107 protein-coding genes, 1 tRNA gene and 1 pseudogene (2 of these 109 running past the window's edge) are annotated in these 111,186 nt (G+C 66.6%); 60 read left to right on the top strand and 49 right to left on the bottom strand.

Annotated features, from left to right (window positions below):
- On the top strand, positions 1-291 hold the 3' portion of the coding sequence (locus tag AB8808_RS17955; protein WP_369930908.1) for a nuclear transport factor 2 family protein. Its footprint begins 93 nt before the window's first position; the window shows 291 of its 384 coding nt (coding positions 94-384); its start codon lies beyond the left edge, outside the window; its stop codon occupies positions 289-291.
- Positions 292-295: 4 nt separating this feature from the next.
- Here the strand turns inward: AB8808_RS17955 and AB8808_RS17950 are convergent, their stop codons facing one another.
- A complete protein-coding gene (locus AB8808_RS17950; protein WP_369930907.1) occupies positions 296-646 on the bottom strand; it encodes a response regulator in 351 nt (116 codons plus the stop codon).
- A 141-nt stretch (positions 647-787) separates the two neighbouring features.
- Between AB8808_RS17950 and AB8808_RS17945 the strand changes: the two genes are divergently transcribed.
- The 8 genes from AB8808_RS17945 (at position 788) to AB8808_RS17910 (ending at position 10,308) form a co-directional block, all read left to right on the top strand.
- Positions 788-1,642, top strand: a complete 855-nt coding sequence (locus AB8808_RS17945; RefSeq protein WP_369930906.1) for an STAS domain-containing protein — start codon at positions 788-790, stop codon at positions 1,640-1,642.
- Between the two features lie 4 nt (positions 1,643-1,646).
- Positions 1,647-2,009, top strand: coding sequence for an STAS domain-containing protein (locus tag AB8808_RS17940; RefSeq protein WP_036139705.1), 363 nt, complete (start codon positions 1,647-1,649; stop codon positions 2,007-2,009).
- Positions 2,006-2,410: an anti-sigma regulatory factor gene (locus tag AB8808_RS17935; RefSeq protein ID WP_036139707.1), complete on the top strand. Its 405-nt coding sequence runs from the start codon at positions 2,006-2,008 to the stop codon at positions 2,408-2,410. Before AB8808_RS17940 ends, AB8808_RS17935 begins: the two co-directional genes overlap by 4 nt.
- Complete coding sequence (locus AB8808_RS17930) at positions 2,401-3,402, top strand: ATP-binding protein (protein WP_369930905.1); 1,002 nt, start codon at positions 2,401-2,403, stop codon at positions 3,400-3,402. The genes AB8808_RS17935 and AB8808_RS17930 overlap by 10 nt, the downstream gene beginning before the upstream one ends.
- 8 nt (positions 3,403-3,410) lie before the next feature.
- Positions 3,411-4,262: a sensor histidine kinase gene (locus AB8808_RS17925; RefSeq protein WP_369930904.1), complete on the top strand. Its 852-nt coding sequence runs from the start codon at positions 3,411-3,413 to the stop codon at positions 4,260-4,262.
- A complete protein-coding gene (locus AB8808_RS17920) occupies positions 4,249-6,183 on the top strand; it encodes a PAS domain-containing hybrid sensor histidine kinase/response regulator (protein WP_369930903.1) in 1,935 nt (644 codons plus the stop codon). The genes AB8808_RS17925 and AB8808_RS17920 overlap by 14 nt, the downstream gene beginning before the upstream one ends.
- A 112-nt stretch (positions 6,184-6,295) precedes the next feature.
- Entirely contained in the window at positions 6,296-7,561 is a 1,266-nt protein-coding gene (locus AB8808_RS17915) for a tetratricopeptide repeat protein (RefSeq protein ID WP_369930902.1), read from the top strand.
- A gap of 113 nt (positions 7,562-7,674) precedes the next feature.
- Complete coding sequence (locus tag AB8808_RS17910) at positions 7,675-10,308, top strand: M1 family metallopeptidase (protein WP_369930901.1); 2,634 nt, start codon at positions 7,675-7,677, stop codon at positions 10,306-10,308.
- Between the two features lie 97 nt (positions 10,309-10,405).
- Here the strand turns inward: AB8808_RS17910 and AB8808_RS17905 are convergent, their stop codons facing one another.
- The 3 genes from AB8808_RS17905 to AB8808_RS17895 form a co-directional block, all read right to left on the bottom strand.
- On the bottom strand, positions 10,406-11,350 hold the full coding sequence (locus AB8808_RS17905; protein ID WP_369925716.1) for an IS110 family RNA-guided transposase: 945 nt from the start codon (positions 11,348-11,350) through the stop codon (positions 10,406-10,408).
- 341 nt (positions 11,351-11,691) lie between these two features.
- Positions 11,692-12,540, bottom strand: coding sequence for a PfkB family carbohydrate kinase (locus AB8808_RS17900; RefSeq protein ID WP_285406627.1), 849 nt, complete (start codon positions 12,538-12,540; stop codon positions 11,692-11,694).
- 3 nt (positions 12,541-12,543) lie between these two features.
- The gene (locus tag AB8808_RS17895) at positions 12,544-13,848 is read right to left on the bottom strand and encodes a NupC/NupG family nucleoside CNT transporter (RefSeq protein ID WP_369930900.1); all 1,305 of its coding nucleotides are present in this window, start codon (positions 13,846-13,848) and stop codon (positions 12,544-12,546) included.
- A gap of 128 nt (positions 13,849-13,976) precedes the next feature.
- Between AB8808_RS17895 and AB8808_RS17890 the strand changes: the two genes are divergently transcribed.
- Complete coding sequence (locus AB8808_RS17890) at positions 13,977-14,612, top strand: LysE family transporter (protein ID WP_369930899.1); 636 nt, start codon at positions 13,977-13,979, stop codon at positions 14,610-14,612.
- A gap of 29 nt (positions 14,613-14,641) precedes the next feature.
- Positions 14,642-15,100, top strand: a complete 459-nt coding sequence (locus tag AB8808_RS17885; protein WP_369930898.1) for a DUF7336 domain-containing protein — start codon at positions 14,642-14,644, stop codon at positions 15,098-15,100.
- Positions 15,101-15,216: 116 nt separating this feature from the next.
- Here the strand turns inward: AB8808_RS17885 and AB8808_RS17880 are convergent, their stop codons facing one another.
- Entirely contained in the window at positions 15,217-16,872 is a 1,656-nt protein-coding gene (locus tag AB8808_RS17880; RefSeq protein ID WP_369930897.1) for an alpha-amylase family protein, read from the bottom strand.
- A 98-nt stretch (positions 16,873-16,970) separates the two neighbouring features.
- On the opposite strand from AB8808_RS17880, the gene AB8808_RS17875 reads away from it, so the two are divergent.
- Positions 16,971-18,539: an alpha-amylase family glycosyl hydrolase gene (locus AB8808_RS17875; RefSeq protein ID WP_369930895.1), complete on the top strand. Its 1,569-nt coding sequence runs from the start codon at positions 16,971-16,973 to the stop codon at positions 18,537-18,539.
- A gap of 31 nt (positions 18,540-18,570) precedes the next feature.
- Here AB8808_RS17875 and AB8808_RS17870 read toward each other — a convergent pair whose 3' ends face one another.
- The gene (locus AB8808_RS17870; RefSeq protein WP_369930894.1) at positions 18,571-18,747 is read right to left on the bottom strand and encodes a hypothetical protein; all 177 of its coding nucleotides are present in this window, start codon (positions 18,745-18,747) and stop codon (positions 18,571-18,573) included.
- A 59-nt stretch (positions 18,748-18,806) separates the two neighbouring features.
- A complete protein-coding gene (locus AB8808_RS17865) occupies positions 18,807-19,775 on the bottom strand; it encodes a hypothetical protein (protein ID WP_369930893.1) in 969 nt (322 codons plus the stop codon).
- Between the two features lie 114 nt (positions 19,776-19,889).
- Between AB8808_RS17865 and wrbA the strand changes: the two genes are divergently transcribed.
- Genes wrbA through AB8808_RS17850 form a run of 3 tightly spaced genes read left to right on the top strand, consistent with a single transcriptional unit; the run spans position 19,890 to position 21,888 of the window.
- Positions 19,890-20,489, top strand: a complete 600-nt coding sequence (gene wrbA, locus AB8808_RS17860; protein ID WP_369930892.1) for an NAD(P)H:quinone oxidoreductase — start codon at positions 19,890-19,892, stop codon at positions 20,487-20,489.
- Positions 20,490-20,529: 40 nt separating this feature from the next.
- Positions 20,530-21,303: a YdcF family protein gene (locus AB8808_RS17855; RefSeq protein WP_369930891.1), complete on the top strand. Its 774-nt coding sequence runs from the start codon at positions 20,530-20,532 to the stop codon at positions 21,301-21,303.
- Between the two features lie 60 nt (positions 21,304-21,363).
- Positions 21,364-21,888 carry a hypothetical protein gene (locus AB8808_RS17850; RefSeq protein WP_369930890.1) on the top strand — a complete coding sequence of 175 codons (525 nt, stop codon included), beginning with the start codon at positions 21,364-21,366 and terminating at the stop codon, positions 21,886-21,888.
- 206 nt (positions 21,889-22,094) lie between these two features.
- Here AB8808_RS17850 and AB8808_RS17845 read toward each other — a convergent pair whose 3' ends face one another.
- Positions 22,095-22,553, bottom strand: coding sequence for a PA2169 family four-helix-bundle protein (locus AB8808_RS17845; RefSeq protein WP_369930889.1), 459 nt, complete (start codon positions 22,551-22,553; stop codon positions 22,095-22,097).
- Positions 22,554-22,724: 171 nt separating this feature from the next.
- On the opposite strand from AB8808_RS17845, the gene AB8808_RS17840 reads away from it, so the two are divergent.
- Positions 22,725-23,540 carry an SDR family NAD(P)-dependent oxidoreductase gene (locus tag AB8808_RS17840; RefSeq protein WP_369930888.1) on the top strand — a complete coding sequence of 272 codons (816 nt, stop codon included), beginning with the start codon at positions 22,725-22,727 and terminating at the stop codon, positions 23,538-23,540.
- Between the two features lie 88 nt (positions 23,541-23,628).
- Positions 23,629-25,965, top strand: a complete 2,337-nt coding sequence (locus AB8808_RS17835) for a S9 family peptidase (RefSeq protein WP_369930886.1) — start codon at positions 23,629-23,631, stop codon at positions 25,963-25,965.
- 171 nt (positions 25,966-26,136) lie between these two features.
- Here AB8808_RS17835 and msrB read toward each other — a convergent pair whose 3' ends face one another.
- The 4 genes from msrB to AB8808_RS17815 all read right to left on the bottom strand — a co-directional run bounded on the left by msrB (position 26,137) and on the right by AB8808_RS17815 (position 28,880).
- Positions 26,137-26,739: a peptide-methionine (R)-S-oxide reductase MsrB gene (gene msrB, locus AB8808_RS17830; RefSeq protein ID WP_369930885.1), complete on the bottom strand. Its 603-nt coding sequence runs from the start codon at positions 26,737-26,739 to the stop codon at positions 26,137-26,139.
- A gap of 78 nt (positions 26,740-26,817) precedes the next feature.
- A complete protein-coding gene (locus AB8808_RS17825; RefSeq protein WP_369930883.1) occupies positions 26,818-27,165 on the bottom strand; it encodes a glycine zipper 2TM domain-containing protein in 348 nt (115 codons plus the stop codon).
- The gene (locus tag AB8808_RS17820) at positions 27,162-28,109 is read right to left on the bottom strand and encodes a YihY/virulence factor BrkB family protein (protein ID WP_285406656.1); all 948 of its coding nucleotides are present in this window, start codon (positions 28,107-28,109) and stop codon (positions 27,162-27,164) included. The genes AB8808_RS17825 and AB8808_RS17820 overlap by 4 nt, the downstream gene beginning before the upstream one ends.
- A gap of 66 nt (positions 28,110-28,175) precedes the next feature.
- Complete coding sequence (locus tag AB8808_RS17815) at positions 28,176-28,880, bottom strand: HAD family hydrolase (RefSeq protein ID WP_369930882.1); 705 nt, start codon at positions 28,878-28,880, stop codon at positions 28,176-28,178.
- Positions 28,881-28,940: 60 nt separating this feature from the next.
- On the opposite strand from AB8808_RS17815, the gene AB8808_RS17810 reads away from it, so the two are divergent.
- Positions 28,941-29,186 carry a CPXCG motif-containing cysteine-rich protein gene (locus AB8808_RS17810; RefSeq protein ID WP_369930881.1) on the top strand — a complete coding sequence of 82 codons (246 nt, stop codon included), beginning with the start codon at positions 28,941-28,943 and terminating at the stop codon, positions 29,184-29,186.
- Positions 29,187-29,473: 287 nt separating this feature from the next.
- On the opposite strand, the gene AB8808_RS17805 is transcribed toward AB8808_RS17810, so the two are convergent.
- The 9 genes from AB8808_RS17805 to AB8808_RS17765 form a co-directional block, all read right to left on the bottom strand.
- The gene (locus AB8808_RS17805; RefSeq protein ID WP_285406661.1) at positions 29,474-30,784 is read right to left on the bottom strand and encodes a carbohydrate porin; all 1,311 of its coding nucleotides are present in this window, start codon (positions 30,782-30,784) and stop codon (positions 29,474-29,476) included.
- A 116-nt stretch (positions 30,785-30,900) separates the two neighbouring features.
- Positions 30,901-32,424, bottom strand: a complete 1,524-nt coding sequence (locus AB8808_RS17800) for a CoA-acylating methylmalonate-semialdehyde dehydrogenase (RefSeq protein WP_369930880.1) — start codon at positions 32,422-32,424, stop codon at positions 30,901-30,903.
- A gap of 25 nt (positions 32,425-32,449) precedes the next feature.
- Entirely contained in the window at positions 32,450-33,247 is a 798-nt protein-coding gene (gene iolB, locus AB8808_RS17795) for a 5-deoxy-glucuronate isomerase (protein ID WP_369930879.1), read from the bottom strand.
- Positions 33,244-34,152: a myo-inosose-2 dehydratase gene (gene iolE, locus AB8808_RS17790; protein ID WP_369930878.1), complete on the bottom strand. Its 909-nt coding sequence runs from the start codon at positions 34,150-34,152 to the stop codon at positions 33,244-33,246. The genes iolB and iolE overlap by 4 nt, the downstream gene beginning before the upstream one ends.
- The gene (gene iolD / locus AB8808_RS17785) at positions 34,149-36,050 is read right to left on the bottom strand and encodes a 3D-(3,5/4)-trihydroxycyclohexane-1,2-dione acylhydrolase (decyclizing) (protein ID WP_369930877.1); all 1,902 of its coding nucleotides are present in this window, start codon (positions 36,048-36,050) and stop codon (positions 34,149-34,151) included. The genes iolE and iolD overlap by 4 nt, the downstream gene beginning before the upstream one ends.
- On the bottom strand, positions 36,047-38,017 hold the full coding sequence (locus tag AB8808_RS17780) for a bifunctional 5-dehydro-2-deoxygluconokinase/5-dehydro-2-deoxyphosphogluconate aldolase (RefSeq protein WP_369930875.1): 1,971 nt from the start codon (positions 38,015-38,017) through the stop codon (positions 36,047-36,049). Before AB8808_RS17780 ends, iolD begins: the two co-directional genes overlap by 4 nt.
- A 15-nt stretch (positions 38,018-38,032) precedes the next feature.
- Complete coding sequence (locus tag AB8808_RS17775; RefSeq protein WP_369930874.1) at positions 38,033-38,821, bottom strand: ATP-binding cassette domain-containing protein; 789 nt, start codon at positions 38,819-38,821, stop codon at positions 38,033-38,035.
- Positions 38,822-38,832: 11 nt separating this feature from the next.
- Positions 38,833-39,993 (bottom strand): ABC transporter permease, encoded by a 1,161-nt coding sequence (locus AB8808_RS17770; protein WP_369930873.1) that lies wholly within the window; start codon positions 39,991-39,993, stop codon positions 38,833-38,835.
- A gap of 17 nt (positions 39,994-40,010) precedes the next feature.
- Positions 40,011-41,054, bottom strand: a complete 1,044-nt coding sequence (locus AB8808_RS17765) for a sugar ABC transporter substrate-binding protein (protein WP_369930872.1) — start codon at positions 41,052-41,054, stop codon at positions 40,011-40,013.
- A 202-nt stretch (positions 41,055-41,256) separates the two neighbouring features.
- Here AB8808_RS17765 and AB8808_RS17760 point away from each other — a divergent pair, with 202 nt between their 5' ends.
- From AB8808_RS17760 to AB8808_RS17740, 5 genes are all read left to right on the top strand, one after another.
- Positions 41,257-42,123: a MurR/RpiR family transcriptional regulator gene (locus AB8808_RS17760; protein ID WP_036139776.1), complete on the top strand. Its 867-nt coding sequence runs from the start codon at positions 41,257-41,259 to the stop codon at positions 42,121-42,123.
- A complete protein-coding gene (gene iolG, locus AB8808_RS17755) occupies positions 42,116-43,108 on the top strand; it encodes an inositol 2-dehydrogenase (protein ID WP_036139777.1) in 993 nt (330 codons plus the stop codon). Before AB8808_RS17760 ends, iolG begins: the two co-directional genes overlap by 8 nt.
- A 2-nt stretch (positions 43,109-43,110) precedes the next feature.
- Entirely contained in the window at positions 43,111-44,124 is a 1,014-nt protein-coding gene (locus tag AB8808_RS17750) for a Gfo/Idh/MocA family oxidoreductase (protein WP_369930871.1), read from the top strand.
- Between the two features lie 151 nt (positions 44,125-44,275).
- Positions 44,276-45,508 carry an MFS transporter gene (locus AB8808_RS17745; RefSeq protein WP_369930870.1) on the top strand — a complete coding sequence of 411 codons (1,233 nt, stop codon included), beginning with the start codon at positions 44,276-44,278 and terminating at the stop codon, positions 45,506-45,508.
- 30 nt (positions 45,509-45,538) lie between these two features.
- Positions 45,539-45,937 (top strand): hypothetical protein, encoded by a 399-nt coding sequence (locus tag AB8808_RS17740; RefSeq protein ID WP_369930869.1) that lies wholly within the window; start codon positions 45,539-45,541, stop codon positions 45,935-45,937.
- A gap of 3 nt (positions 45,938-45,940) precedes the next feature.
- On the opposite strand, the gene AB8808_RS17735 is transcribed toward AB8808_RS17740, so the two are convergent.
- From AB8808_RS17735 to AB8808_RS17720, 4 genes are read right to left on the bottom strand one after another with little or no spacing between them, the layout of a single operon-like run.
- The gene (locus AB8808_RS17735) at positions 45,941-46,705 is read right to left on the bottom strand and encodes a carboxylesterase family protein (protein WP_369930868.1); all 765 of its coding nucleotides are present in this window, start codon (positions 46,703-46,705) and stop codon (positions 45,941-45,943) included.
- Between the two features lie 35 nt (positions 46,706-46,740).
- Entirely contained in the window at positions 46,741-48,162 is a 1,422-nt protein-coding gene (cls, locus tag AB8808_RS17730; protein ID WP_369930867.1) for a cardiolipin synthase, read from the bottom strand.
- Between the two features lie 29 nt (positions 48,163-48,191).
- On the bottom strand, positions 48,192-49,559 hold the full coding sequence (locus AB8808_RS17725; protein WP_369930866.1) for an FAD/NAD(P)-binding protein: 1,368 nt from the start codon (positions 49,557-49,559) through the stop codon (positions 48,192-48,194).
- Between the two features lie 46 nt (positions 49,560-49,605).
- On the bottom strand, positions 49,606-50,187 hold the full coding sequence (locus AB8808_RS17720; RefSeq protein WP_036143887.1) for a cysteine dioxygenase: 582 nt from the start codon (positions 50,185-50,187) through the stop codon (positions 49,606-49,608).
- A gap of 909 nt (positions 50,188-51,096) precedes the next feature.
- Between AB8808_RS17720 and AB8808_RS17715 the strand changes: the two genes are divergently transcribed.
- Both AB8808_RS17715 and AB8808_RS17710 read left to right on the top strand, forming a co-directional pair.
- Positions 51,097-52,235, top strand: a protein-coding gene (locus AB8808_RS17715; RefSeq protein WP_369927958.1) for an IS3 family transposase whose coding sequence is annotated in 2 segments (ribosomal slippage) — positions 51,097-51,343 and positions 51,343-52,235 — 1,140 coding nt in all. Because the reading frame shifts where the segments join, the coding sequence is not laid out codon by codon here.
- A 196-nt stretch (positions 52,236-52,431) separates the two neighbouring features.
- Positions 52,432-52,725 (top strand): hypothetical protein, encoded by a 294-nt coding sequence (locus AB8808_RS17710; RefSeq protein ID WP_369930865.1) that lies wholly within the window; start codon positions 52,432-52,434, stop codon positions 52,723-52,725.
- A 24-nt stretch (positions 52,726-52,749) separates the two neighbouring features.
- Here the strand turns inward: AB8808_RS17710 and AB8808_RS17705 are convergent, their stop codons facing one another.
- Positions 52,750-53,415: an energy transducer TonB gene (locus AB8808_RS17705; protein WP_369930864.1), complete on the bottom strand. Its 666-nt coding sequence runs from the start codon at positions 53,413-53,415 to the stop codon at positions 52,750-52,752.
- A 174-nt stretch (positions 53,416-53,589) separates the two neighbouring features.
- Complete coding sequence (locus tag AB8808_RS17700) at positions 53,590-54,417, bottom strand: universal stress protein (protein ID WP_369930862.1); 828 nt, start codon at positions 54,415-54,417, stop codon at positions 53,590-53,592.
- 123 nt (positions 54,418-54,540) lie between these two features.
- Between AB8808_RS17700 and trhA the strand changes: the two genes are divergently transcribed.
- Positions 54,541-55,209 (top strand): PAQR family membrane homeostasis protein TrhA, encoded by a 669-nt coding sequence (trhA, locus tag AB8808_RS17695; protein ID WP_369930861.1) that lies wholly within the window; start codon positions 54,541-54,543, stop codon positions 55,207-55,209.
- 46 nt (positions 55,210-55,255) lie between these two features.
- Here trhA and AB8808_RS17690 read toward each other — a convergent pair whose 3' ends face one another.
- From AB8808_RS17690 to AB8808_RS17680, 3 genes are all read right to left on the bottom strand, one after another.
- Complete coding sequence (locus AB8808_RS17690; protein WP_369930860.1) at positions 55,256-57,055, bottom strand: DUF885 domain-containing protein; 1,800 nt, start codon at positions 57,053-57,055, stop codon at positions 55,256-55,258.
- A 73-nt stretch (positions 57,056-57,128) separates the two neighbouring features.
- Complete coding sequence (locus AB8808_RS17685; RefSeq protein WP_036139801.1) at positions 57,129-57,611, bottom strand: DUF456 domain-containing protein; 483 nt, start codon at positions 57,609-57,611, stop codon at positions 57,129-57,131.
- Positions 57,611-58,381, bottom strand: a complete 771-nt coding sequence (locus AB8808_RS17680; protein ID WP_369930859.1) for a DUF3298 and DUF4163 domain-containing protein — start codon at positions 58,379-58,381, stop codon at positions 57,611-57,613. Before AB8808_RS17680 ends, AB8808_RS17685 begins: the two co-directional genes overlap by 1 nt.
- Positions 58,382-58,548: 167 nt before the next feature.
- On the opposite strand from AB8808_RS17680, the gene AB8808_RS17675 reads away from it, so the two are divergent.
- On the top strand, positions 58,549-59,127 hold the full coding sequence (locus AB8808_RS17675) for an RIO1 family regulatory kinase/ATPase domain-containing protein (protein ID WP_369931285.1): 579 nt from the start codon (positions 58,549-58,551) through the stop codon (positions 59,125-59,127).
- A gap of 3 nt (positions 59,128-59,130) precedes the next feature.
- Here the strand turns inward: AB8808_RS17675 and AB8808_RS17670 are convergent, their stop codons facing one another.
- On the bottom strand, positions 59,131-59,907 hold the full coding sequence (locus AB8808_RS17670) for a ferredoxin--NADP reductase (protein ID WP_354514758.1): 777 nt from the start codon (positions 59,905-59,907) through the stop codon (positions 59,131-59,133).
- Positions 59,908-60,080: 173 nt separating this feature from the next.
- Between AB8808_RS17670 and AB8808_RS17665 the strand changes: the two genes are divergently transcribed.
- Positions 60,081-60,473, top strand: a complete 393-nt coding sequence (locus AB8808_RS17665) for a hypothetical protein (RefSeq protein WP_369930858.1) — start codon at positions 60,081-60,083, stop codon at positions 60,471-60,473.
- Positions 60,474-60,598: 125 nt separating this feature from the next.
- On the opposite strand, the gene AB8808_RS17660 is transcribed toward AB8808_RS17665, so the two are convergent.
- The gene (locus AB8808_RS17660) at positions 60,599-63,634 is read right to left on the bottom strand and encodes a TonB-dependent receptor (protein WP_369930857.1); all 3,036 of its coding nucleotides are present in this window, start codon (positions 63,632-63,634) and stop codon (positions 60,599-60,601) included.
- Between the two features lie 394 nt (positions 63,635-64,028).
- Between AB8808_RS17660 and AB8808_RS17655 the strand changes: the two genes are divergently transcribed.
- Both AB8808_RS17655 and AB8808_RS17650 read left to right on the top strand, forming a co-directional pair.
- Positions 64,029-64,853, top strand: a complete 825-nt coding sequence (locus AB8808_RS17655) for an exodeoxyribonuclease III (RefSeq protein WP_369930856.1) — start codon at positions 64,029-64,031, stop codon at positions 64,851-64,853.
- 108 nt (positions 64,854-64,961) lie between these two features.
- Positions 64,962-67,124: an ATP-binding response regulator gene (locus AB8808_RS17650; protein ID WP_369930855.1), complete on the top strand. Its 2,163-nt coding sequence runs from the start codon at positions 64,962-64,964 to the stop codon at positions 67,122-67,124.
- 4 nt (positions 67,125-67,128) lie between these two features.
- Here AB8808_RS17650 and AB8808_RS17645 read toward each other — a convergent pair whose 3' ends face one another.
- Positions 67,129-67,647 (bottom strand): hypothetical protein, encoded by a 519-nt coding sequence (locus AB8808_RS17645; RefSeq protein WP_354514751.1) that lies wholly within the window; start codon positions 67,645-67,647, stop codon positions 67,129-67,131.
- Positions 67,648-67,756: 109 nt separating this feature from the next.
- The gene (locus AB8808_RS17640; RefSeq protein ID WP_354514934.1) at positions 67,757-68,581 is read right to left on the bottom strand and encodes a plasmid replication/partition related protein; all 825 of its coding nucleotides are present in this window, start codon (positions 68,579-68,581) and stop codon (positions 67,757-67,759) included.
- Positions 68,582-68,763: 182 nt separating this feature from the next.
- Here AB8808_RS17640 and AB8808_RS17635 point away from each other — a divergent pair, with 182 nt between their 5' ends.
- Genes AB8808_RS17635 through AB8808_RS17620 form a run of 4 tightly spaced genes read left to right on the top strand, consistent with a single transcriptional unit; the run spans position 68,764 to position 70,982 of the window.
- Positions 68,764-69,600 (top strand): DUF2167 domain-containing protein, encoded by an 837-nt coding sequence (locus tag AB8808_RS17635; protein WP_369930854.1) that lies wholly within the window; start codon positions 68,764-68,766, stop codon positions 69,598-69,600.
- Between the two features lie 5 nt (positions 69,601-69,605).
- The gene (locus AB8808_RS17630) at positions 69,606-70,352 is read left to right on the top strand and encodes a hypothetical protein (protein WP_369930853.1); all 747 of its coding nucleotides are present in this window, start codon (positions 69,606-69,608) and stop codon (positions 70,350-70,352) included.
- Positions 70,349-70,684, top strand: coding sequence for a J domain-containing protein (locus tag AB8808_RS17625; RefSeq protein ID WP_369930852.1), 336 nt, complete (start codon positions 70,349-70,351; stop codon positions 70,682-70,684). The genes AB8808_RS17630 and AB8808_RS17625 overlap by 4 nt, the downstream gene beginning before the upstream one ends.
- Before the next feature lie 22 nt (positions 70,685-70,706).
- Positions 70,707-70,982 carry a hypothetical protein gene (locus AB8808_RS17620; protein WP_369930851.1) on the top strand — a complete coding sequence of 92 codons (276 nt, stop codon included), beginning with the start codon at positions 70,707-70,709 and terminating at the stop codon, positions 70,980-70,982.
- Here the strand turns inward: AB8808_RS17620 and AB8808_RS17615 are convergent.
- The 3 genes from AB8808_RS17615 to AB8808_RS17605 form a co-directional block, all read right to left on the bottom strand.
- Positions 70,971-71,420 carry a hypothetical protein gene (locus AB8808_RS17615; RefSeq protein ID WP_369930850.1) on the bottom strand — a complete coding sequence of 150 codons (450 nt, stop codon included), beginning with the start codon at positions 71,418-71,420 and terminating at the stop codon, positions 70,971-70,973. The two genes, AB8808_RS17620 and AB8808_RS17615, sit on opposite strands and share 12 nt — an antisense overlap.
- Positions 71,417-72,247 carry a DUF5694 domain-containing protein gene (locus AB8808_RS17610; RefSeq protein ID WP_369930849.1) on the bottom strand — a complete coding sequence of 277 codons (831 nt, stop codon included), beginning with the start codon at positions 72,245-72,247 and terminating at the stop codon, positions 71,417-71,419. Before AB8808_RS17610 ends, AB8808_RS17615 begins: the two co-directional genes overlap by 4 nt.
- 175 nt (positions 72,248-72,422) lie before the next feature.
- Positions 72,423-73,511, bottom strand: a complete 1,089-nt coding sequence (locus tag AB8808_RS17605) for an alpha/beta fold hydrolase (RefSeq protein ID WP_369930848.1) — start codon at positions 73,509-73,511, stop codon at positions 72,423-72,425.
- Between the two features lie 165 nt (positions 73,512-73,676).
- On the opposite strand from AB8808_RS17605, the gene AB8808_RS17600 reads away from it, so the two are divergent.
- The 8 genes from AB8808_RS17600 (at position 73,677) to AB8808_RS17565 (ending at position 81,426) form a co-directional block, all read left to right on the top strand.
- A complete protein-coding gene (locus tag AB8808_RS17600) occupies positions 73,677-74,075 on the top strand; it encodes a VOC family protein (RefSeq protein WP_369930846.1) in 399 nt (132 codons plus the stop codon).
- A gap of 163 nt (positions 74,076-74,238) precedes the next feature.
- The gene (locus AB8808_RS17595; RefSeq protein ID WP_369930845.1) at positions 74,239-75,744 is read left to right on the top strand and encodes a S10 family peptidase; all 1,506 of its coding nucleotides are present in this window, start codon (positions 74,239-74,241) and stop codon (positions 75,742-75,744) included.
- Positions 75,745-75,966: 222 nt separating this feature from the next.
- Complete coding sequence (locus AB8808_RS17590; RefSeq protein WP_369930844.1) at positions 75,967-77,106, top strand: hypothetical protein; 1,140 nt, start codon at positions 75,967-75,969, stop codon at positions 77,104-77,106.
- Positions 77,103-77,912: a GSU2403 family nucleotidyltransferase fold protein gene (locus tag AB8808_RS17585; protein ID WP_369930843.1), complete on the top strand. Its 810-nt coding sequence runs from the start codon at positions 77,103-77,105 to the stop codon at positions 77,910-77,912. The genes AB8808_RS17590 and AB8808_RS17585 overlap by 4 nt, the downstream gene beginning before the upstream one ends.
- A 35-nt stretch (positions 77,913-77,947) precedes the next feature.
- Positions 77,948-78,928 (top strand): tRNA dihydrouridine(20/20a) synthase DusA, encoded by a 981-nt coding sequence (dusA, locus tag AB8808_RS17580; RefSeq protein WP_369930842.1) that lies wholly within the window; start codon positions 77,948-77,950, stop codon positions 78,926-78,928.
- A 28-nt stretch (positions 78,929-78,956) separates the two neighbouring features.
- Positions 78,957-79,292, top strand: coding sequence for a PepSY domain-containing protein (locus AB8808_RS17575; protein WP_051938619.1), 336 nt, complete (start codon positions 78,957-78,959; stop codon positions 79,290-79,292).
- The gene (locus tag AB8808_RS17570; protein ID WP_036115892.1) at positions 79,292-79,984 is read left to right on the top strand and encodes a response regulator transcription factor; all 693 of its coding nucleotides are present in this window, start codon (positions 79,292-79,294) and stop codon (positions 79,982-79,984) included. Before AB8808_RS17575 ends, AB8808_RS17570 begins: the two co-directional genes overlap by 1 nt.
- Before the next feature lie 56 nt (positions 79,985-80,040).
- On the top strand, positions 80,041-81,426 hold the full coding sequence (locus AB8808_RS17565) for an ATP-binding protein (protein WP_369930841.1): 1,386 nt from the start codon (positions 80,041-80,043) through the stop codon (positions 81,424-81,426).
- A gap of 50 nt (positions 81,427-81,476) precedes the next feature.
- Here the strand turns inward: AB8808_RS17565 and AB8808_RS17560 are convergent, their stop codons facing one another.
- Together AB8808_RS17560 and AB8808_RS17555 are read right to left on the bottom strand one after the other, a co-directional pair.
- The gene (locus tag AB8808_RS17560) at positions 81,477-82,247 is read right to left on the bottom strand and encodes a M90 family metallopeptidase (RefSeq protein ID WP_369930840.1); all 771 of its coding nucleotides are present in this window, start codon (positions 82,245-82,247) and stop codon (positions 81,477-81,479) included.
- A gap of 18 nt (positions 82,248-82,265) precedes the next feature.
- Complete coding sequence (locus AB8808_RS17555; protein WP_369930839.1) at positions 82,266-82,613, bottom strand: hypothetical protein; 348 nt, start codon at positions 82,611-82,613, stop codon at positions 82,266-82,268.
- Between the two features lie 198 nt (positions 82,614-82,811).
- On the opposite strand from AB8808_RS17555, the gene AB8808_RS17550 reads away from it, so the two are divergent.
- The 4 genes from AB8808_RS17550 to AB8808_RS17535 all read left to right on the top strand — a co-directional run bounded on the left by AB8808_RS17550 (position 82,812) and on the right by AB8808_RS17535 (position 85,596).
- Positions 82,812-83,792: a biotin--[acetyl-CoA-carboxylase] ligase gene (locus AB8808_RS17550; protein WP_369930838.1), complete on the top strand. Its 981-nt coding sequence runs from the start codon at positions 82,812-82,814 to the stop codon at positions 83,790-83,792.
- Positions 83,789-84,547, top strand: coding sequence for a type III pantothenate kinase (locus AB8808_RS17545; protein ID WP_369930836.1), 759 nt, complete (start codon positions 83,789-83,791; stop codon positions 84,545-84,547). The genes AB8808_RS17550 and AB8808_RS17545 overlap by 4 nt, the downstream gene beginning before the upstream one ends.
- A gap of 66 nt (positions 84,548-84,613) precedes the next feature.
- The gene (locus AB8808_RS17540; protein WP_369930835.1) at positions 84,614-85,504 is read left to right on the top strand and encodes an SPOR domain-containing protein; all 891 of its coding nucleotides are present in this window, start codon (positions 84,614-84,616) and stop codon (positions 85,502-85,504) included.
- A gap of 16 nt (positions 85,505-85,520) precedes the next feature.
- Positions 85,521-85,596 (top strand) — tRNA-Thr (locus AB8808_RS17535).
- 23 nt (positions 85,597-85,619) lie between these two features.
- On the opposite strand, the gene AB8808_RS17530 is transcribed toward AB8808_RS17535, so the two are convergent.
- Positions 85,620-86,579, bottom strand: a complete 960-nt coding sequence (locus AB8808_RS17530; protein ID WP_369930834.1) for an oxidoreductase — start codon at positions 86,577-86,579, stop codon at positions 85,620-85,622.
- Between the two features lie 37 nt (positions 86,580-86,616).
- Between AB8808_RS17530 and AB8808_RS17525 the strand changes: the two genes are divergently transcribed.
- Together AB8808_RS17525 and AB8808_RS17520 are read left to right on the top strand one after the other, a co-directional pair.
- Positions 86,617-87,525 (top strand): AraC family transcriptional regulator, encoded by a 909-nt coding sequence (locus tag AB8808_RS17525; RefSeq protein ID WP_369930833.1) that lies wholly within the window; start codon positions 86,617-86,619, stop codon positions 87,523-87,525.
- A 37-nt stretch (positions 87,526-87,562) separates the two neighbouring features.
- Complete coding sequence (locus tag AB8808_RS17520) at positions 87,563-89,020, top strand: carboxylesterase/lipase family protein (RefSeq protein WP_369930832.1); 1,458 nt, start codon at positions 87,563-87,565, stop codon at positions 89,018-89,020.
- Positions 89,021-89,029: 9 nt separating this feature from the next.
- On the opposite strand, the gene AB8808_RS17515 is transcribed toward AB8808_RS17520, so the two are convergent.
- Entirely contained in the window at positions 89,030-89,476 is a 447-nt protein-coding gene (locus AB8808_RS17515; RefSeq protein ID WP_354514700.1) for an RES family NAD+ phosphorylase, read from the bottom strand.
- Positions 89,476-89,931 carry an Xre family toxin-antitoxin system antitoxin gene (locus AB8808_RS17510; protein WP_369930831.1) on the bottom strand — a complete coding sequence of 152 codons (456 nt, stop codon included), beginning with the start codon at positions 89,929-89,931 and terminating at the stop codon, positions 89,476-89,478. Before AB8808_RS17510 ends, AB8808_RS17515 begins: the two co-directional genes overlap by 1 nt.
- A 174-nt stretch (positions 89,932-90,105) precedes the next feature.
- On the opposite strand from AB8808_RS17510, the gene rocF reads away from it, so the two are divergent.
- The 3 genes from rocF to AB8808_RS17495 all read left to right on the top strand — a co-directional run bounded on the left by rocF (position 90,106) and on the right by AB8808_RS17495 (position 92,862).
- Positions 90,106-91,026 (top strand): arginase, encoded by a 921-nt coding sequence (rocF, locus tag AB8808_RS17505; protein WP_369930830.1) that lies wholly within the window; start codon positions 90,106-90,108, stop codon positions 91,024-91,026.
- Positions 91,027-91,113: 87 nt separating this feature from the next.
- A complete protein-coding gene (locus AB8808_RS17500) occupies positions 91,114-92,529 on the top strand; it encodes a tryptophan--tRNA ligase (RefSeq protein ID WP_369930829.1) in 1,416 nt (471 codons plus the stop codon).
- Between the two features lie 3 nt (positions 92,530-92,532).
- Positions 92,533-92,862, top strand: coding sequence for a hypothetical protein (locus tag AB8808_RS17495; protein WP_369930828.1), 330 nt, complete (start codon positions 92,533-92,535; stop codon positions 92,860-92,862).
- Between the two features lie 49 nt (positions 92,863-92,911).
- Here the strand turns inward: AB8808_RS17495 and AB8808_RS17490 are convergent, their stop codons facing one another.
- A complete protein-coding gene (locus AB8808_RS17490) occupies positions 92,912-93,376 on the bottom strand; it encodes a YehS family protein (RefSeq protein ID WP_285405655.1) in 465 nt (154 codons plus the stop codon).
- Between the two features lie 79 nt (positions 93,377-93,455).
- On the opposite strand from AB8808_RS17490, the gene AB8808_RS17485 reads away from it, so the two are divergent.
- Positions 93,456-94,601 carry an acyltransferase family protein gene (locus AB8808_RS17485; RefSeq protein ID WP_369930827.1) on the top strand — a complete coding sequence of 382 codons (1,146 nt, stop codon included), beginning with the start codon at positions 93,456-93,458 and terminating at the stop codon, positions 94,599-94,601.
- Positions 94,602-94,654: 53 nt separating this feature from the next.
- Here AB8808_RS17485 and AB8808_RS17480 read toward each other — a convergent pair.
- Positions 94,655-98,671: pseudogene (locus tag AB8808_RS17480) on the bottom strand (putative Ig domain-containing protein); the annotation flags it as partial.
- A gap of 631 nt (positions 98,672-99,302) precedes the next feature.
- Here AB8808_RS17480 and AB8808_RS17475 point away from each other — a divergent pair.
- The 4 genes from AB8808_RS17475 to AB8808_RS17460 are packed head-to-tail and all read left to right on the top strand — an operon-like array spanning position 99,303 to position 101,464.
- Positions 99,303-99,836, top strand: coding sequence for a phage tail protein (locus AB8808_RS17475; RefSeq protein ID WP_369930825.1), 534 nt, complete (start codon positions 99,303-99,305; stop codon positions 99,834-99,836).
- 20 nt (positions 99,837-99,856) lie between these two features.
- Positions 99,857-100,387 carry a phage tail protein gene (locus AB8808_RS17470; protein ID WP_369930824.1) on the top strand — a complete coding sequence of 177 codons (531 nt, stop codon included), beginning with the start codon at positions 99,857-99,859 and terminating at the stop codon, positions 100,385-100,387.
- A gap of 22 nt (positions 100,388-100,409) precedes the next feature.
- Entirely contained in the window at positions 100,410-100,943 is a 534-nt protein-coding gene (locus AB8808_RS17465; RefSeq protein WP_369930823.1) for a phage tail protein, read from the top strand.
- Complete coding sequence (locus tag AB8808_RS17460; protein ID WP_369930822.1) at positions 100,943-101,464, top strand: GNAT family N-acetyltransferase; 522 nt, start codon at positions 100,943-100,945, stop codon at positions 101,462-101,464. The genes AB8808_RS17465 and AB8808_RS17460 overlap by 1 nt, the downstream gene beginning before the upstream one ends.
- Here AB8808_RS17460 and AB8808_RS17455 read toward each other — a convergent pair.
- The 4 genes from AB8808_RS17455 to pdhA all read right to left on the bottom strand — a co-directional run bounded on the left by AB8808_RS17455 (position 101,457) and on the right by pdhA (position 105,415).
- Complete coding sequence (locus tag AB8808_RS17455; protein WP_285405669.1) at positions 101,457-101,747, bottom strand: DUF6916 family protein; 291 nt, start codon at positions 101,745-101,747, stop codon at positions 101,457-101,459. The genes AB8808_RS17460 and AB8808_RS17455 overlap by 8 nt on opposite strands.
- A gap of 174 nt (positions 101,748-101,921) precedes the next feature.
- Positions 101,922-103,328: a dihydrolipoamide acetyltransferase family protein gene (locus AB8808_RS17450; protein ID WP_369930821.1), complete on the bottom strand. Its 1,407-nt coding sequence runs from the start codon at positions 103,326-103,328 to the stop codon at positions 101,922-101,924.
- Positions 103,329-103,342: 14 nt separating this feature from the next.
- Positions 103,343-104,323, bottom strand: a complete 981-nt coding sequence (locus tag AB8808_RS17445) for an alpha-ketoacid dehydrogenase subunit beta (protein WP_036139881.1) — start codon at positions 104,321-104,323, stop codon at positions 103,343-103,345.
- A 12-nt stretch (positions 104,324-104,335) separates the two neighbouring features.
- Positions 104,336-105,415 carry a pyruvate dehydrogenase (acetyl-transferring) E1 component subunit alpha gene (gene pdhA, locus AB8808_RS17440; RefSeq protein ID WP_369930820.1) on the bottom strand — a complete coding sequence of 360 codons (1,080 nt, stop codon included), beginning with the start codon at positions 105,413-105,415 and terminating at the stop codon, positions 104,336-104,338.
- A gap of 229 nt (positions 105,416-105,644) precedes the next feature.
- On the opposite strand from pdhA, the gene AB8808_RS17435 reads away from it, so the two are divergent.
- Together AB8808_RS17435 and AB8808_RS17430 are read left to right on the top strand one after the other, a co-directional pair.
- Positions 105,645-106,493: a tryptophan 2,3-dioxygenase gene (locus AB8808_RS17435; protein WP_369930819.1), complete on the top strand. Its 849-nt coding sequence runs from the start codon at positions 105,645-105,647 to the stop codon at positions 106,491-106,493.
- Between the two features lie 141 nt (positions 106,494-106,634).
- On the top strand, positions 106,635-108,143 hold the full coding sequence (locus tag AB8808_RS17430) for a peptide MFS transporter (protein ID WP_369930818.1): 1,509 nt from the start codon (positions 106,635-106,637) through the stop codon (positions 108,141-108,143).
- Positions 108,144-108,398: 255 nt separating this feature from the next.
- Here the strand turns inward: AB8808_RS17430 and AB8808_RS17425 are convergent, their stop codons facing one another.
- A complete protein-coding gene (locus tag AB8808_RS17425; RefSeq protein WP_369930817.1) occupies positions 108,399-108,899 on the bottom strand; it encodes a MarR family winged helix-turn-helix transcriptional regulator in 501 nt (166 codons plus the stop codon).
- Between the two features lie 88 nt (positions 108,900-108,987).
- On the opposite strand from AB8808_RS17425, the gene hppD reads away from it, so the two are divergent.
- The gene (gene hppD / locus AB8808_RS17420) at positions 108,988-110,076 is read left to right on the top strand and encodes a 4-hydroxyphenylpyruvate dioxygenase (protein WP_369930816.1); all 1,089 of its coding nucleotides are present in this window, start codon (positions 108,988-108,990) and stop codon (positions 110,074-110,076) included.
- 233 nt (positions 110,077-110,309) lie between these two features.
- Positions 110,310-111,186 carry the 5' portion of a homogentisate 1,2-dioxygenase gene (gene hmgA, locus AB8808_RS17415; protein WP_369930815.1) on the top strand. It continues 434 nt past the right edge of the window, so the window shows 877 of its 1,311 coding nt (coding positions 1-877); its start codon is at positions 110,310-110,312; its stop codon lies off the right edge, out of view.

Below are 111,186 nucleotides of genomic sequence, written 5' to 3'. Positions count from 1 at the left end.
GACGTGCGCTTCGAGCACCATGTGGCCGACCAGCTGGCGGTGGCCACGGACGGCAAGGCGGATTTCGAGAAACTGGCGCGGGTGGGGGCGGCGCTGTTCGCCTCGCGCAAGCAGACCCTGGTGGACCTGCGCGACGACGGCGACGCGGTGGTCGCCACCATCGATTTCCACGGCGAGATCGCCGAGGACATCCCGGACGGACCTGGCGCGGGCACCATCATCGAGATGCAGGGTACGTCGGAGTTCGTCTTCCGTGACAACCGGATTGCCCGGGTGATCGATCGCGGCTGATCGATCAGGCGGCCAGACGCTCGATGGCGGCCAGCAGGGATTTGCGGTCGTACGGCTTGGCCAGGTAGCCCATCGGCTCCTGCACCCATTCGTGCTGTTCCTTCGCCTCGCCGGAGGTGACCAGAATCGGCATGTCGCTGTGCCGACGGGCCAGCTCCTGTCCCGTGACCGTGCCCGGCATGCGCACGTCGGTGAACAGCAGGTTGGCCTTGCCCGTTTCCAGCCACTTTTCCGCTTCGTCGCCGTTGCGCGCGGTGTGCACCTCGTAGTCCCCTTCGAGGATCATCGCGGTCAGTTCGCGGATGGCGTCATCGTCCTCGACGAGCAGAACGACAAGCTTGGACTGTGATGTCATGGGGCGGGTACTTTTGAAGGAAGGAACGGCGAGGCAGATACCGGTTCTGGCGTGAATGCCTTGTCAACGTCAGGGGGTGCCCGGGTGCTATTCCATTGCGCCTTGTGCCCACGCATCATATAGCTTTACAGGGGGATCACCATGACCGCACTCAGCCAGCAGACCGTCGAAGCCATTCGTTCCAACGAGGCGAATATCCTCGCCAGCTGGAAGGTCAACCTGGACGCCAGTGGCGTGTCGCGCGATTCCCGCCTCAACCATCTCGAGTTCGACGCCCAGACGCGTGACTTCCTGCGCCTGCTGGTCGGCGGCGCCTATGTGGGCGACGCCACGCTGGCCAACCAGGAATGGTCGGAAACCCGGGTGTTCCTCGAGAAACTCTCGCGCAGCCGCGCCATGCAGGGTTTCGACTCGCAGAGCACGGCCAGCTTCATCTTCTCGCTCAAGCGTCCGCTGTTCGATCTGCTGCAGCGCGAATACGCCACCGACCCGACCGAGCTGGGCAACCAGCTTTGGGCTATTTCGGAGCTGATCGACGCGCTGGGCATGCACACCATCCGCGCCTTCCAGAAGTCGCGCGAGGAAGTCATCGCCCGCCAGCAGGAAGAACTGCTGGAGCTGTCCACCCCGGTGGTGAAGCTGTGGGACGGCGTGCTGGCGCTGCCCATGATCGGCACGCTTGATTCGCAGCGCACCCAGGTGGTCATGGAGTCGCTGCTGCAGCGCATCGTGGAAACCGGCTCGGAAATCGCCATCATCGACATCACCGGCGTGCCCACCGTGGATACGCTGGTGGCCCAGCACCTGCTCAAGACGGTCACCGCGATCCGCCTCATGGGCGCCGACGCCATCATCAGCGGCGTGCGCCCGCAGATCGCGCAGACCATCGTGCACCTGGGCCTGGACCTGCAGGGCATCGTGACCAAGGCCAACCTCGCCGACGCCCTGGCGCTCGCGCTGAAGCGCCAGGGCGTCACCGTCTCCAAGGCCGCCTGACGCCATGGACCGCATCCCTATCCTGCGCATGGGCGAGTTCCTCCTGGTCACCATCCAGGTTGACATGCACGACCAGCTGGCCCTCACGCTGCAGGACGACCTGGCCGAGCGCATCAGCGCCACGTCCGCGCGCGGCGTGCTGATCGACATCTCGGCGCTGGACATCGTGGATTCCTTCATCGGCCGCATGATCGGCACCATCTCCGGCCTGTCCAAGATCATGGACGCGGAAACCGTGCTGGTCGGCATGCAGCCGGCCGTCGCCATCACCCTCGTGGAACTGGGCCTCACGCTGCCCGGCGTGATCACCGCGCTGGACGTGGAGCGGGGCATGAAGCTGCTGCGCGAACGCGTGCAACGTCAATGACGGTCGTCCGCAGCGGATCGCAACCGGTCGGCATCGAGCAGGATGTGGTGCTCGCGCGCCAGACCACGCGCAAGCTGGCGGTGGAATGCGGCCTGCGCCTGGTCGACCAGACCAAGCTGATCACCGCGGCCAGCGAACTGGCACGCAACACCGTCATCTATGGCGGTGGCGGCGACATGGACTGGGAAATCCTGCAGGAAGACGGACGCAAGGGCCTGCGCCTGCTGTTCCGCGACGAGGGTCCCGGCATCCCCGACATGAAGCTGGCCATGACCGACGGGTGGACCTCGGGCGGTGGCCTGGGCCTGGGCCTCACCGGCGCCAAGCGACTGGTCGACGAATTTTCCGTGGACAGCGCCCCGGGCGCCGGCACGCGCGTCATGATCTGCAAATGGACGTAACCCTCAGCGGCAGCCTGACGCGCGTCGTGCCCATCGAGGAAACCAGCCAGATCGGACATGCGCGGCGCGTGGCCCAGCAGGTGGCGGCCGAGGCGGGCTTCGATGCCACCGACGCGGGACGCGTCGCCCTGGTCGCGACCGAACTGGCCACCAATGTGCTCAAGCATGCGAAGGGCGGCGAGCTGCATATCGCTGCGCTGGACGGCATCGGCGCGCGCGGGGTGGAAGTGATTGCGGTGGATCGCGGCCCCGGGTTCAATCTGGTGGACTGCCTGCCCGACGGCTTCTCCACGGGCGGCACGCGGGGCGAAGGCCTGGGCGCGGTCAAGCGCCAGTCCGATGTCATGGACATGTATGCCGACCCACGCGGCGCGATCGTGCTCGCCCGCCTCTATCCCAAGGGCTTCGGCAAGGCGGATATCCGCTTCGGCGCCAGTCACCATGCCTTGCATAGCGAGGAGGTGTCCGGCGACGGCTGGGCGCTGGCGCTGGACGACCAGCGTATCGCCGCCATCGTGGTCGATGGCCTGGGCCACGGTGAGGCGGCGCACGAGGCGGCACGGGTTGCCGTCGCGACGTGGCTGGCCGAACCGATGGAGGATCCCGTCACCCTGATGGGCACGCTGGCGCAGGCCATGCAGGGCGGACGCGGCGGCGCCGTGGCGCTGGCGCGTTTCGATGCGCGCACCGCCGGCCTGCGTTACGCCGGCATCGGCAACATCTCCGGCAGCGTGCACCTGCCCGAGGGCTCACGCGGGCTGGCTTCGCATCCGGGCATTGTCGGCGTGCAGACCCGCCGCGCGCAGGCGTTCGATTTTCCGCAGGTGGCCGGCCGGTTGCTGGTGATGCACAGCGACGGGCTGCAGTCGCGCTGGAGCCTGAAGGATTACCCGGGACTGGTATCCCGCCATCCCGCACTGGTCACGGCGCTGGTGCATCGCGACTTCTGCCGCGGGCGCGACGACGCCACGGTTTTTGCGATCCGACTGTAGGCCGCGACATGACCGAGCCCGACGAGATCCACCGCCTGCGCGCCGAGAACGAGGCCATGCGCAGCGAACTGGAAGAAACCAACCAGGGCGTGCTGGCGCTGTATGCGGAACTGGACAACCAGGCCGAGCAGCTGCGCGAGGCGTCGGAGCTGAAGAGCCGGTTCCTGTCGTACATGAGCCACGAGTTCCGCACGCCGCTGGGCTCCATCCTCAGCATGACCCGCTTGCTGGACGACGAACTCGACGGCCCGCTGACCGTGGAGCAGCACAAGCAGCTGGCTTTCGTCAGCGGTGCCGCGCGCGAGTTGAGCGACATGGTGGACGACCTGCTGGACCTGGCCAAGATCGAGGCCGGCCGGATCAGCATCTCGGCGGCATGGTTCGAGTTGATGGACCTGTTCTCGGCGCTGCGCGGCATGTTCCGCCCGATCGTCGACAACACCGACGCCGACCTGATCTTCGAAGCCCCGCAGGGCATGCCCAGGCTGTACACCGACGACAAGAAGCTGGCGCAGATCCTACGCAACTTCATCTCCAACGCGTTGAAGTTCACGCCGCGGGGCGAGGTGCGCGTGACCGCGCAGCTGGAGGGCGACGGCTTCGTGCGCTTCGCCGTGAGCGACACCGGCATCGGTATCCCGGCCGACCTGCAGCACATCCTGTTCGAGGACTTCACCCAGATCGATTCGCCGCTGCAGAAGCGCGTGCGCGGCAGCGGCCTGGGTCTGTCGTTGTGCCGCCAGTTCGCCCACCTGCTGGGTGGTGAAGTGGGCCTGGAAAGCACGCCGGGGGTGGGTTCCGTGTTCCATGTCACCCTGCCGCTGACGTTGCCCGCGGAGGCTGTCGATGCCGCGGAATAACCGCATCCTGATCGTCGACGACAACGCCGCCACGCGCTACGCGATGCGGCGCACGATCGAGCGGCACGGCTACACGGTGATCGAGGCGGGCACCGGCACCGAAGGCCTGCAGATGATCGCGGCCAACGACATCGCCTGCCTGGTGCTGGACGTGAACCTGCCGGACATGAGCGGGTTCGACATCGTGCGCCAGCTGCGCGATGCACCGGAGACGCTGCTGCTGCCGGTGGTGCACGTCTCGGCGGCGTCGATCGAAACCGGCGACATGATCACCGGCCTGGAAAACGGCGCGGACGCCTACCTCGTGCACCCGGTGGATCCGGACGTGCTGGTGGCGACCATCCGCACGCTGGTGCGCGTGCGCGACACCGAGCTGGCGCTGCGCGAATCGGAAGCCCGCTTCCGCGAGATATTCACCAGCATCGCGGCGCCCATTGCCGTCGTCGATGCGGGCCTGAACGTGGTGGAGGCCAACGAGGCCTTCCGCCGGCTGGTCCAGCCGACCGGCGGCACGGAGCGGCTGGACGGCTGTTTCGAAGAGGGCCAGGACGAGCTGCTGGCGCAGATGCGCGTGCACGTGGCGGAGCGGCATCGCTGGCGCGGCGTGCTGTGCATGGCCTCGCGCACGGGCACCCGCGAGACCGAGTGGCGGCTGACGCCCCATCGCGACGGTACCGGCCTGGTTTTCGTCGATGACGTGACCGAGCAGCGCCGCCGCGAACGCGCGCAGCTGGAACAGATCGACACCGCCACCATGCAGCTGGCGCTGGAGATCGCCGAGCGCGAGCGCACGGAGTCGCAGCTGTTGCAGGCGCAGAAGATGGACGCGCTGGGCAAGCTCACCGGCGGCATCGCGCACGACTTCAACAACCTGCTCACCAGCATCATCACCGGCATCGACCTGATCAACCGCCAGGTGGAAGCGGGCAAGCCGGAAAGCGTGCAGCGCTTTGCCGACGCCGCGCTGGGTTCCGCGCGCCGCGCCGCCGCGCTCACCCATCGCCTGCTGGCCTTCGCCCGCCAGCAGCCGCTGAACACGCGCGCCACCGACGTCAACGAGCGCGTGCGTTCGCTGGAAGACATGCTGCGCCGGACCATCGGCGAGCACATCAGTCTCGACCTGTTCCTGTCCACCTCGCCGGTGATCGCCAGCGTGGATGCCAACCAGCTCGAGAACGCGGTGATCAACCTGGTCATCAACGCGCGCGACGCGATGCCGGGTGGCGGCGCCATCCGCGTGACCACGCGCCTGGCCCGCGTCGACGGCGACCCCCAGCTGGCCAGCGGCGAGTACGTGATGCTGACCGTGTCCGACAACGGCTCGGGCATCGAGCCGGCGATCCTGGAGAAGGTGTTCGAGCCCTTCTTCACCACCAAGCCGGTGGGCCAGGGCACGGGGCTGGGCCTGTCGATGATCTACGGTTTCGCGCGCCAGTCCGGCGGTCATGCACGCATCGCCAGCGTGGTGGACGAGGGCACCGACGTGTCGCTGCTGCTGCCCGTGGGCGAGGGCGAGGCCATCGTGTCGGCACCGCGGCGCGGGCCCATCGCCGGCGGCAACGGCGAGCGCGTGCTGATCGTCGAGGACACCGAGACGCTGCGCATGATGACGGCGGAGGTGCTCACCGAAGCGGGTTACCACTGCATCGTCACCGAGGACACCGACGAGGCGTTGCGCTCGCTGCGTGGCGACGACGACATCGACCTGCTGCTGACCGATATCGGCATGCCGGGCATGGACGGCCGCGAGCTGGCCGATGTGGCCCGCGCCTGGCGGCCCACGCTGCCGGTGCTGTTCATGACCGGCTATGCGGAAAGCGCCGTGCAGCGCACGGGTTTCCTCGGCCCGGGCATGGACATGATCACCAAGCCGTTCGAGATCGACGGGCTGCTGGAGCGGGTTCGGCAGATGCTGGACTGAGCCCCCGACGGGGCTGGCCATCCGTGCGTTTCCTGCCATAAACCGGTGTCGGCGGGCGGCGGCATCGCCTATGATGCGCCCACGATCGACAGGCGTTTTTCAGGGGAACGGAATGTCGGAAGCACGAGGGGGATCGCTGCTGGGCGACCGTCGCTACGCCGCCGAGATGGATGCGCTGCAGCGGTTCGGCCGGATGGAGAAAGAAGCGCAACTGGGCGACCCGGCGGCGCAGTTCCGCGTCGCCCAGGCCTACGTGGACGGTACGGCGCATGTCACGCCCGACGCACGCCGTGCGGCACAGTGGTTTCGCCGCGCGGCCGACCAGGGCCACCTGGACGCGCAGTGTCGCCTGGCCGCGCACTACGCCGACGGCCTGGGCGTCCCGCATGATCCGGTCGAGGCCGCGGGCTGGTACCGGCGTGCCGCGGAAGCCGGCTCGGCCGAGGCGCAGTGCGCCATGGGCTCGCTGCATGCGCGCGGGCAGGGCGTGGCCATGGATCGCGGCGCATCGCTGCGCTGGTGGGGCCTGGCCGCCGACCAGGGCCACGTGCAGGCCTGCGTGAACCTCGGGGTGTCGCATTACTTCGGTCGCGGCGTGCCCAGGGATGCGGAGCTGGCCTTTGCCTACTACAGCAAGGCGGTCGACCGCGGCCAGAGTGACGCGCGCGGTTACGCGGATGCCCTGTGCAGCGTCGCCCACATGCTTTGCGACGGCATCGGCGTGGCGCCCGACCCCGTCATGGGCGCACGCCATTACCGGCGCGCGGCGGAGCTGGGCAACGGCAGCGCGCAATTCGCGCTGGGCCGGATCTATCTGGAAACCAGCCACCTGGATACCGATCGCGAGCAGGCGCGGCACTGGCTGGGTCGCGCGGCGGACCAGGGCGACAGCGAGGCGCGGCGCCTGCTCGACGAGATGGACGCGGCCGATCGGCAACGCATCGCCGCGCAGGACGCCGGTGCGCCCCGTCCGGTCGTGTCGGGTGCCCAGCAGGATGCCGCCGCGCAGTTCGCGCTCGGCCAGCGGCTGGCTGCCGGTGACGGCGTGGCGTGCAACGAGCCGGAAGCGGTGCGCTGGCTGGGGCTGGCCGCCGAGCGCGGCCACACGGGCGCGCAATACGCGCTGGCACGGATGATCGACGGCGGCCGCGGCGTGCCGCGCGAGGTGGACGAGATGCTGCGCTGGTATCGCCTGGCGGCCGGCGCCGGGCATGCCGACGCCCAGTTCGAGCTGGGCTTGCTCCACGAGAACGGCGACGGCGTGCCGCCCAGCCTGGCCATCGCGCGGGCGTGGTACCGCAAGGCCGCCGCCCGCGGTCATCTGAAAGCCCTGCGCCGGCTGGAACGCCGCGCGTGGTGGCGCTTCTGGTCGCCGTAAATTCCTGCGGCCATGACTTCCGGCGCTTCTCACCGCCCGCGCCGGAGGCCACCATCGGCGGATCGACCCGCCGGACGTTCCCGGCGGCGCGACGAACCAAGGGCCTTCCATTCATGCGTACTCCTCTCGTCAGCGCGATCGCGTTCGCGCTCGCCGGTCTTTCCGCCGTGGCCGTGGCCGCCCCGGTCACCGATGCCAGCCAGCTCGCCACCACCCAGTTGCCGCGCAGCGTGCGCCCGACGCACTACGACGTCGCGGTGGTGCCGCATGCCGATAAGCTGACCTTCGACGGCAAGGTGGCCATCGCCATCGACGTGCTGGAGCCCACCGCGTCCATCACGCTCAATGCCGTGGACATGACCTTCGCCCACGTGACGCTGCGGCCGGCCAAGGGCAAGGCGAGCTTCGCCGCGCCGAAGGTCGCCGTGGACGCGGGCACGCAGACCGCCACCTTCACCTTCGACCATGCCGTACCGGCCGGCAGCTACACGCTGTCGATGGATTACACCGGCAAGATCGGCACGCAGGCCAACGGCCTGTTCGCGATCGACTACGACACCAAGGCCGACGGCAAGAAGCGCGCGCTGTACACGCAGTTCGAGAATTCCGACGCCCGCCGCTTCATCCCCTCGTGGGACGAACCGGCGTACAAGGCCACCTTCACGCTGTCCGCCACCGTGCCCTCGGCCGACATGGCCGTGAACAACATGCCCGCGGCGAATAGCAAGGACCTGGGCAACGGCACCAAGACGGTGACCTTCGCGCAGACGCCGAAGATGTCCACCTACCTGCTGTTCTTCGGCCTGGGCGAATTCGATCGCGCCACCACGCAGAGCGACGGCGTGGAAATCGGCGTCATCACGCAGAAGGGCCTGACCTCGCAGGCGCAGTTCACGCTGGAATCCGGCAAGGCCGTGCTGCAGGAATACAACGCGTACTTCGGCGTGCCTTACCCGCTGCCCAAGCTGGACAACATCGCCTCGCCGGGCCAGAGCCAGTTCTTCTCGGCGATGGAAAACTGGGGCGCCATCTACACCTTCGAATACGCGCTGCTGCTCGATCCGTCCATCTCCACGCAGTCGGACAAGCAGGAGGTGTTCAACACCGCCGCGCATGAAATGGCGCACCAGTGGTTCGGCGACCTGGTCACCATGCGCTGGTGGGACGACCTCTGGCTCAACGAGGGCTTCGCCTCGTGGCTGGCCTCGCGCACCACCGAGCGTCTGCACCCGGAATGGCACACCAACCTGGAGGCCGTGAGCATCCGCGAGGGCGCGATGGGTCGTGATGCCGTGGCCACCACCCACCCGGTGGTGCAGCACGTGGCCACCGTGGAGCAGGCCAGCCAGGCGTTCGATGCCATTACCTACGCCAAGGGCGAGTCGATCATCCGCATGCTCGAGGCCTATGTCGGTCCCGATGCCTGGCAGAAGGGCGTGCAGGCCTATATCAAGGCGCACGCGTACGGCAACACGGTGTCCGACGATCTCTGGAAGGAGATCGACGCGGCCGCCGGCAAGCCGGTGAGCACCATCGCCCACGATTTCACGCTGCAGCCGGGTATCCCGCTGGTGCGCGTGGAGTCCGCCTCGTGCGCCGGCGGGTCCACCACGCTGAAGCTGTCGCAGGGCGAGTTCACCCGCGATCGCCCGGACAAGAAGGCCCTGGCCTGGCACGTGCCGGTGATTGCGAAGACGGTCGGCGGCGCCACCGCCACCGCGCTGATCGAGAACGGCTCGGCCACGATGACCGTGCCGGGTTGCGCGCCGGTGCTGCTCAACGCCGGCCAGACCGGTTATTTCCGCACGCTGTACCAGCCGGCGCAGATCAAGGCGCTGACCGGTGCCTACGCGAAGCTCGACCCGATCGACCAGCTCGGCGTCGCCGCCGACGTATGGGCGCTGGGCATGGGTGGCCTGGAACCGGCGTCCGACGTGCTGGACTTCATCAAGGTGACGCCGCTGGATGCGTCGCCGGCCCTGTGGGACCAGATCAACGGCGACTTCTATTCGCTGGACAGCTACTACGACGGTGACGCGAAGCGCCAGGCCGTGCTGCGCAAGTACGCGCTGTCGCGCCTGTCGCCCAAGTTCGCCCAGATCGGCTGGGATGCGAAGCCGGGCGAGGAAGCGCCGGTGGCGATCCTGCGTTCCTCGCTGATCGGCACGCTGGGTCACCTGGGCGACGCGAAGGTCATCGCCGAAGCGCGTCGTCGCTACGAGAGCAACCAGATGTCGCCGGAGCTGCGCACGGTGATCCTGGGCGTGGTGGCCGAGCACGCGGACAGCGCGACGTGGGACAAGATGCATGCGGCGGCGAAGGCGGAGAAGACCCCGCTGGTGAAGGATCGCCTGTACGGCATGCTGGCCGCCAGCGAGGACAAGGCCCTGGCCCAGCGTGCGCTGGACCTGGCGCTCACCGGCGAAGCCGGCGCGACCAACAGCGCGCAGCTGATCTCCACCGTGGCCCGTCACCACCCGGAGATGGCGTTCGACTTCGCCGTGGCCCACAAGGACCAGGTGGACAAGCTGGTCGATTCCACGTCGGCGTCGCGCTACTACCCGATGCTGGCCGGTCGTTCGAGCGAGGTGGCCACGATCGACAAGGTCAACACCTTCGCCGAGAAGTACATCGCCGCCACGTCGCGTCGCGATGCGGAAACCGCCATCGCCGGCATCCGCTATCGCGCGATGGTGCGCGAGCAGCGCCTGCCGGCCGTGGATGCGTGGCTGAAGAAGAACGGCTGATCGTTGCCGTGAATTGAAAACCCGCTGGCCTTGCGGCCGGCGGGTTTTTTTGTGCGCGTCGAAGTTCGCAAAGGTAATGTAGGAGCAACTGTCTTTTTCAGGCCTCTACCGTGCCGTGCCATTGAGTCTGATCGCGGGCCATGGCGTTGAGGGTGATGAGCAGTTTGCGCATGCAGGCCACGATGGCCACCTTCGGAGGCTTGCCTCGCGCTTTAAGGGCCTGATAGTGGGCTCTCAGAGGTGACTGGGTGCTGCGGATGGCGGCGAGTGCGGCCATGTAAAGGATGCGCCGCACGAAGGGCCGGCCGGCCATGATCTGGCGGGGGCCGTCCCGCCGCCCGCTCTGCTTGGTGTACGGCGCGACGCCGACCAGCGCGCTGATCTGCCGATTGCCGCGTTGGCCCAGCTCCGGTAGGAAGGCCAGCAGCGTGGCGACGGCGATCTTGCCCAGGCCAGGCACCTGGAGCAGTTGCTCAGCAAGCGGCGCATCGGCGGCTTTGGCGGCTTCCGCCATGAGCCCTTCGAGTGCCTTGATCTCCGCGGTCAGCAGGGCGCCTACCCGCTCTAGCGCCCCTTGGACGACCATCGACTCGCACCGTTTGATCCGGCGGCGGTTGTCGTCGCGCTGCCGGATCAACTGATCCCGGCCCTTCACCAGGCCGCGCAGATGGCGTTGCGCCGGCGTTGGCGGCTTATAGGGCTGCGGCGTGATGGTCTGGGCCATGTGGGCCAAGGCCCTGGCGTCGGCCTTGTCGGTCTTGGCAAACTTGCCCAGGCTACGCACGAAAGCGGTGCCACGATGCGAGGCAATCCGGGTCACCGTATAGATCTGGGCGATGGCATCCAGAATCAGGTTCTCGTAGCCACCGGTGGCCTCCAGGACCACGTGTTGCACGTCCAGCCTGGCCATGACGCGAAGCAGTTTCTTCGCACCGGCTGGGCTGTTGTCGAACTGCTCACAGGCGCCGGTTTGTTCACCGGCACGGAAGAAAGCCACGTCAAGCGTCTTGCTGCTGACGTCGATACCGAGGTAAAAAGTCATCGTCTCGTTCCAGCTAGGGCGGGATAGAGAGCACTTTCCACGGGCCCACGCTTGTGATGTTCGAGCCGTTAACTCGGGCAACTGTTCGGGCTTGGTGGAAAGAAGGGAGTGTGGCGGCCCGGGCTCCTACACGTGCTCAAGGCACCGCGCACAATCGGCCTGCCACACTCCGCTCTCGACTTCGAATCTACCCCATCGAAAAGACACAAGCGCACGCACGTGCGCGAAATCTTTTCGCCAAAAACCATCGGGCTGGCGCGTAACGCCGGACGTTCGGCCTCAACACATGTCGCGCACGTGCGTGCGCTCCTACCCACCTGCCGCGACGTGACGCGCTTGCTCTAAGCCGAACACGCCGCCATCAGCGCATCACGGAAGCACGGCGCATCGACCAGCCGCGCGGCCAGCGTGCCCTTGAACGCATCGCCGGTGCCGCAGGTGGGCACGCGGTAGAGGTCGGCCTGGTCGCCGTAGCGGTCGCTGCCGTGGGAGACCAGGCAGCTCTTGTCCAGCGACACGACCACCGTGCCGGCGCACAGGCGGCGGGCGAGGGCGTTGATCGTGGTGTCGTCCATGCCGGTGACGGCGCTGGCGGTGATGTCGATGTTGAGGAAGCGGCCGCAGCAGCGGGCGAACTCGTGCAGGCTGAGCAGCAGGACGTCGGTGCTGGCGAACTCGCGCACGGAAAGACCGGGCGGTAGCGGGCCGGGATCGAGGATGCGGATGAGGCGGTGGGTGCCGGCCAGGTCGAGCGTGGCGGCGATGGTGTCGATGTTGGCTTCCGTCGAGGCCAGCAGGATCTTCGCGCTGGCGAACAGGTCCGCCTGCGCGGAGACGAAGGCGATCGACAGCTGGTCGTTGGCGCCCGAGGACAACGCCGAAAGGGTCTGGCCCTTGGCGTCGACGATGAGCGCGGTACGGCCGGTGCGCACGCCGGTGGTGGATTGCCAGCGGGCATCGACCAGGGGCGGGACGCCCGAGGGATCGATCACGTCGTCGCCGATGGCGGCGATCAGGCCGGTGGCGACACCCGCCTGCGCGGCGGCGACGGCCTGGTGGAATGCCTTGCCGCCGGGGCGGCGTTCGAAGCGATCGGCGTAGGCCGGTTCGCCGTTGCGGGGAAGGGCCGGCGTCTGCCAGCGTTCTTCCTCGCTATAGCCACCGACAACGAGCAGGCGTACGCCGGACACGCCTCAGAATCGCTCGAGCACGCCGGCGATGGTCGCCGTCATGAACGTGGCGATGGAGCCACCCAGCACCGCGCGCATGCCGAGGCGGGCGAGGTCGCCGCGACGGTTGGGCGCCAGGCCGCCGATGCCGCCGATCTGGATGGCGATGGACGAGAAGTTGGCGAAACCGCACAGCGCATACGTGGCGATCAGGCGGCTTTCCGGCAGCAGTTCGGGCAGGTGCTTGGCCAGTGAGGCGTAGGCCACGAATTCGTTGATGACCACCTTCTGGCCGATGAAGCTGCCGACCAGGGTGGCATCCTGCCAGGGCACGCCGATCAGCCAGGCGATGGGCGAGAGCACCCAGCCGAAGATGGTTTCCAGGCTGAGCTTGACCTCGTGGCCGGTGGTGGCCAGCAGCCAGGCGTTGATGCTGTGGTCGCCGCCGACGGTGCCCAGCCACTGCACGGGGCCGTTGACCAGGGCGATCAGTGCGATGAAGGCCAGCAGCATGGCGCCGACGTTCATGGCCAGCTTCAGGCCGTCGCCGGCACCGGTGGCTGCCGCGTCGATGACGTTGGCGGTGGTCCGCTCCACGTCGATCTTGACGGTGCCGCGGGTGAGCGGCTCCTGCGTCTCGGGCACCAGGATCTTGGCCAGCACCATGGTGGCGGGCGCGGCCATGACGCTGGCGGTGAGCAGGTGCTTCGCATAGAACATGCGCTGCGCCGGGTCGTCGCCGCCGAGCATGGCGACATAGGCCGCCATGACCGAGCCGGCGATATGCGCCATGCCGCCGATCATCACGGTCATCAGCTCGGCCTGGGTCATCCGCTCGATATAGGGCTTGATGGTCAGCGGTGCTTCGGTCTGGCCGATGAACACGCTGGCGCACACGCTGGTGGTCTCCGCGCCGGACACGCGCATCACCTTGGTGATCACCCAGGCCATGGCCTTGACGATCTGCTGCATGACGCCGAGGTGGTACAGCACGCCGGTGAGGGCGGCGAAGAAGACGATGGTGGGCAGCACCTTGACCGCGAAGATCACGCCGAACTTCGAGCTGTCCAGCAGGCTGCCGAAGATGAAGCGCGAGCCCACGTCCACATAGTCCAGCAGGCGGACGAAGCCGGTGGCGATGGCATCGAACACGTCGCGGCCCAGCGGCACCTTGAGCACGACGGCCGCGAAGGCGATCTGCAGGGCAACGCCCGTGGCGACCAGTTTCCAGTCGACCACGCGCTTGTTGTTGGAGAAGCAGAACGCGATGCCGATCAGCACCGCCAACCCGAACAGGCCAAACAAAACGTGGCCAAGCAGACCCAGCATTGCGACTTACCCCTATGAAGGCCGGGGGTAGCCCCGTGACCGCTTTTAAAAACGCGAGGTTACGGGAGGTGGTCTCGTGGGGCAAGGCGCACTGCGAAATTCGGGTGAAGACGGGTAATCTTGGCCCCATGAACCTGTTCCTGACCCTCGCCCTCGTTCAGATCGTCGCGCTCGTCACGCCGGGCCCCGACTTCTTCTTCGTCTCCCAGCTGGCCGCCAGCCGCTCGCGCCGCGAGGCCCTGGCCGGCGTGGTCGGCATCGCCCTGGGCGTAGCGGTATGGGCCGGGCTGGCCTTGCTTGGCCTGCAATTGTTGCTGCATCGCCTGGCGTGGCTGGAGCGGGGCATCGCCATCCTCGGGGGCGCCTACCTGTGCTGGATGGGCCTGCGCATGCTGCGCGCCGCGTGGCAGGCGCCACCGAAAGCCGAGGCAGAAGCCGCGGCGCCCGTGGTCGATGTGCGCGGTTCCAGCCCGGGTCGCGCCCTGGCGAGGGGGCTCGCGACCAACCTCGCCAACCCCAAGGCCGCCGTGTATTTCGCCTCGATCTTCTCGGCCTTCGTGGGCGAGGGCACCGATGGCGCCACCCGCTGGGGCCTATGGGCCATGGTCACGGCGGAAACCGTGCTGTGGTTCGGGCTGGTCGCGGGCATCTTCGCCCTGCCGGCGATGCGCCGGGCCTACGTGCGCGCCGGCCGCTGGATCGACGGCGGCGCCGGGGCGGTGTTTACCTTGTTCGGGTTGCACCTGGTGTTTGCGCGGCGCTGAGCTGGCTAAGAAAGGTAAAGGGAGGCCCTGTGGAGAAGCTGTTCCTGGTCAAACACACGCGCAAGCTGTACGCCGATATTTTTAGCAGCTGGTTCATCGGTTGGTATTCGACATACGCCAAGGCAGAAGCGGCCATCGAACGTGCGCGCCCCCTACCTGGCTTCTGCGATTTTCCGGATGATTTTTTCATCTGGGCGATCGATCTGGACGAAGTCCATGATGAGAACGCCGACGAAAGCTCCGCTCGCTCGACGCGGACATCAGATGCCAAGATCGTTTTTCAGCTCGTATGGTTTCAGGAGCTGGACCACGAGGTCACGGATATCGTTTTTATCGGCGTGTTCTCCAGCCAAGAGCGTGCCGTCGAAGCCATCGAGAAGGTCAAAGGGCGAGAGCGATTTGTGCATCGTCCCGAAGGATTCTACGTTTCCGACGTTGAGGTCGATATAGATCATTCGACAAGTGGCTTTTTCATTCCCGATGAATGATTCATGCCTATTCCATGCGTGGCCAGCGTCTGGCTGAGCGAGACGCTGTGTCGCGTCAGTCTGCCCATGATCGAGGAATAGCCTGTTGAGCTTTCCTTCGTCATACCATCGATTATTCACACCCCATCCACTTCGTTCCGCTTGAGGATGTAGCCCAGTCCACCTTCGCGGAACCAGCGGTAGCCGTACGGTTCCAGCAGGATGCGATGCATGCCGCGCGCATCGGGTTCGCTGTGGTCGTCGGAGAGTACGTTGGTCAGTTGCCCTTCCCGGGAAAACACGGCCTCGCAGGGTGCGTCGGACAGGTTGTGCAGGAACACGACGGCGTTGCCGCGCCAGGTGTAGCGGATCATCAGGATCGCATCGTCGTCCAGCGGTATAGCCTCGAAATCGCCCCAGGACACTTCCAGGATTTCCTTGCGCATGCGGATGACCCGCTCCATCCAGTTCAGCAGCGAATCCGGGTCCCGCCGCTGTTCGGCCACGTTGACATGCGGGTAGCCGAACGGGCCTTCCGCGATCACCTTGCCGACGGAGCGCTTCGCGTCGGTAAAGCCGCCCAGCCGTTCGCTCGACCACTGCATGGGCGTGCGGGCGCACTCGCGCTCGGGCAGTGACAGGTCATCGCCCATGCCGATCTCGTCGCCATAGCGGAGCACCGGCGTGCCGGGCAGGGTGAGCATCAGCGAATAGGCCAGCTCCAGGCGGCGGCGGTCGTTACGAAGCATGGGCGCCAGACGCCGGCGGATGCCTCGGTCGTACAGCTGCATGTCCTTGTCCGGTCCGAACTCGGCAAACACCTTCGCCTGCTGTGCCTTGGTCAGGCGGCCCAGGTCCAGCTCGTCGTGGTTGCGCAGGAACAACGCCCACTGCCCGGTGGCGGGGCGCGGCTTGGTCTTCTCCAGCGCCTTGACCAGCGGGCGCACGTCCGCGGCGGCCAGCGCGTAGAACAGGTTCTGGTTGACCTGGAAATTGAACATCATCTGCAGGCGGTCGCCGTCGTCGCCGAAGTACTCCATATCGTCCTTGGGCAGAATGTTGGCTTCCCCCAGGATGATCGCGTCGCCCTTGCGCCACTGCAGCAGTTCGCGGAAGGAGCGCAGCATGTCGAACTGTTCCTTCGGCTTCTTCACGTCCGCGCCCTTGGTCGCGATGACGAAGGGCACGGCGTCCATGCGAAAGCCCGACACACCCAGCTGGGTCCAGAAACCCATGATCTTCAGGATCTCGGCCTGTACATAAGGATTGGCGGTGTCCAGGTCGGGCTGGAAATCGTAGAAGCGGTGGAAGTACCACGCCTTGGCCCGCGCGTTGTGCGTCCACGTGCTCTTCTGCACGCCGGGGAATACCATGCCCTCATCGGCGTTGGCCGGGCGCGTCTTCGACCACACGTACCAGTCGCGGTACTTCGAGGACGGATCGCGGCAGGCCTCGCGGAACCAGGGGTGCTTGTCGGAGGTGTGGTTGACCACCAGATCGATCAGCACGCGCATGCCGCGCTGGTGGGCGGCGTGGGTGAACTCGACGAAGTCGCCCAGCGTGCCGTAGCGTGGGTCCACGTTGTAGTAGTCGGCGATGTCGTAGCCGCCGTCGCGCAGGGGTGAGGTCTGGAAGGGCATCAGCCAGACGGCGGTGACGCCCAGGCCCTGCAGGTAATCCAGCCGCCGCGACAGGCCCTGGAAATCGCCGATGCCGTCGCCGTTGGAGTCCTGGAAGCTGCCGACGGACAGGCAGTAGATCACGGCGTTCTTGTACCAGAGGTCGTTGATCATGACGGCGCTCGCGGCAGACTGGGGGTGGCGGGAGCGTACGGGGCCGGGCGTGAAGGCATTACCTACACATCCACCGCGTCACCCTCGCTTGCATGACGATGACAGCACGTAGCTGGTGGCGCGACGGCGTCATCTACCAGGTGTACCCCCGCTCTTTCGCCGACGCGAACGGCGACGGGATCGGCGATCTCGAAGGGCTGCGCGGCAAGCTGCGCTACCTGGCCGACCTTGGCGTGGATGCGATCTGGATCTCGCCGATCTATCCCTCGCCGATGGCCGACTTCGGCTACGACGTCAGCGACTACCGCGGCGTCGATCCCCTGTTCGGCGACATCGAGCGAATGGACGCCGTGATCGCCGATGCGCATGCGCTGGGGCTGAAGGTCATCCTGGATTTCGTGCCCAATCACAGCTCCGACGAGCACCCGTGGTTCCGCGAAAGCCGCCGTTCGCGCGACAGCGTGTTCCGCGACTGGTACATCTGGCACGATCCCGCCCCCGGCGGTGGCCCGCCCAACAACTGGTTGTCCAACTTCGGCGGCAGCGCCTGGACGTTCGACGCGGGCACCGGCCAGTACTACCTGCACCTGTTCCTGGACAAGCAGCCCGACCTCAACTGGCGGCACCCCGCGCTTCGCGAAGCCATGTTCGAGTCGATGCGTTTCTGGCTTCGCCGCGGCGTGGACGGCTTCCGTGTGGACGTGCTCTACCACGTGATGAAGGACGCGCAGTTTCGCGACAATCCACCCAATCCGGCATACCGCGACGGCATCGATTCGGAGGCCAACCGCTTCCTGCCGACCCATATCGCGGACCTGCCGGAGACGATGGATGTGGTGGCGGCGATGCGGGCGGTGGTGGATGAATTCCCGGACCGCGTATTGATCGGCGAGCTGTACCTGCCGCTGGAGCGCATCGTCGCCTATTACGGCGACCGCCTGCAGGGCGCCAACCTGCCGTTCAACTTCCTGCTGATCGGTGCTCCCTGGCACGCGCGCGACATCGCTTCGCTGGTCGAACGCTATGAAGCGACCCTGCCGCCGGGTGGCTGGCCGAACTGGGTGCTGGGCAACCACGACAAGCCGCGCATCGCCTCGCGCGTGGGCGATGCGCAGGCACGTATCGCGGCGATGCTGCTGCTTACCCTGCGGGGTACGCCGACGTTGTATTACGGCGACGAGATCGGCATGCGCGACGTGGCCATCCCGCGTGCGGAAGTGCGCGATCCGTTCGAACTCAACGAGCCGGACAAGGGCCTGGGCCGTGACCCGCAGCGCACACCGATGCGCTGGACCGGTGCACCGGGCGCCGGCTTCACCGATGGCGTTCCGTGGCTACGCCTGGGCGACGACGTGGCAACGCGTAACGTGGCAACGGAGTCCGCCGATCCTGCGTCGATCTGGTCGTTGTATCGATCGTTGCTGTGGATGCGCCGGGCCTCGCGGGCGCTGAGCGCAGGCAATGTGCGCATCCTCGGTGCCAGCGACGCGGTGCTGGCTTATGAGCGCGTCGAAGGCGATGAACGTCTCGTGGTCGTGCTCAATTTCACCGATGCGCCGGCGGAGTTGCCGATCGAGGAGCCGGTGGGGCCGTGCGTGCTTTCCACGCGCGAGGATATCCGGCGCGGTGTGCTACAGGCGTCCGAGGGGCGGATCTACCTGGGGTGAGTGGTGCACGGGCGATGCCTGGCGCCGCGGGTCAAAGGTACTGCCGCAGGATCAGGCCGATAACGCCCAGCAGCACGGCCACGACGATGATGTGCCGCAGATAGGCGCCACCGGATGCGCCACCGTCGTAGCTGGCATCGTCGAAATCGTGCGTGGCGTCGCGCGGGTGACGCACGAAAGGCAGGCGGAGGCGGCGTTTGCGAACCATGGCGCCATCTTAGCGTCCGGCAGTCAACGCGGCGTCAGCGGGCTGCTGACGGCCATGGCTCACACGCCGGGCTTTACCCGCGACGTGCTTGCAAGCTCCTGCAGGATTTCCGGCCCGCGCACGTCGATGTGGTCGAGGTTGTTCGCATAGAAGCGAACGAACGGTTTCTCGGCGTCCTTGGGCATCCACGGCTTCGCCCACACGAACACTACGCAATAACCGCCGGATTCGGCGATCAGCTTGTCCAGACGGGCGCGCAGCAGCTTGCGTACGGGGTAGGCGTCGATGTCTTTCGCGGTGAGGGTGATGGTCGGGCGCAGTTCGTCATCGCCGTGGCGGAACGGGCGCGAGAACTTCAGGTAATACCCGCCTTCCTTCGTGGCGCGCAGGGAGGCCGCACCCCACCATACCGCCCGGATGCCGGTCAGGTCGGCCGCTTTCTGCCGGAAGACGTTGCGGAACAGGGCTTCGTAGGTGGTGGTCTCACCACCGATCTCCACCTGGGCCTCGGCGAGGTCGCGGTCACGGCGGTGCTCGAGGAATTTCTGCACCAGTGACGAGAGGCGGTAGTAGTGGCTGGGCCGTCGGGTGGTCGCTGCCGCCGTGACGCGGCGCGGCCGGGTGGCGGCGGGATCCCCGGGCGTCGGCGGGCTTTGGTCGGGTGGTGTACCCGGACCCGGCGGGATGGCCGCCGGGCCGCTCACGGCCGGCACCGCGCGGAAATGATCGGCGGGGCGCTCGGCTTCGAACACGTCGGGCTGCTTGTCCTTCCTGGCCTCGCCGGTGGCGTGCACCACCTCGCAGGTGTCGGCGTGGTCGTCGATCCGGCGGGAGCGGAAGTACGGGCGAATCCGCAGGTTCTGCTCCGGTTTTTCGAGGCAGGCGCAGATCAGCTGGGCGGTGCATCCCTGGCCGATGCAGTAGAAGACGGGAGCCTCGCCCAGCAGGTCGGCCCAGTACAGCTCGTACGCGCGCTCCGCGGTCAGCGGCTCGCTTCGGGTGGGCGTGATCGCTTCTTCGATCGACACGAGGTAAAGGCGTCCGGTATGCCAGGTGGCCCACTTTACCGTCCCGCCACCACGTGGTGTAAACACCGACGGGCCTACGGTGGCGACTTCCCCTTTCGATACAGGAGATTCGCCGTGGCGAAGGTGCTCGTGCTCTATTACTCGGCCTATGGCCATATCGAAACCATGGCGCAGGCCGTGGCGGAAGGCGCCCGTGAGGCGGGAGCCCACGTCGACATCAAGCGCGTGCCGGAGACGGTGCCGGAAGACGTGGCGCGCAGTTCGCATTTCAAGCTGGACCAGGCGGCGCCGATCGCCCGGGTGGACGAGCTGGAGCACTACGATGCGATCATCCTGGGCACGGGTACGCGCTACGGGCGGCTAAGCGCCCAGATGGCCACCTTCCTCGACCAGACCGGCTCGCTGTGGTCGCGTGGCGCCCTCAACGGCAAGGTGGGCGGCGCGTTCGCCTCGACGGCCTCGCAGCACGGCGGGCAGGAGACCACCCTGTTCTCGCTGATCACCAACCTGTTGCACCTGGGCCTCATTCCGGTGGGTCTGCCCTACAGTTTCCAGGGCCAGTTGAAGCTGGACGAGGTGACCGGTGGCAGCCCGTACGGCGCCACCACGATCGCGGCCAGCGACGGGTCTCGTCAGCCCAGCGAGAACGAACTGGCCGGTGCCCGTTTCCAGGGCAAGCATATTGCCGAGATCGCGGCGAAACTGTTCGGCTGACGCGCAACAAATGCCATGGGGCTTTGCTACGCTCGGCCCCATGACACTCACCTTTTTCCTGATCCTCCTGGCCATTGCCCTGCTGTCGATGCGCCTGCGCCGCCGTCTCGCCGGTCGGCTGCTCATGCTGCTGGCCGTCGGCTGGCTGTTCTTCGCCGGCTGCGGGCCGCTGACCGGCCTGCTGCTGTCCAACCTGCAGGCGGGCTATGCGCCCGACGTGGCCCAGTGGGGGCAGCGCAACGCCATCATCCTGCTCGGTGCCGGTACGGTGCGTAGCGGCGTGGGGTCCGTCGAGCCCAGCCTCTACGCCAACGGTCGCGTGCTCCGCGCGGCCGAACTGTACCGGGCATGCAAGGCCACCGGGGCCGACTGCAAGCTGGAAGTCAGCGGCGGCGACGCGGCCCACCTGGGCCCGGCCGAGGCCGATGTCTATGCGATCAGCCTGGCCCGATTGGGCATACCGCGCGCGGACCTGCTGCTGGAATCGCGCAGCATGAATACCTTCGAGAATGCGCAGTTCAGCAAGCCGCTGTTGATGTCCTACGGCGCGGACAAGGTGGTGCTGGTGTCCTCGGCGGTGCACCTGCGCCGGGCCATGATCTACTTCGCCCACTTCGGCATACAGGCTGAGCCCGTGCGCGGCGATTACGTCACGGCCCGCTACGACTGGCTGCCCACCTCGGAAAACCTTTCCTTTGCCGATTTCGCCATCCACGAGTATGTGGGCGTGTGGCGCTACGACTTCTACAACCTGATGGGATGGAACGGCCCGAAGCTTCCTGAAGGAAGCGCAACGCCGCCCACGAACACATAACATCCGGCCACTTAAGCTATCGCCACGTCCACCACGGACCCGTCCCTGAAGGAGTTGCCCGTGAAGTCTCGTTATATCCTTGCCGCGCTGCTGGCCACCGCTACCGTCATGCCCGTGGCATCGTTCGCCCAGCAGTCCGCACCGGCCCCGGCCGCCGCCAATCCGGCGTCGCAGATTCCCGCCGCCGACAAGCAGGCCATCCAGAACTTCAACCTCACCGACGACGTGTTCAACCGAATCGTCAAGGTGTCGCAGGAAGCCAAGGCGCAGGGCATCAAGCCCAAGGACGCCAAGACCGATTTCTCGAAGATCCATTCACTCGACGACCTGGCAAAGCAGGTGACGGATTCCGATCCGCGCATTGCGCCGCTGATCAAGAAGTACGGCTTCACGCCGCGCGAGTTCCTGCTCGCCAACCTCGCCGTCACCAATGCGGCCATCGCCTCGGAAGCGAAGGGCAACCCGCAGATGGCCGCGTACGTCGACCAGTCCAAGGTCAACCAGAAGAACGTGGCGTTCTACGAAGCGCACAAGGGCCAGATCAATGCGCTGATGAACGAAGAGCCAGACCCCGCCGCCAAATAAGGCAAAAAGGCCGTGTAGGAGCCCACGATGTGGGCGAGGTTCGTCACCGCGTCGACGATGGTGAAAGCCATCACCGACGCGGGAATGGCATACCGGTGTCGCCCCACACCAGGATCGCCCACATCGTGGGCTCCTACGACGGCAGGTTGCGGCGACACGAAAAAACGGGCCCATTGGGCCCGTTTTTTTACCGATCAATGGAAAGATCAGTTAGTGCCGTGCAGCGCGTGCTTGAGGTCGCGCATCTGGTCGTGGCCGGTCTTGACCGATACGTAAGCCTTCTCGATCACGGCGCGGCTGGCGGCCGAGACGTCGGTGTCCTTCAGCGCGTCTTCGTACTTGTGCTTGATGTGGTCTTCGCCGCGCTCGACTTCGTCGACGATGGCGGTGTCGTCCTTCGAGCTCATCTTCGCGCGCAGTTCGACGAACATGCGATGCGCCTTGGCGAGAATGGTGCCGTCGTCTTCCGGGTTGCCGCCCAGCGAGCGGACCTGTGCCTGCAGTTCCTGCGCGGCCTGGCGACGCTCGCCGGCGCGCTGCTGGAAGGTCGAAGCGTAACGGGTGTTCTCGGCATCCTTCGCGGCTTCGCCGTAGCCCTCGGCGCTGTCGATGGTGGTCTCGATGAGGCTGTTGAGAACCTTGATATCGTGGTCGTTGCTGGTCATGGTCGGGCTCCGTCGGATGACTCGGATCGAGTCGTTTTAAGGAGCCCAAGCATCGCGGTCGCGGGGTGCATGAATCCGTGAAAGCCGCGTCTCATCCATGAACACACGGGGGCCCCGTTCATGTAACGCGGGTGCATACTTCCCATCGCAAAAATGTATCGAGGAACATCCATGGCATCGAATCGTCGCGCGCTGGTCACCGGCGCATCCGCCGGCATCGGCGAGGCATTCGCTCGCGAACTGGCCCGTCGCGGCCACGACCTCGTACTCACCGCACGCCGTGCCGACCGCCTGGAAAAGCTTGCCGCCGAGCTGCGCGACCGGCACGGCATCGAGGCGATCGTTGCGCCGCTGGACCTTGCCCGGCCGGACGGTCCGGAAGCCCTCGTGGCGGCCCTGGATGCGCAAGGCCTGACCATCGACGTGCTGATCAACAATGCGGGATACGGCGTGAGCGGGTATTTCCACGAGCAGCCCTGGTCCGCGCATGCCGACTTCATCCAGGTGCTGATGACGGCCCCGACCGAGCTGGCCTGGCGCCTGTTGCCGTCCATGCAGGCGCGTGGCTATGGCCGGATCGTCAACATCGCCTCGCTGGCGGGCCATCTGCCCGGCTCGGCGGGGCACACGCTGTATGCGGCGTCCAAGGCGTACCTCATCAAGTTGTCGCAGTCGCTGGCGCTGGAGGGCAAGGGCACCGGTGTCCACACCACGGCGGTGTGCCCGGGTTTCACCTATTCGGAGTTCCACGATGTGACCGGCTCGCGCGAGCTGGTCTCGAAGATGCCGCGCTGGCTGTGGATGGACGCAGCCACGGTGGCCCGACAGGGCCTGGACGCGGCCGATGCGGGCAAGGCCGTCTACGTGAACGGCCGTGTCAACACGGCGATCAAGTCCCTGTTCAAGCTGGTGCCCGATGCGCTGGCGCTGGCCATGGTCGAACGCCAGGGGCGGCGCTTTCGGGTGGGGCGTCGACCGAACCCGTGACCAATGGCATACGCCGCAGGCGCGTATGGGGGATAGCCTCGTCCGGTTCGCGGCGCGCCCTGCGCCGTTGCTGTGATGGGGAACCCCTATGTCGACCAAACGCACCGCGGCGCTTTCCGGCGCCGTCCTCCTCGGACTGATCGGCGCCGCCGCGGCGTCCGCGCAGGCCGTCACCCTTGACGACTACAAGCGCGCCGATTCCTTCCTGGGCCACGCGTCCACGCTGGTGGACCACTCCGTCCAGCGGGTCACCTGGGTCGACGACGGCCATTTCTGGTACCGCGACCACGACAAGGACGGCGACCAGTTCCTTACCGTCGATGCCGCCACGGGCCAGGCCTCGCGCGCGTTCGATCGCGACAAGCTGGCCGCCGCGCTGTCGAAGGCGTCGGGCACGAAGGTGGAGCCGGGCAAGCTGCCGGTGAGCACGTTCGTCGTCCGCCCGGACGATGGCCTGGAGGTGACCTCGCGCGGCAAGCATTACGTCTGCGACAAGGCCATCGGCAAGTGCGAGATCGCCGCGGTGAAGAAGGACGCGGCCGGCAAGCCCTACGGTGACGAGCCGGGCCTGAAGTCGCCGGACGGCAAGTCGGAGGCCTTCATCCGCGACTGGAACCTGTGGGTGCGCGACCTGGCCACGGGTGCCGAAACGCGCCTGACCACCGACGGCATCAAGGATTTCGGCTACGCCACGGACAACGCCGGCTGGCAGCACACCGACGAGGCGATCCTCGTGTGGTCGCCGGATTCGAAGAAGATCGCCACGTTCCAGCAGGACCAGCGCAAGACCGGCGAGATGACCCTGGTCACCACCAACGTGGGCCACCCCAAGGTGGAGACCTGGAAATACCCGCTGCCGGGCGACAAGGACGTGACCATGATCGAGCGCGTCGTGATCGACGTGCCGACGAAAACCGTGGTGCGCTTCAAGATGCCCGCCGACCAGCATCGATCTTCGCTTTGCGACGATGTGTCGTGCAGCCCCGGCGTGTGGGACGACGTGCGCTGGGCGGGCGACGGCAAGAGCATCGCCTTCGTGTCCACCTCGCGTGACCACACGCACGAGTGGTTCCGCGTGGCCAACCCGGAAACCGGCGACGTGCGCACGGTGTTCGAGGAAAAGGCCAAGACCTATTTCGAAAGCGGCAACGGCACGGTCAACTGGCAATACGTGCCCGAGACCGACCAGGTGATCTGGTTCTCCGAGCGGAGCAACTGGGGCCACCTGTACATGTACAGCCTGAAGACGGGCAAGCTGGAGCAGGCGATCACCCAGGGTGACTGGAACGTCACCGAGGTGCTGCGCATCGACCCGAAGACGAAGACGATCTGGTTCCGTGGCGTGGGCCGCGAGAAGGGCGTCGATCCGTACTACCAGCAGTTCTACAAGGTGGGCTTCGACGGCAAGGGCCTGACCCTGCTGACGCCTGAGAACGCCGACCACACGGTCAGCCTGTCGAAAGACGGCACCTACTTCTTCGATTCGTATTCCACGATCGACACGCCGCCGGTGGCGCTGGTGCGTCGTTCGGACACCGGTGCGACGGTGAAGGACATCGCCCATGCCGATATCTCGCGCCTGAAGGCCACCGGCTGGGTGCCGCCCACCGCGTTCACGGTGAAGGCGCGTGACGGCAAGACCGACCTCTACGGCCAGATGTTCAAGCCGTCGAAGTTCGATCCGTCGAAGAAATACCCGCTGATCGTCTACATCTACCCGGGCCCGCAGGTGGGCTCGATCCGCACGCGCAGCTTCCTTCCCGCCCATGGCGACAACCAGGCGCTGGCCGAACTGGGCTTCGTGGTGGTAGCGGTGGACGGCATGGGCACGCCGTGGCGCTCCAAGGCGTTCCACGATGCGTATTTCCAGAACATCGGCGACAACACGCTGCCCGACCAGGTGCTGGCGGTGAAGCAGCTGGTGCAGAAGTACAGCTGGCTGGACGGCGATCGCGTGGGTATCTGGGGCCACTCCGGCGGCGGCAACGCCACCGCCACGGCCATGTTCCGCTACCCGGACGTGTTCAAGGTGGGTATCTCGGAGTCGGGCAACCACGACAACCGTAACTACGAGGACGACTGGGCCGAGAAGTGGCAGGGCCTGCTGGTCAAGGACAAGGACGGCAAGAGCAACTACGACGACCAGGCCAACCAGAAGTGGGTCAGCGGCCTGAAGGGTCACCTGATGATCGCTCACGGTACGATGGACGATAACGTGCCGCCGTACGAATCGCTGCTGGTGGTCGACGCGCTGATCAAGGCCAACAAGGATTTCGACCTGGTCATCATCCCCAACGCGCACCACGGCTACGGCGACGCCACGCCGTACATGACGCGCCGTCGCTGGGATTACTTCGTGCGCTACCTCAAGGGCGAAACACCGCCCAAGGAATTCCAGCTGACCCCCATGCCGCCCCGCAATTAACCCATGTAGGAGCGCACGATGTGCGCGACATGTGTTCGCCGAACCTGAAGGGCTGGCGCGTGACGCCGTACGTTCGGCCTCAACACATGTCGCGCACATCGTGCGCTCCTACACGGTGTTTGCAGTGACGTGTGGTGTGCGCGAAAAGATGTCGCGCACACGCGTGCGCTCCTACCCCGCGGTTGTCGGGACCGGGGCGAAGTGCATGGCGCCAGCGTTCATGCAGTAGCGCAGGCCGGTGGGATCGGGGCCGTCGTCGAACACGTGGCCCAGGTGCGCGTCGCAACGGGCGCATTTCACCTCGGTGCGTTCCTCGAGCAGGCTGCGGTCGATCTTCTCCACCACGTTCCGTTTCGAGATCGGCTTCCAGAAGCTGGGCCAACCCGTGCCGGACTCGAACTTGGTGGCCGAGTCGTACAACGCCGTATCGCACCCGATGCAACGGTAAATCCCGTTGTCGTGCCTGTCCCAGTTCTCGCCTGTATAGGCCGGCTCGGTGCCTTCCTGGCGGGTGATGTAATACGACTTCGTGCCCAGCTTCGCCTTCCACTGGTCGTCGGTCAGCACTACGCGGGCCTCGGGATGGGGTCCCAGCGGCTTCTTGTCGGGCGCGAAGGCGTCGAGGGTCACCGTGCCGCCCTGCGGCGCGGGCGGGGCCTCGGCGGCCATGGCGGGCCGCATGGCGCGCAGGATGAAGGGCAGCGAGGCGGAGGCCGCGACCGTGGCGGCAAACACGCCCAGGAAACGGCGGCGATCGGGATCGGCGTGGCGCATGGAACCTCCGGAAAGCAGGAAGGGTGCCCGGTGGCACCCTTCCGATAAGACCGGACCGCTCGGGTCTGGCTTACACGATCAGTCGTTCACCCAATGGCACTCGCGGTGGGTCTCGTAGGTCGCGTTCTTGTTCTGGTGGTTCTTCTGGATCTGGTTGCCGGCATAACCGCCGCCGACGGCACCGGCCACGGTGGCCAGGGTCTTGCCCTTGCCGCCGCCTACCTGGTTGCCCAGCAGGCCACCGGCCACGGCGCCGACGCCCGTACCGATCAGGCGGTTATCGTCCTTGGACTGGATCTGTTTGGTCTGGACGTCGCGGCAGACCTGGTGCTGGCTGCGCCGGCTCTGGGCATCGGCCGGGGGAGCGGTAACGGCCGCGCCGGTAGCGACGACGAACAGGGTAGCGGCGAGCAGATGGGTCTTCATGGGGCATCCTCCTTATAGGGCTGCGACAGGGATACCCCCGGCCTCGTGACGGAGGGGTCAAATACTTGCGCCGGCTCCGGTTTGATCGACATGGCGTATGGCCGCGGTTTAATCGGGGTGCCTCGCGCCTCGGCCACGGCCTCGGTCAGTTCGGCGCCCAGCAGCAGGATCAGGGCCGAGTAGTACACCCAGACCAGCAGCACCACCACGCTGCCCGCCGGGCCGTACGGGCCGCCGACGTTGCTGCGCTCCAGGTAGAACCCGATGGCGAACTTGCCCACCACGAAGAGGAGGGCGGTCAGGCTGGCACCGATCACGGCGTCGCGCCACTCGATGATGGCGTCCGGCAGCACCTTGTAGATGGCGCCGAAGATGACGACGAACACCGCGAGCGAAATCAGCGTTTCCAGCACGTGCCAGCCGGTGGTGCCGCCGCGGACGAACACCGCGATCATGGCGCTGGCGGAGAACGAGATCACCAGCAGGAAGGCCAGCGAGAGCAGCAGGCCCAGGGCATGCAGGCGTGCGCGCAGCCACGTCAGGATCGCATGGGTGGCCTTGCCGGGCTTCGGCTGCAGCCCCCAGACCCGGTTCAGGGCGCCTTGCAACTGGGCGAACACGGCGGAGGCGCCGACCAGGGTGACGCCGAGGCCGATGATGCCGGCCACGCTGCCCACGCTGGGCTTCTGCTTGGCGTTTTCGATCACCAGCCGCACGGCTTCGGCGGCGCGTGAGCCGACCAGGCCGTTCAGGCTGTCGATCAGCTGGGCCTGCCACTCGGGACGGAGCGAGGCGACCACCCACAGCAGCAACACCAGCAACGGCGCGAACGACAGCGCCGAGTAGAAGGCGAGCGCCGCGGCGCGTGTCATCAACTCGTCGTCGCTGAATCCCTTCACCGTGGTGCTGACGACCCGCCAGCCCATCTTCAATCTCGCATGCACGTGTTCGCCTCCCGAATCGACCGAGCCAGCTTCGCGGCTGGGGCGCGAAGGTGGCGTGGACTGGCCTCAGGCCGCGTGCAGGGCCGCGATGGCGGCGGGAATGGCCTCGGCGCCGGCCACCTCGACCACGCGCTCGCCCATGGCGAAGCCGGTCAGCCGCTCGTGTTCCCAGGTGCTGTGGTAGGGCATGTACACCCCGCAGCCGCCCAGGGCGACCACCGGGGCGATGTCCGACTTCAGCGAGTTGCCGACCATGGCGAAGCGCTCGGGCGGGAGCCCGAATTCCCGCAACAGGCGGGTGTACGTGGCGGGATCCTTCTCCGAGACGATCTCGATCCGGTGGAAGATGCCGGCTAGCCCACATCGGGCCACCTTGGCTTCCTGGTGGAAGAGGTCGCCCTTGGTGATCAGCACCACGCGGTGGGTCGCCGCCACGGCCTCCACCGCCTCGCGGATGCCGGGCAGCAGCTCGACCGGGTGGCCGAGCACGTCCTTGCCCAGGCGCACGATGCGATGGATGTCCCGGGCCTCGATGCGCCCGTCGGTCAGCTCGATCGCCGATTCGATCATGGACAGGGCCATGCCCTTGGCGCCGTAGCCGAACAGCGAGATGTTGCCGCGCTCCGTGTCCAGCAGGGCAGTGCGCAGGCCGTCCGCGGCCAGGTCGACATACCGGCCCAGGATGGCCTCGAAGGCCGCCTGGGCCTCGTCGTAGTATTCCTGGCTACGCCACAGCGTGTCGTCGCCGTCGAAGCCGACCATCTCGATCATGAAGGCAAGGTTCCTGCGCGCACGGTTGCGTGCGACATCGTTAAAGCGGAACCTCGCAGGTTGCCGTCAATCGATGCCGCGCGCAACCGCGCGCCTGTCCTGGGGTTATTACATATGTATGAGTTTACCGACGTCGCCTGCCCCTACTGCGGCGAAACCATCGAGGTGGCCGTCGATACCTCGGGCGGCAGCCAGATGTATATCGAGGATTGCCAGGTGTGTTGCCGGCCGATCGTGATGCGGCTGACGGTGGACGAGGGCGATGATTCGTTCGCGCTGGATGCGTCGGCGGAGAATGAGGGGTGAGGCGTTGAGGGGGGCGTGGACCGAGGCGGATCGCGGATCGAGGCACATCGCGGATCGAGGCACACCGCGGATCGAGGCACATCGCGGACCGAGGCACATCGCGGACATCGTCCGCTCCTACAACGGCAACGCGACGCCGCGCTGTAGGAGCCCACGATGTGGGCGATCCGGCCCTCCAAGTCACCGCAGCCATGTATGAGCCCACGATGTGGGCGACCCAGCCCGCCAGACAAAGAAAAGGCCCGGGTCTCCCCAGGCCTTCTCGATGACACCGATGACGAAGCGGCTTAGAACGCCACCGACATCTTCAAACCGAGCACCAGCGCGTCGTCGTTCTGCTTGCTGCCGCCCGGGTCCTTGATGTACTGCAGGTTGGGACGCAGTGCGATCGAGGGGATCGGCGAGTAGCTGTAGAACACTTCGGCGACCTTCTCGTAGCCGTCGTTGACGATGCCGTCCGTGCCGGTGATGGCATTGACCAGGCGCTGGTTCTTCGCGGCGTAACCGCTGGCGTGCGAGCCACCGATGGCGGCACCGATGAAGTCGTTCGGGCGATCGAAAATGCCCTTGTACTCCATGCCCAGCGAGATCTGGTTGTTGGTCGCGGACGTCTCGTGGTCGGCCGACGCGATGTTCAGGAACACCGTGGTGCCGTTGCCGCCGGCTTCGCCGGACACCTGCTGCTGGAAGGTGATCCACGCGCCCTTGCGGGAATCGTGCTGCAGCGGCTCGTTGCCGGTCAGCGCGATGGGCTGGCGGTTCACGTCGAGGTACAGGTCGTTACCCTTGGACGTGTTGTACCAGACGCCGGCGCGGTACGAACCGGGCAGGCCGTTGACCATCGGCTTCCAGCCGAACTCCAGCGGGATCAGCGCACCGGTGGTGCCGCCGGGGAAGTTCGGCTTGAGGCCGTTGTGACGCGCGTAGGAGTCGTCGACGTACTTCGGGTTGACCTGGTAGGCGGCGATCTGGACGAAGGTTTCCTTCGAGGTATCCAGCTTCAGCACCGTGGCCCACTGGCTGGTCGGCCAGTTGACCCAGTAGTCGCCCACGATGTTACCCGGCTGCGCGCCGCAGAAGGTCAGGTTCTGGAAGTCGCACGAGAACTGGTTGATGTCCTCGCCGACCGGCAGGCGGCCGATCTTCCAGGTGAGGCGATCGTCGAAGAACTTCTGCACCAGGGAGAAGACCGTCAGGTGCCAGGTCTGACCGCGACCGTAGACTTCCTGGATCAGCTGGTTGTTGCCGATGTTGGCGTCGGCGCCGATGTTGCGGCCGTTACGATCGGTAACCACGATATTGAACGTCGCGCCGTTCCAGCCCCACAGCTTCTGCAGGTCGAACGCGGCGCCCAGTTTCCACTGGTCGGTGTAACGGGTGATGTTCTTGGTGCCGCCCGAGTAGTTGTGGGCCGCTTCACCGCCGTAACCGAGGTCGAACTTCACGCCGGCGTCTTCGAGCCGCGTGCGTTCACCGTTCCAGTCACCGAACAGGTATTTGCTGGTTGCGAGGTCGTCGGCGTGCGCCGCGGTGGCAGCCAGGCCGAGGCATGCGAGCAGCACGCCGGCGATGGGACGCTTAGCGAGTACGTTGAGCATGTGTCCTTCTCCCTGAAAATTTATGCTTTTGCGTTTATGGCTTTTGATTATCTAAGTTGCAACGCACAATAGCTCCCCGCGCGTCCAACCCGCCGCATCATAATGTTTTTGTCAGACTAATGTGTGGGCATCGCGAATTCTGCCCCCGCACTTTCGTCGTGGTTCAGCCAGCGCTGCGTGACAGCTTTCTGTCTTGTGTAGAAGCGCACAGATTCCGGGCCGTGGGCGTGGTGGTCTCCCATCAGGCTCTTCTTCCAGCCGCCGAAGCTGTGGAAGGCCATCGGCACGGGAATGGGGATGTTGATGCCGATCATGCCTACCTGAACGCGGTGGGCGAACTCGCGCGCCACCTGGCCGTCGCGGGTGAAGATGGCCGTGCCGTTGCCGAATTCATGCTCATCCACCAGTTTCAGCGCGCTGGCGAAATCCGGCACGCGTACGACGCAGAGCACCGGCCCGAAGATTTCTTCCTTGTAGATGCGCATGGCGGGGGTGACGCGGTCGAAGAGCGTGCCGCCCACGAAGAAGCCCTGTTCGCAACCCGCGACCTGGTAGCCGCGGCCGTCCACCACCAGCTCGGCGCCGGCCGCTTCGCCGTCATCGATGTAGTGGGTGATGCGGTCGCGATGCACGCCGGTGACCACGGGGCCCATCTCGATCGTCTCATCCAGGCCATGGCCGATGCGCAGCGCCTTCACCCGCGGCGCCAGCTTCGCCACCAGCGCATCGGCGGTGGCCTCGCCCACGGCGACAGCCACGGAGATGGCCATGCAGCGCTCACCGGCGGCGCCGTAGCCCGCGCCCATCAGCGCGTCCGCCGTCTTGTCGAGGTCGGCGTCGGGCATGACGATCATGTGGTTCTTCGCGCCGCCCAGTGCCTGTACGCGCTTGCCCCTGGCGGAACCCTGGGCATAGATGTATTCGGCAATCGGCGTGGAACCGACGAAGCTCACCGCGCGTACCAGCGGATGCTCCAGCAGGGCATCCACCGCGGTCTTGTCGCCGTGCACCACGTTGAACACGCCGTCGGGAAGCCCGGCTTCCTGCAACAGCCGGGCCAGCTCCACCGCCAGCGACGGATCGCGTTCGGACGGCTTCAACACGAAGGTGTTGCCGCAGGCCAGCGCCATGGGGAACATCCACATCGGCACCATGGCGGGGAAGTTGAACGGAGTGATGCCGGCGCACACGCCCAGCGCCTGGCGCATCGTCCAGGCATCGATGCCGTTGGCGATCTGTTCGGTGTACTCACCCTTGAGCAGTTCGGGAATGCCGCAGGCGTATTCGACCACTTCCAGCCCGCGGATCACTTCGCCCTTCGCGTCGGAAAGCACCTTGCCGTGTTCGGCCACGATGATGCGCGAGAGACGGTCGAGGTCGCGTTCGATCAGGTTCTTGAAACGGAACATCACGCGCGCGCGCTTGAGCGGCGGCGTGTCGGACCACGCCGGGAACGCGGCGTGCGCCGCGCGCACCGCGGCATCGACGTCGGCGACCGACGCGAGGTCCACCTCGGCCGCGGGCACACCGCGCGCCGGGTCGTAGACGGGCGCCGTGCCGGAGGGCGAGCCGGCATAGGGCTTGCCGTCGATGAAATGGCCGATACGGGGAAGGGAGGAAGCGGAAGGCTGGGCGGACATGTTCGGTTACTCCGATGCGGCGCGGTCAGCGCGCGATCATCCATTCGTGGGCGGGATCGTTGCGGAAGTGCCAGGCGCGGCTCGGGCCGGCCATGACATTGAGGTAGTAGCCGCGGTAGCCGTGCGGCATCACCACCGGGTGGTAACCGCGCGGCACCATCACCACGTCGTGGTTGCCGACGGCCATCGACTCGTCGATGTCGCGCTCGTCGGTGTAGACGCGCTGGAAGGCGAAACCCTGCGGCGGATCGACGCGATGGTAGTAGGTCTCTTCCAGCACGCTCTCTTCCGGCACGGCGTCGGTATCGTGCTTGTGCGGTGGGTAGCTGGACGAATGCCCTGCCGGGGTCAGCACCTCGACCACCAGCAGCGACTCCGCGTCTTCCGTCTCCGGCAGGATGTCGCACACGTAGCGCGTGTTGGCGCCGGTGCCGCGCGTGGAGCGCTTCATCGAGGCGGGGTCGATCAGGCGCGCGGGAAACTTGCCGGTGGCCGGCGCGGACGCCAGCGCAAGCTCGGCGTCGGTGTGCGCGGTCACCGTGTACACGGATGAGGGTGGCGCATACACCGCATGCGGCGCGCGGTCCTCGAACACGCTGGCGCGTCCGTCGAGGTCCTTCCACGACTGGCCTGCAACCGCGATGTCCACGCGGCCCACGAGCACCACCAGGCAGCCTTCGCGACCTTCCGGCAGCGCGATCTCGACGGTGGAGCCCGCCGCGATGCGACGCGCCTCGAAACCCACGTGTTTCCAGTGGGCGGCTTCCGGCGTGACCTTGACGATCGCCTCGCCGGTGGGCATGGCCTTGACCAGCAGGCTCATGCGGCCTCCCCGACCGTGGCGCGGTCGAGCAGGTTACGCAGCGTGTCATAGCCTTTCTTGGCGAAGGCATAGCTGGGTGCCACGGATGGGTCCTGCTCGGCTTCGACCACCAGCCAGCCGGTATACCCGTGGGTTTTCAGCCGATCGATGATGGCCGCGAAATCGATGATGCCGTCGCCCGGCACGGTAAAAGCGCCATTGAGCACGGATTCGAGAAAGGTCCAGTGGCGGTTGCGTGCCAGGCGGACCACGCCGGGGCGCACGTCCTTGCAGTGCACATGGCAGACGCGCCCGATGTGACGATCCAGCACGGCCAACGGATCGCCGCCACCGAAGTAGGTGTGGCCGCTGTCGAACAACAGGCCCACTTCGTCGCCGGTGTGGGCCATCAACTGATCCACGTCCTCGGGCGATTCCACATAGGCACCCATGTGATGGTGGTAGGCCAGGCGCACGCCGTGCGACAGCGTGAACTTCGCGAACGTGGTGAGGTTGTCGCCGTAGCGTTTCCATTCGTCGGCCGTGCGGAAGCGCGGGCGCTTGTACAGCGGTACCGGCTCACCCTGGATGGCGTGGGCCACCTCGCCGTACACCATGACCTTGCAGCCGTTCTCGGCCAGCAGACGGAGGTGCTTTTCCACGGCCATGGTTTCGTCCTGCGCGGACCGCTCGGCCACGCGCCCCGAATACCAGCCGGACACCACGTCCAGGCCGTAGCCGGCCATCAGGTCGCGCAGCGCGGCCGGCTCTTTCGGAAACTTGTTGCCCAGCTCGAAGCCCTCGTAGCCGATGGCCTTGCCTTCGGTGAGCGCGGTGGACAGCGGGATCTCGCCGCCGAGCGAGGGCAGGTCGTCGTTGCTCCAGGAGATCGGGTTGATGCCGATGCGGATGGGATCGTTTTTCATGCGGGCGTGTTCCTGGTCTTGCGGGCCACGATGGCGGTGTCGTAACCGGCGCGGGCGTCGCGCACGGCATCGCGTGACGATACTTCGGGAATCGCTACCTCCCACCATGCGCCGCCTTCGTCCGTGGTGCGCGTGTGATCGGTGTCGATGCTGATGAGGTAGGTGCGGTCGGCGGCACGTGCGCGTTCCATGGCGGCCTCCAGGCCGGCGATGTCGGCGACGTGCTCGGCGATCGCGCCCATGGCGCGGGCATGCGCGGCGAAGTCGATGGTGGGTGCGCCGTGCCGGCCCTGCACGCAATCGTCGAACATGTTGTTGAACGCGGCGCTGCCGGTGGACTGTTGCAGACGGTTGATGCAGCCGTAACCCCGGTTGTCCAGCACCACGACGATGAGCTTGGCGTCGAGCATCACCGAGGTGGCGATCTCGGAATTCATCATGAGGTAGCTGCCGTCGCCGACCATGACCACCACCTCGCGATCCGGCAGGGCCATCTTCACACCCAGGCCGCCGGCGATCTCATAGCCCATGCACGAGTAGCCGTATTCCATGTGGTAGCCGCCGGGTGTTTCGGTGCGCCACAGCTTTTCCAGTTCCGCCGGCAGGGTGCCCGCGGCGCAGACCACCACGTCGTCTTGCGTGGAGCGTGACGACGAGCGTTGCACGGCACCGATCACTTCGCCGTCGTAGGGCAGGCGGCCTGCCGGCGGCTGGCGGGCATCCGTGGTGCGCGCCACGATGTCCAGCCATGCCCCGGCCACCTGGCGCGCGCGTAGTGTCCAGGCTTCCGGTGCGGTCCAGTCTTCCAGGCCGAAGCCCAGGTCGTCCAGCACGCGTGCGGCATCCCCGATCACTTCCAGGCCGTTGCCCTTGAGCGCGTCGAAGGTGTTGACGTTGACCGAGAGGATCGGCACGTGGGCGAACAGGGCGTTGGAGCCCGTGGTGAAATCCTGTAGGCGCGTGCCCACGGCGATTACCAGGTCGGCGTCGCGCAGCAGGGCGTTGGCGGCGGTGGAGCCGCAGACGCCGGCGGGGCCGAGATGCAAGGGATGGTTCCACGGCAGTACGCCCTTGCCGGCCTGGGTCTCGCACACGGGCACGCCGTGCTTGTCGGCAAAGGCCAGCAGTTGCGGTGTGGCCCTGGCGTACAGGGCACCGCCGCCGGCCACGATGACCGGACGCTCGGCCGCCTCGATGGCGTCCAGCGCGTGCATCAGTTCGTCGTCGGTGGGTTGCGGCGCGCGGAACACGATCTCACGCGGCTCGAAGAAGGATAGCGGCCAGTCGTACGCCTCGGCCTGCACGTCCTGCGGCAACGCCAGCGTCACCGGTCCGCACAGCGCGGCATCGGTGAGCGCGCGGATGGCCCGCGGCAGCGCCGTCAGCAGCTGCTCCGGACGCACGATGCGGTCGAAGTAACGAGACACCGGGCGCAGGCAGTCGTTGACCGATACGGTGCCGTCGCCGAAATCCTCCAGCTGTTGCAGCACCGGATCGGGGGCGCGCGAGACGAAGATATCGCCGGGCAGCAGCAGCACCGGCAGGCGGTTGACATGGGCCAGCGCCGCCGCCGTCACGAGGTTGGTGGCGCCCGGCCCGATGGACGTGGTGACGGCCATCATCCGCCGACGCATGTGCGCTTTGGCGTAGGCGATGGCGGTATGCGCCATCGCCTGTTCGTTGTGCGCGCGGTAGGTCGGCAGCGTGTCGCGGATGCCGTGCAGTGCCTCGCCCAGCCCCGCCACGTTGCCGTGGCCGAAGATGGCGAAGACCCCGCCGAACAGCGGCGCGGACACATCGCTGTCCGGATCGCGACCGTGCAGCGCGGCGAGGTAACGGACCAACGCCTGCGCCGTGGTCAGCCGGACGGTGGCCGTGGGGGACGGGGGCGTGGTCATGCCGCGGCGCCTTCCGGCATCGGCGCCTGCGGGGCACGACGCCCCTCGCGCCACAGGGCGATCATCCGCTCGAACGCGGCACGCGCCTGGGCGACCAGCGCGTCGTCGTCGATCCGCCCCGCCAGCCAGGCTTTCGCCGGTTCACTGAACAAGGTGCGGCCCACCGCAAAGCCACGGCAGGTGGTGCTGTCCAGGGCATCGGCGAAGCCGGCGGCCAGGACCGCCTCGGGGGCATTCAGGCCGAGCAGAAGCACGCCGCGGCAATGCGGGTCGCGCTCGGCGATCAGGGCGTCGATGCCCTGCCACGCGTCTCGCTGGGGTGGGCACAGCTTCCACCAGTCCGGGCGGATGCCGAGGTTGTAGATGCGCTTCATCGAGCGCAGCACCAGCTCGTCGCGCTGGGCAGGGCCTCCGGTGCACGGCGGGATGATTTCCAGCAGCAGCTCGTGGCCGCTGATGACGGCGGCGTCGTAGAGCGAACGGATCTGGGTTTCCTGTTCCACGCGCTCCATGGGCGTGGCATCCGGATCGAAGGCCACCAGGCACTTGATGACGTGCTCGCGCGGCCACGCGATCAGCTGGCTGCCGATGGAGCGGCCGCGTTCGAGTTCGAGCGGACTGGAGCCAGGCACTTCCACCGGCCGGCCGATCCACCAGCCGCGGCCGGTGGCCGCGTTCAGCGCATCCTGGCCGTAGCGGTCGTCGGCCAGCAGGCCGACATGGCCCTGCAATCCACCGGCCTGTTCGGTAGCAGCCACTGCTTCCACCAGTAATTCCTTCAGACGCGGCAACCGCGCTTCGTCGCCGCCGGCTTCGCGGGTCAGCTCGAAGAACGGCACGCGGTGGTCGAAGGCGAACACATAAAGCTCGTTCCATGCCTTGCGCGGTACGGCGGTGCGATGCAGGTGGGACAGCTCGGCGTCGCGATCGGGCCGCGGGATGCCGCCCTCGCGCGCCAGGAAGGCGTCCAGTTCCGCGCGCGCCGGCATGGCGGGGGCGCAGCCGTGACGGGACACCACGATGGCGCCGCAGGCATTGGCGAGCGCGCAGGCCCGCTCCACGGACTCGCCGTCCAGCCAGCCGGTGAGGAAGCCGGAGAGGAAGGCATCGCCCGCGCCGAGCACGTTCAGCACCTCCACGCGCGCACCGCGGTAGGTGGGGGCGTCGTCGATGCGCTCGGGAATGGGGCCGTCGATCACGCTGCAACCGATGGCACCACGCTTGACCACCAGGGTGGCGGCGCTGATGCCGCGCACCGCGCGCAGAGCTGCCAGCAGGTCTTCGCTGCCGCCGGCGATATGGAATTCTTCTTCCGTGCCGACGATCAGGTCGAAGCCCGGCAAGCTGGCCTGCAAATGTGCGGTGACATGATCCGCGGCCACGAAGCGGCGTTCGCCGTCGCCCTTGCCCGTAAGGCCCCAGAGCACCGGGCGGTAATCGATGTCGAGCACCGTACGCACGTCGTGCTGGCGGGCCAGGTCGATGGCCCGGGTGGCCGCGGCATGCACGCCCGGCTGCGACAGGTGCGTGCCGGTGATGGCCAGTGCGCGGCAGCGGGCGATGAAAGCCTCGTCGATATCCTCCGCGGTCAGCGCCATGTCGGCGCAGTTGTCGCGATAGAACAGCAAAGGGAAGGTCTCGCGATCCTTGATGCCCAGGATGGCCAGGGCGGTGAGCCGGTCCGCATCCACTGTGACCTGGCTGATGTCGCAACCTTCGGCTTCCAGCGTCTCGGTGAGGAAGCGGCCCATGTGATCGTCGCCGACGCGGGCGAGCATGGCCGAGCGCAGGCCCAGCCGTGCCGTGCCGAAGGCCACGTTGGCCGAAGACCCACCGAGGTACCTGGCGAAACTGGTGGCGTCCTCCAGGCGGGCGCCGATCTGCTGGGCGTAGAGATCCACCGCGAGCCGGCCGAGGCAGGCGACGTCGATGGGGCGGGAGGCGGAACGGGGCAGGAGACTACGCATGGGGTTTTTCCGTGTTCAGGCCGCGCGGCCTTCCAGTTCGTCGACCAGGCTCTGGATCTCGGTGCCGCCGGCCATCATGTCGAGCACGGCTTCCTTGGTGACATCCGCCTTGGCGAAGGTACCCATGGACTGGCCGCGGTTCAGGAGCGTGAAACTGTCCGCAATGGGATAGGCGTGGTGCACGTTGTGCGTGATGAAGATCACCGAGATGCCGCGCTCGCGTGCCTTGTGGATCAGCTTGAGCACGTTGCACGACTGCTTGACGCCGAGAGCCGCGGTGGGCTCGTCCAGGATCAGCACCTTGGCGCCGAAATGGATGGCGCGGGCGATCGCCAGGCACTGCCGTTCGCCGCCGGACATGGTGCCCACCGGCTGGCCGGCATCGCGCACACGGATGCCCATCTCGGCCAGTTTGTCGCGGGCGGTCTCGTTGGCGTAGCGCATGTCGATGACGGGAATCAGACCGAACAGCTTCCGCTGCGGCTCGCGCCCGGCGAAGAAGTTGCGCGCGACGCTCATCAGCGGGACCAGTGCCAGGTCCTGGTAGACCGTGGCGATGCCGTCGTCCAGTGCCTCGCGCGGCGAGCCGTACTTCACGGGTTGCCCTTCGACGCGGTATTCGCCGGTGCTGGGCTGGTGCACGCCGGCCAGGGTCTTGATCAGCGTGGACTTGCCGGCGCCGTTGTCGCCGAGCAGGCAGTGCACTTCGCCGCGCCGCAGCCGCAACGTCACGCCTTGCAGGGCGATCACGCTGCCGAAGAATTTGCTGACGTTGTCCAGTTCGAGAATGTAATCGTCGGCCATGCGGGCGGTCCTCACTTGGTACTCGCAGCGCGGCTGCGGATGTAATGGTTGAACAGCACCGCCAGCAGCAACATGCCGCCGAGGAACACGCGGTACCAGTCCGAATCGATGTTGGTGTACGAGATGCCGATCTGCACGACGCCGAAGATCAGCGCACCGAAGCACGCGCCGATGACCGAACCGAAGCCGCCGGTGAGCAGCGCACCGCCGATGACCACGGCGATGATGGCTTCGAACTCCTTCTGCAGGCCGCGATCGGCGGCCGCCGAACCCACGTCGGCGACCTGGAGCACGCCGAACAGGCAGGCGCAGAACGCGGTGAGTACGAACAGCGACACCTTGACCCGGCGCACCGGCACGCCGACGTTCTTGGCGGCGTTGGCGTCGCCGCCCACGGTGAAGATCCAGTTGCCGAAGCGGGTGCGTGCCAGCACGAAGCCGGCGGCCAGGCCCATCACCAGCCACCACACCAGCACCTTGGGAATGCCGCCGACCACGGGATCGCCGCTGGGCAGTTTCTCGATCAGGTTCATGCCGGCCAGCGCGGTGAACAGCCAGTGCAGCGTGGTGCCCGAGAACAGCGCGTTGATGACCGGGTCTTCGGCGAATTTGTCGCCCACGCCGCTGACGATGGTGCTGTTGGCGAAGCTGGTGGACAGCACCAGCGTGAGGCCGCGCAGGATGAACATGAAAGCGAGGGTGACGATGAACGACGGCAACCGGGTGCGTACCACCAGGTAGCCGTTGAGCGCGCCCAGCGCCATGCAGCCGACGAAGGCGAAGATCACGGCCGCCCACAGCGGCCAGCCCATGTACATCGGTGGAATGGCGACCAATACGCCGGCGAAGCCGATCATCGAACCCATCGACAGATCGAACTCGCCGGCGATCATCAGCAGGCAGGCGCCCACGGCCAGGATGCCGAGGTACGCCGCTACCTGCGCCCAGTTGATCACGCCATCGAGCGCGAACATGCCCGAGCCGCGGGCGAAGATGCCGAAGAAGACGAAGACGAGCACGGTGCCCGCGATCGACCCGAGCTCGGGCCGGTCGAGGAGAATGCGCCACGGGGATACCCGTCGCACGCGTTCGTCCGTGGAGGTCGGTGCTTCCGGCGCTTTCGCGCGGTTGGACTGGATCATGTCTGACACGCTCTCATTGATGGCGCTCATGGTTCATTCCCCGGCGATCAGCGGTACTGACCGGCGTATTTCTCGACGGTGGCCACGTTGTCCTTCGTGACGAAGGCCGGGCCGGAGCTGACCCCCGTGGCGGTGTAGATGGGCTTGAGGTCGTACTGCTTCAGGCGGGCCTGGAACTTCGGGTTGGCCTTGAGCGCGGCGATGATCTTCGCCGGGTCGTTGGTCTTTTCGTCATGCGCGATCACCAGCGCGGCGATGCCCATGTAGCCCTGCAGGTATGGCTGCTGGTCGATCGCGTACTGGATCGTGCCGGACTTGATGCCGTTGATGATGGCGGGGGAGAGATCGAACGTGCCGAAGTCGATCTTGCCGGCCAGGTGCATATCGTTGACCACCTTGATGGTCGGCTCCGCGGCATTGGGACCGAGCGCCAGGATGGCCTGGGTCTTCGGGTTGCTGCGCAGGTAGGCGCTGACCTTGCTGGCCACCACGGTGGGATCCATGCCCGAATCGATCATCGAGGTCTTGCGCCAGTCCTTAACGCCGATGGCGTCGGCGAAACCCTTGCAACGCTCGAACGAGGCGTTGTTGGTAGCGTAATGGTTGACGCAGACGAAGCTGGTGATGCCCTTGCCCTTGGCGCGCTCACCAGCGGCCTTGCCGGCGTCGTACTCGCCCTGGCCGACGTGCATGATCGCGCCGATCTTCTTGCTCTCCTCCGGGGTGCCGGAGTTGATCGTGACGATGGGGATGCCCTTGGCGGAAATCTTCGCCGCCGGCGACTTCAGCACGGCGAAGCTGGCGATGTCGAACGCTACGCCCTTGTAGTTGCGCGCGGCGGCGGACTCGAGCTGGCGCGCCATTTCGGACAGATCGCCGTTGCCGGAGCCGCGGTAGTCCACCTCCACGCCGAAATCCTCACCCACCTGCTTGATGGCGTTCTTGATCGTGTTCCACCAGGAATCGGAATCGGCGGCGTGGGTAACCAGGACATAACGGTCGCCGGGCGCGGCCTGCGAGGCAGGGGCGGCAAGGCCGAGACCGAGGGCGAGGGCTGCCGCCAACGAGGCGTGGAAAAGTTTGGATCGCATATAGCCTCCACAGGTGACCGCGGCGCGGTCGGGTGATGGGTATCGAACTGCGACGACGGCCCGGGGGCCGCGGTTTGTGCCGAAAGCGGACCGAGCATGGACCTGCCGTTCCGCGGTTGCAATTTGCATTGCAGCAAAAAAAATAAATGGAAAATATGTTCCATCCCGTGGTTGAATGCCGCCGATCCCCCTGGAGTGCCCCATGGCCAAACGCGACGAAGCCGATGCCCTCATGCAGCGCATCGCGGAGGAATTCGAGGCCTTGCCGCGGCAGTTGCAGGGCGTGGCCCGCTACCTCGAGGAACATCGTGGTTCCATCATGGTCCAGCGCGTCGGTGAGATTGCCGAGGGCTGCGGCGTGCACGCGTCGGCCGTGGTCCGCTTCGCCCAGCGCTTCGGCTATTCCGGCTTCACCGAGATGCAGGCGGTGTTCCGCAATGCCTTCACGGCGCAGGCGACGCCACAGCGCAGCTACCAGCAGCGCATCCGCAGCGTCATCAAGGGCGGCAAGGGCAGCCTGCCGGCGGTGGAGATCGCCTCGCGTTTCATCGACGCCAGCCGGGCCGGCCTGGACGAACTGGCCGCCGAGATCGACGAGGTACGCTTCCAGAAAGCGGTGGACATGCTGGCCGCCGCCGAGAACATCTACGTGATCGGCGTTCGCCGTTCGTTCGCCATCGCCACCTATATCGCCTACGCCCTCCAGCACACGCCCAAGCGGGTACACCTGGTCAGCGGGCTGGGCGGCATGTTCCGCGAACAACTGCGCAGCATCGGCAAGGGCGATGCGCTGATCGCCATCAGCTTCCCGCCGTTCGGCAAGGAAACGCTTTACGCCATGCGCGTGGCGCAGCAGCACAAGGCCGGCGTGCTCGGTATCACCGAGAGCGACCTGGGCCCGCTGGCGCGGCATTCGGATGTGTTACTCAAGGTGAAGGAGGGCAGCGCGTTCGCCTTCCGTGGACTCACCAGCACCATGTGCCTGTGCCAGGCGCTGTTCGTCGCGCTGGCCTACAAGCTCGAACTGACCGTCGAAGAAACACTTCCCCGAGGAGAATACGATGATTGAAGTAGCCGTTTTCGGTGCCGGGCGCATCGGCAAGATCCACGCAGGCAACGTCGCCCGCCATCCCGAAGCCCGCCTGCGTTACGTGGTGGACGTGCACGCGCCCTCGGCCGAGGAACTGGCGGGCAAGCATGGCGCGAAGGTCGCCAGCGTGGACGAGGCCCTGAACGATCCGGCCGTCGGTGCCGTGGTCATCGGCTCCAGCACCGACACGCATGCCGACCTGATCCATCGCGCGGCGGCGGCAGGCAAGGCGATCTTCTGCGAGAAGCCGGTGGACCTGGACGTGGAGCGCGCGCGCTCGTGCCAGGCCGCGGTGGAAAAGGCGGGCGTCACCTGCATGATCGCCTTCCAGCGCCGCTTCGATCCCACGTTCTCGTCGCTGAAGAAGCGGCTGGACGACGGCGAGATCGGTACGCCGGAACTGCTGGTGGTGACCAGTCGCGATCCCGGTGCCCCGCCCGTCGCCTACATCAAGAGTTCCGGCGGCATCTTCAAGGACATGCTGATCCACGATTTCGACATCTTCCGCTGGATCCTTTCCGACGAAGCGGTCAGCGTGCATGCCACCGGCAGCTGCCTCACCGATCCGGCCATCCAGGAGGCCGGTGACATCGACACCACAGCGGTCACCATCCGTACCCGCAGCGGCCGGCTCTGCCAGATCAACACCTCGCGCCGTGCCGCGTACGGCTACGACCAGCGCTTCGAGGTGCTGGGCAGCAAGGGCATGTTGCAGGCCGGCAACGTGGCGCCGACCCAGGTCGTCGCGCATACCGGGTCCAGCATCGCGCACGACCTGCCGGAGCATTTCTTCCTCGAGCGCTACCGCGAGGCGTATGCGGCGGAGATCGCCCACTTCTTCGACGCGCTGGCGGGCGGCACGCCGGTACGCACCACCATCGCCGACGGCATCAAGGCGCTGGAACTGGCCGAGGCCGCCGCGCGTTCCTGGCGCGAGGGCAAGGCGATCGAGGTGAGTATCTGACCATGGCCACGCTTCGTATCGGTCTTGCCGGCCTCGGCCGGCTCGGCCAGCGCTATGCCGAGAACCTTGCGCGCGCCGTCCCGCGCGCGGAACTGGCCGCCGTATGCAGTCCCGTGGAGGCGGAGCGTGCCTGGGCCCGCGACACGTTGGATGTTGCCGCCATCCATACGTCCTACGAGGACATGCTGGCCGACCCGTCGCTGGATGCCGTGTTCCTGGTCACGCCCACGTCGCTGCATGCGGCGCAGATCGCGCAGGCGCTGGACGCGGGCAAGCACGTGTTCTGCGAGAAGCCGCTGTCGCTGGAACTGGACGACTGCCGCCGCGCCGCGGCGCATGCTGCGGTGGCTGGCAAACGGGCGATGGTGGGTTTCGTGCGTCGTTTCGACGACAGCTACCGGAACGCGTTCCGGCATATCGAGGCGGGCGGCATCGGCCGTCCGTTCCTGGTGTATTCGCAGACAACGGACCTGGCCGACCCGAGCGGCGCGTTCCTGAAGTTCGCGCCCACCAGCGGCGGCATCTTCCTTGACTGTAGCGTGCACGACATCGATCTGGCCCGCTGGCTGCTGGGCCGGCCGAAGGCGACCAAGGTGTACTCGACGGGCACCGTGGCGATGTATCCGCCGCTGGAGGCCCTCGGCGACGTGGACAACGGCATCGCCATCGTGGAGTTCGAGGGCGGTCGCATGGCGATGTTCTACGCTTCGCGCACGCAGGCGCACGGCCACGACACGCATACCGACGTCACCGGCACCGCCGGCCGCGTCAGCATCGGTCGCAACCCGCGCGCGGACCGCGTGGAGATTGCCGATGCGCACGGTGTGCGCAACACGGTGCTGCCGTCGTTCTACGAGCGTTTCGCACCGGCCTTCGTCACCCAGGCCCGGCATTTCGTCGACGCCGTGCTCGACGACACGCCGTTCGACCTGACCATGGACGATGCGGTGGAAGCGACGCGTATTGCCATCGCGTTGCGCGAGTCGTTGCAGACGGGGCAGCCGGTAGGGCTTTGAGAGGAAATCGCCCACATCGTGGGCTCCTACATCCGGTGATCGTGATCGCCCACATCGTGGGCTCCTACAACGGCTATCGTGTAGGAGCCCACGACGTGGGCGAATTATTCTTCATGATGCACCGCAACACCCCGGCGTTATAATCCCCGCCATGTCCCTACCTCCCCTTGTCCCCCAGCGCGGACGACGTTTCGCGATCACGGCGCGCATCCTTTCCGCCGTCGTGTTCACGTTCGTCGTCTATCTCTGCATCGGTATTCCGCTGGCCGTGCTGCCGGGTTTTGCGCATCTCGACCTCGGTTACTCGACCATCCTGGCCGGCCTCGCGGTCAGCGCCCAGTACCTCGCCACGTTGATGAGCCGGCCCTATGCCGGGCGCATGGCCGACGCGCTGGGGCCGAAACGCGCGGTGCTCACCGGGTTGGTCGTGCTGGCGCTCTCCGGCCTGTTCCTCGCGCTGGCCGCGCTTGTGCCGACCATCCCGGCCCTGTCGCTGGTGCTGATCCTGCTCAGCCGGCTGGGCCTGGGTTTTGCCGAGAGCTGGGTCAGCACGGGGTCGATCACCTGGGGTATCGGCGGCATCGGCGGCGAACATACCGCGCGGGTGATTTCCTGGAACGGCATCGCCACCTACGGCGGCATCGCGCTGGGAGCTCCCCTGGGCGTGACGCTCGCGCGCGACCATGGCTTCATCGCGCTGGGCATCCTCACCTTCGTGCTGGGGCTGATCGCCGTGCCGCTCGCATTGGCGAAGTCGCGCATCGCGCCCAGCCACGGCGAGCGACTGCCGTTCAGGAGCGTGCTGTCGCGTGTCATGCCCTACGGCGCGGGCCTGGCCCTGGGCTCGATCGGGTTCGGTTCGTTGTCCACCTTCGTCGCGCTGTATTACGCCAGCCGAGGGTGGACGGACGCGGCGCTGTCGCTGTCCATCTTCGGCGGCTGCTTCATCGGTATCCGCCTCGTGTTCGGCAACGTCATCGACCGCTTCGGCGGCTATCGCGTGGCCATCGTCTCGCTGGCGATCGAGGCCTGCGGTCTGGTCGCGCTGTGGCTGGGCAGCACGCCGCACGCCACCATGGCCGGCGCGGCCCTGACCGGCGCCGGTTTCGCGCTGGTCTTCCCCGCGCTGGGCGTGGAGGCGGTGAATCGCGTCAGCACCCACAACCGCGGTGCGGCGCTGGGCGCCTATTCGGTGTTCCTTGACGTAGCCCTGGGCCTGACCGGCCCGGTGGGCGGCTGGGTGGCGGGGATCTACGACTATCCGGCCATATTCCTCCTCGCCGGTTTCGCCGCGCTGGCGGCGGCCCTGCTGTCGGTGTCGCTGTACCTGCGCTTCGGTCGCGACACGGATACCCGCGGGAAAGCGGCCGCCACCCGGGCATAATGCCCTCCTGATTCCCGACGAGGTTCCACCATGCCCTACGATCGCAGCTGGACCGGCTTCGGCATTGTCGGTGCGCTGGAGACGGGCGGCATCGCGCTGCTCGTGGGCCTGGTGCTCTACGCGGCGGTGCGGGCATTCGGCAAGGCCAACGGCTGGAGCCACGGCAAGGACATCAGCGTGGCCTTCGCGCTCACGCTGGTGCTCGCCGGTGGCCAGGACCTCTGGGACCTTTTCTACTTCAACTTCGCCCCGCTGCAGTCGATGACACTGCTGCGCCTGAAGCTGGCGGCGGTGCACGATCCGGACGCCATCGGCCTGCGCGTGTTCTTCGAATGCGTGGGGTCGCTGGTGGGGGTGTGCCTGGGCTGGGCCGTGTTTTCCGGCGGCTTCAGGCAACTGTTGCAGGGCATGCGCGCCCCCACGCCCTGACGCTCAGCGGTGGTGGGCGAACATCCAGTCCCACAGCGTCGGTGTCGCATAGGCTTTCTGCCACGAGCCGTGGTTCACGCCCGGAAACTCGGTGTATTTCACCTCGGCCTTGCGGGCCACCAGCGCCGCATGCATCTTCCGCGACTGCTCGGTGGGCACGACGTTGTCGTCACCGCCGTGGAAGATCCACACCGGTAACGCACCGACTTTTTGCGCCACCCAGGCGAAGGGGTCGCTGCCGGCCGGCACACCCTGCACGAACAACTGGCGGTCTTCGTCGTCGCCCAGTTGGGTCACGCCGCCGCAGATGATCGCCGCCGCGGCGAACGTGCCGGGATGGTCCGCCGCGAGCTGCCAGGAGCCGTAGCCGCCCATCGACAGGCCGGTGAGGTAGAGGCGCTTGCGGTCGCCATGGAACTCGACGACGCTTTTCTCCAGCGCGGCCATGGCCATGTCCGCATCGGCCTTGTCCGTCCACTCCGTGTTGTCCGGCGCCTGCGGGATCACCACCACGGCGGGAAAATCCTGGTGCTGTTTCAGCCACGGCGGCAGGCCTTGGGACATCGGCTTGAGGTTGTCGTCGCCGCGCTCGCCGCTGCCGTGCAGGAACAGCACCACGGCGGGATGCGGCGCGATGTCCGCGGGCACGAACACCTGGTAACGGTAGGTGCGGCCCGCCACGTCGACGCTGCGCTCGACAAACCGCGCGGGGGCGGCGGAGGCACCGACGGCGGTCATGGCGGTGAGGAAGGCGAGGGTACGAAGCATGGAAGTTTCCCTGGTCGGCGAGGTGGCGCGAGGCGTCAGAGTACCGGATCGAACAGGCGCGCCACATGCAGGGCCACACGGCGCAGGTACGACAGCCGCCGGTAGTCGTTGACGTTCACCTCGTCCGCGTTGGCGAAGTCCGTCTCCAGCATCGCCTCCACCTCGGCGGCGAAGGTCTCGTCGACGTTCAGCGCGGCGATCTCGAAGTTGAGCCGGAAGCTGCGGTTGTCCAGGTTCATGCTGCCGACCACGGCGGTGTCCTCGTCCACCAGCATCACCTTCTGGTGCACGAAGCCCGGCTGGTAGCGGAACATGCGGATGCCGGCCACCGTGGCCTCGTGTGCGTAGAGCGTGCTGGCCATGAACACGGTGCGGTGGTCCGGGCGGCAGGGAATCAGGATGCGTACGTCCACCCCGCGGAACACGGCCAGGCGCAATGCCGCGAACACGGCCGGATCCGGCACGAAGTAGGGCGTGGTGATCCAGATGCGCCGCTTTGCCGCGTGGATCACCTGGGTGAAGAACAGTGAGCAGCTTTCCTGCCGGTCGGCCGGTCCGGTGGCCACGATGAGCGTGGCGGCGCGTCCGCAACGCTCGGGCGGGGGAGACGACGGTGGGCGCTCGCCGGTGACCCAGTACCAGTCCTCGGCGAACACCCGCTGCAGGTCGGCCACGGCCGGCCCCTCGATCTGCATGTGGGTATCGCGCCACGGCGACAGCGGTGGCGCGGCGCCGAGGTATTCGTCGCCAGCGTTGAGGCCACCGACGAAACCGCGCTCGCCATCCACCACCAGCACCTTGCGATGGTTGCGGAAATTGAGCTGGAAGCGGTTGCGCCAGCGCCGCGTGGCGAAGCGGCGGGCCTGGACGCCGCCCTTGTGCAGGGCGTGGACGTAGCTGTCCGGCAGCGCGTGGCTGCCGATGCCGTCGTAGAGCAGGCATACCTGCACGCCGGCCGCGGCGCGTTCCAGCAGGGCGTCGCGCAGGCGTCGGCCGAGCACGTCGTCGTGGATGATGAAGAACTGCACCAGCACATAGCGCTCGGCGCGGGCGATGGCGGCGAACATCGCGGTGAAGGTGGCCTCGCCGTCGATGTGCAGGGCCAGCGCGTGGCCGCCGTGCATGGCGCTGTTGATCATCCGCCCGATGGCGTCGTAACGCGGGTCATGGACGGGCGCGGGCGGCGTCAGCAGGCCGGTGTGGCCCGGGTGGGCCACCTCCTCGTGGAGCATGAAGAACCGCGCCTGGCGTTGCCGGTGCAGGTCGACGTAGCCACCGAAATGGCTGGCGCCGAGGAACAGGTAGGGCACCAGCGACAAGTAGGGCAGGAAGACCAGTCCCAGCGCCCAGGCGAACGCCCCCTGGGCCGTACGGGCATGCATGACCGCATGCATGGCGGCCAGCACGCCGGCGGCGTGCAGGGACAGCGCGGCGATGGCGATGAGCGTCGTGATCATACGCCGGCAGTGTCCACGTTTTCGACGTGTCAGCCCAGCAGCATGTTGGCGACGTTCTGCGCCTGCTTGCGGATTTCCGGAATGGCCGTGGATTCCCACAGGGCGCCACGCAGCATGCTGCCCATGGCGAACAGGTTGGGTCGTGGCTTGCCTTCTCCGTCGAGCAGGTGGCCGTCGGGCACGGCGCGCAGGCCCAGGCCCAGGGGATCGGGCTGGACCAGGCCGTCGACCACCAGCTGCCGCACGAGGCGGTGCTCTGTGCGCTGGGTATCGGTGTTGAGGCCGACGGTCTGGACGACGAGGTCGTACGACGCCGTGGTTTCAGCGCCGCCGGGCAGCGCGCGCACCACGTCCAGCGTGCCTTCCGGCGACAGGCGCACCGCACGCATGCGGCCGCGCCCGCGCTCGAAGCGGCCTTCGGCTTCCAGCCGTGTCGCCGCGGCGGCCACCTGCGGCGGCATGCGATGACGCGCCCGCTCCCACGCCCAGCGCGCGTGACGCAGGAAACGCGAGCGTTCGGCGCGCGGCAGGTCGCGCCACAGGCCCTGGGTATGCGGGCGCATGCCGTCGATCACGGTGCGCCAGTCCTTCGCATTGGCCGTGGCCTCGCGCAACCGGCGCAGCCACACGCGCACGTTCGGATCGTCCTGCATCGTCTCGACCAGTTCCGAGCCGTCGTCGGTGGGCGCGGAGGCGGCCGCCAGGTGCGGTTCGGGCAGCTTGCCGTGGCGCGACAGGGCGGTGAAGTGGGCGCTCGGCCAGTGCGCCGACAGCTCGAGCAGGACATCGACCGCCGTGAGGCCGAGCCCGATGACCAGCACGCGCAGGGGGCGATCGTCGTGCTGCACGCTGGCCAGGAACGGCCAGGGATCGGTGACGTAGCGGCCGCTGGCGATGGCGGCGTCCTCCACGCCGGCCAGGGGGCGCGGCGGCAAGGAGCCGATGGCCAGCACCGCGGCGTCGGCATGCGATTCCTCGTCGCCGTAGCCGATGGTCACGCCGTCGGCCGTGGGCACCAGCGCATCGGCATCGAACGGATGCACGTTGATGTCGTGGCCCAGCGAGGCGGCATGTTTCACCGCCTGCTCAACGCGCGACTGGAGGAAATCGCCGTAAAGGCGCCGTGGCAGGAAGTCGGAACCCTTGACCGATGGGTCCAGCGCCTGGGCGTACTCGAGGAAACCGCCCGGCTTGCTGACGAACATGCCCATGGAGGCGGCACGTACGTTCAGCAGGTGGCGTTCCGAGGGCGTGCCATAGGCGATGCCACGCCCGGCCGCCGGTGCGCCGGCGTACCAGTCCAGGTGCAAGGGCCGGGGCGTACGCCGCTCCAGCAACTCACTCACCAGCGTCGCCGCTGCCGCGCCACCGCCGATGATGGCGACTTTATGAAACATGCTGTTGGTCCTTCGCCCGATGGCTGGGGTGGAGGGCCGTAGACCGTCAGGCCGTCAGGCGTCCCGCGATAATCGATTGCCTCGGTCGTGCGATCCAGTGTCCCGAGGGACCCGGCTGCTCGTACGCGAGGTACTGTGCCAGATCGCCACCGTACACGTGAAGCGTGAGCGCCGTGTCGTGCCGCGACAAATTGCGGCAGCGGTGGGCATGTGTCTCGGTGGCGTCGAACCAGGTGGCGTCCCCGGGCCCGAGCCAGGTGCGCCCGGTGCTGCGCAGGGCGTGCTCATCGCCATGGGGCCGATCGAACGACTCCACTTCCAGCGCGCCCGAGATGGTGGCTTCGAGCCCCCACAGGCCGCCATGGTCGTGTACCGGCGTGACATAACCCGGCGGCCAGGCCATCACCAGCACACTGACCGGTCGCTTGGACCGTTCGGCGAGTATCCAGCGCTCGAAGCCACGGCGACGCTCGCGCAATGGCCCCAGGGCCTGGGCCAGCTCCTGGCTATGGGCATGGAGCGCACGGCCGAGATCCCGCCCCATGGAGGCGAGATCCGGGTGCTCCACGTCCGACAGGTCGAAGGCGATATCGCGCAACGTCCTGACGATGGAAAAACGCTTACCCATGGGCTGGGCTGTCTCTGGAATTCACTGGGGGAAAGTGGACCACGGAGGCTGTTAAACCGTCGTAACCTTTGGAGCTTGGGGGTGTGGAGCAAGAGCCGGCGGGTAGCCCCCTCGGTGCCACGCCTGCGGCGACCCGTCAATGAAGGGCCGCTCCGCGGCCGTATATCTATTCCCCTTCGGGGCGGGTCGGGCTTCGCCCGGGGATTTTTGATTCGCCATCCATGGCTCAGCAAAAATGGCCGGCCGTCCTGGCCGGCCCCGCTACGCGGCCTTGTCCGTTCGAAGCCCTCGCCTGCGGCTACCGGCCCCGAGGGGGCTACCCGCCGGCTCTTCCTGAGACTGAGGTGGCGTGTTGGGCGAGCAGCGCGTGGTGATGAACGAGTAGAGGTGAGGGTACGGCGTCAGCGCTTTGTTGGCTTTTCGCGCACATCGTGCGCTCCTACCCCGGAGGTAGGGCCGGTCTATTCACGCCTCATCCGCCGGCCGTGTAGGAGCGCACGCGTGTGCGCGAACCCTCAACACCCCTAAGGCGGCTGATGCCCTGCGCAACAGGCAAGCGAGCGTTCCCAGCCACGAAGCGAAACCCCGCTCTGCGCTCGACCACACGCAACCTCAGTCGTCAAAAGAGCCGGCGGGTGCCACCCTCGGGGCCGGTAGCCGCAGGCGAGGGCTTCGAACGGACAAGGCCCGAAGGGGGCCGGCCAGGACGGCCGGCCGTTTCCGCTGAGCCATGGATGGCGAATCGGAAACCCCCGTTCGAAGCCCGACCCGGCCCGTAGGGCAACTAATACACGGCCGCGGAGCGGCCTTTCCCTAGCGGGTCGCCGCAGGCGTGGCCCCGAGGGTGGCTGAGGTGGTCTAATCTTTCTGGACAGTCCGATAGGATTCACAGGCAGAAGGAGGTGAGCTATGGGACGTAAAGAGATATCGCAATCGCAGCGAGACGACGCCGTACATCTGGTGGTGGCCGAGGGGCATACGGTACGACAGGTATGCCAGCTGATGGATGTAGGCCCGACAGCGTTGAGGCGCTGGCTGGCGATACATGAAGAGGCTAAGTCGACCGGGGTTCATGCCCCCACGGCGGCGGATGATCGGCGGCGTATCGTCGAGCTTGAGTCGCAGGTACTTCAGCTAAAGGAGGAGCGCGAACTTTTAAAAAAATCCATCGCCTTCTTCGTTCGGGAGAGCGATCGCCCACGGCGGTGATCGACGAGCTGAAGGAGGCCTACCCGGTATCGCGGCTGTGCGAGGCGATGGAATACCCCCGTAGCAGCTATTACGCCAAGCGGGCAGACGAGGTACAGCCGGCGGTTGCCGATCCGGCGCTAGTAGCAAGGGTCAAGCAGATTCATCGCCAGAGCCGAGGCAGTTACGGCACCCGTCGCATGGCGGCTGAGTTGGGTCGCCAAGGCATGCCGACAGGGCGATATCGGGCGCGCACGTTGATGAGGCAGGCCGGTCTATGGGCCGAGCGGGTGCGTCGTCACGTGTACCGGACGGCGAGCAAGGCGGCTGTGCCGGCCCCCAATCGCCTCGAACGGCAATTCAACGTCGCCCGGCCCGACCAGGTTTGGGTCGGTGACATTACCTTTGTGCCTACCCGACAGGGTTGGCTCTATCTGGCCGTTGTCGTGGATCTTTATGCACGCCGGATCGTGGGCTGGGCCTTTTCAACCCGGCCGAATGCACAGCTGGCCGTTGCCGCCCTGGACATGGCAATCAGAGAGAGGAAACCGTCGGGGAATCTCATGTTCCACTCCGATCAAGGTGCGCAGTACAACAGTTTTGACTTTCTCGGACGCCTCAAGGCCCTGGGGATTACCCAAAGTATGAGCAGGCGCGGCAACTGTTGGGATAACGCGGTTGCCGAGCGCGTCTTCGCCACGTTGAAAACCGAATGGGTGACATCGACTTACAGCAACCGCGATGAAGCCCAAAGCGACATCACTGTTTTCTTGACGTCGTACTACAACTACCGGCGCCTACATGCGGCCAACGGGCAGGTGCCGCCAGCCATTTACGAGATGATGGCGGCCCGAAAATAACGCCCTATCGGGTGTCCAGAAATACTTGACCACGACAGGCACCCGCCGGCTCTTGCTCCGAAGCCCAAGCCCCAACGCGATGCCAAAGGCGAGCCCTCCCAAAGAAGTCATCCAACGCCTTTAAACCTTCCCCCACCCAACAGCATCCTACGCAGCGAACCCGCCCACCGGCCGGCCTGTCACGGAGTGCATTGCCATGATCGTCCTCACCTCGCTCGTTGTCCTTTTCGCCGGCTTCTGGCTGGTCTTTGCGCTGGTCGGAGCCGTGCTGAAGCTGGTTTTCGGCGTCATCGGCGGCGTGTTCAGCGTGTTCGCCAGCCTGCTGGGTGCCGTGATCGGCGGTGTCGCCATGCTGCTGGTGGCGCCCGTGGTCGCCCTGGCGCTGCTGCCGGTGCTGTTGCCGGTGGCCGTGCTGGCCCTCATCGTCTGGGCGATCGCGCGGGGTACTCGCCGCCAGCCCGACGTGGTGGTAATGCAGGCGCCCCGTTGAGGGCGCCTGCGCGGCACGCTTGTCTCAGAGATTCTTCAGGTCGAAGGTGATCGGGATGCGGGCCCAGGCCTGCACGGCGTGGCCGTCGCGCTGGGCCGGCTGGAACCGCCACTTCGCCAGCACCTGGTCGCGTGCCACCTTGTCCAGGACGCTGTGGCCGCTGCTGCTTTCGATCACCACGTCCAATGGTTTTCCGGCTTCGTCCACCAGCACGCGCAGGGTGACCGTGCCCTGCATGCGGCCGCCGATGGCCATGCGCGGGTAGGCCGGCGCGGGCGCCGAGACATAGGCCAGCGTGGCTTCCACCGGCGCGCTGGGGACGTCGGCGGCGGTTGGCGCCACGGTCGGCACCGCGGGCACCATCGGTGCGCTGCCTTCGTCGGTGGGCACGGCCGCCTGCACGGGCGGGGAGGTGATGGGGCGGGTCACGGTGGTAACCGTCCGGGGTGGCTTGACCGGGAGCGGCTTGAGGGCGACGGGCGGTGGCGCGGGAACGGGTTTGGGTTCGACCAGGTGCTCGATCAGGCGGATCGGCTCCTGGGCCACGGGGGCCGAGGCCAGGTTGGTCACCATGGGGCGCATGACGGCGACGAGTGCGGCGGCGTTGAGGGCGATCGCCGCGCTCATCGCGACGATGCGGACGGTATCCGGATGCACTCCGGCGAGGACGGACGGACGGGCGAACGACATGAGCCACCTCCTGCAACGTGGGGGAAGGTGAAACGCGGTCGGGAACACGGCCGGGCATGGCCGGCGGGGATCGTGTTCGGGTCCGGTTGCAGGTTAGGCAGGCTTTGGGAAAAGTTGCAAGAGGGCCGTCTGGACGGCCAAATCGGTCAGTGCTGACGCGTCGGCGCGCTGCCCTCAGTGCGCGACCAGCATCGGTACGTCCGATTGCATGAACAGGTAGCGGGTGGTGCCGCCCAGCACCATCTCCGACAGGCGCGAACGACCCCACGCGCCCATCACGATCAGGTCGGCGTTCTCCGCATGCGCGGTATCGAGCAGGGCGGGGCCCGGCGCGGACGCCGCTCCGTCGCCGAGCGGGCGGACCTCGGCCTGCACGCCATGCGTGTCCAGCCAGGTGCGGATGTCGGTATGCGGCAGCGCGCAGGTGCCCGGATCTTCGTCGCGGCTGCCGTCGATGACGGTGACGCGCGTGGCCTTGCGCAGCAGCGGCAGCGACGAGCGGACGGCCAGGGCCGCTTCGCGGCTGCCGCTCCAGGCCACCAGCACGTGCTCGCCCAGGGTTTGTACGGGAGCCGCTTCGGGCACCACCAGCACGCCACGGCTGGAGCCGAACACCGTGCGCGAGACCACCCCGAAACCCACGGGAGCGTCGCCGCGCATGGTGGAAGAACGCTCCATCACCAGCAGGTCGTAACCGGCGGCGGCATGGGTCAGCACGGTAACGGTGTCGCCGTTGCCGACGCGCCAGTTGCCCTGCAGGCCTCCGGTTTGCATCAGCCCGGCCCATTCGCCGGCCACCGCGCGGGCATCCGTGGCGCGCTGGCGCACCGCGTCCAGTTGCATCGGCACGGCTTCGGGCACGGTGAACGCGGCGGCGGGCAGGTCCACCACATGCAGTGCGTCCAGCCGGGCGCCCAGGCGCGATGCCAGGGCGAGGGCGGCGCGCAAGCCGGCGCCCTGGGGCGGCAGACGGGCGATATGCACGAGCAGTTCGAGAGTCATGCCCCATAAAACAACGGGAGGGGCGCTCCGGTCAATCGGGCAAAATCCTGCGGCAATGCGAACGTTTCTCAACGGCTTGCCGGATCGGTTACCCTCGGCGTTCGACTTATTCCGGAAAAGCCCATGTCTTTCGACAGCGCAGAACCGCGCTATCCCCTCGGAGAAGAAGTCGCCAGCAGCGTGATCCACGGGATCGGTCTCGTGCTGAGCATTGCCGGACTTGCCGTGCTCGTGGCGTACTCGGCCATGTACGGCGACGCGCGCACCGTCGTGGCCAGTTCGGTGTTTGGCGGCACGCTGATCCTGCTGTACGCCGCGTCCACGTTGTATCACTCCGTCCCCGGTGCGAGCGCGAAGCGGGTCCTGCGCACGTGCGACCACATCGCCATCTTCCTGCTGATCGCGGGCACCTATACGCCCTTCACGCTATTGGCGCTGCACGGCGCGTGGCGCTGGGGGCTGTTCTCCACCATCTGGACGCTGGCGATCCTCGGTAGCCTGGCCGAGCTCGGCATGCTCAAGCGCTACCGCAAGGCGGCGGTGATCATGTACGTGGGCATGGGCTGGGTGGCGGCCGTGGCGATCCAGCCACTCCGCGAGAGCGTGCCCACGGGCGGTCTGTTGTTGCTCCTGGCCGGTGGGCTGGCTTATACCGGCGGCGTGCCGTTCTACGTCGCGCGCAAGATGCCTTACCACCACGCCATCTGGCATGTGTTCGTGCTGGCCGGCAGCGTGCTGCACTTCTTCGCCATCCTGCTGTACGTCATCCCGCGCGGTCCCGCCACGCCCTGAGGTGCGCGGCGGTGATCAGGGCGGGTATGCCGATGTCCCGGCCGCGTCAGGGCGACGCGGCGGGCTTCGGTGTCGCGGCGTTCTTCGTCCCCGCCGTTCCGGGCATGAACCGGGTGCGCACCGCTTCGGCCAGCAGGTCGGGCGGCAACAGGCCCTGGGCGATCAGGAAATCGTTGAACGCCTTGCGGTCGAACGCCGCGCCCAGCCGGGTCTGCGTTTCCGCACGCAATTGCAGGATCCGCGTATAGCCGTAGAAATACGCGGTGGCCTGGCCCGGTGAGTTCAGCGTGTAACGATCCAGCTCCTGTCGTGCCATCGGCTCGGACAGGCCGACGTCGTGCACGAGGATGTCGTGCGCGCGTTCGCGCGAGACCAGCCCGAGGTTGAGCATCGGGTCGAGGAAGGCGCGCGCCGCGCGAAGCAGACGGAACTGCAAGGCGATGAACTGACCGGCCGGTGGCTCGTACGGCATCATCTCCGCTTCCGAGTAAAGCGCCCAGCCTTCCACGTTCACGCTGTTGAAGGCGAACAGGCTGCGGGTCAGCGACACGCCCTGTTCCACCATCGCGGCAAACTGCAACTCGTGGCCAGGGCGTCCTTCGTGCGCCGTGAGCGTCCAGGCGGCGGCCTCGAAGGTGAAGTCATCGTACGCCTGGCTGGCATCGCCGTTGGCCGGCGGGTTGCCGGAGGTCAGCACGAACGTGCCGCGCTGTCCGGTGTTGTCGATGAAAGGCGGGGGGTCCATGTGCGGCGCGGGCGTGCGCGCGCTCTCCGCCTCCGACGCCAGGCGCATGGCCATCTGCCGCTTCGGCAGCTCCACGATGCGCTGCGTGCGGATGGTGTCCTCGATCTTGCCCAGCACCGTGTGATAGGTCGATTCCACCTTGTCCTTGGGCAGCTGCTTCGTCTTCAGCGCCTTGAGCACGTCGCGGTAATCGCCGTTCGGGATGCCTTCGGCCTTCGCGACCACGGGGGCCAGCATCTGCAGCGCATAGGTGGTTTCCATGAACTCCAGCTGCGCCCGGCCGATCAGGTCGCGCGGGGCGATATCCAGGCCCACCTGCTCCAGGTTGTACGCATACAACGGCTCGGGCAGGCGGAAGTCCGTGCGCGAGCGCGGCAGCACCGTGGCCTTCACCCAGGCGTTGTATGCCTTCAGCTGGGTATCGAGCCGGTTCATGGCCTCGTCGCTTCCGGCGATCTTCTTCTCGGCGAACAGCTTGCGGATGCCGTCGACATAGCGCTGGGTGTTGCCCAGCTTCTGTTCGACGTCGGCCTTGACCGGGCCCAGCAGGGCCTTGTTGCCCAGCCGCTCGGTGGTGCGCGCGCGGGCCTGGTCGACCAGCGGCGTGCAGCCGGGGGTCATGCCGACATAGCACTTCAGGCGGCCCAGCGCGGCCTTGTTCTGCGCGGGCGTGCTTTCCTCGTTCAACAGCGAGAACTCGCCGCTGAAGACGATCTGGCCGGCGTCGTACCAGGGGATGAGGTACTGCTCGTCGAGGTCGATGCCCTTGATGCTGCCCGCGACCTGCTTGGCCAGGATCTGCAGGTCCTGCCGGACGTTCGGATCTTTCTCCTCGGCCAACCGGGCGTCCACCTTGCGGGCCACCTCCACCAGGGCGGCGCGCTGGCGCTTGTCCACGTCCGGACCCAGGTCCACGATCTTCTCGTCGTAACCCTTGATGCCGATGTCGGTGGCGGATTCCGGACTGAAGCGCGCGGTGACGTCCAGCAGCGGCTGGGCGTCGGCATTGCTGCGCGCGATCCAGGCCGGCGGTGCCGTTTCCGCGTGCAGCGCGCCGACGGCGAACGTGATGGCCGCCGCGAGGGCGAGTGGTCTGAACATGCGTGGATTCCCCTGTGAGTGGCCCGAGACTAGCCGCTGAGGGTGGCACAGGCCAATGGGCCGATCGACGTGGCTAGCTGAAGAGCAGTGCCAGCGCGGCCATGCCGAGCATGAGGAAGGACAGCACCGCCTTGGCGACGATGCCCAGCAACATGCCGAACCAGGTGCTGACGCCCACGTGCGCGGAGCGCAGCACGCTCTTGCCCGACCACAACTCGCCCGCCACCGCGCCCAGGAACGGCCCCAGCAGCAGGCCGGGCAGGCCGAAGAACATGCCGATGGTGGTACCGATGCCCGCGCCCCAAAGGGCGCGCGGGCTGGCGCCGATCTTCTTCGCCCCCAGCGAGGCCGAGATGAAGTCCAGCGCGATGCCGACGGCACCGACGATGCCGATGGCCAGCAGCCAGCCCCAGCCCAGGTGCCGGTATTCGTCCACGGCGGCCGCGAGCCAGATGCCGCCGAAGATCATCGGGATGCCGGGCAGCATCGGCAGGATCGCCCCGGCGATGCCGCCGACGATCAGGGCCGCCGCCAGCAGGTAGAGAAACAGGTCCATCAGTGGAAGGCCTCGCGGTATTCGGGTTTGAGGAAGGCACGGAACGCCTCGCTGGGCACATCCACGGCCTGCGGCCCCGCGGCGTAGGGCGCTACCTGGTAGGGCGGGAAGATAAAGGTCAGGCCGTGCACCTTGTCGTCCGGGCCGGTGAGCAGCCCGAACACGCGGTAGTGGTCCTTGCCCGGCGTGGTGCCTTCATCGATCTGCCGGCTGTCCGAGGACAGCGGGTCGTCCTGGTCGTCCAGCGCGGTCAGCAACTGGCGACGTGCCTCGGTGGCGAAGGCGCCCTCGGCCGCGTGCGCATCGGCGAACAGCTCGACGATGCCGACGACGCGCTGCTTGCGCAGGTCGTAGGTGAAGCTGTCGACGATCGGCGCGGGATGTGCGCCGCCGGTAAAGGCGGAGCCGTCCACCTGCACGTTGATGAAGCGGTCCGTGTGCGACGCCACGGCGATGTCCAGGTTGAGGTCCCACGGCAGTTCGCGGGCCTGCTCACGCGCGCCCGGCGCATCCAGGCTTTCCAGGAAGGCACGGCGCTGCCGGTCCACGTAGCGCTCCAGGGTGGCGCGCAACGGGGCGGCCGCGGGCGGCAGCGCGGGCAGCTTCACTTCCACCGTATAGAGGCCTTCCTCGCCGGATTCGGTATCCTTGGCGGCGGTGGCCTTTGCGGAACGAGGCGTCTCCCCGCCGGTCGACGGATTCGCGTCGTCGTGGCATGCGCCCAGCATACCGACGGCGAGAACCAGCGACAGGATGTGTCGCGACAACATGGGGTGTCCTCTCCCTGCGAGAATCATCATCCTAGCGTAGCTGGCGCCCGGCGCAGAGCGCGTCAACGAATCGAAGGACCTGCGTGCCCGACGCGACAACCGAAAACGTGACCCTGCTCAAGGCCGACGAGCTTGGCCGCATCGAGCGCGTGGAGCGCGATGGCGTGATGGTGATCCGCCGCGACATCGCCTCCGCACGCTGGTGGGCACGGGGCTTTGCACGCCGCGCGGCCGCGCGCGAGGCGCGCGCGCTGGCTCGGCTGGAGGGCATCGACGGCGTGCCGCGCCTGCTGGCCTGGAACGGCCGTGTGCTGGAGCGCAGCTACATGGCCGGCCAGCCGATGCAGCTGGGGCAACCGCGGGACCCGGCGTATTACCGCCAGGCCCTGCGCCTGCTCAGCGTGCTGCACCGTCGCGGCATCGTCCATAACGACCTGGCCAAGGAGCCGAACTGGCTACTGCGCGAGGACGGCACGCCGGGCCTGGTGGATTTCCAGATCGCCTGGACCCGCGGCCGCCGCGGTCGCCTGTTCCGCCTGCTGGCGCGGGAAGACCTGCGCCACCTGCTCAAGCACAAGCGCACCTACGCGCCCGATCGCCTCTCCGTTCGTCAGCAGGCGATCCTGTCCCGCCCGGCACCGCACTCCCGGTTGTGGCGTGCCACCGGCAAGCGGCTGTACAAGCTGATCGCGCGGCGGATCTTCGGCTACTGGGACAACGAGGGGCAGGGGCGCATACGCCGCTGAGGCCTACTTCTCGACGAAGGCGCGCTCGATGACGTAATCGCCCGGCTCGCGGGTGCGCGGCGAGGCCTGGAAACCTTCGCCATCCAGCAGCACGCAGATATCGTCCAGCATCGACGGACTGCCGCAGAGCATGACGCGATCCTCGGCGGGGTTGAGCTGGGGCAGGCCGGTGGCCCGGGACAGCTCGCCGTCGGCGATGGCATCGGTGATGCGCCCGCGGTTGCGGAAGTCCTCACGCGTGACGGTGGGGTAATAGACCAGCTTCTCGCGCACCAGGTCGCCCAGGTACTCGTGCTTCGGCAGCTCGTTCTCGATGTAGTCCGAGTAGGCCAGGTCGTTCACGTGACGCACGCCGTGGGCCAGGACGATGGTGTCGAAGCGGTCGTAGGTTTCCGGGTCGCGGATGATCGACATGAACGGGGCCAGCCCGGTGCCGGTGCCCAGCAGGTAGAGGCGCTTGCCCGGCTTGAGGTCGTTGAGCACCAGCGTGCCGGTGGGCTTGCGGCTCACGATCACCGGATCGCCCGGCTTCAGGTGCTGCAGCCGGGAGGTGAGCGGGCCGTCCTGCACCTTGATGCTGAAGAACTCCAGGTGCTCCTCGTAATGCGCGCTGGCGATGGAATAGGCGCGCATGAGCGGGCGCCCGTCCACTTCCAGGCCGATCATCACGAAATGCCCGCTCTCGAAACGGAAGCCCGGGTCGCGGGTGGTGCGGAAACTGAAAAGGGTGTCGTTCCAGTGATGCACGTCGATGACGTGCTCGGTCGCCAGTGCCACCATGGTGTGCTGAACCTCGGTAAAGACGGAAGAAGGGTGTGCTGGCTGGGGAAGCGGCCACCGGGGCCGCGTTGCCTGGCGCGAGGCGCCTTACCCCACCTGTGGGTGCGCACCCGAACCTGCAAGGATACGGCATCCGCTAAGATGCCGGAACATCAGGCGACCCAGGAACCACCGTGACCAAACCCGCCTATGCCCCCGGCCAGGCCTGGACCTACCGTGCCCGACCGGGCGAGGAAGCCTCCCGCGTGGCCATCCGCCGGATCGACCAGGAGCCCGAGGACGGCGAGGTGTTTCACATCTCCATCCTCGGCGTGAAGCTGCGCAACCACCGCATCGAGGGCGGCGTGCAGCCGGCGATGAACCACGCCGCGGTGTCCCGCACTACCCTCGAGACCAGTCTGCTCGATCTCGTCGGCCCCGCCGACGAGGACGAAAGCTGGCGCGACGGCTATGCCGTCTGGCGTCAGGCCTACGACAACGGCGACGCTGGCGTCTTCGATCTCTCTATCCCGGAGATTCTCGGTTACATCGAGATGGTGGTGGCCGCCTCGGGCGAGTTGCGCTGACGGCGTCTTCGGCACACCCATAGCGGCGACGCGCCAAAAAAAAGAGCGCCCGGTTCCCCGGGCACCGGCTGGGGAGTAGCCGGTGTCCGGGGAAGGGGGCGCAAGCGTCACACAGGGATCGGGGTCTAGAAGTCGTAGCTCACGGCAAGACGGGCGTAGCGCGGGTCCTGCGTGTAGATCGGCACGCGGTAGATCGTGTTGAGCGTGCCCGGCGCGGAGTACTTGGTCGGGAAGCGGTAGATCGGGCGCTGTTGGTTCAGCACGTTGAACACGTTGGCCGAGAACGCTAGGCGCTTGCCGGCCCACTCCGGCCGGTAGGTCACGCCAAGATCCACCTGGAACGTCCACGGCAGGCGACCCTGCTTGCCCGGGGGCGACGGCTGGCCATCGCAGTAGTGGTAGGCGCTGTTGTAGTGCGCCGGATCCGGATCGTCACCGCCGAAGTAACCCAGGCACACTTCCGGCGCGCCACTGGCGGCCTGGAGGTTGCCCGACAACTGCCACTCGGGAGCGAACTGCCAGTAACCGTACGCCTTGAACACGTGCGGATGGTCGTTGCCCAGGTCGCCGTTGGCGAACTCCATGACGTAACGGTTGTCCCAGTCCATGCTGCCGGCGGCGCCGGACTGGCGCGAGTCGGTGCGTGCCTGGCCTTCGGTGTTGCCGTACGAGCGCGAGAACACGTAGTCGAACTTGCCGTACCACACACCGTCGAACGCGTGCTCCATGTAGAGCTCGGCGCTGTAATAGCGGCGCTTGGTGGACGGCATGCCCATTTCCTTGCGGCTGAGCGGCACTTCGAACGCGTTGCCGCCACCATCCAGCAAGGTGAAGGTGTTGCCGTGGCCGCCGTTGACCAGGTAGCAGCTGTTGGTCGAGCCGACGGTGTAGCCCAGCGCGTTGGCCTTGGCCGTGACCAGATCGATGTCGCAGAAGTCGTCGATCACCGTGTTGAGCTTGCGCCAGGTCAGCTTGGAGCCGTAGGTCCAGTTTTCACCCAGCGTCTTGTCGAAGCCGAGGATGTACTCGTCCTGGTTCTCGGCCTTCAGGCCCTTGCCGGCCACCGTGCGTGGGTCCGGCGGGATGCCGTAGGAGTTGTTGCCCGAGACCACGCCGCTGAAGGGAGTGAGGCCCGTGGGCGTGCCGTCCACCGGATTGATCCCGGCGTAGGTGTAGTACTGCTGCGTGGCCGTGTAACCGGCGGCGGCGCCGGTAGCGGGATTGAGCGGCAGGCCGAGGTAGTAGCGGCCGGCGTTGGCGTAGACCTTGAAGCTGCCGTCGCCATTCACGTCCCATGACGCGCCGATGCGTGGTGCCCACTGCGGACGGGTCTGCGTGATGAACGCCTGGCCTGACGGGTTGTAGTCGGTGAACTGGTCGTTGCGCACGCCCAGGGACAGCAGCCAGCGATCGGTGATCTTCCACTTGTCCTCGATGTACTGGGCCTTCTGGTCCGAGCGCACGTTGGACAGGTTGATGTTGATGTCGCGGTGCACGTAGTAACCGTCCTGGCCATTCGGGAACAGGCCGGGTGCGGGCACGAAGTTGCGCCCCGCATGGTTGTCGATGGGCGCCAGGGGATCGGTGGTCTGGTCGTAGGTCCAGGAATAACCGGGACCCGGGCTGACCGTCCCGAAATCCAGCACCTGGGACTTGACGTTGTCGATACCCACCGAGAGGGTGTGGTCGCCCGCCACATAGGTGACATCGAAGCGCAGGTTGTTGGTCTTGTTGCCGCGGTCGGGCGAGCTGATGTCGCCTACCTGGTTATTCTGGATCAGGTTGCCGCCGTTGAGTGCCGGGTTCTGTGCGGCGGCGTTGTCCACGCGCGCCAGGTTCGGATCGTAGTCGCCCGGTTGCTCGTAGTTCTTCGAGGTCATCTTGCCGTACGTGGCGCTGACGGTCAGGTTGTCCGTCAGATAGCCGGTGTACTTGGCGACCCAGAAATCGCCGCCGGTCTTGGTGTCGTTCACGGGGCCGATGGAGCCGGTGCGCGAGCGGTCCGCGTAGTTATAGGCATAGCGGGTGCCCGAGCCCTCGCGCTTGTCGCCGGCGCTGGTCAGTTCGAGGATGTTGCTCTCGTTGATGTTCCAGTCCAGCTTGGTGTACCAGCGCGGGTTGCTGTAGTTGTTGGTCGAGGCCGGCGTGCTGGTGCCCACGGAGTTGACGTTGCGGTAGCCCTGCTTCTCGAACTCGCCAGCCACGAAGAAGAACAGCTTGTCCTTGATCAACGGGCCGCCCGCATAGGCACTGACCGTGGTTACCCATTTGTCGTTCTGGCTCTTGGGCTGGTAGAGGTCGCCCGCGGGTGCCGAGGCCGGCGTGCGCGCGTAATGCAGGTCCGGGCCGGAAGCGCGCGCCCAGTTGGGTTCCCACAGCACCTGCGCGCCGTAGTGCCACTCGTTGGTGCCGCGCTTGCCCACCTGGTTGATCACGCCGCCGTCGGAACGTCCGTACTGCGCGCTGTAACCGCCGGTATACACCTCCTGCTGGTCCACGGCGCCGTACGGCAGCTGCAGGCCGCCCAGCGCGTTGAGCGGGTCGGTGGTGTTGAAACCGTTGACGTAATACGCGTTTTCGTTGGACGCGGCGCCGCCGAAGCTGGCTACCGAACGACCGGTATCGCTCTGGAAGTTGGCGCCGTTGTTGACCACGCCCGGGGCGAGCCGCGCAATGGCCTCTGCATTGCGGCCCAAGGGCAGCTTGGCCAGCTGCTCGGCGGTCACCACGGTGCGGGAATCGACGGTGGTGACGTCGATGCTGGGCAGCGCCGTGCCGGTCACGGTGACACCGCCGAGGCTGGTGGCATCCGCTGCGGTGGCCGAGGCGGCCGCCGGTGCGTTGAACGACACATCGCTGCTGGCGCCCACGCGCAGGGTCACGTCCTTGCGCGAGTCCACCGCCTTGCCGTCACGCATCAGCGTAACGGTGTAGGTGCCTAGCGGAATCTGGTTGACCGCGTAGCGACCGCGCGCATCCACCGCCACTTCGCGACGGAAGCCGGTGCCGCTTTCGACCACCACGGTCTCGTTGGCGCCTGCGGGCACGCTGCCGTTGATGCTGCCGGTGGTGGACTGCGCGTAGGCGCCGGAGCCGGCGCCGAGGCCGGTGCACACGGCAAGCGCGAGCGCGCTCCTGCGTAAGAAAAAGTGGTTCTTCATGACTTCCCCGAAATGATGCCCGTGATTTCCGACGGCGATGCGGGGGTTCACGACGATGCCAGGTCCCCCGACCGGTCGCTGCATCCGGAGCTGCACGCTCCTCCCCGCACTCCGTCGCGACATGCCCATTTATCACGATCCAAATGGGCTCTGGAGGCAGATGTACATGAGGCCATGGGACTTGTCCAGACGCCGCGCAGCATGCCGCGATGGCCGTCCAGCCGGCCAAACCCTTTGACGCGTCGCAGCAGAAAATGATGTAACTATGGGTATTTGGGTAGTTTTATGCTGTCGATATAACTTGCGAAACCGGCGCCGAACCGTGATGTGAAGACGTAAGAAAAAAGTTTTTCGTCACCCGACTTCCACCCTCGGTTCCCCACATTTCCTCCGCATGAAGATCGCAACCTTCAACATCAACGGCATCCGTTCACGCCTGCCCCATCTGCTGGAGTGGCTTGGCAAGGAAAGCCCGGACATCGTGTGCCTGCAGGAACTGAAGGCCACGGACAAGGCCTTTCCCGTGGATGCGATCAACGACGCGGGTTACGGTGCCCTGTGGGCGGGGCAGTCCGCCTGGAACGGCGTGGCCATCCTTGCCCGTGGTGCGGACCCGGTGGAAAGCCGCCGGGGCCTGCCGGGCGACAAGCGCGACGTGCAAAGCCGCTATCTCGAGGCCGCCGTGCATGGCGTGCTGGTCGGCTGCCTCTACCTGCCCAACGGCAATCCGCGACCGGGGCCGAAGTTCGACTACAAGCTGGCCTGGTTCGAACGCTTCATTCGCCACGCGGCCGGCTTGCTCGCCACGGGCCACCCGGTGGTCCTCGCGGGCGATTACAACGTCGTGCCCACGGATGCCGATATCTACGAGCCCACCCACTGGCGACGCGATGCCCTGATGCAGCCCGAAAGCCGGGAAGCGTTCCAGCGGCTGCTCGACCAGGGCTGGACGGACGCGTTGCGCCACACGCATCCGGACGAGACGATCTATACGTTCTGGGACTATTTCCGCCAGCACTGGCCGCGCGATCGCGGATTGCGCATCGACCATCTGCTCCTCTCACCGGATCTGGCGGCTCGCCTCACGGCATCGGGGGTGGACCGGTGGGTGAGGGACCTGCCCAAGGCGAGCGACCACGCGCCAGTATGGGCGGCGTGGTCGACCCGGGCGCCGAGGAAGCGGGCCGCCAGGAAGACGCCGGTGAAGCGAACTACGTAAGTGCCGACCCATTCGTGTTCACGAAGGTGAATTCGCAACCCGCACTTGCCAGCGGCGTCCAAGACCCTAGACTAGGCAGTTAACGGGGAAGTCGCAGGTTCAACTGGCATGAAGATCGACGGCGGTAGCGGTAAGCGCGTCGAGCCGGTGACGCTCAGCGAAGTCGCCAAGCGCCTGCGCAACCCGCGTATCGACCGCATCGTCGCCAGTTTCAGCGAATACCACGTCTCCTTGATGCGCTCGGTCATCCTCGGCTTCATCGTGGTATGGAGCGCGGCCTGGCTGCACGGCCCCCTGCCCATGGCCAGCGAATCGCACCACGTGGTGCCGGTCGCCGTGGTGCTGTTCGTCCTCAGTACGTTCTGGATGTTGTTCGTGCGGGCGGGCACACCGTGCGAGACGCCCGTGGTGGATGCCGTGGGCAACGCCGCCAATTTCGCCATCGTGGCCTTGCTGCTCAAGGCCGCGTTCATGCTGGCGATCACCGTGACCGTGGTGCTGCCGTTCCTCTCCGTGGCCGTGGGCGTGCGCTACAGCCGCCGGGCGTTCCTGGCCAGCGTGGTCGCCTCGGTGGTCATCCTCGCGGTGGTCGCCCCCGAAGGTTACTGGCTGGCGCGGCCGGCTTATGCCTTGTATGCCATGGCGCTGGTCATCGTGCTGCCGATGATGCTGTACCGGATGATGTACGCCTTGCGGGAAGTGTCGGCCGAGGCGATCGCCTCGCGCGAGGCCCAGCATCGTTTCATCTCGATGATGAGCCACGAGATGCGTACGCCGCTGAGCACCGTGATCCACTCCGCGTCGCTGATCGACACCGCCGTGATGAGCGACGACCAGCGTCGACTGGTCGCGTTGCTGGCGACCAACGCCAACGCCCTGCTGCATCGGGTCAACGCGGTGCTGGATGTCGCCTCCTTCGCCGGTGGCAGCTTCAACCTGCGTCACCAGGCGTTCGGCTTCGATGAGGTGCTGGCTACGGTGGGCGCCGTGTGCCGGCCCTATGCCGCGGAAAAGCGGGTCGCCTTCAGCGTGGCGCGCGATGCCTCGGTGGAGGGCGTGTTCGTCGGTGACCCGGGCCGCATCGAGCAGGTGCTGTCCAACCTGGCCTCCAACGCCGTGAAATTCACGCCGCCCGGCGGTTGCGTGGATGTGCGCATCGAGCTGCGCGACGGCGTGGCAGGGCAGGACCCCTCCATCGTCTGCACCGTGACCGACACCGGTATCGGCATTGCCGATGCCGACAAGCAGCGCGTCTTCGATCCCTTCCACCAGCTCAGTGGCGGTGAAAGCCGCCGCCAGGAGGGCGTGGGCCTGGGCCTGTATATCGTGCGCAACGTGTCGGAGCAGATGGGCGGGTCGCTGGAGGTGGTCGACAACCCGCTGGGTGGCACCATCTTCGGCTGGCGCTTTCCGTTGAGCCGTGCGAACGCCGGCGCTCGCAGCGCCACCGAGACACCGCTGGTGGACATGCTGGACGAGCATCGCGGCCGGGTGGCCTCCCAGCGTTGCCTGGTGGTGGACGACAACGCCGCCAACCGCGAGATCGTCGGCCGCATCCTCGACCGTGCAGGCCACGTGTCGACCTTCTGCGCCAGCGGCGACGAAGCCCTGGAGCGCCTGTCCGGCGAGACCTTCGACCTGATCTTCATGGACCTGCACATGCCCGGCAGTTCGGGCTGGGACGTGCTGGGCCGGATCGAGGTGGCCCGACGCACCCAGGCGATGCCCCCCATCGTCATGCTCAGTGCCGACTCCAGCCACGACGCCGTGCGCATCGCCTTCAAGGCGGGTGCGCGTGCCTACCTGACCAAGCCGATCGCTGCGCAGCGTCTGCTCGACGTCATCGAATCGATCGCCGAGGAGCGCCTGCTCGACGATGCCGCGCGTCATTGGCAGCCCGCCATGGGACTGCCGGCTGGGCGCGCCATGACGACGCCGCTGGACGAGATGCGCGCACTGACCAGCCTCGACGAGTTCAGGGCGTTCGTGGACCTGTGCGCGCGAACGGCGGACGACCACTGCAGGGCGCTGAAGGCTGCGGTCGGCTCACACGACGTGGCGGCAGCCTCGGAGGCCATTCACGCGCTGCGCAACGTGCTGGCCAACCTGGGTGTGCCGGGTACCGATCATGTCTGTGGTGACATCGCGCTGATGATCGATGCCCGTGCCGATGGCCAGCGCGTGATCGACGAGGTGGACAGGCTGGCCCGGTCCACGCAGCGGTTCGTCGAGGTGCAACGGCGCTATGCGCAGGCCGCCGCGGACGCCTAGGCGATCAGCGGATGCGACCGCCGCCGAAGTGCCCTTGCCCCGCGCCCACCGAAATGCTCACGCCGCCGCTCGGGTGCTCGCAACTGCCGAACGCCTGGCTGAGGCTGACCGCGCCGGCCTGATAACTTCCGCTGCCGCCATGGCTGGCGCTGACCACGCCAGTGCTGACGCTGCCGTGCACCTGAGGCGTGTTGTAGGACGCATCGTCGCAGCGGGGGCTGCCATCGTCGCCGTCCACGCCGGTCATGCGGCCCGAGGTGTCGCCGTAGTAGGTGCCGGGCGGATCGAGCGGGCGTGACGAGGTGATGGCGACGTTGCCGCCGCCGTTCTTGGGCGCGACCGCGGGCGCCTTGGGATCGGCGGCGACGCCCGCGTCGCTGGCTTTCGCCGGGGCGGGCGCGGTGCTGGCGGGGGCCGGGGTGTAATCCGCTGGCAGCCGCAGGTTGAGCGGCCGGGGGGTGTCCTGCGCCATGGTGGCCGTGGCGGCGAGGGAGAGGGCGACGAGGGCGAGGAACGGTTTCATGCGGGGACACACTCCGGGGGTGGTGCCTGCGAACGTCTGGGGCGGCGTCCGGTGTACCGGGCTTTGATCGCCACGGGCCGATGCTAGTTCCCCGGCCCTTGCGCCCACCTTACTCCGCCGGCTCCTCGTCGTTGTCCACGGCCACGCTTTCGCCCAGCCGGGCGCGCAGCGTGTCGATCTCGCGGCGCAGGTTGCGGTTCTCCGCTTCCAGGTCGGCCACCTGCTCGCGCAGCGCCAGCACGTCGTCGCTCGGTTTCTCGCGCGGCTTGCGCTTGGACTCGCGCACCCGCTTGGCGGCCTGCTTGAGTTCGGCATCGCCGCCGGTGGCCGCCGCACGCTGCTCGTCCTCGGGCAGGGTGGCCACCGCCGCCGCGGCGCTGATCGACAGCGAGCCCGCCTTCACCGCGGCGACCACCTCGGGAGCGGCCTCCTTGCGGATCTTCTCGATCATGCCGACCTGGTTGCTGCTGATCCGCGCCTCGCGGGCGATTTCCTTGCGGCTGTCGTTCGGATTGACCCGGGCCGGCTTCGCCATCGCGGGCTGCGCGCCCTCGGTGTCGAACGGTACATCCGGGGCGTCCTCGCCGCCGTTGGCGGCGGCGCGTGCCCGGCGCTCGGCCAGGATCTCCCGCTTGCGCAGGGCCAGCACGCCGCGCTGGAAATCCGAGACGCTGCGTCGGCCCAGGTGCTGCTCGATCATCCACAGGTGCACGTCGTCGATGGACTGGAAACGGTCGTGCTGCACGGTGTTGAACGGGATATCGTGCTTCCGGCAGATGCCGTACCGGTTGTGGCCATCGACCAGGGTGTCGCCCCAGAGCACCAGCGCATCGCGGCAGCCCTCGGCGAGCAGGCTGCGCTCCAGCGCCTCGTACTCGTCCGCGGACAGCGGGTCGATATAGGCCTTGAGTTCTTCGTTGACGACGATATGCATGGGCGGGGAGCAGGTGACGGCGAGGGGGCGCATTCTAGTCGCTGCGGGGCCCACGTGCCTGCCGCGCCGGCGGGCTTCGTCGGAACCGCTTGTCTTGACGGCGGTTTTCCCTCGCCGCAAACTGCGCCGCTACGTGGCGGGGGTCTCCACGGGTCGTCAGGGCATCGTCCAGGGAAACACACATGACCGTATTCGCAAGGAACTGGGCTGCCGCGCTGGCGCTCTTCGTGTTCACGACGCTCGCCCACGCCGCGGGCGTGTCCGACCTGCCGTGGAAATACGGACCGGCCAAGGTGCAGCTCGGCGCGCAGGCGACGCTGAACGTGCCGGACGGCTATGCCTTCCTCGACCCGGCGGGCACCAAGCGCCTCAACGAACTGATGGAAAACCCGCCCGACGCGTCCGACACATACACGCTCGCGCCGACGGACATGGCGTGGACCGCGTTCTTCGACTACGACGACGTGGGTTACGTCAAGGACGATGAAAAGCTCGACCCTGACGATATCCTCGCGTCGGCCAGGCAGGGCACCGAGGAAAGCAACAAGGAGCGGCGCACGCGTGGCTGGGAAACGCTGACCCTGGTCGGCTGGCAGAACAAGCCGCAGTACGACACGCAGTTCAAGTCGCTGACCTGGGCCTTCCTGGCGCGCACCGACCGCACGCACGACGACGTCGTGAACTACAACGCGCGCATCCTCGGTCGCAGCGGCGTCATGAACGTGGTGCTGGTGTCCGATCCGAAGGTGCTGGCGAAAGCGGTCGATGACTTCAAGGGCACGCTGGGTGGATTCGCCTTCACGCCGGGGCAGTCGTATACGGATTTCCATCCTGGCGATCGCGTGGCCGAGTACGGCCTGGCCGCGCTCATTACCGGTGGCGTGGCCGCCGTGGCTGCGAAGAAGGGCCTGTTCGCCGTGATCGGTACCTTCCTTGCCGCTGCCTGGAAATTCATCCTGGTGGGCCTGGCCGCGGCGGGCGGGGCGATCAAGCGGCTGTTCACGCGCAAGCGCCCGTAACGCCCATGCTGCCGAACACCGGGTGGCTGCTGCTCGGCGTCGTGGCGATGTATGTCTACGACGCGACGTTGCTGCTGTACCACAACGAAGTGGTCCTCTACGAAGGCAGGCGGGGTCGCTGGACGTTCTCGGCCGGCACGGAGTTCCAGTTGGCGGGCCGGCATGTGTTCGTGCCGCCACTGCTGGCGCCCACCCGCGCGCTGCTGCGCCTGCGCTGGTCGGCCCGGCCGCATGCGCCCGCCGCGTCTGACACGTCCGACGTAACGCTGGCACCGATGGCACCGCTGCGGGGCTTGCGGGCGTGGCGCATCGGTGTGGCCTCGTCCGCAGGGGCGGTCGGCGTGGTGGCGTTGCTGTTCGCCGCGATGCCCGCCGTCATGGCGGGCAATGTGTGGGGCCTGCTCGCGTGGATGGTCGCGCTCTATGTCGCCATCGCTATCGCGGTATGGCGGGTGGGGCGTGTGCGCCGGCTGACGGGTACCGGCGGCAAGGCGTTTGCAGGCATGGCTTCGGATGCGCTGCTGTGCGCGCCGTATGCGCTCAACCTGGTCCGCAAACAGGGCCTGCGCGCCGCCGACCGTTTCGATCTGGTGGCGGTCGCGCAGGCCGTGCTGGATGCCGACGAGCGTGCCCGCCTTCGCGACGTCATTCGCGCAAGGGTGCAGCGCCAGCTGGACATCGAGGAAGTCGGTAGCGAAGCGCACGCCCGGCTGCAGGCCTACTACCAACGGATCGAGGGTGCACTGGCATGAACTGGATGGACATCGTGGTCATCGGCATCTGCCTGGCCATCGGCTACAAGTTCGTCTCGGCGATGATGGCGACGCCCAAGGGTGAAGCGCCGGCCGCGCCGGATCGCAAGGTGCCCCTGCAACTGGATACGCGACGCCCCTGGTACGACGTGCTGGGTGTGGCGCCGGATGCGAGCCGCCACGAGATCGACACGGCGTACCAGGCACTGATCGCGCAGTACCACCCGGACAAGTTCACGCAGCACGGCGAGGATATTCGCGAGATCGCGCGGGTACGGGCGAAAGAGCTGAATGCCGCCTACTACCTCGGATGCTCGTTACATCCGGATTGATCACCGAAGAAAGGATGCCGTCATGACACCAAGGCAGTGGTTTGCGCTTGTACTGCGTTATCTGGGCGCCAGCAGTATCGTCACCGGTATAAGTTACCTGGTCACGGCGTACGACGAGTTCAAAGGTCTGTATCAGGGTGCGACGACCCCGTTGGGAGCGATCAATCACGCGGTCGTCGAAGGTGTGCTCGGTCTTGCCCTTCTCTTCTGGGCAGAACGTATATCCGCATTTTTCGTGCCCGCGCGCAGGCCGCCCGCAGCTCGCGTGGAGCCGCCCCACGAGAGGTTAGAAGAATAAAGACGGTCTCGGCGCGGTCTCGCCTTTGCACCAGGCCAGCCCCGACTCGTAGTCTGCCGCGAACGGATCGTCCGTCGTTGTGGTCTTGGGATAGGGGTGCGTGGCGAGATAGCGTCGTGCTTCGGTAAGGGCTTCTTGCTCCGTTTCGCTACACGCGCTGTACTTCTTGCTCAGCGCCAACAAGAAAATACTCTCGCGGATACGCCAGTCGGCACTGCTCCGATAGGCATCCAGTTGGTCCTTTTCCACCAGACGCAGCGCCGTGGTCAGGCTGTCCATGTCACGGCCTCGTTGATTGTCCAAGTTCAAGATACCCAGCGTCGCCATATAGGCGCGGAAACCGAGTTTTATGCCGCAGCCGAAGGCCAGGCCGGTAACTGCGAGCCAGATGAGATGCACCGACCAGCGACGTATCGTTTGCTTCAGGATCGGGTTCATGACGGTTTCAAGTAATCGTTCGGTTCGACGAGCCGTAATCCAGGCGTTTCCTCGACGCACTGCCTCAGCAGGAAGGCGTGCCCCGCACCATAGAAGACCACGATCCGGTCCCCTGGTCGGGCGACCTGCAGCAACTTTGCGCAGATCAGGAAGTTGCGACGGTACCAGCCCGTGAGCAGGTCGGCACCTGGTTGGGTATCGTCCGCACCGATACGCAGCATGGTGCGATAGAACGCATTGTCTGTTTTCAGCCGGGCGGGATCGTTGAGGTAGCGCAGTTCCGCGGCGATGCCCTTCTCGGCAAGCAGCTTCGATTCCGTGGCGATCTGCCTATGGATGTCGGCGTTCTGCTCTGCAAGCAGCGGAGCGAAGCCATGCGATTCGGCATACGCCTTGACCGGCGGATACGGAAAGTCGCCGTCGGCGTCGATGCCCTGAATAGTCGTGAGGTGCGCCAGGCTAGCCAGACGAAAACCAAGCTGTACCCGCTCGTTGCGTGAGGGCGAGAGGGTGCCTGCCAGGTAAGCGGCGTATTGCTCGTTTGCCGGCGCCTTGTCCTGCTCGATGGCGACCTGGGTCGGTTTGAACCGGGCAAGGTCCTGCGTCAGTGCCACGATCTCGGCCTGGCGGCGGGGCTGCAACACGTCGTCTTGCTTCATGTTGTGCAGGTCGTGGCCGGGGTTGTCCATGTGCGATACGCCGACGATCATCACCTGGATCGGTGCCGCTGGTGTCTGGGCCAGCGTGAGCGAAGGCAGGGCAGCAAGACATGCCGCCACTAGCCACGGCATGGTCTTCAAGAATAACGGGTGCTTGAAACGTGGCATGAAAACCCCTTGCTTGCGCGGCAGAAGCATCGCCGCCGTGTGGACGACGATGACTGGATTCCGACGGAATCGGATGCGCTGACTTCGATGTCCCGTCACTGGCAAAGGTTTAAACCTTGTCGTGCGTTGCCTGGCGAAAAAGCGCCAGGCCTTACTAACGGTGCCCGCTTCGTTGCTAAGGCTGTCGCGTCAACGGCAGTACCTGCTCACGAAGCAGCTTGTACTCGGCATCGACCACCTCCTGGTTGGGGTCGTGGCCGGAATGCGGGAGCAGCACCCATCCTTTTTTGGGCGCACGGATGCTGTCGTAGTAGCGGCGTGCGACATCGGGCGTGGCCAGCAGGTCGTGCTCACCCTCGATGAAGAACACGGGCAGCGCGAAATCGGTGCCTAGCGCAGGCAGGTCCACGTGCGACAGCATGCCGTCGCCATGCATGCCGACGAAGCTGAGAAAGGAGTAATCCTCACCGGCCGTATAGTCGGCCTCCGCCTTGGGCGTGGTGTAGCGTGCGCCCGGCTTCCACGTCGCAGGCGGAGGCGTGGTCACCTTGGCCTCGTATGTGCGGATGATGCGGCGCACCTTGCCGAAGCTGCGCGGGTCCGTCCACGGCGGCGTGCCCACGTGTTCCAGTACGGCGAGCGACGCCTCGTCGTTGGCCGCTTTTGCCAGGGCCATCAATTTCTTGTAGCCAACCGCCTGGTTCTCGATCGAGTTCACGACCTGCGATGTACCGACGTAGGCATAGAATAATTCAGGGTGAGCCTTGGCCATGTGCACGGCCAGGATCGAACCCCACGAGCTGCCCCAGAGGATGACCTTGCGCTTGCCGTAGCGCTTGATCAGGTAGGCGGCCAGTTCGTTACCTTCCTCGGTCATGCGCTCGATAGTCAGCACCTCGTCCTCGCGAGGCGGGTTGCGCCCATAGGTCATGCCGGCACCGCGTTGGTCCCACTGGACGACGATGAAGTCCTTGAAGCCGGCGCCGTACATGCTATCGGACAGGACGCTCAACGGGTTGCCGGGGCCTCCGCTGATGAATAACAGGACGGGGTTGGCACAGCTGTCGCCCTTGGCCGTGACCCACTGCTCTATACCGCCGATGGTGACGAAGCCGGCGTCGTCGACCTTCGTCGGGCGGTTCCCGCATGCGGGGGACAGCTCGATGGCCTCCCGCGGGGCCGGCGAGGCCTCTTTCGCGGCGGTGGCGCCTGCCATTCCTACCCCAGCCGCCAGCCATGCGGCCAGCGCGATCGCTCTCGTCATAACAGTGTATTTCCCTGTGAATGGCCCGGTGCGGCCATGCCTGTTCCGAAGGTAGCCGACTTGCATGTGGCATGCCAGGTAGCCTGGACGTTTGCTGGATGCCCACGTGCGTAGGCTCGGTTACAGTAGCGTCGCGAACCCAACCCAACAGCCACGGAGAGATGCATGAGCAAGCAAGTCTTCATCAACCTGCCGGTCGCCGACCTGCCGAAATCCGTGGCCTTCTTCACGGCGCTGGGTTTCTCGTACAACCCCCAGTTCTCCAACGACGACGGCGCCTGTTTCATCGTCAGCGACACGATCTACATCATGCTTACGACCCACGCGCGCTTCAGGGACTTCACGCCCAAGGCCGTGTGTGACACGAGCGAGGCGGTGGAGGTACTGATCTCCCTCGGTTGCGACAGCCGTGAGGAGGTGGACCAACTGGTCGCCAAAGCGCTCGCCGCCGGCGCTACTACCTACGACGAGCCGGAAGACCTCGGCTTCATGTACTCCCACAGCTTTGTCGACCTGGATGGCCACGGGTGGGGTGTGCTGCACCTGAGCGGCACGCCTGGTTGACGGGTGGGGTAGGGCGGTGCGCCTGGATCTCACCTAGGCCAGACGTCACTCGAAAGCACTTCCTGGAATATGCGACAGTGCGCCATGGAAGGCCTGCCCCCACCGGGCGCCATGCGATGCCCGGTTCTCCCGGGTGTCGAGGTTAAACGTCGAGAGGACACCCATGCGAGTACCGTGCCGCGCCATCCTGGCGTCCCTATGGCTGAGCGTTGCCGTCGCCTCGCTGCACGCGGAAGTAACGTCGTCTCCAGCGGTCGTCGCGACCGCCGAAGACAGCGCCGATCCCGCCCAGGTCGTCACGCAACATAAAGGCCGTTTCGGGGGCGTCGACGTTCGATACGTCGCGACGGCTGGTCTTACGCCTATTTTCGATGACGACGGCAAGCCGGAAGCGAAAATCTTTTCCGTTGCCTATACGGCGAAGGTGAAAGATCCGGGTAAGCGTCCGGTAACGTTCCTTTTCAACGGGGGCCCCGGCTCGGCGTCGTTCTGGATCCAGATGGGCGCACTCGGTCCGAGGATCATCGCGCTCGACGGTCCGGCCGGTCGCGGCGACCTGTCGAGTCCGGGAGCGGCCCTGGTCGACAATCCCGATGCGCTGCTCGACATCAGCGATCTCGTATTCATCGACCCGGTCGGCACGGGCTACAGTCATGCCGTCGGCGCGAAGAAGAACGACGACTTCTACAAGATCAGCACCGACGGCTCGTCGGTCGCCAAGTTCATCCGCACATGGCTGACCGAAAACAAGCGTTGGCAATCGCCCCGGTTCGTCGGCGGTGAATCCTACGGAACGATCCGCACGGCGATGATCGTCGATGACGATGCGTTCATGACCTTCAACGGTGCAATCCTGATCTCGCAGGGGCTCGATTGGGGCACGGTGCTGATGCCGCCGGGCTACGATCGCGGCTACGAACTGTTCCTGCCAAGTTACTCGGCCGCCGCCTGGTTTCACCATCGCTTCGGTGGGCAGCATGCCGGTTCGGTGGCCGATGCCGTGGCGGAAAGTGAAGCCTTCGCATCGCGCGACTACACCGCCGCTCTCTCCCAGGGCAGCCACCTCGATGCCGCCGAACGCGATCGTGTCGCGGCTCGTCTGGCGAAGCTGACGGGAATCCCCGAGGATGAGTGGGTTCGATCGAACCTCCGGATCGCTCCGGATACGTTTCGCCGCCTCCTGTTGCGCGATCAGGGCACCAGGATCGCGCGCTTCGATGCGCGCTACACGACCGGAAGCGCCTCGGTCTTCGATCCGCAGGAAACCTTCGATCCGTCACTATCGGCGGCCGGGCTGCCATACCTGAATGCGATGCGCGGCTATCTCGGGACGGAACTCCAGGTGAAGGCGACGAGGCCCTATGTCGGTGTGCTTCCCGGCGATTGGACCTACGATCTCGACAATGGCGCCTTCGTCAATCCGGCGCCGAAGATCGGGGCGGCGATGACCCGCAATCCCGGCATGCACCTGTTCGTCGCGTCGGGTTACTACGATTTCTCGTCGCCGGTTTCTTCGGCGCAGTACAACATCGGGCACGCCGGCATCCCGACCGACCGTGTTGACATGAAGTACTACCCGACGGGGCACATGATGTATCTCGAGCCGGAGTACCGACAGCATCTGCTTAGCGATATGCGGTCGTTCATCGTGAAGACGATAGCGAATTAAATTGCGACTTTATTAGTCTCTTTTGTTCATAAATGGCAATATTTTCAAATACTTGAAGCTATTTTGTGTCGCTCTGCTTACTAGTATCCCTGTCCGGGTTGCCGCTACCGGGCTTTCGTTGAGCGCTTAGCCGGGAACGACGCAGTTTGTGGTTGACTAACATGGCCATGGTATATAACGTGGCCATGTTAGCCGGATCTAAGCTCGCTCATCGGAGTAGCCATGCCGCAAGCCACCAGAGAGTCAAATAAAGCATCAGTCGCCACCAAAGATCTGGCCCTTCGGTTCCAATCGCTTGGTTGGCTAGTCGACATGGAGCCTCGCCTTGGATCGGTGCAAGCCGATCTGATCGCGCGGAAAGGATCGGTCCAATATGTCATCGAGCTTAAGACGATAGGCGAGGGGCGCTCGGATAGAGTCATCGCACTGCTATCCCAGGCCATCTTGCAGGCGTCCGCGTACGGCAGGATGCTGTCGATGCGTCCCCTGGCGGTGGTGCGAGTCGACACGGTGTCTCCATCCTTGCTCGCAAGGATAGAGCGATTTCGTCAGGACTACGCGCCTGACGTATCGGTAGGGCTGATGTCCGACTCGGGTGTGTCGCGCTTCATAGGTCCATATCTTGATGGCCTTGATCAAGCTCCCGTTGATGGGCGGATGGATAGCCCTCCGCGAGCACGCCATCAAACGGATCTGTTTTCCGACCTAAATCAATGGATGTTGAAGATGCTGTTGGCTCCGGATGTCCCACAGCACCTGCTGAAGGCGCCGCAGAGAGAGTACCGAACGGGGGCCGAACTAGCCGAGGTCTCCGGAGTATCTTTGATGAGTGCTTCACGGTTCTTGCGGCGTCTGAAGGAGGAAGGATTTCTAGATGATGCAGGTTCGACGCTAAGAATCGTCAGGAGGCACGAGCTGTTCCGACGTTGGAGATCTTCTGCCATGCGGTCGTCTCCTGAGCTTTCCGTGTCATTCTTACTTCCGTCTACGGGAATAAAGCAACTACAGAAAGTTACGTCTACGCTCGGCGGATGTATTGGCCTTTACGCGGCGGCTGACATGTTGGATATCGGGCATGTACGAGGTGTGCCGCCGTATCTTTACGTGAGGCGGATGAATACGTTGAACCTTGAGATGGGTGGTCTTTTACCGGTCGCGCCGGGAGAGATCCCTTCCTTGATAATCAAACAGGCCAATGCACCGGAGTCGCTTTTCCGCGGCGCCCTGTCACTTAACGGCGCGTGGGTGTCTGACGTAATTCAGATCTGGCTGGATGTCGCCGCACATCCGTCACGCGGTGAAGAGCAGGCTCGACATCTTGAAGCCGGTGTACTTTCGCGGCTCCTGGAATCCAAGCGATGAACGACCAGATCGCATTCGGGCGGTTAACCACCGTCCTCTTGCCTTGGAGCCATCAGGTAATTGTTATCGGTGGGTGGGCTCATCGCCTTTACCGCTTGCACCAGAAAGCAGCGGCGCCACCTTACCTGCCACTGGCGACGCTGGATGCCGACGTTGCGTTTGCCGAAGGAACAAGGTTGGAAGGCGATATCCGTGAAAGGCTCCTCGACGCCGGATTTCGTGAGCAACTCTCTGGAAATCACCGCCCTCCTGTGTCGCAGTACACACTCGGGGATGATGGGTCTGGTGGTTTCTACGCTGAGTTCCTTACGCCCATGACTGGCAGCGGAAGGACTCGCCAGGGGCATCCGTTAGCGACTGTCGAGCGAGGTGGCATCACTGCGCAGCGACTCAGATATCTTGATCTGCTGTTCGCAGATCCTTGGACAGTGACGCTCGGCGAAGAATGGGGGCAGTTGGATGCGGTCAATGTGCAGATTCCCAATCCCGTAGCGTTCATTGTCCAGAAGTTGTTAGTCCACGATCTGCGCCAAGGCAACAAGAAAGCGCAGGACATCTTGTATATCCACGACACGCTCGAATTGTTCGCGTCGAACCTGGAAGCGTTACGGGCGATATGGGCGGAGTCGGTGCAAGGGTGTCTTCACGACCGTTGGCTTCGCGCATTGGAGAACGTGAGGCGCGACATGTTCGGTGAGCTCAACGATCGGATTCGCGACGCAGCAGCCATTCCGGTCGACCGTAATCTGGACCCAGGTCGAATGCGGAACCTGTGCATAGCGGCTCTTCAAGAAATTCTTGACTGATGTGTCGGGTATACGGGACGGCTAGAATGTGGGGTATGCAACCTATCGCCCCCACCGCGTTCCGCCTCACCGTCGCCCCCATGATGGACTGGACGGACCGCCACTGCCGTTATTTCCACCGGTTGCTTTCCCCGCATGCCCGCCTCTACACCGAGATGGTCACCAGCGCGGCGCTGGTGCGCGGCAACCAGTTGCGGCTGCTCGAGCATAGCCACGAGGAACACCCGGTGGCCCTGCAACTCGGCGGCAGCGACCCGGTGGAGCTGGCCAAGGCCGCGGTGATGGGTGCGGCGGCCGGTTACGACGAGATCAATCTCAACGTGGGTTGCCCGTCGGATCGGGTGCAGTCCGGCAAGTTCGGCGCCTGCCTGATGCGCGAGCCGGCCCTGGTCGGCGAGTGCGTCCGGGCCATGGCGGACGTGGTGGACGTGCCGGTCACGGTCAAGTGCCGCATCGGCGTGGACGACCAGGATGCCTACGAGGACCTGCAACGGTTCACCACCACCATGGTCGAGGCCGGTGTAGGCATCCTGGTGGTCCATGCGCGCAAGGCGTGGCTGGCAGGTCTCAGCCCCAAGGAGAATCGTGAGATCCCGCCGCTGGACTACGAGCGGGTCTACCGCCTGAAGCGTGAGTTCCCCCAGCTCACCGTCGTGATCAACGGCGGCATCACCACGGTGGAGGCGGTGCGCGAGCACCTGGCCCGGGTGGATGGCGTGATGCTGGGGCGGGCGGCCTACCACGACCCCTTCGTGCTGGCCCGGCTGGAGGCCGACCTCTACGGCACGCCGGTGCCCGACCGGGCCGAGGTGCTGGATCACATGCGCATCTATATAGACGCCGAACTGGCCAGGGGCACCCAGCTCAAGCACATCACCCGGCACATCCTGGGACTGTTCCAGGGCGAGCCCGGTGCACGCGGCTTCCGGCGCCAGTTGAGCGAGGGCGCGCACCTTCCGGGCGCCGATTGGCGCCTGATCGAGGCCGCCATGGCACCTTTGCGGCAGGCCGCCTAGGTTTCGTTCAGCTTCAGGCGGGTAGGCCATGGGCATGATCGTGCCACTTGCCGTCCGCCGTCGTGCCGCGCCAGACATGAAAATCACGTTTCTTCCGCTAATTTTCGCCGCGTTCTGCGTCGCGCTGCCCGTGGCTGCCCAGGCGGAACAGTCGCTGACGCTCGAACAGGCCGTTAGCAAGGTGCAGAAGGAAACCGGGGGGAAAGTGCTGTCGGCGGATACGCGGCTCGTGGAGCGCGGCCGGATCACCGAATACCGGGTCAAGGTGCTGACGCTGGACGGTCACGTCCGCGTCGTCCCCGTCCGAACCGAAACCGCCAAGCCCCTGGACCTCAGTGCCGGGGACAACAAGGAGAAACATTGATGCGCATCCTGCTCGTTGAGGACGAGGCACCGCTTCGCGAGACCCTCGCCGCGCGCCTGAAACGCGATGGCTTCGCCGTCGACGCGGCCCAGGACGGCGAAGAGGGGCTCTACCTCGGCCGCGAGGTGCCCTTCGACCTGGCCATCATCGATCTGGGGCTGCCCAAGCTCTCGGGCATGGACCTGGTCAAGGCGCTGCGCGAGCACGGCCAGCGCTACCCGATCCTGATCCTCACGGCACGCGGCAGCTGGCAGGACAAGGTCGAAGGCCTCAAGCACGGCGCCGACGACTACCTGGTCAAGCCGTTCCATGTCGAGGAGCTGCTGGCCCGCATCAATGCGCTGGTCCGTCGCGCCAGCGGCTGGTCCAAGCCGGTGCTGGCCTGTGGGCCGATCAAGCTCGACACCACGGCGCAGACGGTCACCGTCGAAGGCCGTCAGGTCGACCTGACCAGCTACGAGTACAAGGTGCTGGAATACCTGATGCTGCACGCGGGCGAGCTGGTCTCCAAGGCCGACCTCACCGAGCACATCTACCAGCAGGACTTCGACCGCGACTCCAACGTGCTGGAGGTCTTTATCGGCCGCCTGCGCCGCAAGCTGGACCCGGAAAGCGCGCTCAAGCCGATCGAGACCGTCCGCGGTCGTGGTTACCGTTTCGCCATTCCGCGGAACGAAGCCGACGAAGACTGATCGAAACCGTGGACGGCGCCGCCTCACCACCGCGCCGTCCCGAGGTAGCCGGAAGCATGGATAACGCTTCACCGATCAAACGACGGCCACTTTCGCTGGCCGCGCGCGCCGCGCTGGCCACCGGCTTCGCGCTGGCGGCGTTCCTTGGCCTCACCGGCCTGGCGCAGAACAAGGCCAACTACGCCTCCGAGCTGTCGGCCATGCACGACCGGCTGCACAATTACGCCATCGCGTACATCACCGGTACGGACATCACCCGTGCCGGCAAGGTCACCACCCCGGACAGCCAGCCCAACCCCGACTTCTCGCGACCGGGCTCGGGCCTGTACGCCATCATCGTCGGCAACGAGGGCTTTCGCTGGGAGTCGTCGTCGGCGCTGGGCCGCGATTTCGATTTCGTGCGCATGCTGGCGCCGGGCGAGACGGCCTTCGAGCCGGTGGAAACCCGCAGCGGCAAGCTGTACGTCTTCAGTTACGGCGTGTCGCTGGATAGCACCGACAAGCGCAGCGTGCCGCTGACCTTCGCGATGGCGCAGACGGAAGACCAGTTCGAGCGGCAGGTGGCGACGTACCGCCGCACGCAGTTCCTCTGGCTGGCCATGCTGGGCATGATGCTGATGCTGCTGCAGCTGTTCCTGCTGCGCTGGAGCCTGTTGCCGCTGCGTCGCGTGTCCAGTGATCTCGCCCACATCGAGCGCGGCGCGCGCGACCACCTGGACGGCCCCTACCCGATGGAGCTGACGGTGCTGACCAAGCGCCTCAATGCCTTCATCGACAGCGAGCGCGAGCAGCGCACGCGTTACCGCGACACCCTGGCCGACCTGGCGCACAGCCTGAAGACGCCGCTGGCCGTGGTGCGCTCGCAGCTGGAAAACGACGCGGATGCCCGCAGCCTGCGCGGGGATATCCTCGAGCAGGTGCGCAAGATGGACGAACTGGTCGCCTACCAGTTGTCGCGGGCCGCCACGTCGGGCCGGCGCACCATCGCTTCGGTCGAGCCGATCGCGGGGCATGCGGAAGACCTCGTGCAGAGCCTTGAGAAGGTCTACGCCGCCAAGAACGTGCTGTGCGAATTCGAGATCGAGGACGGCGTGACCTTCCCCGGCGAGCAGGGCGACCTGCTGGAACTGATGGGCAATCTGGTCGAGAACGCCTTCAAATGGGCCTCGCATCGCGTGCTGCTTACCGCGCGCTCGGTGGCGAAGGTGCGCGGCCGCGCCGGCCTCGAGCTGGTCGTGGAAGACGACGGCCCCGGTATTCCCGACGACAAGATCGACCTGATCCTGCAGCGTGGTGTCCGTGGCGACGAGCGGGTGCAGGGCCACGGCATCGGTTTGTCCATCGTGCAGGACATCGTCAAGGCGTACCAGGGCGAGCTGCACGTCGACCATTCCGAGGAACTGGGCGGCGCCCGTTTCAGCGTGCGTATCCCGCCGGCCTGATTTTCCCGTGTTGCCTGCGCAGGCTGGCAGGCAGACGCACCCGATGGCTCTCAGCCCCGATCGGCCGGTGAGGGTCCATAGAAGGCCTCGAGCAGCCGGGCTACCGCCGGCTCCGTCTCGCGCAGCGCCGCCGGCTGCGAAAAATGCATTTCGCTGGTAACGGCGAAATATTCCTCGGGAGCTTCCGCGCCGTACGGGTCGATGGCGGTTTCGCGCCCACGATCCGCGGCGCGCGACAGGCGTTCGAAGCCGCGTTGCATGGTGGCGATCCACTCGCGCCGATCGATGCCTTGGGGCAGGGGCGGCACACCGTTGGCCGGGCGCGCCAGCATGTCCAGCTTGTGCGCCATCTCGTGCACGATCACGTTGACGCCATCCCACGGCGCCTCGATGTCCAGCGCCACGTCGGCGAGCGACAGCACCATGGGTCCCCGCTCCCATGCTTCGCCGATCAACGTGTCGTCGCTCTCGGTCACCACGCCGGTCGGCGGGTCGTGGCGGCTGCGTCGCACGTTGAACTGCCCCGGATAGACCAGCACGTTGGTCCAGCCCTTGAAGGCCTTCGGCCCGTGCGGAAGCGCAGGCAGACTGGCCTGCATGGCGATGGCCAGTCGCCAGAAATCGTCGAGCACCGCGCCGCCCAGCGCGTGGAACCGCTTGGTATGCAGGAACAGGGTGGCCAGTTCACGCAGGTAGCGCGCACGCGGCGGGTCCAGCGCGCGTGCCAGCGGCAACCGTACCACCGCCTGCGCCCACAGCGTGTCGTCGATCGGAGGAATCGGCGCGCGAAAACCCGCAAGCCACGAGGAGAGAACGCCCAAGGAACGATCCGGGGCGTTCTAGAAAATGGATCCGGGAAGCATGGACTGCCAGCTGGGCCCCGAGCGACCGCCCGACGAGCCGTCGTGCGCGTCGGCGTCGGCATCCACCGGCGGCGGCATGGGGATCTGGCCCTGGCCTCGCGTGCCGGGTACCCCATGGAACGGGCGCGCCGTATCGGAACCGGCGCCGTCGCGGCCACTGTCCTGGCCCGAGCGCGAACTCGAGCCGGCATCGAACGACGATGACGACACGACCGACCGGCCCAGGGAGAGCAGGTTGCTGGTCATGCGGGCGTCGGACGCGGCGGCGGTGCCGATGGCACCGACGAGGCACAGCCATCCGAAGATGTACGGTCTGGCGTTCATCGGTATACCCCGTGGGCCCCGGACATGCCGGGGGACGACCGATCCTCTCAGAAATATCGCGTGGGTGCCAGTGCTGGAGGTCCGTCATCGGCCCTCCCGGGTCGACGCGGGCGAAATCCGTCCCGCTGCCCTAGAATTGCGTGATGCCACGGTTCCTTCCTTCCCCGACACCGGCCGCCTGACGGCCCACGGTAGCCCATGCTCGCTCGCGACCTCATGGAAGCCCTCGCCGGCGGCGACGCCGTGTCCGGCGCCACCCTGGCCCGGCAGGCCGGTGTCACGCGTGCCGCCGTGTGGAAACAGATCGAATCCCTGCGGCTCAAGGGCGTGCCGGTGGAGGCCAAGGTGGGCGGGGGATACCGGCTGCCATGGACCACGGAGCTGCTCGACGCCCGGCGTATCCGCGCATCGCTGTCTCCCGATGTCTCGCCCCGGGTCGGCATGCTGGAAACCCATTGGGAGATCGACTCCACCTCGAGCGAGCTGGCGCGGCGCATTCCCACCCTGGACGACCTCGCGTTCGTCATGGCCGAGACGCAATCGGCCGGTCGTGGACGCCGCGGGCGCGTGTGGCTGTCGCCGCCCGGGATGAATCTTTACCTGTCGGTGCTCAAGCGGTTCGACAGCGGCTTTGCGTCGCTGTCCGGGTTGTCGCTGGCGGTCGGGGTCATGCTGATCCGCGCGCTGGACGACCTGGGCATCCGCACGGCCGGCCTGAAGTGGCCGAACGATGTGCTCGCGGGGCACGCCAAGCTGGCCGGCATCCTGGTCGAACTGTCCGGCGAATATTCCGGTCCCTGCGCGGCCATCATCGGCGTCGGCCTCAACATCCGCCTGCCCGATACCCTGCGCGAGCGTGCCGCCCAGCCGGTGACCGACCTGGCCGATCTGGCCGGTGGGCAGCCGCCGGGACGCAACCAGGTGGCCACGGCGGTGGTCTCCGCGCTGGCGGAAGGGCTGCTTGCCTTCGAGCGTCGCGGCTTCCCGGCCTTCGCCGCGGAGTACGCCGCCCACGACCTGCTGCGCGACCAGCCGCTACGCGTCATCGATCCGCGCGGCGAATACAACGCCATGGGTGAAGGTGTGGACGAGCGCGGGGCGCTGCGCGTGCGCCGCGCCGACGGCGAGACGGTGACCGTGGACAGCGCGGATGTCTCCGTACGCAGGAGTGGCACGTGATCCTGTTGCTGGATCTGGGTAACACTCGCCTGAAGTTCGCCTTGCTGGACGGCACCGCCTTCACCCATCGGGGCGCGTTCGGCTGGGATGCCGACATCGCGCACGAACTGGCCGTGCTGTGGGCCGCGTGGCCGAAGCCGACGCGGGTCGTCGGCGCTTCCGTCGTGGATTCCGCGCGGGAAACCGCGGTGGATGTGGCGGCGGGCAAGGCCTTCGGCCTGAATGCCGAATGGGTGCGCACCCCGGCACAGGCCTGTGGCGTGACCAATGCGTACGCGGAGCCGCAGCGCCTGGGGGTGGATCGCTTCCTGGCGCTGGTGGACGCGCACGCGGCCGGACGCTCGCCCTGTGTCCTGGCCAGCGTGGGCACGGCGCTCACCCTGGATGCGCTGGACGCGGACGGCCGGCACCTCGGCGGCTGGATCGCGCCGGGCCCGTTGCTGATGCAGCAATCCGTGCTCGGGGCCACCGTGCAGGTGCGCCCATCGACCGCGGGCAACGTCCGCGATCTGGCCGACAACACCGCCGACGGCCTGGCCTCCGGCTGCTGGCAGGCCTGCGCGGCCCTGGTCGATCGGTTCGTCGAGCGCTCGCGGGACACCCTCGGCGGACACCCCACCGTGACCCTGGGCGGGGGCGACGCCGCGGTGCTGGCCCCGCTGCTCGAGAATGAGGTCATGCTCGTGCCCGATACCGTGCTGCGCGGGCTGGCCGTCTGGGCCACGGTGCACACCGCCACCGTCGATATCGCCTAGAATCCCGACGCCGCCGGTTCTGACCAGGGGAACGCGCGCAGGTCCAACGTCACGCCCAAGGCCACCATGCTGCTGCGTTTGTTCTTCGTCTTGCTGATCGCCCTCAACATCGCGGTGGCCGCGTGGCTGCTGCTGGGCGACACCGGCACCCATGCGGTGGACCCCACCGACAGCGGCGTGCCCCGACTCAAGCTGCTGGCCGAGGTGCCTGCGCCGGCGACGACGGTAGCGCCACTCGCCGCTGCACCGGTCCATGCCGCGCCTGCTGTGTCGACGTCCGTCTCGGCACCGGCGTCTTCGAATGCATCGCCGGCGACGGCAACCACTCAGGCATCGGTCCCCGCATCCACACCCGCGGCCTCTGCACCGATCGCGCCCGTGTCCGGCGCCTCGGCGACGTCCGCCCTGGCCGCGGCCGCCGCCAAAGCGAAGGCACCGTCATCGTCCTTGCCCACGACACCACCGCCGGCCATTCCGGCCCCGACCAGTCCCAAGCGCGCCTATCGCTGCCTCGCCGTGGGCCCGTTCGCCAACCAGGTGGACCTGCGCGCCGCGCGCACGGCCATCGCCTCGCGTACGGTGCGCAGCCGCCAGCGCCAGGAGCAGACCAGCGAGTCGCGCGGCTGGCGGGTATTCCTGCCCGCGCAGGCCACGCGTGAGCAGGCGTTGGCGCAGGCCCGTCGGCTGGAGGCCAAGGGCATCAAGGATTATTTCGTGGTGACGGTGCAGGGTGAGCTGCAGAACTCCGTGGCCCTGGGCCTGTTCCACGACCCGGCCAATGCGCGTAAGCGTCGCGACGAAGTGGCCGCCGCCGGTTTCCCGGCCCGCATGAGTGAGCGCACCGAGACCACGCCCGTGTGGTGGCTGGACGTGGTGGTGCCCGAGGATGGCGGCAGCGACCTTCGCAAGGGCCTGCGCAATCCTGCCGTGACCACTCGACCCACGGGTTGCTTCTGATAAACTTCCGCACTTCGCCGGCATAGCTCAGTTGGTAGAGCAACCGCCTTGTAAGCGGTAGGTCCCCAGTTCGAATCCGGGTGTCGGCACCACCCCGCGAAAATCCCGATCGGCCTCAACCGTCGGTCGATCTCGACAACGCCTCCCAGCGATCGATGTCCGCCGCCATGGCGCCCAGTTTGCCGCGCACCAGGTCGAGCGCGTCGCTGCCCAGCAGAAGATGCGCGGGTGGATCAGACAGGTCGATCAACGCCAGGATCGCCTTGCCCGCCCGGGCCGGATCGCCCAGTTGCTTGCCGCTCTTTTCCTTGCGTGACTGCCGGATGGGTTCGAACAACGCGTCGTAGTCCGCAATGCTTCGCGGCGTACGCCGCATCGATCGCCCGGCCCAGTCCGTCCTGAAACTGCCCGGTGCAACAGCCGTGACGTGGACGCCGAACGGTGCCAACTCTTTTCCCAGCACCTCGCTGATGCCTTCAAGGGCGAACTTGCTGCCGCAGTAGTAGGCAATGCCCGGCATGGTGATGAAGCCGCCCATGGAAGTGATATTGACGATGTGGCCGCGTCGGCGTTCGCGGAAACTCGGCACGAAGGCTTTCGTTACGGCCACGGCGCCGAAGACGTTGACCTCGAATTGTCGACGCATCTCCTCCATGGGCGATTCCTCCAGGATGCCCTCGTGGCCGTAGCCCGCGTTGTTGACCAGCACGTCGACGGCGCCATGACGGGATTCGACCTCGGCGACGACGCCCGGTATGGCGTCGTGGCCGGTGACGTCGAGGATGACCGCATGCGCGCGCGTGGCGTCCAGGGCTTCGAACGCGACGCGGGCATCTTCGCTTCGCACGGTGCCGATGACGCGGTGGCCGGCCGCGAGGGCTTCACGCGACAACGCCTGCCCGAAGCCGCTACTGACGCCGGTGATGAAAAATGTCTTGCTACCCATGGCCTGGCCTTTTCGTATGAGGTGCCGACCAAGGTAGTTCCCATGGACGTTGCGTCCCATGGCCTGACATCTGGTGTTGTTGCCTGATCCTATGATCCGGTTTGCATCGATGCAGGGGATGAAGGACATTGGCGCGATGGACGATAGCCACCGCCGGCGTCAGCGCATGATTCATCTTCTCCGCGGCATGGCCCGCGACGAGGGGTACACACTGACGTGCCTGCCCGACGTGCGCCTGCTTCGCGCCGATCGACCCCTGAGTCGTACGCCCGTGCTGTACGAGCCCGGCATCGTCATCGTGGTCCAGGGAAGCAAGCGAGGCTTCCTGGGGCGGCAGACCTTCATCTACGACGACCAGCACTACCTGGTCGTGTCCGTGCCGGTGCCCTTCACCATGGAGACGCATGCCACGGCACAGGAGCCGCTGCTGGCGATCTACCTTCGCCTGGATATGGCCATGGCCCTCGACCTGTGTGAGCAACTGGACCGCCACGAAGGTGTGGCCACGGCGGAGCCCCGTGGCCTCTATTCATCGCCGATGGAAGCAACGCTGTCGATGGCCGTGCTGCGTCTGCTCGAGGCGCTGGCGACTGCGCCGGAGGGCGAACTGCTTGGCCCCGCCATGGTGCGGGAGATCTACTTCCGCGTGCTGTGCGGCGCGCAGGGCGGCTCGATGCGTGCCGCGCTGGCCCAGCAGGGGCGATTCGGCAGGGTGGCGCGCGCGATCCGTTTGATCCACAGCGAGTACGACGAGGCCCTCAGCGTCGATCGCCTGGCCGATGAGGCGGCGATGAGCGTGCCGACGTTTCATGCCCATTTTCGCGCGATGACCGGCACGTCGCCGATGCGCTACGTGCAATCGACCCGGCTACACCAGGCGAGGCTGCACATGCTTCGCCAGGACACGACCGCCGCGGCGGCCGCGACCGCTGTCGGCTACGAAAGCGCCTCGCAGTTCAGTCGTGAATTCAAGCGCCTGTTCGGTCGCCCTCCCGTCGAGGAAGTGGCACGGATGCGACGGGACTTCGCCATGCCGGAAGCACTGACGCCGTCGGGCTTCGTGTCGTCCCATTGAGCGTCGCCCAGCCAACCGAGCCACCGAGGAAAGATCCATGATCGACGTTCGACGGGTTTTCATCGCCGTTATCGCCATCGCCACGCTGGCAGGCGCGGCATGCATGGCGAAGCCTCCCCAAGTGCGGGTGACGCAGGGCATCCTCGCCGGTACGACGTCCGCAGGCGTGGATGCCTTCCTCGGCATCCCTTACGGTGCCAGCACGGCGGGTGAGGGCCGGTGGCGCTCGCCGCGACCGGCTTCCGCGTGGCGGGCGACGCGCATGGCGACGGCCTTCGGCCCCGCCTGCCAGCAAGACGTCGGCGGCAGCTTCGGTCCGTACACGCCGGAGTACCTCGTGCAGGGCGAGGTGAGCGAGGACTGCCTTTCGCTGAATGTCTGGCGCCCGTCCGCTGCCACGGCGCCCCATGTGGGCTTGCCGATCATGGTCTGGGTCCACGGCGGCGGTTTCGCCGGTGGCTCGGGATCGGTGCCGATCTACAACGGCGCGACGCTGGCACGTGGCGGCATCATCGTGATCACGGTGAACTACCGCCTCGGCGTCTTCGGTTTCCTTGCGCATCCGGAGCTCTCTGCCGCCGAGGGCGCGCCGGGTAACTACGGCATTGAGGACCTGCTGCTCGCACTGCATTGGATCAGGGAGAACGCGCCGGCATTCGGTGGCGATCCGTCGCGTATCACGCTTGCCGGTCAGTCGGCGGGCTCCATGGCGATCCACGACCTGATGATGGCGCCCGCCGCGAAAGGCCTGTTCCAGCAGGTCATCTCGCAAAGCGGTCCCGGCATGGGCATAGCGCCCCGAACCCTTGCGCAGGCGCAGGCAACGGGCAAGAAAGTCCTGGCCGCGGCGGGCGTCCGCACCGTCGATGAACTGCGTCGTCTGCCTGCATCGCAGGTGGCGCAGGCGGCCCGTCATGCCGACGAAGGGATGATGACGTTCGCGCCGGTGATCGACGGACGGCTGATTCCGTCCGACCCCTATGCCAGCGTCGCCGGTACGTTTATCGACACACCTGTCCTTGCCGGCATGACGGCGGATGAATCATCCGGCGACGCCGATGCAGCGGATCGGCGCATGCACCGTGAGCGAGGCCTTGCCGCCACCGAGCGCTGGGCGAGGGCGCGCGCTGCCACGAGTCACCAACCGATCTACCTTTACCTGTTCGATCATGTCGAACCCGGTTCGGAAGCCTTCGGTGCGTTCCACAGCTCGGAGATTCCCTATGCGCTGGGTAACCTCGATGCGACGAAAGGACGGGCTTTCCAGCCACGCGATCGCGTCATCGCCGATACGATGACCGCGTACTGGCTGGGCTTCGTCAAGACGGGGCGGCCTGTCGCCAAGGGGCAAGCGGTGTGGCCGCGCTATGACCCCGCCACACCGGTGATGATGCATCTTGGCGATCGCATGCAGGGCGAGCCCCTGCTCGATGCGGCGAAGCGCCGGTTCTACGACGCCTATGTCGAAGGCGGCGGTCACCTGTCGCTTTTCTGAAGCCAGCCCTCAGCGCAGATAGCGCCGATCGAACCAGAACGGCTCCACTTCGACCTCGGTCACGCAGCGCGCCATGTCCGCATGCGCGGGATTCACCAGCACGTTGGTCGCATGCGCGAGGATGGCCGACGGCACCGGCAGCAACAGGTGATCCTTGCGGGCCAGCCAGGCGTCGCCGACGGCCTGGCTGGTCGGCTCGTTGGCCTGCCAGCCCGATGGCAGCCGGGGCGTTGGCGCCAGGGTGGCGCGGTCGTCCACGTCGATGGCGATAAGCTTGAGCGTCAGCGGGATGGCCGTGATGCCCAGGCGCATGTGCGCCATGGCTTCGACCATGGCGAGGGCAGGGTGCTCGGAGGTGTACAGGATGGCGCGGCCACGCGTGTGCCAGCGGCCGTCCGCATGCTGGCCGCCCACTCCGCTCAGGCCGGGATAGGACGAGATACGCCACAGGCGCATCAGAACATGCCGTGGGCGGTGCGCAGGATGCGCGCTTCGATCAGCCGCGCGCCGTTGTCGCTGGCCGCAAGCGCCAGCGGGGTGACCGGCGGGTCGCCGTCCAGGTAGTCGGCCGGCGTGTTGAACCAGGTGAGCGCCATGGCCTCGTCACCGAACAGTTCGACGGCTTCCGCGAACACCCGGGCGACACGCACCACGCGTTCGGATTCGACCTCGCTGAAGCGGCCTTCGCTGAGGCGACGGCGCACCGTGCTTTCCGGCGCGACGAGGTTGGCGGGAAAATGCAGCTTGTCGGCCACACGGCGATAGGAATGGACCGAAATCCCCTGACTGACCAGCCGGACGGCATCGGCATCCGACTCGAGCTTGAGATCGAGCAGCCGGGCCATGCGGCTATGCACCGTCTCGCGGCCTTCATAACGGATGGGGTCGGCATCGGCGACATAAGCAATCATGACGTAATTCTCTCCATTTGAGCGAAAGTCTACGCCATTTGGCGGGCATCCGCACGCGGCCTCTGTCCCGTTCGTTCGTCGTCCTTCGCTGCGGGCATCGGCTACCCGCTGACGCGCTGCAACGTGGCTGTTTCCGGGCGCCATGTAAACTTGCGGGATGCTGAGTCCTATCGTATGAGCCCGCTTACCCGTTCCGTCGCCCTGATCGGCGCCCCTACCGACATCGGTGCCGGCCACCGTGGCAGCTCCATGGGGCCGGAGGCGCTGCGCGTCGCCCGCCTGGCGGAGCGCCTGTCCCGTCGGGGCATGCACGTGGTCGATCGCGGCAACCTGTCCGGCCCGCTCAACCCCTGGCTGCCGCCGGTGGACGGTTACCGCCACCTGGACGAAGTGGTGGCCTGGAACACGGCCGTGCACGATGCCATCCATGCCGCGCTGACCGAAGGCCAACTGCCGATCATGCTCGGGGGCGACCACTGCCTGGCGATCGGCTCGATCTCCGCGGTGGCCCGCCATTGCCGCGAGACGGGCAAGAAGCTGCGCGTGCTGTGGCTGGATGCCCATGCGGACTTCAACACCAGCCAGATCACCCCGTCGGGCAATATCCACGGCATGCCCGTCGCCTGCCTGTGCGGCCATGGTCCCGACGTGCTGACCCATATCGGCGGCACCGTGCCGGCGACCACGCCGGACGTGTTCCGCCAGGTCGGCATCCGCTCGGTGGACGAGGGCGAAAAGCGCTTCGTCCACGAGGTGGGCATCGATATCTACGACATGCGCTACATCGACGAGATCGGCATCAAGGCCGCGATGGAAGAAGCGCTGGCCGACGTGGATGCGAATACCCACCTGCACGTCAGCTTCGACGTGGATTTCCTCGACCCTTCGATCGCGCCGGGCGTGGGTACCACCGTGCGTGGCGGCCCCAACTACCGCGAGGCCCAGCTGGTCATGGAAATGATCGCGGACACCGGCCGGGTCGGCTCGCTGGACATCGTCGAGCTCAACCCGGCGTTCGACAAGCGCAACCAGACGGCGAAGCTGGCCGTGGATCTGGTCGAGTCGCTGTTCGGCAAATCCACGCTCATGCGTTGACCCGGGCTCCGGTGGCGGCCACGGGTCGCCGCCGGGGCAGTCGCGGGCTACACTCGGACGGTTATCGTCCGTAGCCCCAAGGTCCCCATGCATACCCGCGTCCTCACCGGCATCACCACCACCGGCACGCCGCACCTCGGCAACTTCGTCGGTGCGATCCGTCCGGCCGTCCTGGCCAGCAAGGACCCGAACGTCGATGCCTTCTATTTCATGGCCGACTATCACGCGCTGATCAAGAGCGACGACGCCGACCGCGTCGAAGCCTCGCGCATGAAGATCGCCGCCACGTTCCTGGCCGCCGGCCTCGACCCGAACGTCGCCACCTTCTACCGGCAGTCGGATATTCCCGAAGTGCCGGAGCTGATGTGGCTGCTGACCTGCGTCACCGGCAAGGGCCTGCTCAACCGTGCCCATGCCTACAAGGCCGCCGTGGATCGCAACGTCGACGGCCAGGAAGACCCGGATGCGGGCATCACCGCGGGCCTGTACATGTACCCGGTGCTGATGGCCGCGGACATCCTCGCGTTCAACGCCAACAAGGTGCCGGTGGGCCGCGACCAGATCCAGCACATCGAGATGGCGCGTGACATCGCGCAGCGTTTCAACCACACCTACGGCCGCGAGTTCTTCGTCATGCCGGAGGCGCACATCGAGGAGCAGGTGGCCACGCTGCCGGGCCTGGACGGTCGCAAGATGTCCAAGAGCTACGACAACACCGTCCCGCTGTTCGAGGGCGGGGCCAAGGGCATGCGCGAGGCGATCATGAAGATCGTCACCGATTCGCGCGCGCCGGGCGAGCCGAAGGACACCGCGGACGCCGCGCTGTTCACGATCTTCAAGGCGTTCGCCTCGCCGACCGAAACCGTGGCCTTCGAGCAGTCGTTGCAGGGCGGCATGGGCTGGGGCGAAGCCAAGGTGGCCCTGTTCGACCGCATCGAAGCCGACGTGGCGCCCATGCGCGAGCGTTACGAGGCGCTGATGGCACGCCCGGACGACATGGAAGACGTGCTGCTGGCCGGTGCCGCCAGGGCCCGTGCCGTGGCCGGGCCGCTGCTGGAGACGCTGCGCGAAGCCGTCGGCCTGCGCAGCCCGCGCTACCGCCGCCAGGCGGACGTTACATCGCCCGCGGCGCCGGCCGCTGCGCCGAAGGCGCGTCCGCCGCGCATCGCCAGCTTCCGCGACGACGACGGCAGCTTCCGCTTCCGCCTGTTCGATGCGGATGGCGCCGAACTGCTGCTGTCGAAGGCGTTTGCCGATCCCAAGGCGGCCGGTGCCTTGCGTCAGTCGCTGGCGACGCTGGGCGGGGCGGCTGCCTCGCTCGCCGCTGTCGGCGATCACCTGGGGTTGCAAGTCGATGGCGCCACGGTAGCCACAGGTCCGTCCTTCACCGATGAAGCCAGCCACGCGGATGCCGAGGCCCGCGTTCGTGCGGCGCTGGACGCACTCGCTGCCGTCACGGCGGACGAGGCCGCGGCCAAAGCGGCGGCGAAGAAGGCGAGCTGAGCCATGCGCTACCTGGCCCTGATGCTGCTGGCGCCCTGGTTGATCGTGCTGGGCTGGGCCTATTGGCAGTACCCGAAGTCGCTGGTGACCAACGCCACCCGCCGCGCGTTCGACGTGCTGGCGCTGGTCGCGGCGGTCGTCGCGTCGATCCAGGCGGCCCTGGTCTCGTTCGACGCGGTGGAACTGCCACCGGCCGATAGCTTCGGCCCGAAGAGTGGCGCCATCTGGCAACAGGTGGTGCCGGCACTGTGGGGATACGGCGCGTTCGTGGCCGTGCTGGCGCTGGCGCTGATCGTCCGCCAGGTCGTCTGGAAGCGCGGCGAGCGCCGGTAAGCGCGTCGCCATGTGCAGCCCGCGGGCTCACACGTGAGCGGCCGTCTGGTCAGGCGCCGCGCAGTTTGCCGGTGAGGCCCTTCAGGAAGTTGCGCAGGAACTGGTCGCCGCAGAGGCGGAAGTTGCTGTGCTTGGGCTGGCGGAACAGGGCGTTGATCTCGCCACGGGAGACGCGAAAGCCGGCGTTGGTCATGAGCGCCAGGATGTCGTCTTCCTTGAGCTCGAAGGCCACGCGTAGCTTCTTCAGCACCACGTTGTTGTTGACCCGGGTCTCCACCGGCCTGGGCGGCTGGCTTTCGTCGCGACCACGGCGGTGCAGGATAAGGCCGTCGAGGAAGTGGGCCAGGGCGGCATCGGGCATCTCGACGAAGCCGGGCTCGTCTTCCTTGCGCAGCCAGGGATCGACCTGTTCGCGGGTGGCTTCGAAGCCGGTGAGCTTGAGGATCTCGACCACATGGACCTCGCCGAGGTCGAGCATGTAGCGGATGCTGCGGAGTGTGTCATTGTTGAGCATCCGCCTAGGGTACACCGGCCGATCTGCGGCAGGAACATAAACCACGGACTGCCCGGTCCGATGCCAGGAAGCGATGCCTATGCCGCCCGTCCCGCCCACCAACGCCGGACACGCCGGGCGCAACCTCTACATCGACCTGCTGCGCGGCGTGGCCATCGTCATGGTGATGCTGCTGCACTTCTCGCTGACCTACCGGCTGCATCGCAGCCCGTTGGCAGACTGGGTGCCGGTGGATACGCTGCGGACGCTTTTCTACAACGGCAACTATGGCGTGTCCGTGTTCTTCGTGATCTCGGGATTCCTGATCACCTCGAACATGCTTCGGCGCTACGGCAGCCTGGGCGGTATCGACCTGGGGCATTTCTATCGCCTGCGCCTGTTCCGCCTTTACCCGTCCATGATGCTGGCGCTGGCGATCATCACGGTGCTTGGCCTGGCGGGGCTGCCGGACTTTTCCAACGTGCACGAGGGCGTGCCGCTGGGCAACGGCTTCTTCGTCATCGCCGGTCTTTCGGTACTGACGTTCTGGCACAACGTGCTGATGGGGTCGGTCGGCTACTTCAACTACGCGATGAACGTCTACTGGTCGTTGTCGGTCGAAGAGGTGTTCTACCTCGTCTACCCGCTGGTGTTGCTCATCGCCCGCCGGCCCTGGCAGCGTGTGGTCATCGGCTGTGCCGGCCTCGTCATCGGCCCGGCCTACCGCTGGCTGCACGACGACAACGAGCTGTTCTACCTGTACGGCAACCTGGCCTGCGTGGACATGCTGGTCTACGGCTGCGCGGCAGCGGTCGCCGCGCGCGAGGTGGTCTGGACGCCGGTGTTACGCCGGTGGGTGGCGCTGCTCGCCCTGCTGGCGATGGGCTGGGTATACATGCGGGGTATCGACGGCAACGAGGCCTTCGGCGCCACGCAGATGGGTATTGCGGCGGCGGTGTTCCTGGTCGCGGTCGCCGCGCTGCCCGGCGGTGCGTTCGCCCGTCGGGCCGGTGCCCCCCTGGCGTGGCTGGGCGCGCACAGCTACGAGCTCTACCTGTTCCACATCATCGTGCTGGGCATCCTGCGTGAACTGGTGCCCAAGGCCACCCTGACGCCGGAGCGCAAGCTGCCGTTGTTGCTGGTCTTCTTCCTGGTTTCCGCCCTGTGCGCGTGGCTGGTGGCCCGCTTCTACGGCGATCCGCTGAACCGGCGGCTGCGGGCGCGCTTCAGCCGGCGCAACGCCTGACGCTCATGTACCTGCGGCTCCACGCATCGCGGTGATGCGTGGAGCCGCGCCGATCAGAACGTCTTCTCGATGCCCAGCAGGATCGACTGGTTGGCGTGCGTGCCCGAGTCGAACAGCGCCTGGTATTCGGCGCGTAGCGACAATCCGCTGTCGAACTGCGCCTGGATGCCGACACCCAGCAACGTGTGGTTGCGCGCGGTATCGCCCACGTTGGACCGGTAAAGCGGCCCGGCCAGCAGGTCCGCATAGGACATCGTCGCGTTGCTGGCGCCCTGGAAGTCGCGCTGGTATTCCACGCGGACACGCGGCACCAGCACCCCGAAGTCGCGCTTGAGGCGGAACTCCGCCCGCAGGCCCAGGGCACCCGTGGAGGTGCGCACCGTCTGCCCGCGGTAGTCGAGGGCATAGGTGGCGTCGCCACGCTCGGTGTAGCCGTCCAGCTGCGCGCGCGATACGTCCAGTCGCCCGTAGGGCGTCAGTCGCGTGGTGCCGTCGTCGTGCTCGTAGCCGAAGGCCACCGATGCGAACGCCTGCTTGCCGTTGCGGCTGCCGGTGACACGACCGCCGTCGGCCGTCACGTAGCGCCGTGCGTCGAAGTCCAGCCACTGGTAGCCGAGCAGGGTATCGATATAGGTGCTGTCGCTCGGACGCAGGCTGGCATACAGCGCCATGTTGTAGGCGGTGGTGGTGTTGCGGCTGCCCATCTTGCCGATGTCGCTGGCATCGTGGCCGTAGCCCACACCCAGGCCCAGGGTCAGTGCGTTGGACAGGCGCTTGTCCGCACCCACGCTCACACCCGAGGTGGTGAAGTCGACGCCGTTGGCGGCCGCGCCGCGGTTGGTCGCACCGAAGTTCACGGCACCGCCGGTCCAGAACGCCACGTCGTCCGGCGACGCCTGTCCACTCTGGGTCGGCGCCCTACGCGCCTCGGCCTGCAGGAAGGCGGGCGCGTCGGGATCGTTCATGGCCTCGGCCACGCCCTTGCCCGGACGGTCGCCGTTCACGGCCTGGCGGCCGCCACCGGAGCTGAAGTTCAGGCCATTACTGAAACGGGACGATGCGGCGTTATGCAGCGATTCCAGGCGCTGCTGGAAGTTGCTGATCTGCCCGCTGGCCATGCGACGAGTGGCATCCACCTGCGCGCCGAGGATGCCGGTGACTTCCGCGTCCTTCGAGGGGTCGGGGCGTGCCGTCACGGTGATCGTCACCGTGGCCGGCTGGGACACCGCGTAGGCGTTGGACAGCGTGTACACCAGCTGGGCCTGGCCCGAGAACGCCGCGGCGGCGGCGAAGTCCAGGCGATAGCCCGTGGCGGTCTTCACGATGGTGGCCGTACCCGATTGCGCGGGCGAGAGCGACACCACTGCGGCGTCGGTAAACGGACCGCCGCGCGCGGTGTTGGTCAGGTCCACCTGCACGGACTGCCCGGCACCGACCGTCGCGGTCAGCGCCACGGCCATCGGCCGCGGCTGTACCGTCACCGTCACCGTGGCCGGCTGAGACACGCCGAACACGTTGGTGAGCGTGTAGCTGAAGCGCTGCGTACCGCTGGCATCCGCCGGCGTGGTGTAGGCGATCGTCGTGCCGTTGACGGTCGCCGTGCCGACGGTGGGTGGCGTGACCACGGTCACCGCCGTGAACGGGCCACCGCTGGCACCCTGGGTGGCATCCACGTTGATGGTCTGGCCGGCCACGCCCGTTATGGCGACCTGTTCCGGCACGACGGGCAAGGTGCCCGCCTGCACGGTGATCGTCACCGTGGCGACGTTGGAGCGTCCGCCCGGTCCGATGGCCGTATAGGTGAAGCTGTCGGTGCCGAAGAAGTCGGTGGCGGGCGTGTAGCGCACCGACGTGCCATCGACCACGGTGGCGCCATGCGTCGGTGCCGTGGCGACGGCCACCGACGTGATCACGCCGGTGTCGTTCGCCGTGACCGGAATCGTCACCGGCTGGTTGGCTGCGGTGCTGGCCGTGTCGGCGACCGCCACGGGGACGGCATCGCCGATGGTGACCGAGTACGCCTGCGTGCCGGCCATGCCGTGCACGTCCGTGGCACGGACGGTGAACGTCACCGGACCACTGCGCGTCGGCGTGCCGGCGAGCGCACCCGCCGACGACAGCGTGGTGCCTTCGGGCAAGGCGCCCGCGCTTACCGCAAAGGTGTACGGTGCCGCACCGCCGCTGGCGCCGAGCGTTGCGCCATAGGCGCTGCCCACGGTGCCACCGGGCAGCGTAGCCGGACTGACGACCACGGTAACGGCGGCGATGGTCAGCGTGTAGTTCCGGCTGAGTGTCGCCGGCGTCAGGCTGCCATCGGTCACCGTCACGGTGAACGGGAAGCTGCCGGTGACGGTCGGCGTACCCGAGAGCACGCCGGACGTCGCGTCGAAGCTCATGCCCGCGGGCAGCGCGCCCGTGAGGGACAGCGTGCGTGGCGCCGAGCCACCGCTGCTGGTGAAGGTGATGCTGTTGCTGGCGCCATAGGTGGCCGTCAGCGCGGGGCTCGCCGGTGTCAGCACGAGGGGGTCGGCATCGACAGCCAGCGTCAGGTTGACCGTCGCGGTGAAGGGGCTGCCCGCGCCGGTGCTGCTGTCCGCGACATGGATGGCCACGGGGAAGTTACCGGCCTGCGTCGGCGTCCCGCTGAGGGTGCCGTTGTCGGCCAGGGCAAGCCCGGTCGGCAGGTTGCCGGTCACCGTGTAGTGGTAAGGCGCGGTGCCGCCCGTCGTCGAGAACGACGCGGCATAGGCCTGGCCCACATGCGCCGTGGGCTGGCTGGTGGGCGTTAGCACCAGCGCCGCGCCGCCGACGTTGACGGTGTAGGCGCGACTGCCGGTGAAGTTGTTGCCGTCGGTAGCGGTGACGGTGAAGTTGAATGCCCCCGAGGACGTCGGCGTACCGCTGAGCACGCCGGCCGCGCTGAGGCTCAGGCCGGACGGCGTCGCGCCCGCGGTGATGGCGAACGTGTACGGTGCCGTGCCGCCCGAGGCGGTCACGGTCTGCGAGTACGCCGTGCCCACCGTCGGGTTCGGCAGCGTGGCCGGTGCAACCACCACGCTGGGTGCGGCGACGGTGAGCGAGTACGCACGCGAGCCGCTGAACGGTGCACCGGAACCGCTGGAACTGTCGGTGGCGCTCACGGTGAAGTTGAACGTGCCGGCTACCGTGGACGTGCCGGAGAGCACGCCGGTCGGTGAAAGGGTGATGCCGCTGGGCAGGGTGCCGCCCGTGACAGCATACGAATACGGCGCGGTACCGCCACTGGCCGTGACCGTGCTGGAGTACGCCTGACCGGCCGTGGCGTTGGGCAGGCTGGCCGGTGCGACGACGATCGTCGGTGCCGCCACCGTGATGGTGTAGGCACGGCTGCCGGTGAAGCCGCCGTTGTCGGTGGCGGTGACCGTGAAGTTGAACGTACCCGTTGAGGTCGCGGTGCCGCTGAGCGTGCCGCCGCCGGCGAGGCTTATGCCGGCTGGGAGCGCGCCCGCGGTGACCGCGAAGGTATACGGCGCGGTGCCTCCCGAGGCGCTGATGATCTGCGAATACGCGGTACCGACCGTCGGGTTCGGCAAGGTGGCCGGAGCGACCGTGATCGTGGGTGCGCTGATGGTGACGGAGTAGGTCCGCGTCGTGCTGAACGGCGCGCCGGTACCCGTGGAGCTGTCCGTGCTGCGCACGGTGAAGCTGTAGTTGCCGGGCGTGCTGGGCGTGCCGGACACGTTACCGCCGCTGGATACGGTGATCCCGGGCGGAGGCGTGCCGCTGCTTACCGCATAGGTGTACGGCGCGGTACCGCCAGACGTGCTGAGGGCCTGGCTGTACGCCGTACCCGCCACGCCGTCGGGCAGGGTAGTCGGCGCGATCGCCAGTGTCGGCGCGGCCGCGTTGATGGCGATGGTGCGCGATGCGGTGTTGTTGCCGCTGTCGGTGACCGTGAACACGGGATTGAAACTGCCGGCCTGGGTTGGCGTGCCGCTGACGACACCCGCGGAGGAAAGCGTGATGCCGGCGGGTAGCGCGCCACCGGTCAGCGTCCAGGTGTATGGCGTCGAACCACCGGAGGCGGCCAGTGACTGGCTGTACCCGGTGCCGACCGTGGCGTCGGGAAGGGTGGTCGTCGTGATGGACGGACCCGACTGCTGCACCGTGACGCTAAAGGGGATGACCGAACCGTCGTCACCGTCGATGACGGAGAAGCTGTCGGTGGCCGAGCCGTCGCCGTTGTTGGTGTAGTACACCAGGCCGGTGGAATTGTTGTTCCGGGGGTCGTTGGTTCCGTGCTGCGGCGGGCTTTGATACCCGTTGATGCCGCTGATCGTGCAGTTGCTGAGGTCCGTGACGACCGTGCCCCCGGAGGCGACGACGATCGATTGGGGCTGGCAGCCCGCGGCATGGGCAAGTCCACCCAGCATGAGCAGGCAGAAGCCGAACAGCCACGTTGCCACGCGCGAACGCGCGCGAGCCTGCACGACCGCATGGCGGCCGCGAAAAAAGAACGATGTCATGTAATCCCCTGTGTCCCCGGCTGAAACAGCAGCCAGCGAGCGCATTATGCGCAGCCGTCTTGTCTCAGTAGCATGTGTAATCGGCAACGTTGGGGCGAACTTGAATCCCGGCTCTTGTTTACCTTCACGCCATGGACGAAAGTCCGTCAAGGCGGGCACCGCCGCCTCACGCGAGCCAACCAGCAGGGGACACCGGATGAGCAACTATTTCCTCGGGCAGATCATGCTCGCGGGGTTCAACTTCGCACCCAGGGGGTTCGCAGCATGCAACGGCCAGTTGATGCCGCTGCAGCAGAACCAGGCGTTGTATTCCCTGCTCGGCGTGAAGTTCGGCGGTGACGGTCGCACCACGTTCGCCTTGCCCGATCTGCGCAGCCGCACGCCGGTCGGCTCGGGGCCGTCGGCTGACGGCAGCTGGCAACCGCCGGCTTATACCGTCGGCGCCGCTGCCGGCGTGGAGAACGTGACCCTTTTGCAGGGCCAGATGCCGGCCCACACGCATCCCTTGAACGCCACCACGACGGCAGGCACGCTCAAGTTGCCGACCAACGCGTTGTACGGCGGCTCGGGTGCGGAAAACTTCTATGCCACGCCGGCCCATCCGACACCGCTGATGGGTTCCACTATCGGCATGGCGGGCGGCAACCAGCCGCATCCCAACCTGCAGCCCTACGATGTGATCGGTTTCAACATCGCCATATCCGGCGGCATTTTCCCCACACGTAGCTGACGCCGAACCAGGAGATTTTCATGTCCGATCCCTTTGTCGGCGAGATTCGCATGCTCGGCTTCAGTCGCGTTCCGCAGGGTTGGCTTGCCTGCGACGGCAGCCTGGTCTCGATCAGCGATTACCAGGTGCTGTATGTGTTGCTGGGCACCACCTACGGCGGTGACGGAGTCAACACCTTCGGTGTTCCGGATATGCGTGGTCGCCTGCCGATCGGGCAGGGTCAGGGGCCTGGGCTGGGCAGCTATGTCGTGGGACAGAAGTCCGGCACTGAAACGGTGACGTTGTCGACGCCGCAACTGCCCATGCACAACCACATAGCCGTGGCGACGACCGACACAGGGACCAGTGCGACGCCAGGCGCATCCGCCGTGCTCGGCGGCATCGCGCCGGACACGATGTATACCCCTGACATCACCGGATTGACCGGTTACACCATGGCGACATCGGCGGTGGGCAACCAGGGTGGTTCGCAGCCGCACAACAACCTCATGCCGACGCTGAGCGTACCGTTCTACATCGCGTATCTCGGCATCTATCCCACTCCTCCTTGATCCCTCGCCAGGCGACTACGACATGACCGAACCCTACTTCGGCGAAATCCAGCTTTTCGCCTTCGACTTCGCTCCCGTCGACTGGGCGTTCTGTAACGGCGCGACGTTGCCGATGATGCAGTACTCGGCGCTGTATTCCCTGCTTGGGGTCACCTATGGCGGCAACGGTTCGACCACCTTCATGCTGCCCAACCTCACGTCGCGGGCGCCCGGGGGTATCGGCGCCGGACCCGGGCTGACAGCGCGATCGGCAGGCAATACGTACGGCGAGTTTCAGCATGCGTTGACGTTGCCCGAGATGCCCTCGCACGGGCACAGTGCCACGGTGTACGTGCAGCGCGACCAGACCAAGCGAACGTCGGTGCCGTCGTCGGGTAGTGCCCTGGTCACTCCCAGTACCACATCGCCATTCCTTCCGGCTGCCACACCGTCCACCACGATGTCTCCCGTGGCCATCCAGCAGACCGGCTCCGGCCTGCCGCATGAAAACCGGCAGCCGTTCCTTGCGTTGAATTTCTGCATCGCGTTGCAGGGCGTTTATCCGCAGTTCGACTGATGGCGCTGCCCGGATTTCCTGCTGCCGGCGTTGCCAGCGACGCGCTGGCGGCGTCACTGTCCACTGTCGGCGTGCACCTGCGTGCATGCACCTACCACGACCTGCCGTTCCTTCGCACGCTTTACCGCCAGACGCGTGACGACGAGCTGGCCACCACCGGTTGGCCGGAAGAAACCCGGGCCATCTTCGCCGACCAGCAGTTCGGCATGCAGCACATGCACTTCGTGCGTCACTTTCCGGACGCACATTTCTTCCTCCTGCAACGCGACGGCCGTGACATCGGGCGGTATTATCTCGATGTGACCGACCAGGCGTGGCATGTCGTCGACATCGCCCTGGTGACGGCCATGCGTGGCCAGGGCATCGGCACGGCGTTGCTGCACGCGACCCGTGCACTCGCACCCGTCGTGACGCTCAGCGTGGCCGTCAATAATCGGTCCGCGCTACGGCTGTACACGCGGCTGGGTTTCGTCGACGAAGGCGAGGCCGGTGGCATGCACCGGCGCATGCGGTCTAGTTGAAGACGGCCTGGTAAACGAAGCCGTTGCGGTCGCGCGCGATGGGCACGAGGAAGATGCCGAATTCGCCCAGTTGCGGATGGCGCATCGTATAGGTGCGCTGGGCGAAAAGGATCGCCGCGGTGTTGTGGAACAGCAGGGAAAACGCCTGTCGAAACGACGACGCCGCGGGCAGCGGTTGCACTTCCACCAGCACGAAGGGCGCATTGCCGTCGCCGGTATCGACGTCGGCCTCGAAGGTTTCGTTCAGATGGCCGGCGAAGTGGTGGATCTCGAAGAACTGCATGGATGCCCTCCCGTATGGCCTGCGTTGCGCAGGTCGGTTGCGTTGGGGGAGAGCATCGCGCACATCGAGCGCTCCTACAAACGCCGTTAGTACCCGGTCATGTAGGAGCGCACGATGTGCGCGAAAAAACACCCGGGATTACGACTGCACCCCGGTTACTGCGCCAACCCGCTATTACTGCGGCAACCCCAGATCGTCGATCATCGCCTTCAGGAACCGCGCAGCCTCGCCGCCGGTGGCGGCGCGGTGATCGAACGTCAGCGACAGCGGCATGCGGCGATGTACTTCGATGCCACCCATCACGGCGACCACGTCGTGGCTCAGCTTGCCCGCGCCGACGATGGCGACCGTGGGCGGTACGACCACCGGGGTGGCGTAACGGCCGGCGAACATGCCGAAATTGGACAGGCTGATGGTGTAGCCGGACAGCTCCGATGCGGGGATGCTGCGATCTTCGACCGACGAACGCAGGCGCTTGATCGCGGCGCGGACGCCGGCACCGTCGAGCACGTCGGCATTACGCAGGGCCGGCACGAACAGGCCGTCTTCCGTGTCCACCGCGATGCCGATGTCCACGTGCGGGTGCAGCGTGCGGGTGAGGTCCTTGCCGTTGAACCAGGCGTTGAGCGCCGGCACCGTCTTGCAGGCCGTCACGATGGCGCGGATCAGGCGCGCGGTGATGTCCTGCTTGCCGATCCAGGCGTGCAGGTCGGCATCGTCGACGATGGTGGTCGGCACGACGTTGGCGTGTGCCTCGGCCATCACGCGCGCCATGTTGCGGCGAACGCCCTTCAGCTGTTCCGGCTGGCCCATGCTGTCCTTGCCCGGGGGCGCCGTGCGCACGGCCTTGCCGGCGAGCGACACCGGCGTGCGCGACGGGGCGGGGCCCGGCTCGGGTAGCGTTGGCGCAAGGTGCTGTGCCGACGCAGGGCGTGCGGGCGCGGCGGAAGCCGATCCGGCGGCACCGAGTGTGGCGCTGCCGTTGGCCGCTGCGTTTTTCACGTCCGCCATGGTGATCACGCCACCCGCGCCCGTGGGCTGCACGCGGGTGAGGTCGATCTTCATCTTCTTCGCCAGCGCGCGCACGGCCGGCACGGCCTTGACGCCACCGGCGCTGGAGACCTGCTCGGTGTGCACGGCGTTACCGCTGACCATGGCGCCGACCACGGTGCCTTCGTCTTCGCGCTGTGCCGGGGCCTTGCCGTCGGATTCGATCTCGCCGCCGTCGTCGGAGGCGACGACCTTGCTCGCGTCATCCGCGGCGGGACTGCCGACGCTCTTCTTCGGGCCGTGGTGGTGACCCGTGGACTCGGCCTCGGCACGCTGGCGCGCATTCGGGTCGATCTCGAAATCGGCCAGCGAGGCACCGGTCTCGATGATGTCGCCCACGCCCCCGTGCAGCTTCTTCACGGTGCCGGAATACGGCGACGGCACGTCGACGACGGCCTTCGCGGTTTCCATGGACACCAGCGGGGCGTCGAGCTTGATGGTGTCGCCTTCCTTGACGTGCCATTCCACGACGGTCGCGTCGGGCAGGCCTTCGCCGAGGTCCGGCAGGTAAAAGGTCTTGATGTCGGCCATGTCTATTACGTTCCTCAGGAGGCGGCGAGCGTGCGCTGGGCGGCTTCGACGATGCGTTCGACGCTGGGCAGGTACTTCATTTCCAGGCGGAACAGCGGGATGTGCGTATCGAAACCGGTCACGCGCTGCACCGGGGCGAGCAGGCTGTAGAGGCATTCCTCTGCCAGGCGGGCGGCGATCTCGGCACCGAAGCCGGCGGTCTTGGGCGCTTCGTGCACGATGACGCAGCGGCCGGTCTTGGTCACCGATTCCGCGATCGTGTCGAAGTCGAGCGGAGTCAGCGTGGCCACGTCGATCACTTCCGCGCTGACGCCCTGCTGGGCCAGTTCGTCGGCGGCTTCCAGACATTCCTTCACCTGCGCGCCCCAGGTCACCAGGGTGACGTCGGTGCCGTCGCGCAGCACGAAGCAGACATCCAGCGGCAGCGCCTCGCCGTCGTCGGGCACCTCTTCCTTGTACTGGCGGTAGATGCGCTTGGGCTCGAAGAAGATCACCGGGTCCGGATCGCGGATGGCGGCCAGCAGCAGGCCGTAGGCACGCGCCGGCGACGAGGGCATGACCACGCGCAGGCCGGGGATGTTGGTGAACAGGTGCTCGTTCGCCTCGGAGTGATGCTCCGGCGCGCGGATACCGCCGCCCCAGGGGGCGCGCCACACGGCCGGCACGGTCATGCGACCACGGGTACGGTTGCGCATGCGGGCGGCATGGCAGGCGATGTGTTCCATCATCGGGTAGATGAAGCCTTCGAACTGGGCTTCGGCCACCGGCTTCATGCCCTGCACGGCCAGGCCGATGGTCAGGCCGGCGATGGTGCCTTCGTCCAGCGGCGTGTCGATGACGCGCATCTCGCCGAACTGCTCCTGCAGGCCCTGGGTGGCGCGGAACACGCCGCCGTTGACACCGACGTCCTCGCCGAGCACCACGACGCTTTCGTCGTTGCGCATTTCATAGGCGAGCGCCTGGGTCACCGCTTCGATAAGAGTGATTTGTGCCATGGGAAGGAGTCCTTACGACGTGCGATCGAGGGAAGCGACGTAGTCACGTTGCGCTTCGAGGTCGGCCGGGAGTTCGGCGTACAGGTAGTCGAACATGGCCGTTGCCGGCTGGTTCTTCGTTTCCAGGTACGCGTTTACTTCGTTGTCCATCCAGTCGTCGCACTCGGTCTTCCAGGCCTCTTCCTTCGCGTCGTCCCACTTGCCCTTGGCTTCGAGCCACTTGCGCAGTCGCGGTACAGGGTCGCGCTCCCAGGCGTCCTTCACTTCCTGCTCGCCACGGTAGCGGCGGGCATCGTCGGCGGTGGTGTGGTCGCCGAGGCGGTAGGTCACCGCTTCGATCACGCTGGCGCCTTCGCCGTTGCGGGCGCGATCCAGGGCGATCTCCATGGCGGCGCGCACGGCGATGATGTCGTTGCCGTCCACCTGGATGCAGGGCAGGCCGGCCGCGATGCCCTTCTGGGCCAGCGTGCCGGAACCGCTCTGGATGCGGCGGGGCACCGAGATGGCCCACTGGTTGTTGACGATCACCGCGACCATCGGCAGCTTCTGCGCGCCGGCGACGTTGATGGCGCCGTAGAAGTCGCCCTTGGACGAGCCGCCGTCACCGATGGTGCAGACGGCCACGCGGGGCTCCTTGCGGATCTTGAAGGCCAGCGCCGAGCCGGCGGCGTGCAGGCACTGGGTACCGATGGGCACGCACCAGGCGAAGTCGTGCGCCGGGGCGTCCTGGAAATCGTTGCCGCGCTCGTCGCCACCCCAGTAGGTGTAGACCTCGCGTGGCTTCACGCCGCGATACAGTTGCGCGCCGTATTCGCGGTAGGACACGGCCAGGGAGTCTTCCCGGCGCATGGCGCTGCCGATGCCGACGTGCGCGGCCTCGTGGCCCAGGCACGAGGCGTAGGTGCCCAGCTTGCCGGTGCGTTGCAGCGCGATCGACTTGGCGTCGAACACACGGGTGGACACCATCAGCTTGTAGAGCTCGACCATATGGTCGAGGTCCTTGGCGAAGGCGGGGAGCTCCTTGCCGGTTTCCTTGCCATCCTGGTCAAGGTACTGCAGGTATTCGATTTCGAACTTGGCGGCGATGGACACGACTCGCTCCCAGGGGAAGGGTTAGAAACGACACGCACGAGTGGGGAAGCGGACGGCCCATCCAGCGGGGCACGAGCGGCTTTTCGATCATTGCGAGCCGGACTAGATATCAGGGGTATTATCACCCGGCAAGGCACGGCGCAGCATGGAACCGGCCGTGGCTGCCCCGGAACGGCGCTGTGGCGCGGGTTGCGGGGTCCTGGCACCCCTCATGTGGAAAGAACTTTCGATGACCCCTCCCCAGCGCGAGATCGAACCGGGCATCCGTACCGACCTCGACGGCCGCCTCACCTACGGCGACTACCTGAAGCTCGACCAGGTGCTTTCCGCCCAGCAGCCGCGCAGCCAGCCGGCCCACCACGACGAGATGCTGTTCATCGTCCAGCACCAGACCTCGGAGCTGTGGCTGAAGCTGATGATCCACGAACTGGACGCGGCGCTGGTGCGGCTGCGCGCCGACGACGTGGACGGCACCCTCAAGGTGCTGGCCCGGGTCAAGCAGATCCAGCGCCAGCTTTACGAGCAGTGGGCGGTGCTGGAAACCCTCACCCCTGCCGAATACCTGCAGTTCCGCGACGTGCTGGGCCCGTCGTCGGGGTTCCAGTCGCTGCAGTACCGCATCGTGGAGTTCCTGCTGGGCAACAAGCACGCGGACATGCTGCGCGTGTTCGAGCACGATCCGGTGGCCCACGCGCGGCTGGGCAAGGTATTCGAGGCCCCGGGCCTGTACGACGAGTTCCTGCGCTACCTGGCACGCCGCGGCCATGCGGTGCCCGCGGACATCCTGCAGCGCGACCTCACCCAGCCCTGGCGCAGCCAGCCGTCGCTGCTGCCGGTGTTCAAGCGGATCTACGAGGACACGGCGCACCACTGGCCCGAATACCACCTCAGCGAGCAACTGGTGGACGTGGAGGAAGCCTTCCAGCTCTGGCGCTTCCGCCACATGAAGACGGTGGAGCGCATCATAGGCTTCCGCGCCGGCACCGGCGGCTCCTCGGGCGTGGCCTTCCTGCGCAAGGCGCTGGAGCAAAGCTTCTTCCCCGAGCTGATCGAGGTCCGCACCATCCTGGGCACCTGACCACCCTCTGGGGCTGGCCATTGCACGAACCCAGGCTCGCGTGGGCTCCTACCCCCCGGCACGTGAATCGCGGCGGCGGGATTTGACGCGAAGGCCCCCCTCCCGCTAAACACGCTGCTTGCACCGTTCACAAGGGAAGCCATGACTCCGACAGCCCCCGGCCAGGTACGCGACGTGCCCGACTACCCGCAGACCATGGGCCATCCGCGCCCCCTGTGGATGCTGTTCATGACCGAATTCTGGGAGCGCTTCGCGTTCTACGGGATGCGCTGGGCGCTCACGCTCTACATCGTGGCGGAGTTCTTCAAGGGCGACCAGGCGGGGCAGGGGTACGCCAGCCGCACCTACGGCGCCTACCTGGCGCTGGTCTATGCCTCCGCCCTGTTCGGCGGCTGGATAGCCGACCGGATACTGGGTTACCAGCGTTCCATCCTGGTCGGCGCGGTGGTGATGGGAGCCGGCCTGTTCATGGTGATGGTGCCCAACCAGCAGGTGTTCCTGGCCGGGCTGGCCACGGTGATCGTCGGCAACGGCCTGTTCAAGCCGAACATTTCCTCGCTGGTCGGCCAGATCTACCGCCAGGGCGACGACCGTCGCGACCGTGGCTTCACCATTTTCTACATGGGCATCAACATGGGCGGTTTCCTCGCCCCGCTGGTGACCGGCTGGATCGCCTCGGTGGCGACGGATACGCCTCTGCAGGACAATTACCGCGCCGTGTTCGCTTCCACCGGCGTCGGCATGGTCATCTGCTTCATCTGGTTCCTGATCGGCAAGAAACAGCTCAAGGGCGTGGGCGTTCCGCCGCCGGAGCGCCACGCCGGAAAGAACCTGGGCGCGGTGCTGGTAGGTATCCTTGTCGCCATCCCGCTGGTCTACCTGCTCATGGCCTACGCCGGGGCGGTGCTGATCGCCTGGCTGCTCGGCGTGCTGTTCATCGGTGTGGCGATCATGCTGGTGCTTGAGGCGGTGCGCCACGACCGTATCCAGATCCACCGTGTCATCGCCATGCTGCTGTTGTTCGCGTTCAACGTGCTGTTCTGGATGTTCTTCGAGCAGGCCGGCAGCTCGCTGAATTTCCTGGCCCAGAACATCGTCGACCGGCGCATGTTCGGCGGCTGGGAGTTCCCCACCGGCTGGTTCCAGTCGCTCAACTCCGCGGCCATCCTCGTCTTTGCCCCCGTCGTCGCCCTGAGCTGGGGCTTGCTGGCGACACGCCGCAAGGAACCCTCCATCCCGCGCAAGTTCGGCCTGGGCCTGATGTTCAATGCGCTGGGCTTCCTGGTGCTGATGTATGCGCTGACCCGCCTCGTGGGCGCGGACAATCTCATTCCCTTCTGGCCGCTGGCCGTGTGCTACGTCATGCAGACCATCGGCGAGCTGTGCCTCTCGCCGATCGGCCTGTCGATGGTCACCAAGCTGGCCCCGCTGCGCGTGGTGGGCCTCGCGATGGGTGGCTGGTTCCTGTCCACCGCTATCGGCAACAACCTGTCCGGCCTGCTGGCCGGCCACATCAGCGGCGAGACCGGCATCACCATCGGCTCCGCGCTGTCCGGCTTCACCTTCAGCTTCGAACTGCTGATCGGCTCGGGCATCCTGCTGTTCCTCATCGCCCCACTGATCAACCGCTTGATGCACGGGGTGAAATAACACCCCCACGACGCCAGGCCCGGGCGCGCGCCCAGGTACCGGCGTCCTTGCAAGGTGCCTGGGGTGTGTAGGAGCGCACGCACGTGCGCGAACCCTCACCCTTGCACCGCGCGACAGATGCCGACCGCCCGCACGAGCGAGCGCTTCCATGCATCCTGTATCCGCTCGTTCGACGCCTGGAACCGCCTGGCCCGATGTGAAGCGCGGCCTCCGTCGCCATAGCAACGGTGAGGGTTCGCGCACGTGCGTGCGCTCCTACCCCTTGGTCGACGTCGAGCCTGCGGCCGCCGCCGACCCGGCCGGCCCCGCCGGGTGGAGGAGTTTGTCGAGGATGGTGTCGAGCTGCGCGCGCTCGGCGTCGTTCAGGCGGGCCAGCAGCTCGCGCTCGTGGGCGCGAGCCATGGGGGCCACCTCGTCGTGGATCGCCCAGCCGGCGTCGGACAGCTGCAGCACGGAGCGGCGCTTGTCGTCGTCGTGCGTGCCGCGGTCTACGCGGCCTTTCTCGACCAGGCGGGCCACGGCGCGGCTGACGGCCACCTTGTCCATGGCGGTGCGCTCGACCACTTCCCGCGCGGAAATCTCCGGGAAACGGGCCAGGATCGTCATCACGCGCCACTCGGTCATGCTGAGCTGGAAGCGCCCCTCGTACTCGGCCGCGATCGACTGGCTGACCGTGTTGGACAGGATCGACAGGCGGTAGGGCAGGAAGTGTTCCAGCTCCAGGGGCGCATGGGCCGGGACGGGTTCGAAAGTCATTAGTGCGCTGATCCTTGCAAATGGTTACAAGTGAAACTATAACGGAGGGCAGACGGCCCGAGCCGTGCCCACGCCAGGAGTATCGCCCATGAGCGCCCAGCCCAATATCGGTATGGAAGTCACCACCTTCGAGAACCCGCAGGGTGTCGACGGCTTCGAGTTCGTCGAGTTTGCCGCGCCGGATGCCGCGTTGCTGCATACGTTGTTCCCGAGGCTGGGCTTCACGGCCGTGGCGAAGCACCGCACCAGGGCCATTACCCTGTATCGCCAGGGCGAGTGCAACTTCCTCGTCAATGAGGAACCCAACTCGTTCGCGTCGGATTTTGCCGCCGAGCACGGCCCCAGCGCCTGTGGTTTCGCGATCCGTTTCAATCGCCCCGCCACCGATGTGCAGGCCACCGCGCTTTCCAACGGTGCCGAGAAGATTATGCTCAAGGCCGACACGCTGGCGCTGGACGTTCCGACGATCCAGGGCATCGGCGGTTGCGCGCTTTATCTCATCGACACCTACGGCGCCAGGGGCGACGTGTTCGACGGTGAATTCGAGTGGCTGCCGGGTGTCGATCGCCACCCGAAGGGCTTCGGTCTGACCTTCATCGACCACCTGACGCACAACCTGCACTTCGGCAATATGCAGAAGTGGTCCGACTACTACGAGCGGCTGTTCAACTTCCGCGAGATCCGCTACTTCGACATCAAGGGCGCCAAGACCGGCCTGGTGTCCAAGGCGATGACCGCGCCGGATGGCATGGTCCGCATCCCGCTGAACGAGTCGTCGGATGAAAAGTCGCAGATCAACGAGTACATCCGTGAATACAACGGCGAAGGCATCCAGCACATCGCCCTGTTCACCGACGACATCTATGCCTCGGTGGAGGCGATGCGCGAGCAGGACGTGGCGTTCCTCGAAACGCCGGATACCTACTACGAGGTGATCGACGTACGCGTGCCGGATCACGGCGAGGATATCGCCCGGCTGCAGGAGAACAAGCTGCTGATCGACGCCGACGACGAGACCAAGAAGAAGCTGCTGCTGCAGATCTTCACGCAGAACAACATCGGCCCGATCTTCTTCGAGATCATCCAGCGGAAGGGTAACGAAGGCTTCGGCAACGGCAACTTCAAGGCGCTGTTCGAGTCCATCGAACGCGACCAGATGCGCCGCGGCGTGCTCTAAAAAAGCCCGGGTGCGAAAAAACGCACGTAGGAGCGCACGATGTGCGCGATGTATCTTCGCGTAACCCTCCAAGCTGCCGCGGCAGCTCCAGGGCACGGCGTAGAGCTTTTCGCGCACATCGTGCGCTCCTACATGGGGTTTCGTTCTCCCGACCCCGCGGTTTGCCCATGCAGGTCGTGTCTCGGCCATGCAGGTTCCACCCACGCAGGTTGTCATCGACACAGGACACCACGATGAGCCATACCGACGATACCCACGGTTACCAGACCGGTTTCGGCAACGAGTTCGCCACGGAAGCCGTCGCCGGCGTGCTGCCGGTCGGCCAGAACTCGCCCCAGAGGGTGGCGCATGGGCTGTATGCCGAGCAGCTTTCGGGTAGCGCGTTCACCGCACCGCGCCATAGCAACCGGCGCAGCTGGCTCTATCGCATTCGCCCGGCGGCCCAGCATTCGCCGTTCGCCGAGCTCGGGCATCCGACGTTCCACAACCGCTTCCAGGAAGCTCCCGCTACGCCGAACCAGATGCGCTGGGATCCGCTGCCGATGCCTTCCGCACCGACGGATTTCCTCGACGGCCTGGTCACCATGGGCGGCAACGGCGGCGCGGAAGAGCAGGCGGGCATCGGTATCCACCTGTACTGTGCCAATCGCTCGATGCAGGGGCGTTATTTCTACGACGCCGACGGCGAGCTGCTGATCGTCCCGCAGCAGGGTCGCCTGCGCATCCGCACCGAGTTGGGCGTAATCGATGTCCAGCCACTGGAGATTGCGGTCGTGCCGCGCGGCGTGCGCTTCCTGGTCGAGTTGCCGGATGGCGAGGCGCGTGGCTATGTCGCCGAGAACTTCGGCGGGCTATTGCACCTGCCCGACCTCGGCCCCATCGGTGCAAACGGCCTGGCCCATCCGCGCGATTTCCTGACCCCGGTCGCCTCCTACGAGGACATGGACGGGGATTTTTCGCTGGTCGCCAAGTTCCAGGGCGCCTTGTGGTCGGCCACCATCGATCATTCGCCGCTGGATGTGGTGGCCTGGCACGGCAACTATGCGCCGTACAAATACGACCTGCGCCGCTTCAACACCATCGGCTCCATCGCCGTGGATCACCCGGACC

Source organism: Xanthomonas sp. NCPPB 2632, assembly GCF_041228075.2.
In the GTDB taxonomy this organism is placed as follows: Bacteria; Pseudomonadota; Gammaproteobacteria; order Xanthomonadales; family Rhodanobacteraceae; genus Luteibacter.
This window is presented reverse-complemented; position numbering and strand designations above follow the sequence as displayed.

What these genes read in the sequence shown, in the direction of transcription:
- AB8808_RS17465 (WP_369930823.1), top strand. Translation starts at nt 100,410, where the DNA reads ATGACCGAACCCTACTTCGGCGAAATCCAGCTTTTCGCCTTCGACTTC.
- AB8808_RS17825 (WP_369930883.1), bottom strand. Translation starts at nt 27,165, where the DNA reads ATGAAGACCCATCTGCTCGCCGCTACCCTGTTCGTCGTCGCTACCGGC.
- AB8808_RS17805 (WP_285406661.1), bottom strand. Translation starts at nt 30,784, where the DNA reads ATGCTCAACGTACTCGCTAAGCGTCCCATCGCCGGCGTGCTGCTCGCA.
- AB8808_RS17450 (WP_369930821.1), bottom strand. Translation starts at nt 103,328, where the DNA reads ATGGCCGACATCAAGACCTTTTACCTGCCGGACCTCGGCGAAGGCCTG.
- AB8808_RS17880 (WP_369930897.1), bottom strand. Translation starts at nt 16,872, where the DNA reads ATGATCAACGACCTCTGGTACAAGAACGCCGTGATCTACTGCCTGTCC.
- AB8808_RS17765 (WP_369930872.1), bottom strand. Translation starts at nt 41,054, where the DNA reads ATGCGATCCAAACTTTTCCACGCCTCGTTGGCGGCAGCCCTCGCCCTC.
- AB8808_RS17910 (WP_369930901.1), top strand. Translation starts at nt 7,675, where the DNA reads ATGCGTACTCCTCTCGTCAGCGCGATCGCGTTCGCGCTCGCCGGTCTT.
- AB8808_RS17940 (WP_036139705.1), top strand. Translation starts at nt 1,647, where the DNA reads ATGGACCGCATCCCTATCCTGCGCATGGGCGAGTTCCTCCTGGTCACC.
- iolE (WP_369930878.1), bottom strand. Translation starts at nt 34,152, where the DNA reads ATGAAAAACGATCCCATCCGCATCGGCATCAACCCGATCTCCTGGAGC.
- AB8808_RS17710 (WP_369930865.1), top strand. Translation starts at nt 52,432, where the DNA reads ATGATCGTCCTCACCTCGCTCGTTGTCCTTTTCGCCGGCTTCTGGCTG.
- msrB (WP_369930885.1), bottom strand. Translation starts at nt 26,739, where the DNA reads ATGCGCCACGCCGATCCCGATCGCCGCCGTTTCCTGGGCGTGTTTGCC.
- AB8808_RS17590 (WP_369930844.1), top strand. Translation starts at nt 75,967, where the DNA reads ATGCCGCAAGCCACCAGAGAGTCAAATAAAGCATCAGTCGCCACCAAA.
- AB8808_RS17800 (WP_369930880.1), bottom strand. Translation starts at nt 32,424, where the DNA reads ATGTCCGCCCAGCCTTCCGCTTCCTCCCTTCCCCGTATCGGCCATTTC.
- AB8808_RS17725 (WP_369930866.1), bottom strand. Translation starts at nt 49,559, where the DNA reads ATGTTTCATAAAGTCGCCATCATCGGCGGTGGCGCGGCAGCGGCGACG.
- AB8808_RS17565 (WP_369930841.1), top strand. Translation starts at nt 80,041, where the DNA reads ATGGATAACGCTTCACCGATCAAACGACGGCCACTTTCGCTGGCCGCG.
- AB8808_RS17470 (WP_369930824.1), top strand. Translation starts at nt 99,857, where the DNA reads ATGTCCGATCCCTTTGTCGGCGAGATTCGCATGCTCGGCTTCAGTCGC.
- AB8808_RS17890 (WP_369930899.1), top strand. Translation starts at nt 13,977, where the DNA reads ATGAACCTGTTCCTGACCCTCGCCCTCGTTCAGATCGTCGCGCTCGTC.
- AB8808_RS17925 (WP_369930904.1), top strand. Translation starts at nt 3,411, where the DNA reads ATGACCGAGCCCGACGAGATCCACCGCCTGCGCGCCGAGAACGAGGCC.
- AB8808_RS17540 (WP_369930835.1), top strand. Translation starts at nt 84,614, where the DNA reads ATGCTGCTGCGTTTGTTCTTCGTCTTGCTGATCGCCCTCAACATCGCG.
- AB8808_RS17945 (WP_369930906.1), top strand. Translation starts at nt 788, where the DNA reads ATGACCGCACTCAGCCAGCAGACCGTCGAAGCCATTCGTTCCAACGAG.
- AB8808_RS17430 (WP_369930818.1), top strand. Translation starts at nt 106,635, where the DNA reads ATGACTCCGACAGCCCCCGGCCAGGTACGCGACGTGCCCGACTACCCG.
- AB8808_RS17775 (WP_369930874.1), bottom strand. Translation starts at nt 38,821, where the DNA reads ATGGCCGACGATTACATTCTCGAACTGGACAACGTCAGCAAATTCTTC.
- AB8808_RS17745 (WP_369930870.1), top strand. Translation starts at nt 44,276, where the DNA reads ATGTCCCTACCTCCCCTTGTCCCCCAGCGCGGACGACGTTTCGCGATC.
- AB8808_RS17490 (WP_285405655.1), bottom strand. Translation starts at nt 93,376, where the DNA reads ATGCTCAACAATGACACACTCCGCAGCATCCGCTACATGCTCGACCTC.
- AB8808_RS17685 (WP_036139801.1), bottom strand. Translation starts at nt 57,611, where the DNA reads ATGGACCTGTTTCTCTACCTGCTGGCGGCGGCCCTGATCGTCGGCGGC.
- AB8808_RS17620 (WP_369930851.1), top strand. Translation starts at nt 70,707, where the DNA reads ATGACACCAAGGCAGTGGTTTGCGCTTGTACTGCGTTATCTGGGCGCC.
- AB8808_RS17455 (WP_285405669.1), bottom strand. Translation starts at nt 101,747, where the DNA reads ATGCAGTTCTTCGAGATCCACCACTTCGCCGGCCATCTGAACGAAACC.
- AB8808_RS17740 (WP_369930869.1), top strand. Translation starts at nt 45,539, where the DNA reads ATGCCCTACGATCGCAGCTGGACCGGCTTCGGCATTGTCGGTGCGCTG.
- cls (WP_369930867.1), bottom strand. Translation starts at nt 48,162, where the DNA reads ATGATCACGACGCTCATCGCCATCGCCGCGCTGTCCCTGCACGCCGCC.
- iolD (WP_369930877.1), bottom strand. Translation starts at nt 36,050, where the DNA reads ATGACCACGCCCCCGTCCCCCACGGCCACCGTCCGGCTGACCACGGCG.
- AB8808_RS17655 (WP_369930856.1), top strand. Translation starts at nt 64,029, where the DNA reads ATGAAGATCGCAACCTTCAACATCAACGGCATCCGTTCACGCCTGCCC.
- AB8808_RS17645 (WP_354514751.1), bottom strand. Translation starts at nt 67,647, where the DNA reads ATGAAACCGTTCCTCGCCCTCGTCGCCCTCTCCCTCGCCGCCACGGCC.
- AB8808_RS17530 (WP_369930834.1), bottom strand. Translation starts at nt 86,579, where the DNA reads ATGTCCTTCATCCCCTGCATCGATGCAAACCGGATCATAGGATCAGGC.
- AB8808_RS17750 (WP_369930871.1), top strand. Translation starts at nt 43,111, where the DNA reads ATGGCCACGCTTCGTATCGGTCTTGCCGGCCTCGGCCGGCTCGGCCAG.
- AB8808_RS17670 (WP_354514758.1), bottom strand. Translation starts at nt 59,907, where the DNA reads ATGGTGGCACTGGCGACCGAGCACGTCATCGACGTGCATCACTGGAAC.
- rocF (WP_369930830.1), top strand. Translation starts at nt 90,106, where the DNA reads ATGAGCCCGCTTACCCGTTCCGTCGCCCTGATCGGCGCCCCTACCGAC.
- AB8808_RS17930 (WP_369930905.1), top strand. Translation starts at nt 2,401, where the DNA reads ATGGACGTAACCCTCAGCGGCAGCCTGACGCGCGTCGTGCCCATCGAG.
- AB8808_RS17445 (WP_036139881.1), bottom strand. Translation starts at nt 104,323, where the DNA reads ATGGCACAAATCACTCTTATCGAAGCGGTGACCCAGGCGCTCGCCTAT.
- AB8808_RS17680 (WP_369930859.1), bottom strand. Translation starts at nt 58,381, where the DNA reads ATGTTGTCGCGACACATCCTGTCGCTGGTTCTCGCCGTCGGTATGCTG.
- AB8808_RS17855 (WP_369930891.1), top strand. Translation starts at nt 20,530, where the DNA reads ATGACACTCACCTTTTTCCTGATCCTCCTGGCCATTGCCCTGCTGTCG.
- AB8808_RS17735 (WP_369930868.1), bottom strand. Translation starts at nt 46,705, where the DNA reads ATGCTTCGTACCCTCGCCTTCCTCACCGCCATGACCGCCGTCGGTGCC.
- AB8808_RS17555 (WP_369930839.1), bottom strand. Translation starts at nt 82,613, where the DNA reads ATGAACGCCAGACCGTACATCTTCGGATGGCTGTGCCTCGTCGGTGCC.
- AB8808_RS17950 (WP_369930907.1), bottom strand. Translation starts at nt 646, where the DNA reads ATGACATCACAGTCCAAGCTTGTCGTTCTGCTCGTCGAGGACGATGAC.
- AB8808_RS17525 (WP_369930833.1), top strand. Translation starts at nt 86,617, where the DNA reads ATGATTCATCTTCTCCGCGGCATGGCCCGCGACGAGGGGTACACACTG.
- AB8808_RS17605 (WP_369930848.1), bottom strand. Translation starts at nt 73,511, where the DNA reads ATGACGAGAGCGATCGCGCTGGCCGCATGGCTGGCGGCTGGGGTAGGA.
- AB8808_RS17845 (WP_369930889.1), bottom strand. Translation starts at nt 22,553, where the DNA reads ATGACCAGCAACGACCACGATATCAAGGTTCTCAACAGCCTCATCGAG.
- AB8808_RS17515 (WP_354514700.1), bottom strand. Translation starts at nt 89,476, where the DNA reads ATGCGCCTGTGGCGTATCTCGTCCTATCCCGGCCTGAGCGGAGTGGGC.
- AB8808_RS17510 (WP_369930831.1), bottom strand. Translation starts at nt 89,931, where the DNA reads ATGATTGCTTATGTCGCCGATGCCGACCCCATCCGTTATGAAGGCCGC.
- AB8808_RS17475 (WP_369930825.1), top strand. Translation starts at nt 99,303, where the DNA reads ATGAGCAACTATTTCCTCGGGCAGATCATGCTCGCGGGGTTCAACTTC.
- AB8808_RS17575 (WP_051938619.1), top strand. Translation starts at nt 78,957, where the DNA reads ATGGGCATGATCGTGCCACTTGCCGTCCGCCGTCGTGCCGCGCCAGAC.
- AB8808_RS17635 (WP_369930854.1), top strand. Translation starts at nt 68,764, where the DNA reads ATGACCGTATTCGCAAGGAACTGGGCTGCCGCGCTGGCGCTCTTCGTG.
- AB8808_RS17760 (WP_036139776.1), top strand. Translation starts at nt 41,257, where the DNA reads ATGGCCAAACGCGACGAAGCCGATGCCCTCATGCAGCGCATCGCGGAG.
- AB8808_RS17495 (WP_369930828.1), top strand. Translation starts at nt 92,533, where the DNA reads ATGCGCTACCTGGCCCTGATGCTGCTGGCGCCCTGGTTGATCGTGCTG.
- AB8808_RS17585 (WP_369930843.1), top strand. Translation starts at nt 77,103, where the DNA reads ATGAACGACCAGATCGCATTCGGGCGGTTAACCACCGTCCTCTTGCCT.
- AB8808_RS17650 (WP_369930855.1), top strand. Translation starts at nt 64,962, where the DNA reads ATGAAGATCGACGGCGGTAGCGGTAAGCGCGTCGAGCCGGTGACGCTC.
- AB8808_RS17520 (WP_369930832.1), top strand. Translation starts at nt 87,563, where the DNA reads ATGATCGACGTTCGACGGGTTTTCATCGCCGTTATCGCCATCGCCACG.
- AB8808_RS17460 (WP_369930822.1), top strand. Translation starts at nt 100,943, where the DNA reads ATGGCGCTGCCCGGATTTCCTGCTGCCGGCGTTGCCAGCGACGCGCTG.
- AB8808_RS17485 (WP_369930827.1), top strand. Translation starts at nt 93,456, where the DNA reads ATGCCGCCCGTCCCGCCCACCAACGCCGGACACGCCGGGCGCAACCTC.
- AB8808_RS17875 (WP_369930895.1), top strand. Translation starts at nt 16,971, where the DNA reads ATGACAGCACGTAGCTGGTGGCGCGACGGCGTCATCTACCAGGTGTAC.
- AB8808_RS17675 (WP_369931285.1), top strand. Translation starts at nt 58,549, where the DNA reads ATGGTGATCCGCCGCGACATCGCCTCCGCACGCTGGTGGGCACGGGGC.
- AB8808_RS17720 (WP_036143887.1), bottom strand. Translation starts at nt 50,187, where the DNA reads ATGGGTAAGCGTTTTTCCATCGTCAGGACGTTGCGCGATATCGCCTTC.
- AB8808_RS17780 (WP_369930875.1), bottom strand. Translation starts at nt 38,017, where the DNA reads ATGCGTAGTCTCCTGCCCCGTTCCGCCTCCCGCCCCATCGACGTCGCC.
- AB8808_RS17770 (WP_369930873.1), bottom strand. Translation starts at nt 39,993, where the DNA reads ATGAGCGCCATCAATGAGAGCGTGTCAGACATGATCCAGTCCAACCGC.
- AB8808_RS17705 (WP_369930864.1), bottom strand. Translation starts at nt 53,415, where the DNA reads ATGTCGTTCGCCCGTCCGTCCGTCCTCGCCGGAGTGCATCCGGATACC.
- AB8808_RS17630 (WP_369930853.1), top strand. Translation starts at nt 69,606, where the DNA reads ATGCTGCCGAACACCGGGTGGCTGCTGCTCGGCGTCGTGGCGATGTAT.
- AB8808_RS17500 (WP_369930829.1), top strand. Translation starts at nt 91,114, where the DNA reads ATGCATACCCGCGTCCTCACCGGCATCACCACCACCGGCACGCCGCAC.
- AB8808_RS17595 (WP_369930845.1), top strand. Translation starts at nt 74,239, where the DNA reads ATGCGAGTACCGTGCCGCGCCATCCTGGCGTCCCTATGGCTGAGCGTT.
- AB8808_RS17895 (WP_369930900.1), bottom strand. Translation starts at nt 13,848, where the DNA reads ATGCTGGGTCTGCTTGGCCACGTTTTGTTTGGCCTGTTCGGGTTGGCG.
- AB8808_RS17435 (WP_369930819.1), top strand. Translation starts at nt 105,645, where the DNA reads ATGACCCCTCCCCAGCGCGAGATCGAACCGGGCATCCGTACCGACCTC.
- AB8808_RS17550 (WP_369930838.1), top strand. Translation starts at nt 82,812, where the DNA reads ATGCTCGCTCGCGACCTCATGGAAGCCCTCGCCGGCGGCGACGCCGTG.
- AB8808_RS17610 (WP_369930849.1), bottom strand. Translation starts at nt 72,247, where the DNA reads ATGCCACGTTTCAAGCACCCGTTATTCTTGAAGACCATGCCGTGGCTA.
- AB8808_RS17700 (WP_369930862.1), bottom strand. Translation starts at nt 54,417, where the DNA reads ATGACTCTCGAACTGCTCGTGCATATCGCCCGTCTGCCGCCCCAGGGC.
- dusA (WP_369930842.1), top strand. Translation starts at nt 77,948, where the DNA reads ATGCAACCTATCGCCCCCACCGCGTTCCGCCTCACCGTCGCCCCCATG.
- AB8808_RS17920 (WP_369930903.1), top strand. Translation starts at nt 4,249, where the DNA reads ATGCCGCGGAATAACCGCATCCTGATCGTCGACGACAACGCCGCCACG.
- trhA (WP_369930861.1), top strand. Translation starts at nt 54,541, where the DNA reads ATGTCTTTCGACAGCGCAGAACCGCGCTATCCCCTCGGAGAAGAAGTC.
- AB8808_RS17660 (WP_369930857.1), bottom strand. Translation starts at nt 63,634, where the DNA reads ATGAAGAACCACTTTTTCTTACGCAGGAGCGCGCTCGCGCTTGCCGTG.
- AB8808_RS17935 (WP_036139707.1), top strand. Translation starts at nt 2,006, where the DNA reads ATGACGGTCGTCCGCAGCGGATCGCAACCGGTCGGCATCGAGCAGGAT.
- AB8808_RS17835 (WP_369930886.1), top strand. Translation starts at nt 23,629, where the DNA reads ATGTCGACCAAACGCACCGCGGCGCTTTCCGGCGCCGTCCTCCTCGGA.
- AB8808_RS17615 (WP_369930850.1), bottom strand. Translation starts at nt 71,420, where the DNA reads ATGAACCCGATCCTGAAGCAAACGATACGTCGCTGGTCGGTGCATCTC.
- AB8808_RS17815 (WP_369930882.1), bottom strand. Translation starts at nt 28,880, where the DNA reads ATGATCGAGATGGTCGGCTTCGACGGCGACGACACGCTGTGGCGTAGC.
- hppD (WP_369930816.1), top strand. Translation starts at nt 108,988, where the DNA reads ATGAGCGCCCAGCCCAATATCGGTATGGAAGTCACCACCTTCGAGAAC.
- AB8808_RS17915 (WP_369930902.1), top strand. Translation starts at nt 6,296, where the DNA reads ATGTCGGAAGCACGAGGGGGATCGCTGCTGGGCGACCGTCGCTACGCC.
- AB8808_RS17640 (WP_354514934.1), bottom strand. Translation starts at nt 68,581, where the DNA reads ATGCATATCGTCGTCAACGAAGAACTCAAGGCCTATATCGACCCGCTG.
- AB8808_RS17425 (WP_369930817.1), bottom strand. Translation starts at nt 108,899, where the DNA reads ATGACTTTCGAACCCGTCCCGGCCCATGCGCCCCTGGAGCTGGAACAC.
- AB8808_RS17870 (WP_369930894.1), bottom strand. Translation starts at nt 18,747, where the DNA reads ATGGTTCGCAAACGCCGCCTCCGCCTGCCTTTCGTGCGTCACCCGCGC.
- AB8808_RS17905 (WP_369925716.1), bottom strand. Translation starts at nt 11,350, where the DNA reads ATGACTTTTTACCTCGGTATCGACGTCAGCAGCAAGACGCTTGACGTG.
- AB8808_RS17690 (WP_369930860.1), bottom strand. Translation starts at nt 57,055, where the DNA reads ATGTTCAGACCACTCGCCCTCGCGGCGGCCATCACGTTCGCCGTCGGC.
- AB8808_RS17840 (WP_369930888.1), top strand. Translation starts at nt 22,725, where the DNA reads ATGGCATCGAATCGTCGCGCGCTGGTCACCGGCGCATCCGCCGGCATC.
- AB8808_RS17625 (WP_369930852.1), top strand. Translation starts at nt 70,349, where the DNA reads ATGAACTGGATGGACATCGTGGTCATCGGCATCTGCCTGGCCATCGGC.
- iolG (WP_036139777.1), top strand. Translation starts at nt 42,116, where the DNA reads ATGATTGAAGTAGCCGTTTTCGGTGCCGGGCGCATCGGCAAGATCCAC.
- AB8808_RS17570 (WP_036115892.1), top strand. Translation starts at nt 79,292, where the DNA reads ATGCGCATCCTGCTCGTTGAGGACGAGGCACCGCTTCGCGAGACCCTC.
- AB8808_RS17600 (WP_369930846.1), top strand. Translation starts at nt 73,677, where the DNA reads ATGAGCAAGCAAGTCTTCATCAACCTGCCGGTCGCCGACCTGCCGAAA.
- iolB (WP_369930879.1), bottom strand. Translation starts at nt 33,247, where the DNA reads ATGAGCCTGCTGGTCAAGGCCATGCCCACCGGCGAGGCGATCGTCAAG.